This is a genomic window from Paraglaciecola sp. IT1134 (genome assembly GCF_058068185.1).
On sequence record NZ_CM176486.1, the window covers coordinates 1,268,282 to 1,383,624 of the forward strand.

Annotated in this window: 98 protein-coding genes, 1 tRNA gene, 2 pseudogenes and 1 riboswitch (2 of these 102 running past the window's edge); of the genes and pseudogenes, 37 read left to right on the plus strand and 64 right to left on the minus strand. The window is 43.7% G+C overall.

Annotated features, from left to right (window positions below):
* From AC3RV5_RS05465 to AC3RV5_RS05520, 12 genes are all read right to left on the minus strand, one after another.
* Positions 1 to 385, minus strand: the 5' portion of a protein-coding gene (locus tag AC3RV5_RS05465) for a histidine phosphatase family protein (RefSeq protein WP_489730952.1). Its footprint begins 206 nt before the window's first position; 385 of the gene's 591 nt are visible here — the first part of the coding sequence; the start codon lies at positions 383 to 385; its stop codon lies off the left edge, out of view.
* 26 nt (positions 386 to 411) lie between these two features.
* Positions 412 to 1,335, minus strand: coding sequence for a cobalamin-binding protein (locus tag AC3RV5_RS05470; protein WP_489730953.1), 924 nt, complete (start codon positions 1,333 to 1,335; stop codon positions 412 to 414).
* A complete protein-coding gene (cobO, locus tag AC3RV5_RS05475) occupies positions 1,335 to 1,940 on the minus strand; it encodes a cob(I)yrinic acid a,c-diamide adenosyltransferase (protein ID WP_489730954.1) in 606 nt (201 codons plus the stop codon). The genes AC3RV5_RS05470 and cobO overlap by 1 nt, the downstream gene beginning before the upstream one ends.
* Positions 1,941 to 1,943: 3 nt before the next feature.
* Positions 1,944 to 3,416, minus strand: coding sequence for a cobyric acid synthase (locus AC3RV5_RS05480; RefSeq protein ID WP_489732098.1), 1,473 nt, complete (start codon positions 3,414 to 3,416; stop codon positions 1,944 to 1,946).
* 80 nt (positions 3,417 to 3,496) lie between these two features.
* Complete coding sequence (locus AC3RV5_RS05485) at positions 3,497 to 4,129, minus strand: histidine phosphatase family protein (protein WP_489730955.1); 633 nt, start codon at positions 4,127 to 4,129, stop codon at positions 3,497 to 3,499.
* Positions 4,130 to 4,654 (minus strand): bifunctional adenosylcobinamide kinase/adenosylcobinamide-phosphate guanylyltransferase, encoded by a 525-nt coding sequence (gene cobU, locus AC3RV5_RS05490; RefSeq protein ID WP_489730956.1) that lies wholly within the window; start codon positions 4,652 to 4,654, stop codon positions 4,130 to 4,132.
* A gap of 13 nt (positions 4,655 to 4,667) precedes the next feature.
* Positions 4,668 to 5,495 (minus strand): adenosylcobinamide-GDP ribazoletransferase, encoded by an 828-nt coding sequence (cobS, locus tag AC3RV5_RS05495; RefSeq protein WP_489730957.1) that lies wholly within the window; start codon positions 5,493 to 5,495, stop codon positions 4,668 to 4,670.
* Between the two features lie 9 nt (positions 5,496 to 5,504).
* Positions 5,505 to 6,593, minus strand: coding sequence for a nicotinate-nucleotide--dimethylbenzimidazole phosphoribosyltransferase (gene cobT / locus AC3RV5_RS05500; RefSeq protein ID WP_489732099.1), 1,089 nt, complete (start codon positions 6,591 to 6,593; stop codon positions 5,505 to 5,507).
* Between the two features lie 103 nt (positions 6,594 to 6,696).
* Positions 6,697 to 7,719, minus strand: a complete 1,023-nt coding sequence (locus AC3RV5_RS05505; RefSeq protein WP_489732100.1) for a FecCD family ABC transporter permease — start codon at positions 7,717 to 7,719, stop codon at positions 6,697 to 6,699.
* Complete coding sequence (locus AC3RV5_RS05510) at positions 7,716 to 8,567, minus strand: ABC transporter ATP-binding protein (RefSeq protein ID WP_489730958.1); 852 nt, start codon at positions 8,565 to 8,567, stop codon at positions 7,716 to 7,718. The genes AC3RV5_RS05505 and AC3RV5_RS05510 overlap by 4 nt, the downstream gene beginning before the upstream one ends.
* Before the next feature lie 135 nt (positions 8,568 to 8,702).
* Positions 8,703 to 8,846: riboswitch (cobalamin riboswitch) on the minus strand.
* Between the two features lie 297 nt (positions 8,847 to 9,143).
* Positions 9,144 to 9,220 (minus strand) — tRNA-Ile (locus AC3RV5_RS05515).
* A 180-nt stretch (positions 9,221 to 9,400) separates the two neighbouring features.
* Complete coding sequence (locus AC3RV5_RS05520; protein WP_489730959.1) at positions 9,401 to 10,807, minus strand: DUF945 family protein; 1,407 nt, start codon at positions 10,805 to 10,807, stop codon at positions 9,401 to 9,403.
* A 255-nt stretch (positions 10,808 to 11,062) separates the two neighbouring features.
* On the opposite strand from AC3RV5_RS05520, the gene AC3RV5_RS05525 reads away from it, so the two are divergent.
* The 9 genes from AC3RV5_RS05525 to AC3RV5_RS05565 all read left to right on the plus strand — a co-directional run bounded on the left by AC3RV5_RS05525 (position 11,063) and on the right by AC3RV5_RS05565 (position 19,212).
* A complete protein-coding gene (locus tag AC3RV5_RS05525) occupies positions 11,063 to 11,392 on the plus strand; it encodes a hypothetical protein (protein WP_489730960.1) in 330 nt (109 codons plus the stop codon).
* Between the two features lie 484 nt (positions 11,393 to 11,876).
* Positions 11,877 to 12,191, plus strand: coding sequence for a DUF3718 domain-containing protein (locus AC3RV5_RS05530; RefSeq protein WP_489730961.1), 315 nt, complete (start codon positions 11,877 to 11,879; stop codon positions 12,189 to 12,191).
* 812 nt (positions 12,192 to 13,003) lie between these two features.
* Entirely contained in the window at positions 13,004 to 13,828 is an 825-nt protein-coding gene (locus tag AC3RV5_RS05535) for a LytR/AlgR family response regulator transcription factor (RefSeq protein ID WP_489730962.1), read from the plus strand.
* A gap of 275 nt (positions 13,829 to 14,103) precedes the next feature.
* On the plus strand, positions 14,104 to 15,066 hold the full coding sequence (gene gshB, locus AC3RV5_RS05540) for a glutathione synthase (protein ID WP_489730963.1): 963 nt from the start codon (positions 14,104 to 14,106) through the stop codon (positions 15,064 to 15,066).
* A 36-nt stretch (positions 15,067 to 15,102) separates the two neighbouring features.
* On the plus strand, positions 15,103 to 15,660 hold the full coding sequence (locus AC3RV5_RS05545) for a YqgE/AlgH family protein (protein WP_489730964.1): 558 nt from the start codon (positions 15,103 to 15,105) through the stop codon (positions 15,658 to 15,660).
* 54 nt (positions 15,661 to 15,714) lie between these two features.
* Positions 15,715 to 16,152, plus strand: a complete 438-nt coding sequence (ruvX, locus tag AC3RV5_RS05550) for a Holliday junction resolvase RuvX (protein WP_489730965.1) — start codon at positions 15,715 to 15,717, stop codon at positions 16,150 to 16,152.
* A gap of 49 nt (positions 16,153 to 16,201) precedes the next feature.
* A complete protein-coding gene (locus AC3RV5_RS05555; RefSeq protein WP_489730966.1) occupies positions 16,202 to 16,726 on the plus strand; it encodes a TlpA family protein disulfide reductase in 525 nt (174 codons plus the stop codon).
* Between the two features lie 132 nt (positions 16,727 to 16,858).
* Complete coding sequence (gene serA, locus AC3RV5_RS05560) at positions 16,859 to 18,088, plus strand: phosphoglycerate dehydrogenase (protein WP_489730967.1); 1,230 nt, start codon at positions 16,859 to 16,861, stop codon at positions 18,086 to 18,088.
* 188 nt (positions 18,089 to 18,276) lie between these two features.
* Complete coding sequence (locus AC3RV5_RS05565) at positions 18,277 to 19,212, plus strand: sugar phosphate isomerase/epimerase family protein (protein ID WP_489730968.1); 936 nt, start codon at positions 18,277 to 18,279, stop codon at positions 19,210 to 19,212.
* Between the two features lie 64 nt (positions 19,213 to 19,276).
* On the opposite strand, the gene AC3RV5_RS05570 is transcribed toward AC3RV5_RS05565, so the two are convergent.
* Complete coding sequence (locus AC3RV5_RS05570) at positions 19,277 to 19,966, minus strand: YceH family protein (protein ID WP_489730969.1); 690 nt, start codon at positions 19,964 to 19,966, stop codon at positions 19,277 to 19,279.
* Between the two features lie 153 nt (positions 19,967 to 20,119).
* Here AC3RV5_RS05570 and AC3RV5_RS05575 point away from each other — a divergent pair, with 153 nt between their 5' ends.
* The gene (locus tag AC3RV5_RS05575) at positions 20,120 to 21,043 is read left to right on the plus strand and encodes a histone deacetylase family protein (protein ID WP_489730970.1); all 924 of its coding nucleotides are present in this window, start codon (positions 20,120 to 20,122) and stop codon (positions 21,041 to 21,043) included.
* A 77-nt stretch (positions 21,044 to 21,120) separates the two neighbouring features.
* Here the strand turns inward: AC3RV5_RS05575 and AC3RV5_RS05580 are convergent, their stop codons facing one another.
* The gene (locus tag AC3RV5_RS05580) at positions 21,121 to 21,297 is read right to left on the minus strand and encodes a DUF6435 family protein (protein WP_489732101.1); all 177 of its coding nucleotides are present in this window, start codon (positions 21,295 to 21,297) and stop codon (positions 21,121 to 21,123) included.
* Positions 21,298 to 21,511: 214 nt separating this feature from the next.
* On the opposite strand from AC3RV5_RS05580, the gene AC3RV5_RS05585 reads away from it, so the two are divergent.
* Positions 21,512 to 22,576, plus strand: a complete 1,065-nt coding sequence (locus AC3RV5_RS05585) for an alkene reductase (protein WP_489730971.1) — start codon at positions 21,512 to 21,514, stop codon at positions 22,574 to 22,576.
* Positions 22,577 to 22,643: 67 nt separating this feature from the next.
* On the opposite strand, the gene AC3RV5_RS05590 is transcribed toward AC3RV5_RS05585, so the two are convergent.
* Positions 22,644 to 23,306, minus strand: a complete 663-nt coding sequence (locus tag AC3RV5_RS05590) for a peptidylprolyl isomerase (protein ID WP_489730972.1) — start codon at positions 23,304 to 23,306, stop codon at positions 22,644 to 22,646.
* A 247-nt stretch (positions 23,307 to 23,553) separates the two neighbouring features.
* On the opposite strand from AC3RV5_RS05590, the gene AC3RV5_RS05595 reads away from it, so the two are divergent.
* The 5 genes from AC3RV5_RS05595 (at position 23,554) to AC3RV5_RS05615 (ending at position 32,030) form a co-directional block, all read left to right on the plus strand.
* Positions 23,554 to 27,213 carry an ATP-binding protein gene (locus AC3RV5_RS05595; RefSeq protein WP_489730973.1) on the plus strand — a complete coding sequence of 1,220 codons (3,660 nt, stop codon included), beginning with the start codon at positions 23,554 to 23,556 and terminating at the stop codon, positions 27,211 to 27,213.
* Positions 27,210 to 27,833, plus strand: coding sequence for a hypothetical protein (locus AC3RV5_RS05600; protein ID WP_489730974.1), 624 nt, complete (start codon positions 27,210 to 27,212; stop codon positions 27,831 to 27,833). The genes AC3RV5_RS05595 and AC3RV5_RS05600 overlap by 4 nt, the downstream gene beginning before the upstream one ends.
* A complete protein-coding gene (locus tag AC3RV5_RS05605) occupies positions 27,830 to 29,092 on the plus strand; it encodes a hypothetical protein (RefSeq protein ID WP_489730975.1) in 1,263 nt (420 codons plus the stop codon). The genes AC3RV5_RS05600 and AC3RV5_RS05605 overlap by 4 nt, the downstream gene beginning before the upstream one ends.
* Entirely contained in the window at positions 29,092 to 29,976 is an 885-nt protein-coding gene (locus AC3RV5_RS05610) for a DUF7281 domain-containing protein (RefSeq protein ID WP_489730976.1), read from the plus strand. Before AC3RV5_RS05605 ends, AC3RV5_RS05610 begins: the two co-directional genes overlap by 1 nt.
* A 293-nt stretch (positions 29,977 to 30,269) precedes the next feature.
* Positions 30,270 to 32,030 carry a monovalent cation:proton antiporter-2 (CPA2) family protein gene (locus AC3RV5_RS05615; protein WP_489730977.1) on the plus strand — a complete coding sequence of 587 codons (1,761 nt, stop codon included), beginning with the start codon at positions 30,270 to 30,272 and terminating at the stop codon, positions 32,028 to 32,030.
* Between the two features lie 9 nt (positions 32,031 to 32,039).
* Here AC3RV5_RS05615 and AC3RV5_RS05620 read toward each other — a convergent pair whose 3' ends face one another.
* Genes AC3RV5_RS05620 through AC3RV5_RS05635 form a run of 4 tightly spaced genes read right to left on the minus strand, consistent with a single transcriptional unit; the run spans position 32,040 to position 36,779 of the window.
* Positions 32,040 to 33,665, minus strand: a complete 1,626-nt coding sequence (locus AC3RV5_RS05620) for a DUF481 domain-containing protein (protein WP_489730978.1) — start codon at positions 33,663 to 33,665, stop codon at positions 32,040 to 32,042.
* Complete coding sequence (locus tag AC3RV5_RS05625) at positions 33,665 to 34,537, minus strand: XrtA-associated tyrosine autokinase (RefSeq protein WP_489730979.1); 873 nt, start codon at positions 34,535 to 34,537, stop codon at positions 33,665 to 33,667. Before AC3RV5_RS05625 ends, AC3RV5_RS05620 begins: the two co-directional genes overlap by 1 nt.
* Positions 34,534 to 36,114: an XrtA system polysaccharide chain length determinant gene (locus AC3RV5_RS05630; RefSeq protein ID WP_489730980.1), complete on the minus strand. Its 1,581-nt coding sequence runs from the start codon at positions 36,112 to 36,114 to the stop codon at positions 34,534 to 34,536. The genes AC3RV5_RS05625 and AC3RV5_RS05630 overlap by 4 nt, the downstream gene beginning before the upstream one ends.
* 26 nt (positions 36,115 to 36,140) lie before the next feature.
* Positions 36,141 to 36,779: an XrtA/PEP-CTERM system exopolysaccharide export protein gene (locus AC3RV5_RS05635; RefSeq protein WP_489730981.1), complete on the minus strand. Its 639-nt coding sequence runs from the start codon at positions 36,777 to 36,779 to the stop codon at positions 36,141 to 36,143.
* Positions 36,780 to 36,951: 172 nt separating this feature from the next.
* Between AC3RV5_RS05635 and AC3RV5_RS05640 the strand changes: the two genes are divergently transcribed.
* From AC3RV5_RS05640 to AC3RV5_RS05660, 5 genes are all read left to right on the plus strand, one after another.
* Positions 36,952 to 38,364 carry a TIGR03013 family XrtA/PEP-CTERM system glycosyltransferase gene (locus AC3RV5_RS05640; RefSeq protein ID WP_489730982.1) on the plus strand — a complete coding sequence of 471 codons (1,413 nt, stop codon included), beginning with the start codon at positions 36,952 to 36,954 and terminating at the stop codon, positions 38,362 to 38,364.
* A gap of 2 nt (positions 38,365 to 38,366) precedes the next feature.
* A complete protein-coding gene (locus AC3RV5_RS05645; protein ID WP_489730983.1) occupies positions 38,367 to 39,209 on the plus strand; it encodes an XrtA system polysaccharide deacetylase in 843 nt (280 codons plus the stop codon).
* Positions 39,210 to 39,221: 12 nt separating this feature from the next.
* Positions 39,222 to 40,736: an exosortase A gene (gene xrtA / locus AC3RV5_RS05650; RefSeq protein WP_489730984.1), complete on the plus strand. Its 1,515-nt coding sequence runs from the start codon at positions 39,222 to 39,224 to the stop codon at positions 40,734 to 40,736.
* A 9-nt stretch (positions 40,737 to 40,745) separates the two neighbouring features.
* The gene (locus AC3RV5_RS05655; protein ID WP_489730985.1) at positions 40,746 to 41,693 is read left to right on the plus strand and encodes an FkbM family methyltransferase; all 948 of its coding nucleotides are present in this window, start codon (positions 40,746 to 40,748) and stop codon (positions 41,691 to 41,693) included.
* A 155-nt stretch (positions 41,694 to 41,848) separates the two neighbouring features.
* A complete protein-coding gene (locus AC3RV5_RS05660; protein WP_489730986.1) occupies positions 41,849 to 42,916 on the plus strand; it encodes an acyltransferase family protein in 1,068 nt (355 codons plus the stop codon).
* A gap of 300 nt (positions 42,917 to 43,216) precedes the next feature.
* Here AC3RV5_RS05660 and AC3RV5_RS05665 read toward each other — a convergent pair whose 3' ends face one another.
* Genes AC3RV5_RS05665 through AC3RV5_RS05675 form a run of 3 tightly spaced genes read right to left on the minus strand, consistent with a single transcriptional unit; the run spans position 43,217 to position 46,224 of the window.
* Positions 43,217 to 44,338, minus strand: coding sequence for a right-handed parallel beta-helix repeat-containing protein (locus tag AC3RV5_RS05665; protein ID WP_489730987.1), 1,122 nt, complete (start codon positions 44,336 to 44,338; stop codon positions 43,217 to 43,219).
* A gap of 60 nt (positions 44,339 to 44,398) precedes the next feature.
* Positions 44,399 to 44,980 carry an acyltransferase gene (locus AC3RV5_RS05670; protein ID WP_489730988.1) on the minus strand — a complete coding sequence of 194 codons (582 nt, stop codon included), beginning with the start codon at positions 44,978 to 44,980 and terminating at the stop codon, positions 44,399 to 44,401.
* The gene (locus tag AC3RV5_RS05675; RefSeq protein ID WP_489730989.1) at positions 44,977 to 46,224 is read right to left on the minus strand and encodes a TIGR03087 family PEP-CTERM/XrtA system glycosyltransferase; all 1,248 of its coding nucleotides are present in this window, start codon (positions 46,222 to 46,224) and stop codon (positions 44,977 to 44,979) included. The genes AC3RV5_RS05670 and AC3RV5_RS05675 overlap by 4 nt, the downstream gene beginning before the upstream one ends.
* A 750-nt stretch (positions 46,225 to 46,974) precedes the next feature.
* Between AC3RV5_RS05675 and AC3RV5_RS05680 the strand changes: the two genes are divergently transcribed.
* Together AC3RV5_RS05680 and AC3RV5_RS05685 are read left to right on the plus strand one after the other, a co-directional pair.
* Entirely contained in the window at positions 46,975 to 47,898 is a 924-nt protein-coding gene (locus AC3RV5_RS05680) for a sulfotransferase family protein (protein WP_489730990.1), read from the plus strand.
* 492 nt (positions 47,899 to 48,390) lie between these two features.
* Positions 48,391 to 49,329, plus strand: coding sequence for a glycosyltransferase family 2 protein (locus AC3RV5_RS05685; RefSeq protein WP_489730991.1), 939 nt, complete (start codon positions 48,391 to 48,393; stop codon positions 49,327 to 49,329).
* Positions 49,330 to 49,418: 89 nt separating this feature from the next.
* Here the strand turns inward: AC3RV5_RS05685 and AC3RV5_RS05690 are convergent, their stop codons facing one another.
* Positions 49,419 to 50,783: an O-antigen ligase family protein gene (locus AC3RV5_RS05690; RefSeq protein ID WP_489730992.1), complete on the minus strand. Its 1,365-nt coding sequence runs from the start codon at positions 50,781 to 50,783 to the stop codon at positions 49,419 to 49,421.
* A 126-nt stretch (positions 50,784 to 50,909) separates the two neighbouring features.
* Between AC3RV5_RS05690 and AC3RV5_RS05695 the strand changes: the two genes are divergently transcribed.
* A complete protein-coding gene (locus tag AC3RV5_RS05695) occupies positions 50,910 to 52,151 on the plus strand; it encodes a hypothetical protein (RefSeq protein WP_489730993.1) in 1,242 nt (413 codons plus the stop codon).
* A gap of 138 nt (positions 52,152 to 52,289) precedes the next feature.
* On the opposite strand, the gene AC3RV5_RS05700 is transcribed toward AC3RV5_RS05695, so the two are convergent.
* The 4 genes from AC3RV5_RS05700 to AC3RV5_RS05715 all read right to left on the minus strand — a co-directional run bounded on the left by AC3RV5_RS05700 (position 52,290) and on the right by AC3RV5_RS05715 (position 58,157).
* On the minus strand, positions 52,290 to 53,369 hold the full coding sequence (locus AC3RV5_RS05700; protein ID WP_489730994.1) for an acyltransferase family protein: 1,080 nt from the start codon (positions 53,367 to 53,369) through the stop codon (positions 52,290 to 52,292).
* Between the two features lie 89 nt (positions 53,370 to 53,458).
* Complete coding sequence (locus tag AC3RV5_RS05705) at positions 53,459 to 54,373, minus strand: glycosyltransferase family 2 protein (RefSeq protein ID WP_489730995.1); 915 nt, start codon at positions 54,371 to 54,373, stop codon at positions 53,459 to 53,461.
* Positions 54,374 to 54,709: 336 nt separating this feature from the next.
* A complete protein-coding gene (locus tag AC3RV5_RS05710; protein WP_489730996.1) occupies positions 54,710 to 56,176 on the minus strand; it encodes an oligosaccharide flippase family protein in 1,467 nt (488 codons plus the stop codon).
* Positions 56,177 to 57,053: 877 nt separating this feature from the next.
* Positions 57,054 to 58,157: an ISAs1 family transposase gene (locus AC3RV5_RS05715; protein WP_489730997.1), complete on the minus strand. Its 1,104-nt coding sequence runs from the start codon at positions 58,155 to 58,157 to the stop codon at positions 57,054 to 57,056.
* An 88-nt stretch (positions 58,158 to 58,245) separates the two neighbouring features.
* Between AC3RV5_RS05715 and AC3RV5_RS05720 the strand changes: the two genes are divergently transcribed.
* The 6 genes from AC3RV5_RS05720 (at position 58,246) to AC3RV5_RS05745 (ending at position 63,356) form a co-directional block, all read left to right on the plus strand.
* Positions 58,246 to 58,383, plus strand: a complete 138-nt coding sequence (locus AC3RV5_RS05720; RefSeq protein WP_489730998.1) for a hypothetical protein — start codon at positions 58,246 to 58,248, stop codon at positions 58,381 to 58,383.
* Between the two features lie 102 nt (positions 58,384 to 58,485).
* Positions 58,486 to 58,605 (plus strand): integrase core domain-containing protein, encoded by a 120-nt coding sequence (locus tag AC3RV5_RS05725; protein WP_489732102.1) that lies wholly within the window; start codon positions 58,486 to 58,488, stop codon positions 58,603 to 58,605.
* The gene (locus tag AC3RV5_RS05730) at positions 58,602 to 59,462 is read left to right on the plus strand and encodes a sulfotransferase (RefSeq protein WP_489730999.1); all 861 of its coding nucleotides are present in this window, start codon (positions 58,602 to 58,604) and stop codon (positions 59,460 to 59,462) included. The genes AC3RV5_RS05725 and AC3RV5_RS05730 overlap by 4 nt, the downstream gene beginning before the upstream one ends.
* Before the next feature lie 104 nt (positions 59,463 to 59,566).
* Positions 59,567 to 59,965, plus strand: a complete 399-nt coding sequence (locus AC3RV5_RS05735; protein ID WP_489732103.1) for an FAD synthase family protein — start codon at positions 59,567 to 59,569, stop codon at positions 59,963 to 59,965.
* 78 nt (positions 59,966 to 60,043) lie between these two features.
* On the plus strand, positions 60,044 to 61,141 hold the full coding sequence (locus AC3RV5_RS05740; RefSeq protein WP_489731000.1) for a CDP-glycerol glycerophosphotransferase family protein: 1,098 nt from the start codon (positions 60,044 to 60,046) through the stop codon (positions 61,139 to 61,141).
* A 289-nt stretch (positions 61,142 to 61,430) separates the two neighbouring features.
* Complete coding sequence (locus AC3RV5_RS05745) at positions 61,431 to 63,356, plus strand: acyltransferase family protein (protein ID WP_489731001.1); 1,926 nt, start codon at positions 61,431 to 61,433, stop codon at positions 63,354 to 63,356.
* A gap of 32 nt (positions 63,357 to 63,388) precedes the next feature.
* Here the strand turns inward: AC3RV5_RS05745 and AC3RV5_RS05750 are convergent.
* Positions 63,389 to 64,168, minus strand: a pseudogene (locus tag AC3RV5_RS05750) (ISAs1 family transposase).
* An 88-nt stretch (positions 64,169 to 64,256) separates the two neighbouring features.
* On the opposite strand from AC3RV5_RS05750, the gene tnpC (AC3RV5_RS05755) reads away from it, so the two are divergent.
* Entirely contained in the window at positions 64,257 to 65,660 is a 1,404-nt protein-coding gene (gene tnpC / locus AC3RV5_RS05755; protein WP_489731002.1) for an IS66 family transposase, read from the plus strand.
* A 149-nt stretch (positions 65,661 to 65,809) separates the two neighbouring features.
* Complete coding sequence (locus tag AC3RV5_RS05760; protein WP_489731003.1) at positions 65,810 to 66,562, plus strand: sulfotransferase family 2 domain-containing protein; 753 nt, start codon at positions 65,810 to 65,812, stop codon at positions 66,560 to 66,562.
* A gap of 94 nt (positions 66,563 to 66,656) precedes the next feature.
* Here the strand turns inward: AC3RV5_RS05760 and AC3RV5_RS05765 are convergent, their stop codons facing one another.
* The gene (locus AC3RV5_RS05765) at positions 66,657 to 67,697 is read right to left on the minus strand and encodes an ISAs1 family transposase (protein WP_489731004.1); all 1,041 of its coding nucleotides are present in this window, start codon (positions 67,695 to 67,697) and stop codon (positions 66,657 to 66,659) included.
* A gap of 257 nt (positions 67,698 to 67,954) precedes the next feature.
* On the opposite strand from AC3RV5_RS05765, the pseudogene tnpC (AC3RV5_RS05770) reads away from it, so the two are divergent.
* Positions 67,955 to 69,412, plus strand: a pseudogene (gene tnpC / locus AC3RV5_RS05770) (IS66 family transposase).
* A gap of 199 nt (positions 69,413 to 69,611) precedes the next feature.
* Here the strand turns inward: tnpC (AC3RV5_RS05770) and AC3RV5_RS05775 are convergent.
* The 23 genes from AC3RV5_RS05775 to AC3RV5_RS05885 form a co-directional block, all read right to left on the minus strand.
* Positions 69,612 to 70,481 carry a DUF5672 family protein gene (locus AC3RV5_RS05775; protein WP_489731005.1) on the minus strand — a complete coding sequence of 290 codons (870 nt, stop codon included), beginning with the start codon at positions 70,479 to 70,481 and terminating at the stop codon, positions 69,612 to 69,614.
* A gap of 7 nt (positions 70,482 to 70,488) precedes the next feature.
* Positions 70,489 to 71,430 carry a sulfotransferase gene (locus AC3RV5_RS05780; RefSeq protein WP_489731006.1) on the minus strand — a complete coding sequence of 314 codons (942 nt, stop codon included), beginning with the start codon at positions 71,428 to 71,430 and terminating at the stop codon, positions 70,489 to 70,491.
* Positions 71,431 to 71,638: 208 nt separating this feature from the next.
* The gene (locus AC3RV5_RS05785; protein ID WP_489731007.1) at positions 71,639 to 72,616 is read right to left on the minus strand and encodes a glycosyltransferase family 2 protein; all 978 of its coding nucleotides are present in this window, start codon (positions 72,614 to 72,616) and stop codon (positions 71,639 to 71,641) included.
* Between the two features lie 258 nt (positions 72,617 to 72,874).
* Positions 72,875 to 74,359 (minus strand): oligosaccharide flippase family protein, encoded by a 1,485-nt coding sequence (locus tag AC3RV5_RS05790; RefSeq protein WP_489731008.1) that lies wholly within the window; start codon positions 74,357 to 74,359, stop codon positions 72,875 to 72,877.
* Positions 74,360 to 74,386: 27 nt separating this feature from the next.
* A complete protein-coding gene (locus AC3RV5_RS05795) occupies positions 74,387 to 75,541 on the minus strand; it encodes a glycosyltransferase family 4 protein (protein WP_489731009.1) in 1,155 nt (384 codons plus the stop codon).
* Complete coding sequence (locus AC3RV5_RS05800) at positions 75,538 to 76,575, minus strand: sulfotransferase (RefSeq protein WP_489731010.1); 1,038 nt, start codon at positions 76,573 to 76,575, stop codon at positions 75,538 to 75,540. The genes AC3RV5_RS05795 and AC3RV5_RS05800 overlap by 4 nt, the downstream gene beginning before the upstream one ends.
* Positions 76,576 to 76,583: 8 nt before the next feature.
* The gene (locus AC3RV5_RS05805; protein ID WP_489731011.1) at positions 76,584 to 77,717 is read right to left on the minus strand and encodes a glycosyltransferase; all 1,134 of its coding nucleotides are present in this window, start codon (positions 77,715 to 77,717) and stop codon (positions 76,584 to 76,586) included.
* Between the two features lie 57 nt (positions 77,718 to 77,774).
* The gene (gene asnB / locus AC3RV5_RS05810; protein ID WP_489731012.1) at positions 77,775 to 79,679 is read right to left on the minus strand and encodes an asparagine synthase (glutamine-hydrolyzing); all 1,905 of its coding nucleotides are present in this window, start codon (positions 79,677 to 79,679) and stop codon (positions 77,775 to 77,777) included.
* 65 nt (positions 79,680 to 79,744) lie between these two features.
* Positions 79,745 to 80,800 (minus strand): FemAB family XrtA/PEP-CTERM system-associated protein, encoded by a 1,056-nt coding sequence (locus AC3RV5_RS05815; RefSeq protein WP_489731013.1) that lies wholly within the window; start codon positions 80,798 to 80,800, stop codon positions 79,745 to 79,747.
* 3 nt (positions 80,801 to 80,803) lie between these two features.
* The gene (locus AC3RV5_RS05820; RefSeq protein WP_489731014.1) at positions 80,804 to 80,980 is read right to left on the minus strand and encodes a hypothetical protein; all 177 of its coding nucleotides are present in this window, start codon (positions 80,978 to 80,980) and stop codon (positions 80,804 to 80,806) included.
* The gene (locus tag AC3RV5_RS05825; protein ID WP_489731015.1) at positions 80,981 to 81,802 is read right to left on the minus strand and encodes a polysaccharide deacetylase family protein; all 822 of its coding nucleotides are present in this window, start codon (positions 81,800 to 81,802) and stop codon (positions 80,981 to 80,983) included.
* On the minus strand, positions 81,802 to 82,917 hold the full coding sequence (locus tag AC3RV5_RS05830) for a glycosyltransferase (RefSeq protein ID WP_489731016.1): 1,116 nt from the start codon (positions 82,915 to 82,917) through the stop codon (positions 81,802 to 81,804). Before AC3RV5_RS05830 ends, AC3RV5_RS05825 begins: the two co-directional genes overlap by 1 nt.
* 13 nt (positions 82,918 to 82,930) lie before the next feature.
* Positions 82,931 to 83,887: a glycosyltransferase family 2 protein gene (locus tag AC3RV5_RS05835; RefSeq protein ID WP_489731017.1), complete on the minus strand. Its 957-nt coding sequence runs from the start codon at positions 83,885 to 83,887 to the stop codon at positions 82,931 to 82,933.
* 30 nt (positions 83,888 to 83,917) lie between these two features.
* Positions 83,918 to 86,509, minus strand: a complete 2,592-nt coding sequence (locus AC3RV5_RS05840) for an RIFT barrel domain-containing protein (RefSeq protein WP_489731018.1) — start codon at positions 86,507 to 86,509, stop codon at positions 83,918 to 83,920.
* Positions 86,510 to 86,513: 4 nt separating this feature from the next.
* Positions 86,514 to 87,677 (minus strand): GNAT family N-acetyltransferase, encoded by a 1,164-nt coding sequence (locus AC3RV5_RS05845; protein ID WP_489731019.1) that lies wholly within the window; start codon positions 87,675 to 87,677, stop codon positions 86,514 to 86,516.
* Positions 87,678 to 87,717: 40 nt separating this feature from the next.
* The gene (gene prsT, locus AC3RV5_RS05850) at positions 87,718 to 90,474 is read right to left on the minus strand and encodes an XrtA/PEP-CTERM system TPR-repeat protein PrsT (RefSeq protein WP_489731020.1); all 2,757 of its coding nucleotides are present in this window, start codon (positions 90,472 to 90,474) and stop codon (positions 87,718 to 87,720) included.
* A gap of 183 nt (positions 90,475 to 90,657) precedes the next feature.
* Positions 90,658 to 92,307 (minus strand): FAD-binding oxidoreductase, encoded by a 1,650-nt coding sequence (locus AC3RV5_RS05855; protein WP_489731021.1) that lies wholly within the window; start codon positions 92,305 to 92,307, stop codon positions 90,658 to 90,660.
* Between the two features lie 275 nt (positions 92,308 to 92,582).
* Complete coding sequence (locus tag AC3RV5_RS05860; RefSeq protein ID WP_489731022.1) at positions 92,583 to 93,422, minus strand: Npun_F0296 family exosortase-dependent surface protein; 840 nt, start codon at positions 93,420 to 93,422, stop codon at positions 92,583 to 92,585.
* Between the two features lie 769 nt (positions 93,423 to 94,191).
* Entirely contained in the window at positions 94,192 to 95,022 is an 831-nt protein-coding gene (locus tag AC3RV5_RS05865) for an Npun_F0296 family exosortase-dependent surface protein (protein ID WP_489731023.1), read from the minus strand.
* Between the two features lie 452 nt (positions 95,023 to 95,474).
* On the minus strand, positions 95,475 to 96,287 hold the full coding sequence (locus AC3RV5_RS05870; protein ID WP_489731024.1) for a PEP-CTERM/exosortase system-associated acyltransferase: 813 nt from the start codon (positions 96,285 to 96,287) through the stop codon (positions 95,475 to 95,477).
* 31 nt (positions 96,288 to 96,318) lie between these two features.
* Positions 96,319 to 97,158 carry a patatin-like phospholipase family protein gene (locus tag AC3RV5_RS05875; RefSeq protein ID WP_489731025.1) on the minus strand — a complete coding sequence of 280 codons (840 nt, stop codon included), beginning with the start codon at positions 97,156 to 97,158 and terminating at the stop codon, positions 96,319 to 96,321.
* 86 nt (positions 97,159 to 97,244) lie between these two features.
* Positions 97,245 to 97,844, minus strand: a complete 600-nt coding sequence (locus AC3RV5_RS05880) for a YdcF family protein (RefSeq protein WP_489731026.1) — start codon at positions 97,842 to 97,844, stop codon at positions 97,245 to 97,247.
* 249 nt (positions 97,845 to 98,093) lie between these two features.
* Positions 98,094 to 99,110: an NAD-dependent epimerase gene (locus tag AC3RV5_RS05885; protein ID WP_489731027.1), complete on the minus strand. Its 1,017-nt coding sequence runs from the start codon at positions 99,108 to 99,110 to the stop codon at positions 98,094 to 98,096.
* Positions 99,111 to 99,232: 122 nt separating this feature from the next.
* On the opposite strand from AC3RV5_RS05885, the gene AC3RV5_RS05890 reads away from it, so the two are divergent.
* Positions 99,233 to 100,012, plus strand: coding sequence for a S1 family peptidase (locus AC3RV5_RS05890; protein WP_489731028.1), 780 nt, complete (start codon positions 99,233 to 99,235; stop codon positions 100,010 to 100,012).
* Positions 100,013 to 100,276: 264 nt separating this feature from the next.
* On the opposite strand, the gene AC3RV5_RS05895 is transcribed toward AC3RV5_RS05890, so the two are convergent.
* The 3 genes from AC3RV5_RS05895 to AC3RV5_RS05905 all read right to left on the minus strand — a co-directional run bounded on the left by AC3RV5_RS05895 (position 100,277) and on the right by AC3RV5_RS05905 (position 105,416).
* Positions 100,277 to 102,466: a malate synthase G gene (locus AC3RV5_RS05895; protein ID WP_489731029.1), complete on the minus strand. Its 2,190-nt coding sequence runs from the start codon at positions 102,464 to 102,466 to the stop codon at positions 100,277 to 100,279.
* Positions 102,467 to 102,580: 114 nt separating this feature from the next.
* Complete coding sequence (locus AC3RV5_RS05900) at positions 102,581 to 103,534, minus strand: LysR family transcriptional regulator (protein WP_489731030.1); 954 nt, start codon at positions 103,532 to 103,534, stop codon at positions 102,581 to 102,583.
* A gap of 280 nt (positions 103,535 to 103,814) precedes the next feature.
* Positions 103,815 to 105,416: an isocitrate lyase gene (locus AC3RV5_RS05905; RefSeq protein WP_489731031.1), complete on the minus strand. Its 1,602-nt coding sequence runs from the start codon at positions 105,414 to 105,416 to the stop codon at positions 103,815 to 103,817.
* A 302-nt stretch (positions 105,417 to 105,718) separates the two neighbouring features.
* Here AC3RV5_RS05905 and AC3RV5_RS05910 point away from each other — a divergent pair, with 302 nt between their 5' ends.
* Together AC3RV5_RS05910 and AC3RV5_RS05915 are read left to right on the plus strand one after the other, a co-directional pair.
* Positions 105,719 to 106,678, plus strand: coding sequence for a chemotaxis protein CheV (locus AC3RV5_RS05910; protein ID WP_489731032.1), 960 nt, complete (start codon positions 105,719 to 105,721; stop codon positions 106,676 to 106,678).
* Positions 106,679 to 106,798: 120 nt separating this feature from the next.
* Complete coding sequence (locus AC3RV5_RS05915) at positions 106,799 to 108,130, plus strand: alkaline phosphatase (RefSeq protein ID WP_489731033.1); 1,332 nt, start codon at positions 106,799 to 106,801, stop codon at positions 108,128 to 108,130.
* Between the two features lie 83 nt (positions 108,131 to 108,213).
* Here the strand turns inward: AC3RV5_RS05915 and AC3RV5_RS05920 are convergent, their stop codons facing one another.
* The 9 genes from AC3RV5_RS05920 to AC3RV5_RS05960 all read right to left on the minus strand — a co-directional run bounded on the left by AC3RV5_RS05920 (position 108,214) and on the right by AC3RV5_RS05960 (position 114,850).
* Complete coding sequence (locus AC3RV5_RS05920; RefSeq protein WP_489731034.1) at positions 108,214 to 108,915, minus strand: VC0807 family protein; 702 nt, start codon at positions 108,913 to 108,915, stop codon at positions 108,214 to 108,216.
* Positions 108,916 to 109,034: 119 nt separating this feature from the next.
* Positions 109,035 to 109,595 carry a rhomboid family intramembrane serine protease gene (locus AC3RV5_RS05925; RefSeq protein ID WP_489731035.1) on the minus strand — a complete coding sequence of 187 codons (561 nt, stop codon included), beginning with the start codon at positions 109,593 to 109,595 and terminating at the stop codon, positions 109,035 to 109,037.
* Positions 109,596 to 109,663: 68 nt separating this feature from the next.
* The gene (locus tag AC3RV5_RS05930; RefSeq protein ID WP_489731036.1) at positions 109,664 to 110,827 is read right to left on the minus strand and encodes a glutathionylspermidine synthase family protein; all 1,164 of its coding nucleotides are present in this window, start codon (positions 110,825 to 110,827) and stop codon (positions 109,664 to 109,666) included.
* Between the two features lie 12 nt (positions 110,828 to 110,839).
* A complete protein-coding gene (locus tag AC3RV5_RS05935) occupies positions 110,840 to 111,457 on the minus strand; it encodes a DUF1190 family protein (protein ID WP_489731037.1) in 618 nt (205 codons plus the stop codon).
* 8 nt (positions 111,458 to 111,465) lie between these two features.
* Positions 111,466 to 111,882 carry a DUF350 domain-containing protein gene (locus AC3RV5_RS05940; RefSeq protein WP_489731038.1) on the minus strand — a complete coding sequence of 139 codons (417 nt, stop codon included), beginning with the start codon at positions 111,880 to 111,882 and terminating at the stop codon, positions 111,466 to 111,468.
* Positions 111,883 to 111,913: 31 nt separating this feature from the next.
* Positions 111,914 to 112,561, minus strand: a complete 648-nt coding sequence (locus AC3RV5_RS05945; protein ID WP_489731039.1) for a YjfK family protein — start codon at positions 112,559 to 112,561, stop codon at positions 111,914 to 111,916.
* Positions 112,554 to 113,612, minus strand: coding sequence for a potassium channel family protein (locus tag AC3RV5_RS05950; RefSeq protein WP_489731040.1), 1,059 nt, complete (start codon positions 113,610 to 113,612; stop codon positions 112,554 to 112,556). Before AC3RV5_RS05950 ends, AC3RV5_RS05945 begins: the two co-directional genes overlap by 8 nt.
* 152 nt (positions 113,613 to 113,764) lie before the next feature.
* A complete protein-coding gene (locus AC3RV5_RS05955) occupies positions 113,765 to 114,445 on the minus strand; it encodes a PspA/IM30 family protein (protein ID WP_489731041.1) in 681 nt (226 codons plus the stop codon).
* Between the two features lie 15 nt (positions 114,446 to 114,460).
* Positions 114,461 to 114,850, minus strand: a complete 390-nt coding sequence (locus tag AC3RV5_RS05960) for a DUF2170 family protein (RefSeq protein WP_489731042.1) — start codon at positions 114,848 to 114,850, stop codon at positions 114,461 to 114,463.
* 204 nt (positions 114,851 to 115,054) lie between these two features.
* Between AC3RV5_RS05960 and AC3RV5_RS05965 the strand changes: the two genes are divergently transcribed.
* Positions 115,055 to 115,343: the 5' portion of a DUF6471 domain-containing protein gene (locus tag AC3RV5_RS05965; RefSeq protein ID WP_489731043.1), read on the plus strand. 20 nt of this gene lie beyond the right edge of the window; only the first 289 of its 309 coding nucleotides appear in the window; its start codon is at positions 115,055 to 115,057; its stop codon lies off the right edge, out of view.

The window sequence follows — 115,343 nt, forward strand, 5'->3', positions numbered from 1 at the left end:
TTTGAGTGGTTTCACCATGTGTGCCGGCGGGAATATTAGTTTGTTGATAACAAAATTGCTGGTAGGTCGTAAACTCGGGCAAATTTCCCAAAGCTTGGCCTTGCCAGTCACCTAAGTGGCGCTCGGCGAAGTCACTTACGGCGCTGTGTTCAACTGCCAGTTTTTGGGCACAGATCTCGCCGGTTTGCACGGCGCGGCCTAAGTGTGAACTGACCACGTGCTGAATATTCCAATTTTGCGCCTTGCTCGCCAATACGAGTGCTTGTTCTTCCCCAAGTGAGGTGAGTGGGCTTTCAGACTGGCCTTGCAGCACGCCCTTGGCATTAGATAAGCTTTGGCCGTGGCGACATAAATAGAACTGCGTGGGGGCATGAGTGTTTTGCATTATCGACTATCGATTATCGACTACGACTATTTGGTCGACGACGAACGCTGGTAAAATTGCCGCGCGCGGTCAATTTGTTCACACATCAGGGTCACTTCATCCAGCATACGGCTGGTCATGCGGTGCACTTTGTCGGCATCTGGATGAAAGATAAAGTTATTTTTAGCCGCGGGAATATGTTGCCACTGGACCCAGTCTAACAAATCAGGGCTGTCGGCAGCATGTTTAGTTGGCTGAATAACCACCTGAGGCAGGGTCACTAACACTTGCTCTAACCCGACCGACGGGTAGTCATCCTGAGCATGCATAAACGGATTTTCTCCGCCACAAAGCGCAATTTGCTGCTGTGGCCAGGCTTCTTGGGCGACGGTACGTAACGGCCGCGACCACAGTTCGTAAAAGGCTCTAACCGGTGTAGCATGGGCGTAATGCTGCTCTAAAGTATTGAGTTTGCTTAAATACACTGCTGCGGCAGTGTTGGCGGCTTTTTCGCGCCCGGTTAATTCGCCCAGCCAAATCAATTCCTTGGCCACATCCTCGAGCTTGCGTGGCTTTGAATACACCACATTGAGCTGGTATTTCTGCAAACGGGCCAGATCCGCCATGGGATTTCCGGTTTGCCAGGCAATAATTAGGTCTGGCTGTAACTGCACGATTTTTTCAATTTGTAGGCGGGCATAGTTGCCTATTTGCAGAATTTTTTGAGCGGCTTGTGGATAATCGGCATGGGCAGTGGTGGCAATAATTTGCTGCCCTGCACCTATCTCAAACAAGGATTCAACGATATGCGGCGCTAATGCCACAATGCGCAGTTTTTGCCGATCTTGTTGACTCAGTTTACGTATTTCATCAATGTTAGCCACAGATGTACTATCGTTTTCAGCACCGAAGCTGTTAAATGTGTGTATTACGCCGAGCACCAGCATGATGGCCAAAATATATTTTGCCATTACCAATCAATACCTTTTTGCGCTTTTATGCCGTTTTCAAATGCGTGTTTAATGGGGCGTACTTCACTTACCGTATCGGCCAACTCAATGACTGCGCGATGACAAGCCCGGCCGGTGATCACCACGTGCTGGTGCGCTGGGCGATTGGCCAAAGCATTTAAAACCTCGTCTAATTCAAGGTACTTATAGGTCAGCATGTAGGTAATTTCATCAAGCAAAAGCAAATTGATAGACGGATCCTGCAAACAGATTTTACTGAACGTCCAGGCTTTTTGCGCCGCGGCGATATCGGTTTGTTTGTCTTGGGTCTCCCAGGTAAAACCTGTACCCATCACATGAAACTCGACGCCGAGTTTTTCCAGTAAATCGCGCTCACCACAAGGCCAAGTACCTTTAACATATTGTACTACGGTTGCTTTTAAACCGTGGCCCACGGCGCGGGCGACTGTGCCAAAACCCGAGGTGGATTTACCTTTACCGTTACCGGTCAGCACAATCAATACGCCTTTTTCAGCTTGGGCATTGGCAATACGCTCATCAACTTTGCTTTTTTGTTGTTGCATACGTGCCTTGTGACGGGCGTTATCATCTTTTTTATCTGACATGGTTTATTCTTCTATTGCAGTGATAAATTGATTACGGATGAATGTTTCGATCTGGTTCCAGTCTAAATATTGCTGGCAGACTTGGGCTAAACGAGTTATTTCGCGCTCTTGCTGCTGAGCATAATCTTCGGCTAAGTCTGTTTCAGCGCCTGCCCAGTGGAGTATTTGTTGCAAGGCTGCTGGGCAGTCAAACAACCCGTGTAAATAACTGCCGGCCACTTGATTGTCAACGCTGATGCAACCTTCGTTTTGCCCATCATGCAAACGAATTAATGGTTTGGTACCTTCGGCATACGTGCTGTGACCCACATGGATTTGATAGCCTATTATGGGGGTTTTTGTAGCGGTAATTAATAATTCGCCTTGGCTATGGGTAAGATGCTTCTGCGGACGTAATTCGGTGTTAATAGGCAAGTAGCCTAAACCTTGGCTAATACCTGGCAGATCTTCAATACCCAGTGGATCGGCAATGGTATTGCCTAACATTTGATAACCCCCACAAATACCCAATACTTTTCCGCCATAACGCAGGTGACGCGCTAAGTCTCTGTTCCACTGCATCTGTCTGAGCAAGGCCAGATCGGCGCGTACATTTTTACTGCCGGGTAAAATGATCAGATCTACTGGGGGAATAGGCGATCCTTGTCGCACAAAAACCAATTCAACTTGAGGCTGCACCCGCAGCATATCGAAATCAGTATGGTTGCTGATGCGTTTGAATACTGGCACGGCAATGCGTAAACGTATTTGCGCTGGATCCAGGATCTGGTCTGCTTGTATTGCATCTTCAGCAGCCAGTTGCAGGTTGTGGATATAAGGCAAAACCCCAAGCACGGGTTTGTTTGTGCGCTGTTCTAACCAGGTTAAGCCTGACTCGAGTAGCTTGATATCGCCGCGAAATTTGTTGATCACAAACCCGACCACCCGGTTTTGCTCAGAGGGCGATAATAACTCAAGTGTGCCCACAAGCTGGGCAAACACCCCACCGCGATCGATATCCGCCACGATGATCACCGGGCAATCAACCGCTTCGGCAAAACCCATATTGGCAATATCCCCTTCGCGCAAATTTATTTCCGCCGGGCTACCCGCCCCTTCAACCACTACTACCTCAAACTCAGTACTTAAGTACTGGTGTGAAGCCAGCACGGCTTGCATTGCCACTTTTTTGTAGTCATGGTATTGCTTGGCTTGCATATCAGATATGGCTTTGCCGTGAATAATCACCTGGGCGCCGGTGTCTGAACTGGGTTTAAGCAAAACGGGATTCATGTGAACGCTGGGCGCTACACATGCAGCTTGGGCTTGCACCGCTTGAGCACGGCCTATTTCGCCACCATCTTGGGTGACGGCGCTGTTAAGTGCCATATTTTGTGGTTTAAAAGGGGCAACGCGGTAGCCCATATTTTTGAGGCAGCGACAAAAACCCGCTACCAACATACTTTTACCCGCATCTGAGGTGGTACCTTGGATCATTATGGTGGCGCATGTTTTATTAGCAGTTTGGGCGTATCTGTTTACCGTCTCAGTACTTGTTTGAAGTGCAGCTTGCTTCACTAGTAAGGGCTCCCATCAAACGCTGGTCTGCCGATAAATTCTACCCGGGGTTTTGCCTCGGGGTGATCAGCCACAGTAATACGGGTAAGACTGGCGTAATCGATATTCAACTGGCGATACCAAGCGCCATTTTTCCAGTCTACAGGCAGTACTTGGGCGAGGATTTGCCGAATAACCCCCCCATGACAAATGATCAGGTTGTTTTGCCCTTTGTGCTCATTTAGTAAACGTTGCCAAACCTTGGCCACACGAGAATGAAAGGCTTGTAAAGGCTCGCCTTGAGGTAAGGTGTGTGTATAGGGTTGCTCCCAGAAGGCATTCAGTTGTAACCACTGGGCGCTGAGTTCATCAAATGCAATGCCATCATAATCGCCAAAATCACACTCTTGCAAATCGTTCTCAACTTGAACAGGCAGCTTTAACTGTTGGGCTAACTTATCGGCAAAAGCACCACAGCGGATCAAGGGTGAGGTGACGATATTGTCTGGCAGGGCAGTGTAAATGAGCTGTGTTTGCATGTTTTGCCAGCCTTGTTTACTCAGCGCTATATCCGTTTTGCCATTTAGGGCCGCGGGGCCAGTGACTTGACCGTGGCGCAGCAGATTAAATACGCTGGGAGAAGATGTCGACATCTAACGTGGCCTTTTTAGTGGCAGAGGTAAACCGGCCGCCACAAAGGTTACATGATCAGCGCAGCTAGCTATGGCTTGGTTTAACCAACCTGCTTGGTCGACAAATTGACGAGTAAGCTCACCCACAGGAATAATGCCTAATCCTACTTCGTTGGCGACCAGGAAGATATCCGCTGAACTGGTGGTTAATGCGGCGCTAAGATCCGTAAACAAAAGACTAAAATCTTGTTGTGCAGACTGATAAAGCTGGTTGTTTAACCACAAGGTCAGGCAGTCTATCAGTAGGATAGGGCCGTCATTGTGGCGTACAAATTCTGCTAATTGTAAGGGCACTTCTGCCAGCCCCCATTCTACTGGGCGCTCTTGTTGGTGGCGAGTAATGCGCCTGCTCATTTCAGTATCCGTTGCAGTGGCGGTGGCCACATACGTGACATTTTGCTTTTTAATGCGGCTTAGCGCCAAGGCTTGTTGCACAGCAAAGTTAGATTTGCCCGAGCGGGCACCGCCGAGTATTAGATGTAACATGGTAATAGTCTTTTCATAATGGGATGAGTTGCGCAGTGTCAGCTGTGGTGCGGGGTGCAAACATGGCTAACAACAGCAGGTAAATAAGTAATTCTTGGCATTGCTGGGCGAAACCTAAACAGTCACCGGTATAGCCGCCGATATGTTTGTTGAACCAGAGTTTAAGTGCAAAACGTAATAATACGCAGCCGAGCAACAGCAGCAGTGCCGTTTTCACGGGGATAAATACCAGGGCAAAGGCGCTGCTAATCATTAGCCACAGCAACGACTTTTTTGTAAAGGGCTTCGCTAAGGCTTGGCTTTTACCACTGTCTTGTTCGCCAGAGGGACGGTTAATACGGGCATAAGCCAGGTGCTGAACATGGGAAATAGCCAGGCCCCGGGATAGGGGATACGCAATACATAGGCTTAACAATAAATGATTTTGCTGGGCTAAGGCACTCAATAAAATGAACTTTGTCAGCAGAGTCGTCACCAACGCACAGGTACCGTAGGTGCCTAATTGACTGTCTTTCATTATGCTCAATTTACGCGCACGACCAGTTGCGCCCCAAAAACCATCACAAGTGTCGGCAAGGCCGTCTTCATGTAGCGCTCCGGTGAGTAATAAACTCAGGATCAGCAATAAACATAAGCTGGGTGCACTGCCAATATGTGCTGATAACAGCCAATGAAAACCACTTAACAGCAAGGCTAATAACCACCCGACGATAGCAAAGTGCTGACCCGCCTGGTGCATTTTTTCTGGGCTGTAGGCTATTTTTTGCGACAGCGGTAGACGCGTGAAAAAGCTCAGCGCCAGCAATAGCAAATTATATTGATGACTTAACCAGGTCAACATGCTTGGTTTCTAAACAGTGACATGGGCGCTTTCGAAGGTCGCCATATCATTATAAAAACTTGCCGCAGCTTGCAACAAAGGCAGGGCTAATGCCGCACCAGTACCTTCACCTAGGCGCAACCCAAGCGATAATAAAGGTTTGGCATCTAATTGCGCCAGTACTTTCTGATGGGCTTGTTCGGCAGAGCAGTGAGCAAATACCATGAAATCCAAGGCGCGAGGAGCGATACGTACTGCCAGTAACGCCGCCACGCTGACAATAAAACCATCCACCAAGATTGTTTTACCCGCCGCCGCGGTGGCTAACATGGCGCCAACGATTTGGCCGATTTCAAAACCACCCACTTCGGTCAATGCAGTTTTAGGGGAGAATGCCTGGGTGCCGTGACTGTGGCCTACCCGGGTAATTGCATCGCTGATCAAGCTTATTTTCTGTGCCAGTTGGTCATTCGTAATACCCGTGCCTTTGCCCGTTGTATCCTCTGGGCATAAACCACTCAGTAGCGATAACAGCACCGAGGCACTGCTGGTATTGCCAATGCCCATTTCACCAAAGGCTAAAACATTGCTGCCTTGGGCGATATGTTGCTTGGCCACCTGTGCTCCGTATTCTAATGTCTGCTCTGCCTGGGCTTCGCTCATGGCAGGGGCGACCGAAAAATCTGCGGTGCCAGCAGCGATGCGTTTCTCAAGGAGCATAGCCGGTGGGTTATTTATGGGCTGTAAAATTCCTGCATCAATCACTTGAAGCTTCCAGCCCAGGGTGCGGCAAAAACAATTTATGGCCGCCCCACCGATTAAAAAATTGGCTACCATTTGGCCTGTTACTTCCGGATGCGCAATGCAGATGTTATGTCGCGCAATACCGTGGTCGCCGGCAAAAACTAACATCACAGGTTGTTTGATATGGATCTGGTTGGTTTGTATATTGTCATGCCACTGGATATGCGCCAATTGGCGAGCCAGGGTTTCAAGTTGGCCAAGGGCCCCCACGGGCTTGGTTTTATTGTTAATATGCTGCTCAATTAACGGTAAATGTGTCTCGTTTAAGCTAGGGATTTGCCAATATTTGTTGCTAAAGCGTGAGCCTGTTTGTATTACGTATTCAGCTGTCGATTGCCCATGGCTAAGTTGCTCAGTGTTAACTGGCTTGTTCGTTAACGATCCAGTGTTCAAGTTTATGCCCTTATTATTAGTATTTTTAGGTGTGTCGCTGCCTGATGGCGACTAAGAAAAACACACTGCCAATTGCAGAGGTAATGATGCCGATAGGTATTTCTTGCTCCGGCAGCGCCGAGCGGGCGAGTATGTCGACCAAGACCATAAAACTTCCTCCGACTAATACGCAGCCCAGAATGAGAGGGCGACTGGTAACACCCACCCAAGTGCGTACTATGTGGGGGATCATTAAACCCACAAAACCGATGCCGCCGCAGTAGGCAACTATGCACGCCGTTAACGCTGCGCAAATACCCAAGGCCAGCATGCGCAGTGCGGTGACATTCACCCCAAGGGCTTTGGCATTTTCATCCCCCAATAACAGGGCGTCCAGGCGCTGACCAAATAGCAGCAGCAACAAAACGCTGCCTAACACCACAGGTAAGATGATCCAGGCGTACCAAATTTCTACTCGGGCGAGGCTGCCCATTAACCAAAAAATAACTTTGTTAGCTGCAAACGGATCACCCAAAAACAGCAGGAAATGGCTCAAGGCGCTAAACATAAAAGATACGGCCACGCCCGCCAGAAGCATGTATTCGCCGCGACTGCCAAAAGAGGTGGCTGCCAATACTTGCACTAGGGTGACTGCCAACACCGCCCCTAAAAATGCGGCAATGGGTAAGGCTAATGAATAAGAAAGCCCAGGCAAGATGGCTAACAATCCCATGTTTTCACCCAGTTGACTGTCGAATAATAAGGTAGCAATACTGGCACCTAAACCTGCACCAGAAACAACCCCAAATAAATACGGATCGGCCAACCCATTGCGGGTAATATTTTGCAACGTAGCCCCCGCTACGGCTAAGCCAGCGCCTACCAAAAAGCCAACAACAACACGGGGCATACGTATCTGCCAAAAAATTAATGAATTTATTGGCGATACACATTCATGGAGCACACATTGATAAAGTTGGCCGGCAGATAACTCGGCAGCGCCGAAAAATAGCGCCACAAAAGCAGAGGTAAGAGCTAATAACACCAATAATGACCACTTGTTGATCATGGACATCCACGCGCCAGTTGCTCTATATTGGAAGACTCAATCTTGGTAGCAAATTCAAGTTCACCCTGAGGGTAAAAGTCCACACGCAGACTGTGATTGATTGTGTCGCGCCTGACCAGGCAGGGAATATTAAATACGTCTTTGATTGTTTGGGTGTTTAGCACTTTGTCGGGTGGCCCTTGGGCTATCAATTTCCCCTCATCCAGCAAACACAAGTGGTCACAATAACTTGCCGCTAAATTCAAATCATGCAGGCTCATCACTATGGTTATCTGTTGTTGATGAGCAAGGCTTCTCAGCAGTTTAAGTATTTGATGTTGATAATAAATGTCAAGATGATTGACCGGCTCATCAAGCACTATTAGTGCGGCTTTTTGCACTAGAGCACGGGCAATTAGACCTCGCTGTTGTTCGCCGCCAGAAAGCGAACTAAAGGTTTGATGGGTTTTATCGGTGAGGCCCACTTTGGCGATCGCCTTGGCCAAGTGGTATTTGTCATGTTCGGTTTCACGGGATAAAAGCGTTTTATGGGGGAGCCAGCCCATACATACAATTTGTTCGAGGCTTAGGGCAAATACACTTTCATTAAGTTGATTGACCACAGCAATTTGCCGCGCTTTTTCAATAAGGCTGTAATCGCTTAAGGTTTTGCCACACCAACTCACTTTGCCACGGCTATTACGTTGCCCAGAGAGCATTTTGAGCAAGGTAGTTTTACCAGCTCCGTTTGGTCCAAGTACACCCAAAACCTGGCCGCGAGCGAGGTTGATATCGATGTCAGACAAAATAGCCTTGTCACCAATGTGAAAAGACAGCTGCTTAGCAATTAGGTTTGCGGAATTTAACATGCCGCCTGCGTACAATTGATGGTCAAATTGAGCACTCAAATAAAGCAGGACTACACATAACTGAGGGCACGAGGCGCCGCCAAGGCATTATGTTAATCACGTATTCCCGCGCGAAAATAAATAAAGGGTGAAACAAGGCTGGTATCTGACTTACAAGGCGGTTTTGGCTAACAATATGTGAGCGAAAGGGCTTGTTTACAGTTGCGGGTACAGTTCTGGTATTTCACCAGATTCCCATTTAATCTAAGCTGTTAGCGAAACGCCACAGGCTTAAAACCTAAGTGTGGCGCGCAATATAACAAGTAAATCTGTTATCTACGAGGGATAATTTCAAGCGCAAGCGTGTGCAAAGACTTATTATTAACGAAAATATCAACAATGGCGGTGACCATTGCGAGCATGTAAAACCACTGACTTGAATAGGTAATATAGGTGGCCTTTAAGAAAGGGATACTGAAGAAGTAGTATTTATTCAAGGGAAGAGCACTTTGATGGATAAATTTATTTCTGAGATAACATGAAAAGTCGTTCAGGGAACATAAGATAAAATGAGATTGGTAATTACTAACGAGAAAATGGTGGCCCGACCCTGACTTGAACAGGGGACCTGCCGATTATGAGTCGGATGCTCTAACCAACTGAGCTATCGGGCCAAATTTTATTTATGCTGTGTTATCCAAGATCAATACATTATCGCTTGAATAAAACGACGCGCAGTATAAGCAGTTTTAAATTGCTTGTCATCTGTTTGCTACTAATTCAATGACGGTTTGCCTAAAAAATGAACGAAACGCTTGTTCCTGCCGCATTAGGCGGGGCTAACACCCTCTTGATCAGTTTATGGGTAATGGAATAGGCTGGCCGTTCAATTTTGCTTGGCCGTCTGCCATTGAAAATGTCGTTTCAAAGCCAGTAGCGGTTTGTTTGAACACACTACCCTGCAGCGCGTCGATGAGTGTCGCGGCTTGTTGACCGGCATAGTCATCCAGTTCCTGTTCTGAGTATTGGGTGCTTTGCGGGGCGAGCCGGGATTTTATTATGTCTTTGGTGATATACGTAACCACTTCTTCGTCTGCGGTAACGGAAGCGTCAGCCACAAGATGTGACAACCAAAACTGGCGTTCAAATAACTCCACGGGCAGGGTGTCTACCGCCGCTATTTTTGTATGCAGCTGAGCGCTAAATTCACCTTGGGGCAGCTTGACCTGTAATCTTGATATATTTAATTCCGGACTTGCCTGTAACTGAACGAGCAGGTGCTGCTGCAGAAAACTTTGCAGCTGTTGCGGTTCTTGACCCGATGGTAGAAGTTGCATCTCGGCGATATAGGCCTGGTAAGCTTTTATAAACTTGCCATTAAGATGGTTGAGCTGAATGTTAAGTTGTAACTCCTGGGCACTTATATCCCCAGCGCTAACCAACTTGGCGGCCATGGCTAATTCTAGATTGGCTAATGTATTGTTTTCATTGGCTGTGGAGGTTGAAGTCAGTTGTAGGTCGTCAATTAAAACACTTTGGGTATCGACAGGACTGCTCAAGGTGAGCGTCTCGAAATGTAATTGCGAAAATGAGTTGTGTAACAAGCCAGCAAATATCTCAGCCAGGCTGGCCTGGGCATCGAGATTGATACGTGCGTTTTTCATTTCAAGTTTGGCCAATTCTAAGTTGAGAATGAGCGATTCAGTATTGCCGTGATAACTGAACTGTAATGGGGAATAAGTGCCGCTGCCCTTCCAGCCAGAAAAACTGCCTTTTGCTAGGGTGGGCTGGGCACCGATTGTAAAGGGCTGCAAGACATCGGAAAAACTCGACCAACCTAATAAATCAGTGGTACTGCTAATTTGGTACAAAGGCGCATTGTCTGCAAATAAAAGCACTGAACGCAATGACTCTCCTGACGCTTCTATGTGCCATGTCAACCAGGCCAAACTGGGTTGCGGGGTCAAAACTATGGGTCCGTGTTCGGCGCTAAAATCTAAATTAAAGGTCGTGGTCTTCGAAGATGGCAGAATTGCGGGACCTTGCTGGGGTAGATTCAGCATGATTGATACTTCAATGGTGGCTGTGGTGTTAAACCAGCCTGACGAAATCTTGGTTATTTTAGCGGAATAAAACGGATTGTTGTCAATATAGGCAACGGTATTAGCTAAGTCGTCGTGCACCCGCCCAGAAATGATTTTGGGGGCGATGAGTGCCCCACTTAGTAACAGGATTAATAAGGTTAAAAACAGTTTTCTCATGAATATACGTCCTTGTTACTAAATTTAGGCTTATTCGACAGGTGATAGTCTACCTGAAAATTGCAGTGCAATACCACGCAAGATCTGTGACTAAAAAGAGATGTTGAGTGGAATGAATGGCGGATTTTTGTTGTAGCAGAGGTCTCAAAGGTGCCAGAGTCATTAACAAAGATGTGCAAGGGGAAATAAACTTTGTTATCTTTCAGTTATAAGTGAGCTATCACTCACACTCTTTGCTTCACAATGGAGAACAAGATGACCGAAAAGCCATTTTTAGTTAGTGGTCGTAATACCCTTATTCATAAAATCAGAAAATTAGATCTACTGGTTATTAATGGTGAGGACAACCCGCCAATTATCGTGACGCATAAGAACATCAAAGAATATACCGGCCCCATTCCCGATAATAAGCGTGATGCAAAAATGTTAGATATGGAACTGGTCGATGTCACCGTGGGTGATGTATTTGGGGAAGAAAAAACTTTATTATTCATTCAAACCATAAACGGTAAAGAATACAAAGTGGATTACAGTAAACACGGTACGCCACTGTTTATCAAGATCCACCAAGATAACGCCTTTTAGGGCGTTTCCAAGCCAGTTATTACGCGTGCCCACTTATTAGCTAACGAACATAGATCGAAAGCGCATATACAAGGGCACTGCACCGGAAAATTGACGCTTGTACTGCAATCGTCTTGTATAGTGCCAATTCGCAATTCGCAAGTTGCACTAACCAATCCCTGATATCCGCCGTTACCTAAATTCAGAGTCGTTAAATAAAGCTAATTTCGGCTTATTATTCTCTGACGATGTATACCTAAGAGTGGCTTTGTAGGGGCTAAGATTTGCCTGATTGATATTTTGAATGTAACAAAATAAATTATTTTCGCGCCCAAAACTTGATTCCAGGAGTCGACTGGCCCTGGTTTTTCGCCTATCCATCGATTTATCTCATATGCACGCCGTTTAACGATTTTGCCCTAACTTTGTCACTTTTATTCTCTACTTATTATCTGACCTGGCCCGATTATGGGCTTATTTGGATAATTTCCTAAGGGGAAAGAAGATGAAAAAATTAATACTAGTTAGTGTGTTGAGTCTGGGCCTATTTACCGGGGGGTCAGCTCACGCCAATTATATCTCTCCAGAGTTGGAAAAGTCATTAGTGAGAATTTGCGAGGCGATAAAAAGTGACAGCCGCATTAGGTTACATGTAGCGATAAAGGACAGTGGGATAGATGTCAGGCGTATAATGAAAGGCCTGGTCTGTAATGGTCAAGACCCAATCAACTTTGCGCGTTCTAATCGGGCGAATAAAACCGGTCAGTTATTAGCCGCGAGAGTGAATGTAGATTACTCACAAAAGCTGGCCAAGCGCTAATGCTAACTTGCACTTGGCCAGCAGAACCAGTAACGATTTTTTGACCTTACACTTTGTGGCCTGATGTAGCTGAAATGCAGACAAATCAAGTCATACCATGGGGGCGGTATTTCGTTCTATTGTGGTCGTTCGTTACGGTTTCACTGTGGTGAGCTTGTTGGCGCCAATATCACTGGTTTTTTAGCGAGGCAATAACCTTGCGGTGGGCAGATACCTGGTTTTACCCCATCATTTGCACGTTTCATCACATAATTGCCATTTGGAAATATTGTGGTCCTATACTTTGCATGTCGGCGTAGTGACCCGACCTATATGTGTTTTTTAAACATGTATTGTTTCCTAGATCAGCTAGAGGGTTATGTTGCAAAACATAGCCCTCTACTTTTTTACAGTATTTCTTCCCGTTTTTAACTTTTCCTTTACTAAGTCTGCATCAAAAAACTCTGCGCTGCCAACTGCATGTAATTTATCTTTTCAATTTTTTAAAGTGTTACGACGACTAACTAAATCAATACTGATTAATAGGCGCAAGAGTGGCCGACGGCTAGCCAACTTTTTTAGACTGGTCAGAAAACTGTGTTCACACGTTATTCGCGCCTCTCATTCTGAATAAGTTGTTACATTTCGGACTTGCAGTCACTTCAGCTTAAACAGATAGTAAATCTACATTTAATGAAAAGTTTACTGAGCTGCAGCTGGCTTTCGTCGGTTTGAGAAACATCTGTGAATGACTATCAAGAGGTTACTCACGGTTGACCTATGCAAATGTGCAAAAACCAGCAAGCTAACAGTGTGTAAAGGGGAAGGGCTCTATGGATCCCTTGTGTGTACTAGTGATTGATGATGAATGCTTGGCTCGGGAAAGTTTATCCTTGCATCTATCCTCTCACCCAAATCTCAAGATAATCGGCAATTGTAAGAATGCGAAAGACGCCTTATTAATCATTGAGCTCAGCCAGCCAGATGTGATTTTTTTAGACATTGAAATGCCGGGTATGTCTGGTATTGAATTGGCTCAGCGACTGCGAGCCGAGAACAATGTGTGCAAACTGATATTTGTCACCGCCTTTCGTGAATACGCCCTTGAGGCCTTTGAGTGCAAAGCAGTAGATTATCTACTCAAACCTTTCTCTGATGAACGCTTAGATCAATGTATCAATACTTTGCTGCAAACATGCGATGAGGGACAAACCATGCTGCAACATCAAAAACTGGATGAGTTGTTGTATCGCAAGACAGGTAACTCGATTGACAGTTTCATCCATAATCTGGAGGTCTCTACGCAAAGCCAATTGAGTCAATTGCAACAGGTTATTTCTCTCAAATGCGGTTCAGAATGGGTTAGGGTCAAACTTGACAGTATCTTGTGGATCGAAGCCGCTGGAGATTACATGTGTGTGCATACGCAAGATGGTAGTCATATCATTCGTAAAACCCTCAAACAACTGGAAAGTGAACTGGATAAGCAACATTTCCCCCGCGTCAGCCGTTCGGCAATACTTAACACGAACAAACTGACCCGCCTCACGCCTAATTCAAACGGTGAATACATCGCCCACTTGTGTAGTGGTGACAAGGTAAAGGTTGGTCGGAAATATCGTTTTCACCTCGAAGAGTTTTGTGCCGAAATTCGTTGAAATCGGCGTGGTCTATTCATCTGTTTGGGATCCATCGCTTAAATTTTACGCTCAAATAATTTGCGCAACTTAAACTGGCAGTGACAAAGACCTAACAAGGTTAACCGTGTAATCGTGGTGTTTATTACTTTTAGGCCAGTTATTTCCACTTATTTGCTAGGCTTTGTCAGTTCAGTGCTTGAATTTAGCCGAATCACCTCAAAATTACGGTAATCTATCTTTTTGCCGTTGCGATTACCGGACCGGTATTGTTTTCTATTTAATAAGGAATGACATTGAGCATTAAACTTGGCGTAGTGATGGATCCAATTAGCTCCATTAATATTAAAAAGGACACCAGTTTTGCCATGTTGTTGTGTGCACAACAACGGGGCTATGAAATTTATTATATGGAAATGTCCGATCTGTATCTGCAAAATGGCAAACCTATGGCGCAGATGCGCTCATTGAGCGTACAGCAAGATCCCGAGCAGTGGTTCAAGCTTGAAGCCTCAGAGGATAGAGGGTTAGCCGAGCTAGACGTGATTTTAATGCGCAAGGATCCCCCTTTTGACGGCGAATTTTTGTATGCCACCCAAATGTTTGAGTTAGCGGAGCAAGCCGGCACATTAGTCGTCAATAAAGCGCAAAGTTTGCGTGATTTTAATGAGAAATTATTTACTTCCTGGTTCCCGGAGTTAATTCCAGATACCTTGGTCACCCGCAAAGCGGCTCTAATCCGCGAATTTCATCAACAGCACCAAGATATCATCTGCAAACCCCTGGATGGCATGGGGGGAACGTCGATATTTAGAGTTAAAGCGGACGGTAACAATCTGGGGGTGATCATCGAAACCCTGACAGAACTGGGTACCCGCTATGCCATGTTTCAGCGCTATTTGCCTGAAATTGCCGACGGTGATAAACGTATTTTAATCGTTGACGGACAAGTGGTGCCATATTGTTTGGCTCGCTTGCCCCAAAAAGGCGAGACCCGGGGAAATTTAGCTGCCGGGGGCATAGGCCGAGCACAACCCTTGTCTGAGTCGGATCGCCGTCTTGCACAAAGTATTGCGCCCTTGCTGGTTGAAAAAGGCCTGATTTTTGTTGGTCTGGATGTCATTGGCGATCGTATCACTGAAATCAATGTGACCAGCCCCACCTGTGTGCGGGAAATTGAAGCCGCCTATGATGTAGACATCACAGGTATGTTATTTGACGCCATCGAAAAACGGCTTATGGTTAATACTAATCGTTAGTATCAACACACCGCTGAAGGAGAAGTTGTAATCAATATGCAAAGTTTGCAAAATTATTTACTGGTCGCCATGCCCAGCATGCAGGATCCGTATTTCTCCCGATCTGTGACCTACATTTGTGAGCACAACGAGCACGGTGCTATGGGGCTGGTGATCAATCAACCCGTTGGCATGAGTTTAAAAGAGCTCATCGGTCAGACGGATGAAAACGCCTTGGTGGATGATGATAAGGCAGAGGATATCGTACTGGCCGGAGGACCGGTCAGTCAGGATCGCGGCTTTATCCTACACACTTCCCAACCGGGCTGGAGTGCCAGTATGGAGCTCACTTCAGAAATTATGGTGACTACATCAAAAGATATTTTATCCTCATTGGGCAACCAAAACGGGCCCGCTAAATCCCTGATCACACTTGGCTATGCTGGCTGGTCGGCAGGGCAGCTAGAAGAAGAGATCCAAGCCAATTCATGGTTGATGGTCGAAGCGGATTTGGCGCTGTTATTTGAGGTTCCTATCCACAAAAAATGGGAAGCGGCAGTACAAAAACTGGGTATAGATATTTGGCAAATAGGTCCGGATATGGGGCATGCATAACCCATTGGAAGTGGGCATTAACAAATCAACTTACCATATGACGGGCAAACCCCTATGAGCAAACTATCCCGGCGCACCGTATTGGCCTTTGATTTTGGCACCAAAAGTATCGGTGTGGCGGTGGGTCAGGAAATCACCGGCACGGCTTCGCCGTTAAATGCTATTAAAGCCCAGGATGGTATCCCCAATTGGGATCTGGTTGCCAAGTTGTTTGAGGAATGGCAGCCGGATATCGCTCTGGTTGGTTTGCCACTGAATATGGATGGCAGTTATCAACAAGTGACTTTTTCGGCTAAGAAATTTGCTAATCGCCTGAATGCTAAATATCGACTACCGGTTGAAACCTATGATGAACGCCTGACGACTGTAGATGCCAAAGCGCGCTTGTTTGAAATGGGGGGCTTTAAAAAACTCGACAAACAAAAAATTGATAGCGCCTCAGCCTGTTTAATTTTTGAAAGTTGGATCGCGGGACAATTACTTGAAAGATAATCTTGCTAGAGACTATCTTGTTTGTATCTGTATTTATTAGCTGAATATTATGCTGTCTCCTAGTTTAACTACCCGTTGTCTGTCTGTTTTTCTGGCCTTACTCACCCTAACGATTTCTGGGCATGGGCAAGGGCAAAACGAAGAGCACACAAGCGCCTTGCCTTTAGCGCCTGCCTGGTCGCTGTCTGACGAAGCTGAAATGCTGGTACAGTCCACAGATTTTGCCGGCAAACCGCTTATTCTACATTTTTGGGCCACCTGGTGTCCTTACTGTAAAAAGCTACAACCTGGGTTGGACAAGTTGTATCGTCAATATCGCGCCCAAGGTTTACAGATGATAGCAATCAGCATCATGGAGGACGGCGATGCCAGCCCCCAGGCTGAGCTAGAGGCCAGGGGAATGTCTTTTATTACGCTGGTTCACGGCGAAAAGGTAGCCCAGCTTTTTCACGTGCAAGGCACACCAACTACGGTTTTTATTAATCGCCAGGGGCAAGTGGTGGTCAGCACTCGTCTGTCGGATCCCGATGATCCGCGATTCGAACAAGTGGTCAAATCCCTACTAACTAACTAAGTACTGCAGTATGTAGAAAATTTATGCATGTTTTTAACTGTTATGCTTTCTTCTGGAGACGAGTTCTGCTATTTTCTCTTGCAAATAGACGTCCAGATGTCTTAAATTTCCTTCATCAATTTGGATACCTCAATGAGTAAAGTTTCGCTGCCTAAAGACAAAATCAAAATTTTATTACTCGAAGGGTTACACCAGAGTACCTTGGATACCTTAAGTGCTAACGGTTACGAGAATATCGAGTACTTAAAGACATCCTTAACTGAAGACGAACTGATTGAAAAGATCAGAGATGTGCATTTTATTGGCATCCGGTCTAGAACCCAACTCAATGAAAATGTGATAGAAGCCGCCAGTAAGTTGGTGGCGGTAGGCTGTTTTTGTATTGGCACCAATCAGGTCGATCTGGACGCGACCCAAAAACGCGGGATCCCGGTGTTCAATGCCCCTTTTTCTAATACTCGTTCGGTGGCTGAATTGGCTCTTGGGCAAATTATTTTGTTGCTGCGGGGAATACCGGCAAAAAATGCCAAGGCTCATCGAGGGCAGTGGGACAAAAGTGCCGTCGGCTCATACGAAGCCAGAGGCAAAACCCTGGGCATTATCGGTTATGGGCATATCGGTACTCAGTTGAGCATTTTGGCTGAACACCTGGGCATGCGGGTCCAGTTTTTTGATATAGAAGATAAGCTGGTCTTGGGTAACTCCACACAGGTAAAAACTCTGGAAAAGCTGCTTAGTACCTCTGACGTAGTGAGTTTGCATGTACCGGAAACCGCGCAAACCCAGAATATGATCGGTAAAAAAGAATTAGCCTGTATGAAAGACGGGGCTATTTTGATGAATGCCGCTCGCGGCACTGTTATCGACATTCCTGCCCTGGTAGAAGCATTACAAAGTGGTAAATTAGGCGGCGCGGCGATAGATGTCTTTCCCGTGGAACCGCAATCTAACGGTGGAATATTTGAATCACCCTTGTGTGCTTTTGACAACGTGATTTTAACACCCCATGTCGGAGGCAGTACTCAGGAAGCCCAGCAAAACATTGGTATAGAAGTGGCAGGTAAGCTGGCGAAATATAGTGATAATGGCTCGACTTTATCGGCGGTTAACTTCCCTGAAGTCTCTTTGCCTGAGCATAAACAACGCTCGCGTTTGTTGCATATTCATAAAAATACTCCAGGTGTATTGATCCAAATCAACCTGGCGTTTGCCGAGAAAAATATCAACATCGCCGCCCAGTACCTGCAAACAAATGAAAATATTGGTTATGTAGTGGTGGATGTAGAAACCGATGATGCCGCAGAAGCTTTTGAACAACTTAATTTAATTCCCGGCACCATCAAAACCCGGATCTTGCATTAGAGAGTTTGGCTCCATACAAAATGATAACGAGTGAAGCGACTGTAACAAGTCGCTTTTTTTTGGCCCTGATCATTTTTTTACAGTCTGAAGGTCGCTATCTTGGGTAAGGTGTAGCCTACACCTTGCAACGATAGTCATTCCGGCACAGACACTAGGCTGAAATGTATTAATTCAATCAACATAGGAACATGATGAAAGCTAATCTATTTACTAACTTTTTATGCCTGGGGCTAATACTGCTGGGGATAACATCTTGCACCGACAATAAAACCGAATCCGGCCAGACCGCGTCTCGTCAGACCGCGTCTCGCCAGACCGGGTCTCGCCAGACCGAGTCAGTTAAGCTCCCCAGGATTAGTGTCCAACTATGGTCAGTCAAAGATGAAGTACAGCGGGATTTCGATGGAACCTTAACCATTTTGGCGGACATGGGCTTTGATGGTGTTGAATTTGCGGGTGAATTTGGTCCCTATGTCGACAAAGCCAAAGCATTAAAAGTGTTTCTTGATAGTAATGGTTTACAGGTAAGTGGTGCCCACGTGCCCTTTGCCAAACTTGATGCCGATAATTTTGCCAGTACAGTCGCGTTTTATCAAACTATAGGCTGCAAGATACTGATCATTCCTTATGACAAACGTGCGTTTAGCCCGGCCGGGATAACACAACTCGTAAAAGAACTTAATCAATTATCAGCAAAACTGGCAAAACACGACATGCTGATCGGTTATCACAATCATGCTCAGGAATTCAACGAGTTTGAAAAAGCCACTTTTTGGGACTTTATTGCCCAATCGACCAATAAAAACGTAGTTTTACAGCAAGATGTTGGCTGGACACGTTACGCTGGTAAAGATCCAGTTGAGTACGTGAAACGCTACCCTGGACGTACACTAACCACACATTACAAAGCGAAACTTAGCCAAGATAACCAAGATAGTTTGGGTAAATTGCCGATTATCGGTCAAGACAATACCGACTGGCTGGCACTCATCCGGGCAAATATCGAAGTGGGTGGAACTCAGTGGTTTGTTATCGAACAAGAAGAATATCCTAATGACATGGCCCCACTGGAGGCGGTGAAAGGGTCTAAACAAGGCTTGGACAATTATTTACAAAAATTGTAAAGACAGGTTTTAATTAAACGTTCGGCCTAACCTGTAAACAGGCACAAGGCCGGGTTCTATCATCTTATTTTTCTAGTATCTTTATCATCAGGCGTAATTCGTCAATCTGTTTGCCAAGGTCAATAACCTCAGATTCCAGCGCGGCGATACGCTCCAAATCATTACTATCTAAAGGGGCGCCCCTTCTCAATACAGACGTACCTCCATCTTTGCCTTGTGTCTCGATTACTGAGTTGCTTGTGTCAGGTTGCATAGGGCAAAATTGTTGTATGTAACGGGCTTCACGTTTACCTGCTTCTCGCTCAAGGCGCCTGACCAGTTGTTCCCCATCGATATCCTGTAATGTATTGAGCACACCTTCGAGCTCGTCAACATTGGCAAATCCCGCCAAACGCTGGGTCCGGGTTCTAAGTTCTCCCGGGGTCTGCGGGCCGCGTAATAACAATACACAGAGGAGAGAGACTTGTTGTTTACTTAGCTGCAAATCGCTGAACTGGGTATTGCAAAATCGGTGTTTGTATTTGATTACCCGGCTTGCGCTTTGCTCCAGGATGAGTTTTTTTTCACTAAGCTCATCCAGCGTTGCCTGTACCTGTGACTCGCTGAGATCCATGACAGGCTCGCGATTACTCTTTTGGTTACACGCGTTGGTGAGGCTATTGAGCGACAAGGGATATTGCTCCGGTGTCGTCACTTCTTTTTCGAGCATGACACCGATAACACGGGCTTGATTAGGGGATAAATTAAGTAGCAAAAGAACTCCTTGAAAACTAATGGCATGGGTTGGGAAAAGGCACAACATCGCCCGTCTATAAGATACGATATTCTAAGCCTTTAGTAACTGCCTGGTTTAATACAGACAATATTCACTAGATTTTCAAGGGGATTAGTGTGTAATAGGCAGTCTATGGATCATTCATTATCAAGCATTATCCCGCTGGTTTTTCACCCTATTTACAGCCAGCTTAGCTTGCCCCACAGGCACCGTTTCCCTATTGAAAAATATCAGGGCATAAGGGATCGTTTAGGGCAGTTCGGAGTCGCCGATACGGCGTTCAATCAGCCCCAAGCGTTGTGTTGGGAAGAATTGGCTAGTGTTTATAGCCCGGATTATGTCAGGCAACTTAGCCAGGGACATCTCACCCCCGAGGCGATGCGGCGCATCGGCTTTCCCTGGTCTGAACAACTCATTCTACGCTCATTGACTGCGGTGGCAGGCACTGTGTTGACCGCCAAACTTGCTTTGGTATCAGGCACGGCAATCAACCTGACAGGAGGGTATCACCATGCGTTTGCCAATTTTGGTTCCGGCTTTTGTTTGTTTAATGATTTGTATGTAGCGGCCCTTAACATGTTGCAGAGCCCCGGCATCGATAAGATTTTAATCTACGATTGTGATGTGCACCAGGGAGACGGCACAGCCAAATTGGCGGCGAATAATCCTCACATTTTTACTGTGTCGATCCACGCAGAAAAAAACTTTCCTCATATTAAACAATTATCGGATATGGACTTTGAATTAGTCAAAGGAACAGCAGATTCAGAATATTTAGACACAGTCGATAGCGCTTTGCATTTGGCACTAAATACCTTTGTGCCCGATGCCGTGATCTATGATGCTGGTGTGGACATTCATGTGAATGACGATTTGGGCCACCTGGATATTTCAACTCATGGGGTATACCAGCGAGATAAACTGGTCTTTGATGTTTGCCGGGCTAAGGGGTTACCCGTTGCCGCCGTGATAGGTGGGGGCTATCAACGTGATATTGCCGCTCTGGTAGATGTGCACATGCAACTATTTTACGCCGCAGGAGTGATCGCTAAGTAGCGGCGGAGCTGTTAAGCCTGCACAAGGTTAGAGCGTTATTTCGGTCTAGAGATATTGCTACTCGCCCAGCTGAATTTTTAAGTTTTGTTGATCTCTAGCGCCTGAATTTTCTCCCACAGCGCTTCTGCCTCTGCGGTTAATGTAGCGTAACTGCGCATATCTCCTTTACGCTGCGCCAGCATGGCTTGAGTGGATTTTTGGGCGTAAGTTTTACGTAACTTTTTACTAGGGTCTGATTTGAAAAAGCCGAACAGAATTATCCTTTATTAGTTGCGTATCAAATACTACAGCTTTATCGGCCTATTTGATCAATTTCTAACAATAAGAATGCGCCGCCACGGGCATGATAAAGGTTGAAATATTCTATTTATTCGAACTTTAACAGCGAATTAATGCGTTAGTAAGGCAGAGGATTGTCCCAATATCACTAGCAACTAACTTTTTAACCGGTATTTTTACGGAGTTTTCATGAGCAATTTATTTGATCCTATACAACTGGGTGATGTGACCCTGGCCAATCGTATTATTATGGCCCCATTAACTCGTGGCCGAGCGGAAAAGGGTCATGTGCCCAGCGACATTATGACAACCTATTATGCCCAGCGCGCCTCTGCGGGTTTGATTATCAGCGAAGCGACTATGATCAGCCAAGGCAACTCTGCCTTTATCAATGAACCCGGGATATATTCCGATGCACAAATTGCTGCTTGGCAAAACGTCACCCAGGCGGTTCATCAGGATGGGGGCAAGATCTTTTTACAAATCTGGCATGGTGGCAGAGCCTGTCATTCGAGCTTAAATGACGGCGCCCAGCCGGTTGCCCCCTCTGCGATTGCCATTGATGATGAAATACACACTCCTGATGGTAAAAAGCCTTACGAAGTGCCCCGAGAGCTTAACGCAGATGAGATACCCGCTGTGGTGCAAGCTTTTAAACAGGCGGCGATAAATGCCGAAAAAGCAGGTTTTGACGGCGTTGAAATACACGCAGCAAACGGCTATCTGCTTGACCAATTTTTGCGTGCTAGCGCTAATTTGCGCACAGGGGATTATGGCGGCTCGGTTGAAAATCGCGCCAGACTGTTACTGGAAGTGGTCGATGCGGTGGTTGATGTCCTAGGAGCCGGACGGGTAGGGCTGCGAATATCACCGCTTAATAGCTTTAATAGTATGCGGGATGACGACCCTAAAGGTCTGGTTGAATATTTAGCCAAACAACTCAATGGGCGAAATTTGGCTTATTTGCATTTGATGCGTGCGGATTTTCTCCAGCAACAGCACGCTGATGTGCTCAGTGTTGCCCGGGAACATTATACCGGCAACCTTATCGGCAACATGGGTTATGATTTTTGTGAGGCAAACCAGGCGCTGGCTGCAGGCACTTTAGATGCCATTGCCTTTGGCAGTTTGTTTATCAGTAATCCAGATTTGCCCAAGCGGTTTGCCCAAAATATTGCCTTAACAGAGCCAGACCAAGGCACTTTTTATACTCAGGGCCCCGAGGGTTATATCGATTACCCCAAAGCCTCTTAGGACCGTAGTTATAGGAATTGAAAAACCATGCATCGCATGGTTTTTTTTGCATTGAAGTTAGCCCTGTTTAGTCAGTATCTCTGATTAACTCGATATTTATGATTTTGACAGGCCTGGCTAATATTTGCCCGACTACGTAAGCATTGTCCACCTCTGCTACCTGGCGAGTCTGCTGGATATTTTTGACTACTTCCATGCCTTTAATGACTCGCCCAAAAGCCGCAAATCCCTGGCCGTCTGGATTACGTTTGCCGCCAAAATCCAGGGCGGGTTGTGAGCCAATGCAAATAAAAAACTCGTTGGTGGCGGTATCAGGCTCTCCCCGTGCCATAGATAGCGTGCCATCCAGATGGAGCAGACCAGTTTGTGCCGTAGTTTCCAGGGGGACCGGCGAAAAATCTTGGTGTTGCGGGTTAGCCCGCCCTTGAATAACGGCAATTTTGGGATCGCCCTGATCATTGTCCGCTCTGACCACCCGGTAAAAATCACCGCCCTCAAACGCTGTATCCTGAATGTAATGCATAAAATTGGCAGCGGTAAGCGGTGCTTGCTGTACATAGAGTTCTATTTCTATGGGGCCCGCCGAGGTCAGGATCCGGGCGTTGACAATGCCCGATTCAATTTGCTTGTTAGCTACGGCTTGATAACAGACTAACAACATAAATAAACACAAGGCTAAGCCTGTTTTTAAACGGCGTTTGCAATGCAGGTAGAGCGAATAAGTAAACATCGGTAATATTTCCGGGATCGAACTAGGTATCTCGGTTGATAATAACTGAGTTTCTTGCCTTTTAGTTCGTGCCAGGGAAATTCAGAATTTTAGACCCTTGAGTTTCTCCCAGGTTTCTAGCAGCGTTGTTCAATTTAGCCTTTAACTAAGGTATTAAAAACGCTGAAAACTGGGTAAAATAAGTGATTTACAGTGAGCTTTGCAGCCGTGCTGAACAGCCGCTTAAACCCGTGATTGAAGGAAGTTTATGCCTGGGTTACACCGTATTATTCTGATTAATTGTCATCTGCCCGGTTTTGTTGAGCTTGATGTTAATGGCCACAGCAATATTTGTGGCACCAACGCCTCAGGTAAAACCACGCTACAGCGTCTCGTTCCGGTATTTTATGGTGAGCTACCTAGTAAAGTGGTGCCGAAAACCCGTAAAAAGTTTGACGAGTTCTATTTACCCCACAACAATAGTTATCTGATTTACGAATATCAGCGTGAAGAAGGTCAGCTCTGTCAGGTGGTATTAACCCGTAAAGGCAGCGAAGGGGTGCAATACCGCTTTGTCGATTCAGCTTATGCCAGTGAGCAATTGTTGCTTGAAGGAGATAACCATCAGGCCCAAGCCATGTTGCCTGAACAGTGGGTTAAACAGCTCAAACAGCTCAATATTGACTATTCACCTAAAATTCAGGCCACCAGTGAATATCGTAGTATTATTCAAAATGATCCCGCTGTTGGTTTAGCCAATAGAAAAGAAAATACCAAATTGCGCCAATTGGCCGGGCGTTATAGCCTGGTGGCGGCCAAACATCGTATCCGGCATATGGAAAAACTGGTCAGCGCGGTGCATGCCAAAGAAGGTAAGATGGATACGCTGCGTACTATGCTGGCCGCCATCTTTGAAGAAGATGGTTTAGTGCAGCCTACTACCACAGTTAAAAATACCAAAGCCCGTGATTGGATAACCCAAATGCGTCAGACCATGCGTTTGCAAGGTTTGCATCAAGAGTTTCAACGTATTGAACGCCAAGGTGAGCAGTTAAGCACTTTTGAGCATCATTTGCGCCAGTTAAAACCACTATTGCTGGCAGATAAACAACGTCTAACCACCGAAAAGGCCGATGCCGGCGAACAGGCGGGTCAACTGAAAAAACGCCGTCAGGAAGATAAAAGTGCCTTCGAACAACACGAGAATCAGCTTAACAGTGAAATAAGCGAAAATGACGCCCAGCTCAGTGCCAAAAATACCAGGTTAGACAATATTCAAGGCCAGTACGACAGGTACCTGGATTCTGATTTGGTACAGTTGCAAAAAGATACCGACAATCTGCCGCTTTGGCGTGAAACGTTGGAAGAAAAACAACAGCAGTATCGGATTTTGATCGACCAGCACAACGATCTCGCTAATCAACTGGAGCAGCAGAAGCTTAAGTTAGCGGAATCCTTAGAACGTTTGGCTCACAAAAACCAGACTAAAGCTAAAGGCATCAATCAACAAAAAGAACAACTGCGCCAGCAACAACAGAACAAAGAAGGAGAATTACGCAGTCAGTACGATCAGCGTAAAGATCAGCAAGCACAAAACTTCGAGCAGGCTTTGCAGGCGTTACAGCAGCAAATCATGCAACTGGAGTATCAAGTCAAACACCCCACGCTCAATGCACAGGAGCAGGATGATCGAGAATTAGCTGAAACCCGTCTGGCGCTAGCACAGCGTAACTGGCAGCAATGCTCCGCGGCAAAAAACCAGGCAGAGCAAGCTCACCGCCACGCTCAGCAAAACCGTGATGCCATAGACAAAGAGGTCAATCAAGGGCGCCAGCAAAGTCGTCAGGCCAAAGATCAACTGCAGCACTTATTTAAACAGTTAAACCCGGAACCGGACAGTCTACGCCAGTTTTTGCGTGACACTCAGCCGGGATGGGAGCAGGGCATAGGTAAATTGATCCATGAGCCTTTGTTAGAACGCAAAGATCTGGCACCTCATTTGGTCGCCGAGCAAAACAGTGTGCTGGGCATAACACTTGATCTTAGCGTGATTGATGCACCGGATTACGCCCAGGATGAATTAGCCTTGAGGGATCGCCTGGAGCAGGCCAAAACGCGTCTGGAACAAACGCAACAGGCTCAACAGAAAATTGAAGCGGTCTTTGCCCAGCAGCATCAAGAAACTGAACGGTTAAGAGACAAGATGCTGCAGCACAGCCAACTGTTTGACGCCGCAGAACAAGAAACTCAATTTGCCACAACCAGCAAACAGCGCCTGGCAGAGTCACATAAACAGCTATTGAGTCAGCGAGCACAAAAGGCCAAAGATGCACTAGGGGAACAACAGCAGTTAAAAACTAAGACCTTGGACGATAAAAGCCAGGCCTTGACCAATTTAAAATCAGATTTTGAAGAACAATTGCTTGAATTTAAAGCCGGTTGGGCAGCGGAGCTGAGCTTGTTTGACGAAACCCTACATGAGCTAGAACGCCAAATTGACGACAAACGCGCCGGTAATCGCGAACAAATCAAGCAGTTGCAGGATGCCTTTAATCAAGAACTGGCCAATAAGGACATTGACCCCAATACCCTCAAACAACTGAAACAGCAAAGTGAACAGTTGCAAAATGATATTCAGCGGATTACCTCCCGGCGCGACGAGTTGCGCGAGTACCATATCTTTATGCAAACAGAGTGGCAACAGCAGCGCCCCGAGTTGCTTGAGCAAGAAACCGCGCTAAAGTCTCAACAACAACAGGTTAAACAGCGTTTAACTACCCTTAAAAGCGAATACCAACAAAACCAGAATAACCTGTCCCAACAAGCCGCGTCTGCCGAGCAAAAAGTACAAGGCTTAGTGAGTCTGCTGGCCGATATTGAGCCTATGGTTAACCAACTTAATCAGTTGGTCTTGAGTTTTAGTGGCACCCAACAGCAAGACATTCAGATTGGCGATATACAAGAACGACTGCAACGCTGCAATGAAACCCTGGAGAGTCGTAGTCGGGCCGAACGTAAATTAAAAGAGTTACTAGATGCCTTTGAAGCTGCCTTGGGCAAAGATTCCGGGCGTGATTTTTTAGATACCATGAACCAAAGTTTTATGCAGTTGGACGAACATGCCGACAGCCGGGATAAACTGCCCATACTCGGGCGTTTGCTGAGTATTCTGGACTCTCGTCAGCGCCAGATAGTTGAACAGGGAGAAACCATTGGGGGGGATCTAAATAAATTCTTTACCGTGTTTAGTGACATCAATCGCAAGATATCCCTGCAAAGCAAGCGGCTTACGGATGAGGTGGCAGATGACCTGGTACTTGATGGCATCGCCCGCTCAGAGGTCAAAATTATATCCACCGTGGATGAACTGAATTTTTGGACACCCTTGCGCCGTTTTTCCAATCAGTATACCCAGTGGCGACAATCCGGTGATTTTTTACCTCACGAAGACTACCTCGACAGCCTGGCGGATGTAGTAGAGGTGTTGCCCAATGACACCAACTATTCCATTGAATCACTGTTACGCCTGGAGCTACATTTGAACGAGGGCGGGTCAGATTTGGTGATCAAAAATGATCGGCAACTGCTTGAATCTTCCAGTCACGGCATGGCGTACCTGATCTTATGCAAATTTTTACTGGCCTTTACCCGTTTATTACGTAATAAGGCGCAGATCACGGTGCATTGGCCGATTGATGAAATCGGTACCTTGGCTTATCACAATGTGGAAAAATTGTTCAGCGCCTGTGACGGTAATCATATCGCCATTCTAGGAGCCTTCCCCAATCCTGAATCCGAAGTGTTAATGTTGTTCAAACATCGTTATTTAATCGATAAACAGAAACAAGAGTTGCAGAAAATCGAACCCAAGTTAAGTCGTATTACCCAACGTTTGCAACAAAGCCGAGCTCAGGAGAAAAGTGCATGATAGAACATGGCCCTTTACTGGAACGTTTGCTCGAAGGCGCATATATTTGCGGCGTCACCGACGAACATGCTTACCATAAATTGCAAGACGAAAACGTGCGTGACGAGCTTAATCATTTCTTACGGCCCCTAAATCGACGCATTGCCCAAAGCGAAGATGGCAGCGTGTATTTTTTGGCCTACCATGATCTCAACGACAACGCCAGACAGCGGATTAGCCAACAGTTTAATCTGACGATCCAGTCTTTGTTACCCATGTTGGAATGGATGCAACTGGTGCAAGAGGCGTTAGGGCGCGACGGCGCCCTGACTGCGGGAGACACTATCAAATTACAGGAATTTTCCCTTAAGGTGGAAGACAATCAATCGCTGCGTCAGCGCCTGACGCAGTTGGCCACAGATCGAAATTTTAAATCCGTTAGTGAGCAGGCAGATACCCAAATCAAGCAGGTTTTTAAACGCATTAAAGAAATGGGTTATTTATACCAACCCCATAAAGATCGCTTGTTTTATATAGTAACCGGTAAAATTGAACAACTGATCGAGCTGGTGCGTTTTATCAAAGACGAAGAAAATTTGCCGATAGATGAGGACATTCCCGACCAAGGAGCGATGTTTTGAGCATCAAAGGCCAGGGGATTGAACAAAACCCCATCGTTGCCCTAGGACGGGAGCGCCTAATCTTGCTGGGTAAACATGCAGAAGCCTTGATGCAGAGCTATGCCACAGGGCATATAGATGAAGGACAGTTTAGCGCTAATACCTTGGAAAAACTGATGCAGGCGCGCATATTATGGCGCCCGGATGAGCAGCAGCCGTTAAGTTTGCGGCCCAATGTGAGTGAATTGATCGCCAGCCTGACCCAGGATGAGCGTAAACGCCAAATTAATTCCGACGTGGCAGAACATCTGGATCAAATCCACACCCGGGTACAATCTTTCCTCGCCGCCAGACAAAAAGCGGACTACGGGGCAAGTGAACATCATATGCAACTGCTCACCGAGCGAGTACACGATATGGTGGGGCAATTTGGCGAAGCCATAGAGAGTCTGTGGCACCGTCTGAATACAGAGTTTGGCTTTGTCAGTAGCCTGGATGACAAGATCCGCGAAATAGAACTGGCGCAAAAGCAGCTGCGCAGGCTACTGGACGGGTTTGCGGTAATTAACTTTGATGAGCTGATCTTATTAGCAGGCAGTGACGGTGCCCTGCGCAAGCTGTTGGTCAGTCAGTTGCAAGCACGCATATCTGAACACTCAGGCTCGTTGCTGGAAGTGCAAAAACGTCTGGTTTTGCTTATGGGGCGTTTTCGCTTACAACAGGAGCGCGCACAGTTGGTTAGTCGCATGAGTGCGTTTTTACGCCAGCACCCCAACTTTCAGGTGGGGGATTATCCCAACCGTAGTCATGTGCCCAAAATAGTCAATCAAGCCGCGGGGATCATTCCTCAAGGATTTATTGCCCTGGATCGGGCCCAAGATAACCATGTTTTGGCTGAACTGGTCAGGCACATTCCCCGAGAACCGTTGCAGCCTATGCAGCAAAGCCCGGAACAAGAGAGCTTCAGTACCCAAGAGCAAAGTACGGTGGCTAATCACCAAAAGGCTCTGGCCACAGATGTTGAAAACCTTTTCATCGCCGTGGTCGATAGTACCGAGATGCAAAGTGCCTTAGGGTACTTACAACAGCATAGTTTGTCCTGGGATGCGGAAATCTGGTTATTCCAGGTGGTTGCTGAGTATGAAAGTATGGCGTCGGTGAGCAAACAAAGTTTTCATCTGCAAAAAATTACCCGTCAGCACAGCCAGTTTAACCAGCTGCAAATTATCGAAGATGTGCAATTAGGTTTAAGTGTTTTCGGGGATTTCCAGGCAGCCTGATGATGATTGATTTAAGCCCCAGGGCGCGCAAGAAATTGCAGGGGCAACGTGATAGTTTGATGATGACAGATGCAGCGAAATGCGCCCCTAATCTACTGTCTACACAAGAAATACTTGTTTGGTGCGATCACGCTGAGATTGTACCCGGTAGGTTAATCAGCCCTAAACAATATCAATTTTCTCTAAAGGGCATGGCTCAAATTGAGGAAAGGTTGATCGCGGAAGGCTTCAGTCCCTTAGATACGGATTTTCGCCAGTTGGATAGAGTCGAAGCAGCGCGGGTTGATGTTAATGAAAAACGCGCTCAACTCCGCCCCACCGCCCATCTTCTATTAGTGGCCGTTACGCAAGGTGAATTGTGCCAGGTATTTAATCAGACCTTTTATCCCAGCCCACAGTGCAATATCGAAGTGGATGTTGATACTCTGCAAATTTCCCGTTACGACACCTTGGTGGTCATCGAAAACCGCGACAGTTTCAATGACTGGCATAAATTCAATAAACCAAGTGCATTACATAATATGTTGGTGGTGTATCGCGGTGACAAAGTACACTCCACTGCGTGTAAAGCGTTGCGGGCTCGATGGTTCTCTGAACAACCCCAGGCGCCTATGTTTTATTTCGGCGATTTGGATTTAGCCGGAATGCGCATAGCCCTCAGCGGTCATTATCACGGATTACTCTTGCCCACTCAAGCTTGGTTAATAAGTCGTTTGATTAGGCATCATTATCCTGACAAACAGTTAGGATTTAGAGAAAAGCTTCGCCAGCAGTGCCCAACGGGTTGGCGAGCGTTATTAGAGCTGATACTCAATCAACGTGCAGGTTTGCGTCAACAATGGATGCTGGAGGCCGAACTGACGATATATTGGCGTTTAACTTAGTTGTATGTGTTTTAAAATTACCCTCAGAGCAATAATAAATACTTGCTGAGCATAGGGCCCGCCCCTCAATATATAGGGAATAGCTGCACTGCCCGCCATGTTGCTTACACCAGCCCCTGCTTAAAAGCTTCAATGACAATAATAAAAATGTTTCCAATTGTGGCGCGTTGGTATTTAAAACAGTCTTACACCGAAAAATAGATCTGCGCTCGTATACTTCTAACCATTAATCGTAACTCTGAGAAAGGGCTCTGCTATCATCCTTCAATAGGGTAACAAAGAGGTAAGTCAGAATGAGTTTATTGGGCTCGGCGGTGGTGTTCTTGGTGGCTGCAGTGGTGGCAGTACCCATCTTTAAAAAGTTAAAACTTGGGGCCATCTTGGGTTACCTGGTCGCCGGGGTATTTATTGGCCCGGCAGTGATGGACTGGGTAAACGACCCTAAAACGATTTTACACTTTGCTGAACTGGGAGTGGTCTTTCTGTTGTTTATTATTGGGCTAGAGCTTGATCCCCAGCAATTATGGAAGATGCGCAACCGAATATTAGTGTCAGGTGGTAGTCAATTGGTATTCAGTGCACTTTTTATCGCCCTGATGGCGCATTGGATCCTAGCACTGCCTTTGCTAACTGCGGTTATTGTTGGCCTTTCGGTAGCGTTATCCTCTACCGCATTTGCGGTGCAATTAATGGAAGAGCACAGGGTACTCAACAGTCCCCCTGGGCAGCAAGGTTTTGCTATCTTGCTCATGCAAGACGTAGCCGTTATTCCTATTTTGTTGCTGGTGGAAAGTTTATCACCCGGCGACGTAGAGGCAGGCCCCCAGTGGTGGGTCAGTGTTTTAGCCATTTGTTTGGTATTAATCGTCGGCAGATTTTTAATTAACCCTTTACTGAAGTTGGTCTCCCTGTATGGCAATTCAGAAGTCATGACGGCGGCCGCCTTGTTGATCGTGATAGCCACCGCTTTGTGTATGCAACAGGCGGGCTTGTCTATGGGAATGGGAGCCTTTGTAGCCGGAATTTTGTTAGCCAATTCAAGTTTCAAACACCAGCTGGAAACAGAAATAGGGCCGTTTAAAGGCTTGTTTCTGGGGTTGTTTTTTATTGCCATAGGCATGAATCTTAATTTGGACCTGTTGGTGTCAGAGCCTGGGTTTATCTTACTGGCAAGTGTGGTGTTGGTGTTGACCAAAACGGTAATAATTTACCTAATTTTACGTGGGGCTAAGCAACAGGGCACAGACGCCATGCGTATTGGATTAATGCTGTCCCAGGGAGGAGAGTTTGCCTTTGTGGTGATGGCACAGGCCGCAGGAACGGGCTTACTTAGTGAGCTTGTCGCCGACCAAGTGACCCTGATAGTGGGCATATCCATGGCACTGACATCCCCCGTGGTTATTTTGCACAGTATCTGGTTTAACAGTAAAAACTGCCCCGCAGTTTATGACACAACAGCCGATGAAAATGAACCCCGTGTTTTGATTGCTGGCCTGGGACGATTTGGTCAAGTTTCGGCGCGGATCTTAACCGCAAACAAGATCCCTTTTATCGCACTTGACAAAGATGCCGAACAAATTGAGTTTTTGAAAAAATTTGGTAGCAAGGTATTTTACGGTGATGCCAGTCGCCTTGATATATTGCGCACAGCAGGGATAGGCAAGGTGAAACTTATATTGGTCGCCATTGACAATGAGCAAGAATGCCAAAAAATTATTCGTCTGGTGCGTGAACATTATGCACACATCAAAATTATTGCTCGGGTCCGTAATCGTATGGGGGCAATACAATGTACTGCCTTAGGAGTACATCACAGTGTGCGGGAAGTATTTTCTGCCGGGTTAGATGCTGCCGAGTTAGTGCTGAAAGAAAATGGCTATAGTGAAGTAGATGCTCAGCGTCTGGTGAGCTTATTTGCTGCACATGACAATAATTTAGTTAATATTAGTGCGAGCAAGCAATTTGATTTGCAACAATTAATCGACATCAGCCAACAAGGCAAAAGTGATTTGCAGTCCTTATTTGAGAGAGACAAAAAAGGACTGGATCTCTAGTTCTGCGAACTAGTTAAACTGATAATTTAAACCAACGGTGAGGCGCGAATCGGTCAAGTCCCGGCTAGCATCGTCTGTTTCTCGGTTAATATACCGGGCAGTGACGTCCATTGATAATTGTTTGCTCAGGGTGCGCGTAAAAGAAGCTGAAAGATTAATAACATCGTTTTGCGTATCTGAGCCACTGTAATTGACTGTGGAATAACTGGTGTTCAGTCCAACGTTGGTGCGCCTACCAAGCTTGTAAGATAAACTCAGGCCTAGAATTTTTGATTCTTGCTGACGATCAGACTCAAGATATTCGGTGGTATTGACCGATAAATTTAGTGACGCTTTTAGCCGACGTTTGTCGTAACCCAGGCTTAAACGACCTGCTTTACGAAATAAAATTTCATCACTGATATCGGCGAACAGTAAGCCCGCTGCTCTGAATTCTTCACCGGCTTGCAATACATAATCCAGGGAATCAGGCTGGAAACAATCCGCTAAATCAATAGAGCCAAGAGGGCATACAAACATACTGCTTGGCCCTTCGGTAACACTAAGGCGAGAATACGAGGTCACACTCTCGCTGTAACTGGCAGAGCTACGAAAAGATTTCAAGTTATATTTAAAACCGAAGTCATAAGCATCGCCATAAAAACGTTTACTGTAATCAAACTGCACAGCCGTGCGTGATGAAAATGCCCAGTTGGTATTGAAGCCCACAAAGCGGCTGCTATTTACGCCTTCATCGAGTTCGTTGTAAGTCAGCTCGATGCTACGATCATCCCTTGGCTGCCACATGAAACCGGCGCCATAACTGGTGGTATCTAAGTTTGTCCGTTGGGCATTTAAGCTTTGCTCATCTACATCGTAATTACTATCATTACCAACCAATACAAAATTTATATCTTGGCTTAAGCCAACCCCAATACGCGCACTGGAAATGGTCGATACAAAGTCTTGACCACTAGCACGTGAGGTATCGTTATAACTACTGGCAAGAGAAAAGCTGACACGGTTGAATCTGCTACCTTGATAAATTTGGGCATCGAGTCGCATGTTCTCGCCGTCAATGCCGAGGGTGCTGGTGTTGGTGGTGCTGGTCAAGGATTCCTCTGAATTGGTAGTGGAATACGAGGTTTGCAGCGTTGCCCCTAAATACTGTGGTTTAGGTACACTTAAGCTTAGTGCTGCACTATTTGTGCGGGTTTTTGTTAGCTCACCAGCTGCCAATACTTTGTCACTAACCAAACTCTGGGCGGCGTCGAGGACACGGTAACTTTGATCTCCCGATAGCGACAACGACATAACGTGGTCAATAAGGTTTATGCCGGAAACATATCTCATTTCGGTAAAATTTTTATTAGCCCCTGGGTCATCGTTTTTTTGTTGCACAATCGAGTGATCTACCACCACTGATGCCGAAGCTTTACGCGCCGAATAGATGCCAACGACCTTAGGTTTAACCAGGACTGCCGCATTATTAACGCTTGCCTGGGAACCACGGTCGGTTTGGTAAAGATAACCTGTGCTGCTAACAGATGGCTTTATTTGCAACTCTCCGGCTACCAACAAATTTGGATAACTGCAAGTAAATGCGGCAACCAGGATAAGTTTGTTGCGTGCCGGTGATGTCGTTTTGTCTGCCACTAATTCCCTCCCCCGTAATAATAATAACCGTAACCTGAACCGTCATTGGTTATCTTTTGTCCTTTGTTAACCACAAAGCCAATGGCCATTTCCGGATTAAGTTGACTGACGGCTTGTTGTATATCAGAAAGTTTTGTGGAGTTTTCTTCTGTTACTACTATGGCTTGACCGGCCAGATTAGCCAAAATAGCCGTTTCGTTTATACCCAGTAATGGGGGAGTGTCCACAATAACCACTCGATCTGTATAACGATTAGCGAATTCCTGCACCACTTCATACATCTTTTCACTGGCGAGCAACTCAGTTGATAAATGGTGAGACTTTCCAGCGGCAATAATTCTCAAGTTGGGCACATTGGTATTGTACATGACCTCTGAGATATCGTTTTTTTCACCGAGAAGGTATTCCATCAAACCTTCCTGATTTTCCTGCTCCAGGGTACGCATTACATTAGGGCGCAGCACGTCTGCATCCACAAGCAATACAGTTTTATCCTGTTCTAAAGCAATACTCAGAGCCAGATTCACAGCGGTAAAGGTTTTTCCTTCCCCTGGTCTGGAGCTGGTGATCATGACGATATTGCTATTAGTTAACGATTTGGACAGGGCACCGAAGGCGTTATCCAAAATTTTCCGTTTAATAGCCCGATATTCTTCATTAATTAACCTGCGTTGGGCACTGGTTGAAACAAAGCCTTTTTCTTCCATCGCCACCAGATCAATTTCGATATGTCCAGCGCTGCTTTCGACTCGACTCGGTTGATTGAGGCTGGCAGCAGGCGTGGTTTTGACTGGTTCCGGTGTGTGTACAGGGGCCGGCTCGTCCTTTTTAGCGGCATTCTGCTTCGAAAGTGCGCGTTCTATTGTATTCATGCGAATACCCTCGCAAATAAGTTAATTTGGAGCATTTCAGCGCCCATCAACACACCATACATGGCGAAAATTAAACTGGAAGACACCATAAATACCAATATTCTCGTTCTGTTGTCTTTACGCATGGCCGCGCGGTTAAGGTGGCTCACTACTCCTAACACCGGGTAAGAAGTCAAAGCCGTCAATTGTCGCCCTCGGGTGAGTATGGGGTTAAGTTGACTAATTAAAAATGCAATGGCAAGCCCGGCTGCGAAGCCGATAAAGACCACGGCTGTATAGCCGATTAAACGATTAGGACCACTAGGTGTACGAGGGGCCAAAGGGGGATCTATGACTCTAAATTGTACATCTTCTGAGGATACATCGGCCTTTTGGGCCAAATCTGCTGATTCCCGTCTAGACAACAACTCTTCATATTTACGTTTAGTAATGCCGTAATCCCGGTTTAGCGCAGTGAATTCCGCTTCTATTTGTGGCACTAAATCAATTTTTTGTTTTAGGTTGTCAATCTTACCTTGAAAGTTTGCACGTCTAACTTGCAGTGAAGCGACCAAACTTTGCAAACGACTGATCTCAATGCGTATTTCAGTAGACAGGGCACTAAATGAACCATTCACATTATTGGCATCGTCAGATGACAGGTATTCATCTATTTCGCCTTGCCGCGCTTTTTGTAACGATTCCAGCAAATTCTGGGATTCAATTACATCCGGATGCAACTCAGTATATTTGAGCATCAGTTCGTCAAGCCTTTCTTCCAGACTGCGGATCCTAGTGTCATAACGCGTCGTTAACGTCGCTTCAGAATTGGAAGGTTTGACTGCAAAACCGTCTACCTGCGAGCTTTCTCCCTGTATTTCGCCGGTCAACGCTTTGATCTGTTGCTCGGTTTCTTTGATGGTAAGCTCTGTTTGCTCCAACTGCGATTGTAACTCAGTGAAATTGTTATAAAAACTGCCCTTATTAGGTAACAGAGCAGCATATTTACGTTTAAAATCCGCCACGCGTTGTTCGGAAGAGGTCAAACGGCTTTCGTATTCATCTATTTGTTCTTCTATAAAACGACTGGCTGAATCCGAATCCTTGCGTGAACTGCCAAGGGCACCTTCAACAAACAAATCCAGGGTTTCCTGAACCACAGTTTTGGCCATCTGGGGGTCTTTATTAGAATATGAAATAGTAAATAAATTATCCCGACCGGCAGAGCGTAAGCGAATATTGCTACTCAAATCTGCAATCATCGCTTCATAATCAGCCGGTGTAATAGCCGTTACATCCAAGTCTGATTCTCGGCCAATGATTTCCAGGTTTGGGCGACTCAGCAAGGTCTTAACCATCATTGAAATTTCTTGTTGAGGATTGGTTTGAATTGCCAGACCTCTTAATAATGGTTGTAATACCGAGCGTGTATCTACGTAAACTCGCGCTTGTGACTCATAGGTATCAGGCAGTGAGGCGACGTATGCAAAACCAATTGGACAAATCAACCAGGTGCATATCATAACGTAGCGCTTTTTTACCCACACACCCTTAAGGTAATCGATCAGTAACTCGATCGTTTTTTGTAAATCCTGCATTTAAACGTCCGTATATCTATTGTCTACTAAAACCAAGCTTCTGGAATAATGATGATGTCACCTGGTAATATATCGATATTTTGTCGAATATCGCCATCTTTGATAAGCGCATCTATGTTCAAATCAAAAGTCTTTTGCGTACCGTTAATTGTGCGCACCAGTTTAGCATCATTGCCTGAAGCAAACTGAGTCAAGCCACCGACTTTTATCATTAAATCCAACAAGGTCATTTGTTGGGTGTAGTTGATCGCACTGGGATTAGTTGCTTCACCTATTACCCGAACTTGCTCACTTAATGGACCAGCAAAGCCAGTAACGCTAACGGTAACCCGCGGATTATTTATATATTTGCCGAGTTCTGTTTCCAGTTCACGAGCAAGTGCCCCTGGGGTTTTTCCCGTAACGTCGACATCTTCCACCAATGAGGTTGTTACCTTACCGTCGGGTCTGACTACAAAAGAGCCTGAAATATCGGGGTTGCGCCATACAAATATCGACAGCCTGTCTCCAGGACCAATCAGATATTGATAATTACTGACAGAAGTTGTTAAAGAAGGGTAGGTAGATGCGCCTGGCAAATTGCTGCTACTACTACTGCTACATCCCGCCGTAGTTAAAATTATTAAAAATAGTAAATTGAAGAATGCTATTTTGTTAGTCTTCATGTAAATTGTGGCCCCATGTGTTGAACTCATCGGTCGCCAATGTACCAAGTTTTCGACTTATTTCACAACTATAAAATAATGAAAAAGCAGAAAAAATCTGTGAATCTCAATTACTTAATTATGTATAAAAATTATAAAGCTATGTTGCCGTTCAAAAGTGAGGAAGTGATTAATGAGTTTTGTTAATCGAAAAGAAGTACGTCGTTCCAATATTTTGATGATTTTAGAAGCGTCAATTGTTGGCTATATTCTCTACTTAACATTGGGAGTGGTGAATAAAATAACTGACACCGTTGCCCCGACTATAGGTAACTTGTCACTCTACATCGGGCTATTTACATTTTTAGTCATCGTGTCAGCGTTATCTGTAGGTTTATATGAATCTAAGTTAAGGGAAACCTTTAGAGGCATAATCCGGCGCATTTTTGTCAGTGTGGCTCTGGGATATTTCATGATGGAAATCCTGGGTAACACAGCGCTCAATTACATTGAGCTGCACCAATACTTTTTGCCAATTGCCGCAGGACTGTCGATTATTGCCCTGGTTATTTTTCGCTATTTTATCAATCGATTAGGTTTGCTTGGTCTGGGACAGACCAAAATCATCGTCATTGGTGCCGGTGAACGGGCGTCGATTATTGAACGCAGAATGCGTAGAGAAGTCGACCGATTTGGGTTTGAACTGTTGGGTTTTATTCCCATTCCAGGTGATAACCGAGAAGAAGGTATTCAAAACGAAAAATTAATCCACGTGAAGATTGACGAAAATTTTCGTAATTTTATCGCCGACAATGATATCGACGAAGTGGTTATTGCTTGTGACCAGCGCCGTGGCACGCTACCGGTGGAAATCTTGTTCGATTGCCGTCTTAGAGGGGTAGAAGTCACCGATCTGTTGGACTTCATGGAGCGGGAAACCGGCCAAATAGTAGTTAATCTGATGTATCCAAGTTGGGTGATTTACTCCAATGGGTTTAATTCACAAAACTACCTTCGAGATGCGTTGGATTATGCCTTGAATACCGTTCTGGCCTTTGTTGTATTGATGATAGCCTGGCCGTTTATGGTACTTACAGGCCTAATTATTTATTTTGAAGATAACAATAAAACAAAGTCTTCTGTGTTTTACAAACAGGAACGAGTTGGCTTAAACGGTAAACTCTTTAAAATAATCAAATTTAGAAGCATGCGTGCCGACGCAGAGAAGGATGGCGCCAAGTGGGCCACCGCCAATGACACACGAGTCACACGGGTTGGCCAGTTTATTCGTAAATACCGGATCGACGAATTGCCACAATTGCTCAACGTTTTTCGTGGTGAAATGTCATTTATCGGCCCACGCCCCGAGAGACCTCAATTTGTTGAGCAACTCATTCGGGAAATACCTTATTACAACCAGCGGCACAATGTTAAACCTGGTCTGGCTGGATGGGCGCAGCTAAATTATCCCTATGGGGCGAGTGTGGAAGATTCCATGGAAAAATTGAAATTTGATTTGTATTACGTCAAACATCAAAGCTTGATGTTGGATATTCTTATTTTAATTCGCACAGTAGAAGTTGTGTTGTTTGGTAAAGGAAGATAATTTTGCATACTAATGTACTAAACGCCATGACAGTGGATGTTGAGGATTTTTTTCACGTATCCGCTTTTGAATCCATTATTACCCCAGAGCAGTGGAAAGATTATCAGCCTCGAGTTGAAGCCAACACACGTCGCCTGCTGGAGCTTTTTGCTAAATATAACGTGAAATCGACGTTTTTCGTTTTGGGATGGGTAGCAGAGCGTTATCCGCAATTGATCAAGGACATTCATGCTCAAGGCCACGAAATAGCCAGCCATGGTTATGCTCACCGCCGGGCAACCGAGCAGACTCCTCAAGAATTTAAAGTGGATGTCACGCGGTCAAAAGACCACCTTGAAGATCTGTTAGGGGAGCGCATGGCAGGATATCGTGCTCCGAGTTTTTCTATTGGTTATGACAATGAGTGGGCCTTCGAAGTATTGGCAGAGCTTGGTTTCCAATACAGTTCGAGCACTTACCCGGTTAAACATGATTTATATGGCACACCGGATTGGCCACGTTTTGCTTATATGCGTAAAGAAGGGATCACCGAAATTCCGATCCCCACCTTGAAGATATTAGGTAAACAAACGCCTATAGGCGGGGGAGGGTACTTTAGACTTTATCCCTATCAACTGACCAAATCATTAGTTTCTAGCTATTTGAAAAAAGAAAAACAACCTTATTCATTTTATTTCCATCCTTGGGAAATAGACAGTGAGCAGCCACGATTAAATCATGCTCCGTTAAAATCCAGATTCAGGCATTATGTCAATTTAGATAAAACTTACGCCAAATTGGAACGTTTATTAGTCGACTTTTCATGGGGCACCATGAGGGACGTTTATAACATTTCTGCTAAGTAAAAGGTTGTAGTTATGGTTGTAAGCTCGGCTCTAAAGCAGCCCGGAGAAGGAAATAGTAAAGCTGTTATCTTCGGGTTAGTACTCATTGTATTTACCTGGTGTGTGGTGTTTTGGCAAGGTCTGCGCACGGCTATCGATATCTGGCTGATTTCGGATATTTTTAATCATTGTTTATTTGTATTACCGGCTGTTGGCTTTTTTATCTATTTAAAACGCGCGCAACTGGCACCTTATGTTATCGCACCCAATTATTGGCTGTTGTTGCCGTGCATAGGCAGTTTATTGCTTTATGCCATCGGGCTATCAGGCGGTGTGCAGTTGTTTATGCATGTTGCGACCTTCACGTTTCTACCCTTGAGTATATGGTTTTTTTTGGGTAATAAACTTGCTGCCAAAATCACTTTCCCACTATTTTTTATCCTGTTTTGTATCCCCGTTGGGGAAGAGTTGATACCGACTTTGCAGCAGATTACCGCAGACATGTCTGTGGTCATGTTAAATTGGTCAGGTGTCCCAATATTTAAATCCGGTTTGTATATTGAAATCCCCGAAGGACGCTTCTTGGTAGCAGAGGCTTGCTCGGGTATTAGTTTTTTTATTGCCTCTATCGTTATCGGCTCCCTTTACGCCTATTTAAATATTCAATCTGCATCACGCAAAATCCTGTTTATGGCGATTGCTATCCTGTTTCCTGTGTTGGCTAATGCAATACGGGTATTTGGTATTATTCTGACTGGCCATTTGACCAATATGGAGCATGCAGTAGGTGCCGATCATTTAATATACGGTTGGGTCTTTTTCAGTTTTGTGATCATTTGTTTGATTGCTATAGGTGAACTGATCCGGGAGAAAACCGCGGATTTAAAGGTGCAACCAGTGTCAACTGAGTCAGGTGCACTAGTGCCGGTAAAAGTATGGGTTACTTCTGTAGGTGTATTGCTGATCCTGACGTTTAGTTTTGCTGCCTGGTACCAGGTTATTTTATCTCAGCTTGAACCGGTGTCAGCCGCCCATAGAATAAACCGGGTCGTTATGTTTCAGCCAGTTGCTGGCGGACAGGTCGCGCCTAACTGGAGTCCGGAATTCATTGATGCCTATGACGCAAAGCAGGGAACTATTACCCATGAAAATCAGGTGATCGATATGTATATCGCTTGGTATCCCAAAGGGCAAGGGGAGTTAATCAGCTCATTAAATCGCCTTTATTTGGAAAAATCCTGGACTCTGGACAGTCGCGATAATTTTACAGGGCCTGAAGAGCTGACATTTGCAGTTGAACAAATAGTTAACTCCCAAAGTGTGCGTTTGTTGACTCACTGGTATGTTGTGGACGGTAAAGTATTGACGGATAAAAAAACGGCTAAGTTGTACGAAATTTACCGAATTATGCAAGGTAATCATGTCGGTAGCGGCATAATCATCTTGTCGCAGCAAAGCGAGAATATTTCTATTACTCAAGACACGGCTGATTTTAAAAATATGCTCATGAATAAATTTGCCCAACTAAATGCAAGCTTTCCCCTTTAAGACAGCTCTATGACATTATCTTCGAATAAGTTTTCGCCAGCGGCTCACAATCCTGTAGCATTCAGTGGCTGGCTGAACAAGCTATTTGTGCGGTTACAATGTACAGAATGGCCGGGAAAACATCGTTTTTATCTGTGGTGCGTTAAACACTTAGGGCATAGGTTAATAGCCCACAAAATAGATGACAGACAATTTTTAGTGCCTTTGGTGGAGTGGTGTTTTTGGCTGGAGAAGGGCCCACAAAATTACTACCTGCAGGAATTTAGCCCGTTTTGTGAGTTGCTTGCAGACTTACGGCGGCCTTTCACTTTATTCGACCTTGGCGCTGATATAGGTACGGTATCTTCTTTAGTAGCCACTAAGTGCTCTAACCTGGATAATGTGATTGCCTTCGAGCCTAATCCCAGGTCGTTTAGTTTATTACACAGTAATCTTAAACAAATAAACTGCTCGACATTGGCTGTGCAAGCCGCAGTCTCTAATTTCAATGGCAGCGCCAGGTTGGCAGCCAATTTGGCGCGGGTGAATGATCACGAGGGGCATATCGTTGCTTGTGAAGAAGGTGATGACGCTGATGTAGCGGTTGTCAGTCTGGATCAATGGGTTAAAGACCATAATGACATTGTCATTTGCGACTCCTTAGTCGTAAAGATTGATGTGGAAGGCCAGGAGCAACAGGTCATGGCGGGAGCCGTTGACATGTTTGGGCGAGCCGAAACCCTAATTATACTGTTAGAAATTCACCCTGATGTGCTGCGAGACACGCATACCACAGCAGAAGCCTTATTTTCCCAGGCCGAGGCCATCCGCAATTTTACCTGGACGGTTCCGGCTGTGGGGCGCCAAGTTGACCGCAGGCGTGATTTTTTCGACCAGTTTGATGATATGCAATATGATGTCATCGGTATTTCGTCTAATTCCGATAATGGCAACGAACAGGCTACATTGCTGCAGTAAGAATAATAGATAACCGACAGATAACGACTGAGTGGCGTTAGATTTAGTCGATCATTACGTCGCCATTTTGGCTGATATTTAAGGATTAATTTTAATTATGATTACCTACCTACTTTGGGGAATCAAAACTCGTATGGCTGAGGAACGTAATTAGTATGTTTGGTATTTTTCGTTTTTCACTATCGATTTCTGTTATGGCGTTTCATCTTTTAGCGCTACCCGCTATTGGGAGCCTGGCGGTAGAATCCATTTTTATCATCAGTGGATTTTTGATGACACTCATTATGCACAAAAGCTATGCCTATACGATGCAGGGGCAAATATCGTTTTTTAAAAATAGGGTGTTAAGGTTGTATCCTACTTATTGGATATTTTTGATATTGGCGATGTTAGTTATATTCGTGGTTGGAGAAGAGTTTTCTGCTCAATACAACTCAAAAATGTACTTTCCTGAAACATTGGGCGAGATTTTGTCAAATTTAACACTCGTTTATCCGAGCTTTCGTCCATCAAGTATCGAACCAAGGTTGTTACCACCCTCTTGGGCAATAACCATAACGCTATTTTTTTACGTGGCAATTGCTGCAGGAATTTCTAAGAGCAAACTTTCTACCCATATTTGGTTTGCGGTTAGTGTGATTTTGTATATTTATGGGATGTATACAAGCGGAAATTTAGGGGTTGAACATGGTAGTTTTTTCACAGCATCTCTGGCATTTTCATCAGGTGCGCTGATCTTTCATCATCAAGCTTTTCTGATTAATATTTTACGTCAGATCCCCAAGGCTAGCATAATTGTAACTCTGCTATACACGGTCAATATTCTCATGGCGCCAGTAAGCAATTATTTTTTTCCTGTCATGTACGCTGAGATTTCATGGAAGCTAATTATGTTAACCGGGTGGATCAATATCCCCTTGAGTATATTGCTGATAACCGTGTTATTTGGCTGGAAGCCTAAGAGTTTCAAACTAAAAAAGCTTGATAAAGCGCTTGGAGCCTACTCTTACCCTGTTTATCTGTTTCATACCACGGCAGGCTGTTTTATTTATTGGTTACTGCTAAAAAACGATATAGAGACCAATAAAACAGATCTCACCCTGTTTTTTATTGCTTTAGTGTTGACGATTGCCCTTGCCAATTTATGTGAGAAAACGGTTACTAGAGCAATCGACAGGCGAGCTGAAAAAAATAAAATCTTGCTTAAAGCCATGAGTAATTAGTGTTGTTCGTTTAACCTATGTTATCTGTATTGGCCGTACAAAAAATGGTGATTAAGCAACGTATCTAGGGTGTAGTTGAGACTCATTCTAGATGTTGAATTTTTTGTTCTGAACAGCCAAATGGCCTATTGAGTGTTTTTTTTCAAAAACCATAGTGGCCTTTAGCGTTACCCAATGACCGAAATACTGGGCACATATCAATCACGTTAACAAAGGTCGCTGTCGCCTTGGTGTAACCGGTAAGTTAATGATAACAAAAACGGGCGCAATAGGGTTCGCCTGCAGGCAAAAGTAGCCTAACTACTGCTGTGCTATGATTGCCAGTTCCCTTTCGCTTACCATGTCTTCTAAATGCTTAACCCGCTTATTGTCAATCAGTAGTGCTGTTGCCCCATCGCGTTGACGTATGGGTTTGTTGGTTTGATTGTCAGCTATTACTATGCCCTTGGTTTTAGCAAAACGATACTCGATAGCATTGGGGTAAGAGTTGGCGAAAAATACTCGATTGTCTAACACCTGGGTATCCGGAGTATCTTCAAGTAAAATGCCTACGTCTGCATTAGGGTGATTATTGTCGTGATGCACGATTAAGTTCTTTACTATCGCGCCCCCTGAGGCGGGTTTACCTTGCAGGCCAAAGCCGATACCCCGGTCACAATCGATGATAATATTGTTTTCGACCACTATATTGCTCGCCCCATTCCAGAAATGGATGGCGTGTTCGGCCACGCGTTTGCCCGGGCTGGCAATATTTCTGAAAATATTGTGTTTTACTACCCAACCTTTCGCTTTATGAGCATCTATGCCGCCAATATAATAGTTAGGACCTATGCCTTTGGTGAATTTGAACTCGCAGTTTTCTACCACACCATAATCACTGGAGTTTTCACTTTTATCGTCTGTGGTGACCTTTACCAGCTGTTGAAAGCTATCCTGTAATACACAGTTGCGCAGAATAACAAAATCAGCATCACGCTCGCCATTTATCTGGATAAGATGATTACCGGCATCAGATAGCGTTAAACCGTCTAGGGTGAAGTATTTTGCATTCACGTTGATCAAATTTTCTACTTGGCGATTATTCCGCATGCCAAGGCCAATCAGGCGAGTGTCACCAGGTTTTGTCGATTTAGCGATTAAACTGATATGCGCAGCTTTAATATTGATGGTTTTGCTTAGTTGATAGTTGCCCGGTGTTAGCACTATTTCCGTGTTGCCCTCTTTGTTGGCCTTATTAAGTGCTTTATACAAAGCTTGCACATCAGATACTTCAATGGAGAAAGCAGACGCAATTGGCGATGAGTCTTGGGCGAGACCAGTTAGGGGCAACACCAAGCAAAATACCACGGCCAGATGCACTCCTGCGCCAACGACCAAAGCACACAAACGACAGTGCATCACAGTTTTGATGTGTTCAAACATAGCTTTCTCCATTAACCATTTCCGAATAGGACCCTTCAAGTCGAACATTCGACAGGCAGATTATTTACGCATTTTTAGTACTTTAGCCGGGTTTCCGCCTACTATGGCGTAATCTGGTACGTCACTTATGACAACTGAGCCTGCGGCCACAATCGATTGTTTACCTATATTGGCCATAATCAGCGCCCCATTGCCTATCCAACTATCTTCACCTATGGTGATTTTTTCAAAGTCACCACCTTGGTCTTTTATTGGCGTGTTCAAATCGCCAAAATTGTGCTGCCCTTTACCACTCATGATATGAACACCACTGCCCAATAAACAGTTTTCACCTATAGAGCAACGGCCTATATTACATTGAGGGCCAATATACACACCCTGATATATATCTGTATCCACTTGAGAAAACAAGGTAGCAAAAGAAATGACTACGTCATGTTCACAATGGTTCAAGCTTAGGCGGTAAAAACCCAAGCGCAACTGAGTGCCCAAAAAACCCGGTAACAAACTGAGTAATTGAGAGTAGGTACTAAAAACCCTATCTTTGCACATCACTAAGCAGCTTAAACAAAAACAAATATACAAAGGTAAAACCAACAACATACAGACTAGCCCTATGGCTTTTTTTAGTTGGGTTTTCATCGGATCGGCTCAATTTGTTGGTCAGTGTTTTTTATATTGCCAGTAATAACTTGCTCAAATGGCTGCAATATACTGTCCCATGCATACTGCTCAAGAATAACTGACAAGGCGTTGGATGAAATCCGCCCATAAAGGGTTTTATCGGTGCACAAGCTTGTTATATGTTTGATAAACTCCTGAGGAGACTCAGCTAATAAGATACTTTCATCTTGCTCACATCTGATACCCTCGGCGCCCATGGGCGTAGACACCACGGGAATACCGCAGGCAAAGGCTTGCAATACTTTGTTTTGCACGCCCCTGGCAATACGAAATGGGGCGATAAATATATTAGCTCTAGCGAAGTAGGGCATGATGTCATCGACAAAACCGGTCACAGTGATCCCTTCAATCTTAGCAAGGGCTTGTATTTTATCTACGGGGTTCATTCCGGCGACAATAAACTGCGCATCGGGCCAGCGGCTTAAAATGTCTTGCCAAACATGCTCTACAAACCATAAGACTGCATCGACATTGGGTGCATAATCCATTACACCGGTGAATAAAAGCACTGGCGGGGCCAGTTCAGGTGTGATTTCAGCAGGTTTGAAGGTGAGAGTGTCAATGCCATTTTCAACTGCAAAAATGTTGTTTGCGTTCGGCGCATTTTGTTTAAACAGCTCGGTTTCAGCATCGGTAATAAAAAAACATGCATTAAAACGCCTGGCAATTTCCCGTTCAAATTCAGCGATTAATTTGTGCTCCCGGCGATAAACGACTGTCATAGGAAAAGACGCACGCTGGGCGTACTGCCGCCATTTATCTGAATCGAGATCCATAAAGTCCATATAAAGGCGAAGGCTGTTATCTTGTAACTTTAGGCAAGGGGCTTTACTTTTAAACACATATTCCGCCATGCTCGACGCAGTGCATACCAAAACATCAAACTGGCCATTTAGCAGGGTCTCATCCAGACGTTGCTGGAGCTCTGAACTATAAAAGTTACTCACACTCAAGGCTTTGCCTTTGAGTAAACCACTGAACAAACGGTAGGCTTTGTTGGTTAGTCGTACACCCTGGGCTTGCACCGCATACTGCTTTTGCAATGCTTGAAAAAACGCAATTTCATCAGGGTCTTCATAGGGCGCCAATACACTGACTTGATGACCCTGTTCACACAAATATTTTAGTTGGTGAAATGTTCTGATCTTCTCCCCTTTATTCGGTGGAAAGGGGATACGGTGAGACAAAAATAGTATTTTCAAAAATTCGGTTCGCTTAGTTAAAAAATGTTATGGATAAAGCATTTATAACGCTATCTTAACCGGAGTTACGTGTGATTTAAACGATTCGTGACGCAGTAAATTAGTTAAATTGTAACTCGCCAGCCTCAGTAAACCCCGCCGAAGCAGCTAATCACAGGTGACTGAAGATTGGTGCGTAAAAAGCCTACCGCCCGGGTAGTGCCAGATGCGTTAAATGAAGTCAGGTGATGGGGTTAAGTGTGAAGCCGGTTAGAAAAATCAATTGCTATCAAACCCAACCCATTACTGTGGGCACAGAAATTTCTCCTATTTTCTCCTACAGTAAGGCACAAGGTAGAAGTGATGAGCAAACAACTTGATACATCAGTGGGCATATCGACATTCCCCCCAGCATGGTGATTCTTGACTGACGACTCTCATGGTAGACGAATCAACGCTACATGTTATTGAATTTGAAAATTTTGGAATGACATCAATGTCTTTGTCTGATTAAATATCACTGGCATTATCATTCTATTTATAGGCGCCAAAACGTATCTCTATATCTTTTCCGTAATAGCTAAAAGCATGCACTAAATAAAGATCAGCCCATTTTTTGGTATTGACGATGCCATATTCCCGGGCTTTTTTATGTATCGACTTTTGCTAAGGTTAGGGGTTCGAGTTTTTTTGGGGAAGAAAACAGTATCGTGTGTGGCCTGTTTTGTTGTTTGAAAAATTCATATTTTTATAATTGGGAGTAAAGTGTAAGTGGTTGAAATAAAACAGGTTTTTATTTTAGGCGCGCCTAGGTCTGGCACCACATTTTTGGCTAGCCTGTTAACACATACTCGGTTCAAGGCTCCTTTTGAAACACACTTTATTCCCAAATTTTATAAAAAATTAACGAAATATGGCGATTTAAATCAATTCTCAAATTTTTCTAGCTTGTTAGATGATATTTTGTCTGAACGGGCAGTAATGCAGTGGAAGTTAAATTTGATCTATGAAGAATTTTTCAACAGCTTCAATGGAAATGTTTCATATCAAGAGTTAGTAGATAAACTGTGTTCCATGAGTCGAAATGGAAGTGACAATGAGTGTTGGGGCGAAAAGACCCCATGGTATTTACTGGAGCTGGAAATCATATATAAGCTCTTTCCTGACGCCAAATATATTTATATTGTTAGAGATGGGCGGGATGTCGCCTTATCTTTATTAGAAAAAGACTGGGGGCCGAATAACATATATGCCTGCGCTGAGTATTGGCGAACATTAAATAAAGAGGCGCCTATACTCGCAGAGTTAAAGGGAAAAGGTCAGCTTTTTGAGCTTCGCTATGAGGATCTTCTAGACAACACAGAAGAATATGTAGCGCAGTTTTATGAATTTCTAGGAGAGTCTTATGATCCGGATAGTCTTAGCTCTTTGTTATCGACAGTCAAAAGAGGCAACTATTATAAATGGAAAAAAAGTCTTACTAACCAGCAGATAAGCTTATTTGATAAAGTTGCTGCAAATACGCTCAATAGATTTGGTTATGAGACTTCAGGAGAGGAGAGCGCTTTAGGTATTTTGACTCGATGCTTGTATATTTGTCATAACAAACTAATTTGGTTGAAATATATGTTCAAAATGAATGTGATTGATGGGATCAAAATCCGGTATTTTGGTAAAGAGCCGTTTTCTGATTAGTCGTTTTGCGTATGTTTTATAATGAATAAACTTTATTTTTATCGTGCAGGTTGGAATAGGTTAATGAGCCTCCCCTAAATTGGAAGACATTTTTTACTTAGAAATCGAAGTAAGGTAAAACGTGTTGTGAGATAAAAAATATCTCGGTGAATTTAAAAAAGTAACTATTCGCCAAGTAGCGGGCAATGGCTATTCGGTGGCCAGTGTTGCTAAACGATTTACTTAATGCCTCACCATTGTCGCAGTGGGTGAGGGAGGTCGCCCGCAAAAATGCGGGTAAATTCGGTAATACCTGTATTCCCTGTATTCCCCCAAGTTGGCCATTAGATTCAGTGACGATATTACTGATATTGAGAAAATACTAAACGTCGATTTAGCACATTGGCGTTCTGTTACCGTTAATTTCAGCGTGATTTTCTGATTTTATTATCAACTATAATCAAGCATTTATTTCTGCTAATAGCAGAGAGTGACGAACAAAGGATAGCCAATATGATAGATTTTTCTGTCGCTATACATTCATATAACAGAAAAGATTACATTGTAGAGACAATTGAAAGTGTCTTAAACCAAACATTAAAACCAAAAGAAATTATTGTCATTGATGATGGCTCATCAGATGATACAGAAGAGGTGTTGAAGCCATATAGTGATTTAATTTATTACGAAAAAATTGCAAACGTAGGTTGTGGAACTTCACGCAAAGTTGCGGTCGAGAAATGTAACTATAAATGGATTGCTTGCAATGATGACGATGATCTTTGGGAACCTAACCACTTAGAAGAATTGGCCAAGGTTATAGCGGCTTTCCCCGATGCTGAATATGTATTTTCTAACCATAGTCAATTTGGTGACAGAGCTGAACAAGATTATGACCATTTTTCAACCGCACCTGAAGGATGGTGGAATGGGGTTGTGAATAAACGTAACGGCGATGCTATTTTATTGAACAAAGATGCCTATATAGATTTTTTGAATTTTAATCCGTCCTTTCCGTCAGCTTGGGCATTTACCAAAGGCGTATATGAAAAAACGGGGGGGATAGATAAGAAATACAGCCGTATGAATTCCGAAGATTCAGACTTTACCAGAAGAGTATTGCTAAACACTGTTGGGGCATGTACGAGCCTTAGAACCGTCAAGTTAAGGCGACACGGTAATAACATGTCTGACAATATTTCGGCAAATTTGTTGGGTAAAGCAATTATTTTGGAAGATATTTTACATAAAAATATTTTGCCACAAGACTATATACAGGCCACCAAACACACCATTTCTGCCGCGGAATTACAGTCATTTCGGCATTACTATTGGAAAGGGGATTATTCAACCGCATTAAAGGTGGCGAATGATCGGGGCTTGAAACTCCCTCTCGGGGATTATCTCAGGAAGCTAAAAGCGCAGTTTAAGCTGAAATTTCAAGGAGGTTAGCATAAATCATTCTGTTAATGTGACTTGGTAACCGGAATATGTTGATTAACAACATTCCCTTTACCAGGTCACTATAACTATTACTGCGTTTAGGTTGTAAGGATCTGCTGCTTTGACTTTTGTTTATTTGCAGTAGGTGCTTCAATTGTCTCCCTTTGTAAATGCAATTTACGCAAGTAGTATATGTTGAAGGCGCAGGCCGCAAATAAAATACACCAATAGAATATCTCTGCCCGCATGCGGCTTAAAAATGTCATGGTCACCATAAATGTGATCAGCATTGCCTCTATAGCGACAACTTTAAAATAGTCCTCAATATATTTATCCGTATTTAAGACTTTTTTACATTTTTTAGTCATTAAAAAAGATGCAATAACCATCATTATTAAGGCAATAAAGCCTGGGTAACCCGCTTCCGATAGGGCTTCAAACCAGGAAGAATGCACTGCTCTATTGCGACTACGTCCGGTATTAATATTAGCCGGGATATAAAGTGGGGCGTTAATTTCAAATCCCCCCCGGCCTAAACCTAATGGATAATCTTTAGCCATATCCCAGGCAGCTTGCCAAAATACCATTCTGGTTGCGCCCGTTTCAGTATTCTCCTGAACTTCAGTTTCGTCAGCGATAGAAAAGAAACGTTCAACTGCAGTTTTATCTGATATATACACCAGAGAAGCTAAACCTGCGAGGGTGATCAATACAACTGTGAGTTTTTGAGATTTACGCTGTACAGGAGAAAAGAACAGCTTCCACATAAAATAGGCGCCACCCACGGCTAACCCTAACATTGCTCCACGACTATTGATCAACATTAAACCGTTAACAATAAAAGCCCCTGCAATAATAAAGGGTACTTTTAACTTAATGTTGGTATTGACCCAGAAATAATATAAACAGGCGATTGCTGCAGGGGCAATGGCTGCTGCAACGCCATTGCTATCAGGGGCATCAACCATACCAATGCCCTCAACACGATTGCCTGAGTTTCTGCCAACTTGAAAAGTGTAATATCCAATATACGCTGCACCTGCGATAAATCCATACACCATATAGTCAAGGGCTTTGATATTCGTGCATATTTTGTATGCAATAGTCATGATTATTGCGACTTTTATTAATGGCTCAAGTGCATTGGCGTGATACCCTGGAAAAAGAGCCCAGAAAGAAACAATAGAATAAATAGCTACAAATACATACATCCACCTAAACGATGGGATACTGAGTATCTTGTTTTGCTGAGTAGTAGACCAATTAATGGCAAGAATGACTGCCATGAACACAACCGAAAAATATGAATAACTGACATCAGGGACCATCGAACCCCACCAACGGTTTTGCGGGTGAAAAAAGTAGATCAGTTGATAAAGTACAAATGCAAATATAGCGGCATGTCTTAACGACAGAATAAAACTGGAAACAAAACTGCCGAAAAAAAGGAAAATGCTGATCATTGATTGCCTATCACAAATTGCTTAAATTGCTTATTAACGTTAACGACAGTGAAAGTTTAAGTTACCTGCCACCCTGCTAACATCTACAATGGGGGTCTTGCTATTTTTATATTAACTAAAGTTGAAATGGATATCATGAAAAGATCAATTACTCACTTTAAACAAGCCTATCTTATCGCATTGCTCGGTTTATTTACTGCTTTTTCTGGTGTGACTAAAGAAAAAGAATCCGTGACCATGCCCTTATATTTGCCTAGCGCCCAAACATTAGAATATTTAGGTGGTTTCAGGCTGCCTGTCGGTACCAAGGGAGCCTCACGACTAGGTTATGCTCAGGGAATATTTGCCCTTCGCCCGTTAAAAAATTCTTTTTTTATCGTTGGGCACGCGAATCATCAAGCTATTGCCGAGCTTACTGTACCGGCCTTGAGTTTGTCAGAAGATATTAGTGAATGGCCTATGGCCATATTTGAGCAGCCATTTAGTAAAGTTATCCCACGAGTGAAAAATGGTAATCCTCAGAATATCAACAGAATATCGGGTATGGCTGTCATTGAAGAGCAGCTAGTAGTGAACGGTATGGAGTACTACGATGCGAACGGTAATGTCAAAAACACGACCTTTATCGTTCGTAAGGTTAATGATTTGGCTAAGAGCCCTATCGATGGTTTCTTTAATTTACAAGGTGCTGCACATGCAGCAGGCTGGATAAGTAAAATTCCAGAACATTGGCAAACAGCACTCAGCTCTGAATATTTAGTCGGTAATGCAAGCTCCTATCCTATTAATTCTCGTTCAAGTATAGGCCCAAGTGCATTTGGCGCTCAATTTTGGGGAATACTCAATAGTAAGGAAAGTTCCGGGCTGATTTTAACCGACAAGTATATGGATTTTAGTGTTAATAAACCGATTATAGCTGACCAATATAATAAGGCCCGCAATAATGATCTATGGACAGAGGTCTCGTCGGCCCATTACGGTTTTATTATTCCTAAAACGTCTAGCTATTTTGTGATTGGGGATTCGGGGGGGCATAAGAGTGGTATCGGTTATAAAGCCACTCAAGACAATGGCAAATTATGTGCCGGCCCCTGCGCTTTAGCTGCAAAAGACATATACAATTATTTTTGGTTGTTTAATGTTGAAGATTTCGTTGCGGTTAAGGCCGGATTAAAAAAATCTCATCAAATTCAACCCTATAAATATGGCATCTTTGACAAGCAGCACACTCGTTCAGATATTATTGCTGCCGACTATCAAGAGTCTAGCCAAAAATTGTTTGTACTTTATGGTAACGAGGATAAAAGTCAAAGTGAGTTCGAAAAAGCACCGATAATGAGGGTTTATAAAGTAAGCCTTGAACAGTAAACATCTCTAGAGCAAACGGTTACTGAGTAGCTTGGTTCTACTTAGTAACTGTCATTAAAATCTCGCGGCTAGGTAATACGCAAAAATTGATGTTTATACTGGCCTGGGTATTATGCCCAGCAAGTATTGATCTGTATCTTAATTTTCGCTCTTAACTTCTTCCAGTGTTACTTTTTCAGATTTTTTATCGATATTTTTTTTCACCCTACTTCTAACTATTTGAATTGGTTTTTCAATAAATAGAATTAATAACCATGAAAAAACAAACAGAAAAGGGATGCTAATAAGCATTAAATTGAAATCTGGCCTTACGTAATCTATGCCCAAATAACCTAAACCTGTTAATGTAAGTAGACCAACTTGATAGTGGATAAGGTAGATAGGGTAACTGAAATTACCTATCCAATTGTCGAATTTTTTACCAATGAAAGGCAGAGATTTTTTTTCTGCAAGAACAATAATCATTAACGTACATAAGACAAAGTTGGAGTAAAAGAAAAAGACACCAAAGTTGAAACCTGAGTATGTTGATTGCCTACCTATATACCAGTTAAGTAAGATAAAGAAACCCAGTAAATAGGGAAAAAATGCGCCACGCGTTATCCTACTTGAGCTTACTATAGCTTGTAGTTTTTCTTTATAATGGAAGATTAAAGCGCCTACCGAAAAAGGTAAAGATGCCGCCGATATAGGGTAGTAATTGTACTCAAACCCGAGGTTTAATATTATTACCACCGCGTGGTAAATGATACTTAATAAAAACCAACCAATAACAACATTTCTGTGTTTCGACAGCCCCAAGCCGATTAAAATATAGAAAAAAATCTCTACAGTTAAGGCCCATGCCGGGGGCGTCAATCGAGGTAGTTCACTAAATGGGAAAAACAAAAAAATATTTTTCAATATTGCTGTGACATCCGACGGTAAATATAGTGCCTGATGATAATTCGCGGTGGTTGTTTCACCTAAGAGTAAGATCAGTATCAAGGTTATTGTTATTGAAGCCCAATACATAGGGAAAATACGCAACAGCCGATTGATCGCATATTTATACTTTCCGGAGGCAGTGTAACCGTAATTTTTTTGCATGATAAAAGTCATCAAATAACCGCTTAATGCATAAAAACCAAACACTGCATAACCGCCGATATCAGGGATCCCGCCTATGTGAAATGCAACAACCATTAATGCCAAAATAGTTCTATAGGCCCCAAACATAAAATTTTACATCCTTAAATAACTGCTTCTGAGTGATTAAAATGTGGTTTTTAGACCCTGAATTAAATTGTGAACTTATTTCACCTATATCACGCGGATATAGCCCACCACATCATCTTAGGCATTTTTTTTAGTCGCCCATAAATGAACATGTTTTTCAAAATTAACAAAAATAATCCAAACTTTTTCTTTTTCAGTAAGGGTTTTAAAACGTTAGCAGAGCCATATTCAATTCTCTGCTGAACGGCATCTGCAAATTCAGCAGGTTTGTTTAAATATAAATAATTATCTACCAGTGATATCAGGGAGTACGCTTCCTGTGCGGATGTGCCATGAAATGAAGTGATACCCTCACCAACATAATACTCATTAGTAATGTCCGCAGCGCAAACGATAGGGCCTTTAGATGCGACTTTGAATTGAAAGTGGAAATCGTTTGCCGCTTGATAAAAACTGGAGTCTTTAGATGCATAATGAGCGATGTCTTTTCTCACCGCCATATTCATGGCGGCAGCAATGGGGTAATAGTTGTTAAAAAAGTGAGAAAGCGGATCGTTATTCACAAGAAGACTGCTATCCATTTTTTCGATCCAAACGGGTGGTTTCCAATCAGTTCTAAATTTATTTTCTACTACGGCAATTGCCGCTACACAGTTAGGATGTTGCGACAACGCGTCAAACATGACCTGCAATTTATTTGGGTAAGCGATATCGTCTGAGTCGTTAAATACGATTATATCACCTTGGGAGTGCTCTACGCCGGTATGACGAGCAACTGCCGCGCCTTGGTTGCTCTGTTTAATGACTCGAATTTTATCATCGAGATCAGTCAAGTCGGATGCTGTTTCATCACTTGAACCATCATCAACGATAACGATCTCATAAGTCCCTGAAAATGACTGATTTAGTAATGAGTCTACAACTACACGCAATCTCTCACGACGATTGTAAACGGGTACTACAACAGAGATATCTAGTGTTTTTTTAATGTGGGTATTGTCCATATAATTCAGTGTTACTTATCTATTTAAGCGGTAATTTGAAAATAATAACGCTAGGTCGCTAAAACGCTCATAAATTTATGGGAGCGCGACGCTAGGGCAATATACGCAATGTCGATTTACTTCGGAAACTGAATTTACTCATTTTCCAATTCCAACAATCTTTCTAGTGTTTAAATCTGCACTGAGGCAACATCGGCATTTACTTGTTTCATTTTTTGAATCGACACGTGTAAAAAGAGCTTGAACTTTGCTTCTCTTTCAAATTGTCGGCCAATTATTTTTGTAACCTATAGTTTCCACTTTCATATATCCAGACTTCAAAAGTGTAGACAGCAATTAGGCTCTACTCCTTTTAAATTTTGTTTTAATTAAATCGAAAATGGGGGTTGCATTACCTTGCATAGTTAGTACAACAACCCAAGTTATTGCTGAGCTACCTAAGGCAAGCCCAGCCGGAATATAGTGTTGCCACCAATTTTGACCGAAATACAGGTTAAGGGCTAAAAGGGGCGTAGAGCAGGCAATTAACAAAATGGCAGGGTCTTTTAACCACCGCAAAAATTCTTTAGGCGTAAATACTTTTTTCCTATTCATAACAAACATAAAAAGGCTAAACCTTAATATTGGCAATGTCATGGTGGTTGAGATCATCATGGCCATTAAACCGTATTGCACCATAAAAATACATATGATTACCCGTGTGATACTGAGTATAAGGACAATTTTCATAAGTGCCTTTGCCATGCCCAACCCCATCATCACCGGATCCAAAATTTGAACAGCAGATGTTAGGACCAGCGATACACAAATTATTTTAAGAAAATAAGCTGAAGTGAGCCAATTTTCACCAAACAATACTAATATAACAGGCTCGGCACAGATACCTAAAATCACGTAAAATGGCCAAGACAGACTAAGGGTCATTTTTAGTAGAAATTGTAACTTGGCGACAAAATCACCGCCTCGCCTGTTGAGCATTGATATATAAGGCATAAGGACCGGATTAAATGCCTCAGTGAACAATTTACTGAACAACGAAGCGGTCGAACTGGCGCGGGTCAACAAGCCTGTTGTTTCCAAGCTGAAATATTTGCCAGATAATAACACCGTAAATTGATTGCCAAAGTAGCCCACTATGCCTGATATGCCAACGAATTTAGAATAACTGAGAATTTGGCGACTCTTTTTCAAGCTGGGTAAAAGCGGCATGTTTGCTGGCCTGAAAAACTGAAATACTAATGCCATGGTGAGAGTTTGTATTAACGATCCCCAAACAAGCGCATATACCCCATAGTCATACATGGCCAGGATGATCATGCTCGCGACACTAGTTAGCTGACTCACCACACCGGCAATTAACGCGGGTTTAAAATGGAGTTCTCTTCTTAACAAACAATCAACAATTGAGCCAAAAGGAGAAAGCAAAATATTCAAGGAAAGCAACTGCAGTATGGTTATCAACGCATCCTGTTGATAAAAATGAGCGATAGGATACGACAGAAAAAACAGACACATTGCGACTAATGACGCTATAACCAGTGATGTGCCGTAAGCGCTGCGAATTATTTCGGTGGTAAGGGTTTTCTCTTTGACCAGGTAATTGTTAACCCCGAATTCTTTTACGATTGCCGCAGTACCTGCAAAAACTAGTGCTACTGCAAATAAACCAAAATCTTCGGGTGGTATAATACGGGCTAGAACAACGCTACCACCCAATTGAAGGGCAATATTGAGGTATTTACCAAAAAAGGAATAGAATAAAGCTGAGCCCAATGTGCCTTCTTTTTTTGCATTATTTGTCAAAGGCAAGCCTCAGAAGTAGGGGGGGGCTTAGACAAAACTGGTATATCCTTGTAATTGTTAAACACTAAATAGAGAGCACGCGGCTCGAATGAGGTGTGACCTATCTCGGCGTGGTCAAACTTAGTTGGCGATCTTACCTGATGCCGATTAGTTTAACCATATTCACTGTGAAAAATAACGTGCCAAAGTGTTGGTTTAAATTTAGTACCGAGACTGGAAGTATTATTAGGAACTTCATTTTCCACGTATTGTATAGCGCCTTATTCACTGGTATCTAAGAACACTTTAGCAACGCCCGCCTTATACAAGTGACGAGCTAAATACGGTAGTATGCGGCAGCCGCGCTCACGGTCAGAATGGAAGGGCGGAAAGAGTAAAACCCTCACGTCAAAAATGTACGCTGATGGCTGACTCAAGTTGGAAATTAATCAGGGAGCTATGGCAAAAAGTGGTAGAGCCATTTCAAAGATGAGATGGTTCAAGCTGCTATTACACAATACGATGTCACTATTAGTTTAGCTTGTTGTATCTTCCGATGAAGTGAAACCTTCTATCGCAATTCATCCATACTCAATGTTGGAAATGCGGTTGTTGCATATTAGTTGATTGGACTCACGCAAAATCAGCGTATTTGAGGTTTGATTTATGCTTTTTGTTCTTGCGCAATATAAAAGATCTTAAGTGGATCCAATAACGTGTGTATCGCACTTACTGGGTGCTTGAGTTGAAACTGCGCATCAAGCCGCAAAGACGACTGGCGTGGGTGAAACCCCAGCAACTGTCCGTGCCGGATGTAATCAATGAAGTAAGGCCGAAAAATTTTATGCATCACCAATTAATCGATAGTAGAAGCTCAGGGCGCGAGCGAACTTTGTAACTAATTTGTAAACAATACATCATGACGATAGTCCTCGTCCCATGCTGCCTTGTTCATCTTGCGTGGCATGCTCAGTTTCCCATTGTCTCGCCTGAGTAAATTCAATACGAAACGCCTTACTGTCGCCATATTCTGCGCGGCCTTGCGTGTGTAAATGGTTTGAGCATCTTCTCTGAATACAACGTCTAGCACCCAGTGCTGACGATTTTCAGTGTCCCAGTGACGACGTGTGGCATCTGCTGCCAGGGCCAAGGGGAGGTGGGTGGTGCAAGCAAAATAAGCGGTTTCGTGACTGACTTTATTCGCTATCTTGCGGGTTCTAACGACCGCGATAACGCTTTCTAACATTGACCACTTTATCTTGAGTGCCTCGCCAAGAGTAGCAGGCAGGCTATATACACAACGAGACTCTTCCCGGCCATGACCTTTATTCTCACTTGCCTCTGCGATGTGGTCCTGGGTTTGAGATTGTTGCCAGTATGCCTGAAATGCCCCATCTATCTGATTGAATAAGGCGTCCTGGTTTTTTTTGACTTGTACGAGTGCATCGCCGCCGCGTTTTTTGATCAAGCTCAGTGTGTCACTTTGGCAGTGCAGTGCATCCATCGTCACAATGCAATCCTGGATATCCAGTGCATCAAGCAGATCACACACCGCTTGAATTTCCTGACCTTTGCCTTGTGTGGCACTATGATAGAGCACTAAGCCTTGCTGCACATCAAAGGCTGAGACAATACTCAGGGGCGAGGCTTTACCACTGCGCTCGACACCCCGAATATCTTTCCCATCTAATGCAATTAATGGCTTGCCATGGCGGGTGCGCCGCACATTCGCCCACTTGACTAAGGCACCGACAAAGCTATCCGGCACGACAGCACGGACTATCTTGGCGATGTTATGCCGGGTGGGTATGCCATTCTCATAAGGCAAATAGCGGCGTAACCAGTCAAGATTGCCGTCACCGAAATCTTGTATATCTGACCACCCTTTCTGGCCACAGGCTAAAGCCGCCACCACTAGGAACATGATTTCCAGTAACGGATATGTTTGATTAATATGCGAGCGTGTCTCTTGAACGTCTTTTAAGCAGTCGATGAGTTCCATATGATAATACCGATTGGGGAAAGTTGACGATCTGATCGACCCTCAAGCAAAAAGTTCCAGACTGTTTATATCAATAGGTGATCGATAGATGACTAATTATAACCTAAAGTTTGATCCCGCCCTGAGTAGAAGCTATCGCTTATTAAATGTGACTGGTGATTTTAATCGGGAAGGCCGTGCCATTAACGAGGACATGATGTTACCCGCCAAATGCTCCTTTGAGTGAATTGTTGAATGGTGCAGAAAACCTACACAAATTCGTTGCGACAAAGAGCCGGTACATGTCAGCCATACCCTAGCGGATTAGGCCAAGTAAAATAGCATCGAACTGCTCTTCAGTCGGCCTGGCAATCCCCAACAGAATCCTTACATTGAACGTTTTAATCGTACCGATCGTTATGGTAAACTAATAAACCTTTTGCCTATACAAACATATGTAATTAAATGAACGTTAACGAAACGCAACAAGTGGTGATAAAAAATAGTACATTGGTTTTTAAAAGTAAGGTCAAATGTTTCATAAAATCCCTTGTACACCCAAGAAAATTCAAAGCTTTCTGTGTCGGAACTGCAAAGTCGGGAACGCATTCTGTTGCTGAAATTTTCAATAAAAGGTATCGTGCGAAACATGAACCTGAGGGCGAACAACTTATTTATTTGAAAGCCCAAGTCGCAGAAGGGAAAATAAGCGCTCATGCTTTACTAAGGTTTTTAGAAAATAGAGATGTTAGAAATAATTTAGATATGGAATCTTCGGATTTTTCTGGATATTTTGTAAAAGAGTTTGTAGAGCTCGATCCGCAAGCAAAATTTATTTTACCAATACGGGATTGTTATAGTTTCTTAGATTCTATTATCAACCACCAAATCAATAACCCGGTAAATGATGCATGCACTTGGAAATTAGGCAGAGACTTAAACTATAACAATGCCGGTCTTATATTTCCTGAAGAAGAAAATATTCTTACCTCCTATAAAGGACTATACCCAATCAAAGGGTATTTAACATATTGGGCCCAACGGAATAAACAGGTATTGGAAACTGTTGCCAGTCATAAACTCTTAGCATTTAAAACCAAAGATTTGCAAAAAAAATTACAACCTATGAGCCAGTTTTTAAATATTCCTTTGGATTCGCTCAGTCCAAAAGAATCTCACGCTTTTAAAGCACCAAAAAAATATAATTTACTGGCCGCCATTGAATCCGACTATATAGAGCAGTTAGTTTTTGAAGCTGGATGTAAGGATATTATGAAAGACTTTTATCCAAACATACACAGTATGCAAGATGTTATTACTAGTTAAGGTAAGGGGGGCAAAGAAGTGTGTACTAAAAACTTGCTCTGTCATACTATTAAGAGTTGATTTTGCAAATATTAAATCATGAAAAAATATACTCTAGGATTGAAATGAGAACAGTTATCACGTTTGGCACATTTGACGTATTCCACGTTGGCCATATCAATATTCTTCAGCGCGCCGCTGCTTTAGGCGACACGCTTATTGTTGGGGTCTCTACGGATAAATTAAATTATAGTAAAAAAGGGCGTTATCCTATTTACCCTGAACAAGACCGTATGAAAATCATTAACAGCTTACGTTATGTCAATTTATGTTTTCCTGAAGACTCTTTAGAAGAAAAAGCTAAATATATCAAGATGTTTAATGCTGATATATTAGTGATGGGAGACGATTGGCAAGGGAAATTCGATCATCTAAAAAGTGAATGTGAAGTTGTCTACTTAAAACGTACGCCATCAGTTTCAACTACTGCGATTATTGAAGTGATCTCTACTACAAGAGCTTAATGTCATTTAAGTTATGGGAGAGTTTCTCTCCAAGCAGTGTATTGATTTTTACGACATTCAATAAATGGAAACTGGCACATGTCATCAAGTTTGTTTTTTCCTAAAGGAAAAAAATATTTTTTAAACAATTTATTGAGCTGGGGCTATAAATTGTTTTATAAAAAAAAGCCGCTAATTATATTAGAAGCTTGTACATCTTTTCATTTAGAACATTTCAAAAATGTTATACTCAAATTATCTGATGAAGGTCGTGTTTATCTCGCAGTTATAAGCCCAGAAAGTAGCAGAATCGGAAAGTTGGACAATGTTTGTTATTATAAAACGCTCGACGATTTTCCGCTTTATAAAAAGGCAGACCTTTTTATTTCTACAGAGTTTCGTGTGAAATATTTTCGGTTTGATTGTCCGAGTGTTTTCTTTGGTCATGGGATGGGACCAAAATTGAATTATCAAGCAAGCGATGGATTGCTGAAGTTTAATTATATACTCTCCCCTTGCCGTCCAACTTACGAAGTTCAAATAAATGTGATACCGAAAGAAAAAGTATTCCCTTTAGGTATGCCAATTTTGGACGATTTAAGCTATCGTAAAGATAATATTTATCGTCATTTTAATTTAGACGAAAATAAACCTCTAATGATTTACGCACCTAGCTGGTGTAATAACATCAGTAAAGTTTCCAATATCAAATTAATTACATCGTTCTTACAACATAAATCACAATTCAATATAATCATTAGTCCGCATCCTTCTTTGTTTGACCCGTCGCGTTGTGATGGAAAATTGTTTTTTTCAGCGAACGTCAATACTCAAGGTGTACACATAAACGCCCCGGATAGTGATTTTACAACCTTAGAGTTAGTCAAGGCTAGTACATTGGTGATCAGTGATATTAGTTCAATATTATTTGAAGCCATGGCTTTAAAGAAAATAGTTTTTTTTGATGGTAATAAAGCTTTATATGACTATTGTGAAGCCAGTGCTGTTTACGATGAAGTGATAGAAGTATGCCCCATACCTAATTGGGATAACTTGGATGACCAAACAATTGAGCAAACGTTGATAAATGATGAGTATTCAAGCGAGAGAGAGCAGTTCATTAATCATTATTTATTCAATAATGGTAATGCAAGTAACGTTTTTATAGAACAAGTGAGCAAGATTTTGAAGTTTTAATGATCTCCTGATTACCCACATGATTTATTCACTTTGCAATTGGCGACTCTATAAGCCGAGAATCTAAGTGGTCGATGAGGGTGTAACAAATATTGTTGCTAGACTCTATTTATAATATTTTCGAGATACTGCCTTACAGCTAGGCTGAGGATTGTAGGCAGTCAGAATCTTTTGTGTATTGAAAAGCAATTTGTAGATTGTTTTAAATAAAGCAGTACCAAGATAACCACTGAAGTTTCCCTAATTCGCATCTGGGAATTACTCATTTTACCCATAAGAGATTTGAAAGTTGAGACGAGATATACAATTTTTGAGAGGTTTAGCGGTTTTAGTTGTCGTTCTGTATCACAGTAATTTAGGTTTATTATCTCAAGGATATCTTGGAGTGGACGTGTTTTTTGTTCTGTCTGGGTTCTTGATAACATCCATTATTTTAAAAGGATTGGATAATGATACCTTTCGATTTTCAGAATTTTATTTTAGAAGAGCTAAAAGACTTATTCCTGCTTTATATAGCACGTTACTTTTTACCACTTTACTCTGCTTGATAGTTCTTACCAATAAACAATGGATTGAATACTTAGATCAGCTTTTAGGTGCATTAACATTTACTGCTAATATGGTTCTTCCCTCTCAAACTGGTTATTTTGAAGGCGCAGCTGAAGGAAAGCCTTTATTGCATATTTGGTCTTTATCGTTAGAGGAGCAATACTATTTTTTGCTTCCTATTTCACTCTTTCTTTTGCCCAAAAATTATCGACTAATTGGTATCTCAATATTTACTGTTATTAGTTTATATTGGTGTTTCTCTTGGGTGTATAGCGAAAATCAGGAAGTTCCTTTTTTGTGGAGAGTGGCAGATTCATCAAAGTCTGAATGGGCTTTCTATCTTTTGTTCACCAGAGCTTGGGAGTTATTGGCCGGCTCTATATGTGCGTGGGTAATGTTAAACAAACCCACAATGGAGTCGCCAAAATTCTTAAAGATAGTTTCGATAATTTTCATTTTTCTTAGTTGCACAATAAATATTAATAATGAGCATCCAAGTATTGAATCTGTCGTTGTTGTTATATCAACGATGGCTATTTTAATAGGTAATAAAAATTGGCTACCTAAACATTATATTATTCGTTGTGTAGAAAAGGTTGGTGACTGGTCTTACTCTATTTATTTAGTCCATTGGCCGTTATTTGCTCTTGCTTATTTAAGTTATGTAGGTGATGTTCCTAAAAGTATTAAAATAACCTTATTATTCTTATCTATCTTTTTGGGTTATATACAGTTTAGGTATGTAGAGACACCCTTTAGAATAGGTCGATATCAAAAAATATTCTCCAGTTGGAAAGTGGGTTTGTCAGCAACAATGGTTTTACTCTCTATTCCCGTGACATCAGCATATACAGCCTCTAACGTTGAAGATAAATTCTCTGTAATTAGAAAAACTAATTATGGCTTTGGAAATCAATGTGGCAGTTCCTTTGATGAAAATGCAAAAATTAAGAGTGCCTGTCTGCAAGGAGAAGAACCCAAAATTGTTGTCTGGGGAGACAGCTATGCAATGCATTTAGTACCAGGTTTATCAGTTAAGAATGATGGATTGGCCCAAATAACCAAAAGTGTTTGCGGGCCAATAGTGGGCATTGCACCAATTAAAGCTAAATATGACTCAGTGTGGGCCAAACATTGCTTGAAATTCAATGACAATGCTATGAATTATATAAAAGCAAATCAAAGTATTACCCATGTTGTACTTAGCTCTACCTTAGGGACATATTTAGACTTTGCTGGTGGGGAATATATGACGCATCATGGCAAGGTAAAGGCTAACTATAAATTGTTAACAGGTTCATTAAAAAATACCATTTTAGAATTAAAAAAACTAAATATAATCCCTGTTGTCATTTCACCTCCGCCTAAAGCAGGATTTAATGTGGGAGAGTGCCTGGAGAGAGAGCATGGGGCGGCATTGCTATTAAAAGAAAGTTGTGTGATAAGTTACCCTGAATACCAAGCGTATCAGAAGCTAGTAAATGAAACGCTTCAAGAAATCGAAAAAATATCTAATGTAATTTGGTTGAAAGATTATCTATGTGGGGCTGAAACCTGCGAGGTATATATAGACGGTACTTTTATGTATAGGGATGATGGTCATTTATCGATTGAAGGCTCTATTAAGTTATTGAAAGATATAAATTTTAATAAGGATTACCATTAGCAAAGGGGTCAGGGCGCGAGCGAACTTTGTAACTAATTTGTAAACAATACATCATGACGATAGTCCTCGTCCCATGCTGCCTTGTTCATCTTGCGTGGCATGCTCAGTTTCCCATTGTCTCGCCTGAGTAAATTCAATACGAAACGCCTTACTGTCGCCATATTCTGCGCGGCCTTGCGTGTGTAAATGGTTTGAGCATCTTCTCTGAATACAACGTCTAGCACCCAGTGCTGACGATTTTCAGTGTCCCAGTGACGACGTGTGGCATCTGCTGCCAGGGCCAAGGGGAGGTGGGTGGTGCAAGCAAAATAAGCGGTTTCGTGACTGACTTTATTCGCTATCTTGCGGGTTCTAACGACCGCGATAACGCTTTCTAACATTGATCACTTTATCTTGAGTGCCTCGCCAAGAGTAGCAGGCAGGCTATATACACAACGAGACTCTTCCCGGCCATGACCTTTATTCTCACTTGCCTCTGCGATGTGGTCCCGGGTTTGAGATTGTTGCCAGTATGCCTGAAATGCCCCATCTATCTGATTGAATAAGGCGTCCTGGTTTTTTTTGACTTGTACGAGTGCATCGCCGCCGCGTTTTTTGATCAGGCTCAGTGTGTCACTTTGGCAGTGCAGTGCATCCATCGTCACAATGCAATCCTGGATATCCAGTGCATCAAGCAGATCACACACCGCTTGAATTTCCTGACCTTTGCCTTGTGTGGCACTATGATAGAGCACTAAGCCTTGCTGCACATCAAAGGCTGAGACAATACTCAGGGGCGAGGCTTTACCACTGCGCTCGACGTAACCGTTCACCGGACAGGTATTGACATGTAAAAATATTTATTTTGCATGATCCCGATGATCCTATTGCGCGATCCCGCCCATGTGGCATGGTGTCAACATGACACGCAAAAAATCCCGTCCAGCCGCCCCTAAAGCCGACACGCTTGAACAAGCCAATGCGCTTATTCAGTCGTTATGGGATAGGCTCAATGACATTGAAGACAGGCTGAAACAATCCAGTCGCAACTCTTCTCGCCCGCCTTCTTCCGATGGCCCAGCGGCTGTAGATCGCCCGCGTAAAAGTAGCGGCAAACCGCGAAGCGCCCAGCCGGGGCATAAGGGCAGCAATCGCGCGCGAGTAGATGAGGTGGATGTGACACTGTCATATTATCCTCCCGGCGAATGTGCATGCGGGGGGAAAGTGGTATCCAATGCCACGCCTTATTATCGTCATCAGGTGTTTGATATCCCTCAACAAGCCTACAACGTGACGGAGCACCAGCTTTATCAAGGTAGCTGTTGCCGCTGTGGGGAGGCTGTCCAGACGACGTTGCCCGAAACCGTCAACAATGGTCAGATGGGGGCCAACATGTTGGCCTTTATCGCCATACAGGCCGGGCAGTTCCATCAGAGTATTAGCCAAATCCAGCAACAGTTGCAGCAGAACTTCGGGGTGTACTTTAGCCGAGGTGCCATATCTGAAGCCCACGGCAAGGTCAGCGCGATGCTCACGCCCGTTCATCAGCAGATCAAACAGCTAGTCCAGGATCCTACCGTTATCCACGCTGACGAAACCCGGCACAAGCGTGAGAATGAAAACCGCTGGATGTGGCTGGCCTGCACCGATGAATTATCCTGTTTTATGATCCACTACTCCCGGGCGCAACATGCCGCCAGGGCATTATTAGGCGACGTCACCGAAGCCGTGATCGTTACCGATCAATATGCGGGCTACCATTATCTCCCCCCATCTCAGCGGCAATTTTGCTGGGCCCATATTTTACGTAATGTGGGGGCAATAGCAGATAGTTGGGGGCCGAATAAACCCATAGGGCAGCGATTAGAAACCTTGATCCATCTTATCTTTCGTACCCGCCACCGATTTGAGCGAGGGGAGCTATCGCCTTATTTGTATCAAAAGCGTATGGGTAAACTACGCAAACGTTGGCAAGCCACCCTGGAACATGCCACCGAAGCTTGTGTTACCCCGCGGTATCGAAACCGCTGCGGATTATTGCTCAAACACGATGAAAGCTGTTGGACATTTCTGACGGATAAGGATATTCCTCTGACCAACAACGAGGCAGAGCGCTCCTTGCGCAGCTATGTACTGTGGCGCAAAGGCAGTTATGGCGTGTACTCACACCGGGGCGAGCAATTTCGGCAACGCATTCTCACCATTGTAGAAAGCTGCCGCAAGCTGGGGGCCAATCCTCTGGACTGGCTAAGGCAAATCGTCCACGCCGTGATCACTCGCTCGGAATATCCGGCACTGCCTGAACTAACGGCCTTAAGTCAATAGCTCCCCGGTGAACGGTTACACCGACCCACGCCATTGTTTCAATTGTGAGCCACTGCGCAGCATCGAGCTTTTTAATCTAGCCTGTAGAACACAGTTATGTTATATTTCTTCAATTTTTTTTCTGTGTCAACACAAGGACTCTCGCTGTTATGTCGTTATTAATGACTCGCCTTAAATATCAGATTAAATCGCAATTAATGAAAAATTTGACTTACCGGATGAAAAAATTTCCGGCGATCAAAGTAGAAAAACATCAACTGACGTATATTCCAATTCCCAAAGTCGCTTGCACTAGCTTGCATGCGCTGTGTGTTGATTTATTGGGGTTTGAATTACCACCAGAGAGCTGGAAGGCTGGGGTTTTTCGTAGCGATAAGTTTGATCAATATATAGATACCAATTTACGCGATAGCGCAAAAATTTCGGTTCATCAGGCGGCGCAACTTAATCACTGGTGTTTTGCAGTCACCCGCAACCCTTATGATCGGCTAGTGTCTTGTTACAGCGAAAAAATCTGTAAAGAGACCGCGCACAAAGATTTTGTTAATGGACTATCAAAGCACTTTATCCATTACGGGACCTTTTATGCGCACATGCCGTTTGCTGAGTTTGTTGATGCAGTTTGTAATATTGATGATCATCAGGCCGATGGGCATTTTAGATCGCAGCATTGTTTTATTACCAATCAGCAAGAAAAATTAATACCGGATTTTTTATGTGACTTTAGTGAGTTGATTCAGTTAAACGAAAAAATAAAACAACATACCGGGGTTGATTGTATCATTCCGCATTTGCTTAAAAGTAAACGTACAGGCTGGCTCAGTTATTATAATGATCAGTTAAAGGTTAAGGTAGCGCAAAGGTATCAGCGCGATTTTGAGCTTCTGGGTTATCAAAAATAACAGTTAGCTAAGCATAATAAAGCAACTATAAGCGTATAGAAAGAATAAACGCGATGCCTTATCTAAGCGTAACCGTTCACCCAGGGTAATCGCATTAAAATATTTGTAGCAGTTTCAGCAAGTAATCATTATTCCAACCTGCCATTTGCCGCTTAATTTTAATACCTACCTTATTATCCTTATCTGACGTTAATAAATTCAAAGATATGTGGCGTAATATTGCCATGTTTTGATCTGCATATCCTTGACGAATTCGACAATGATCCTCGTCAAATGCCATATCTAATCTCCAGTGAAGATTATTCTCTACCCCCCAATGAGCACGTACATAGTGAGCAAATTTCTCTGCATCGTTATGCTTAACGCTACTAATAAAGTATCGCGTTTCTTCTGACCATTCGTTCGCAAGAAACCTTCTTGATTTAACGCTAACAATACTGGCAAGGTGTGGGTGAGTATGATGCTCAGTAAGCCAGTCAATTCGGTTGCAGGAAGTCACTGTTCTTTCTTCAATACGGCCATGCCCTGAATCAATACTCTTATAAGTATTTAACATGCCCTCATAACTTTTAGGGGTATTTTCAAAGAATAAAATCACATCATCATGTAGGGTGCTTTGATTTCCTTTCAGTGCGGTTAAATAATCAGCGCCTTTACTCACGATCAGTTCAGCCGATTTCTTTTGTGTGTTTAATGCATCGGTTGTGATGATACTGCCTGTGATGTCTAAGTTTTTGAGTAGGGAAGGTAAGGCGGTTATTTCATTCGATTTTTCATCAACTTTCACTTGTCCAAGTGCCAGCTGATTATCATGTGACCATGCGCTAACCATATAAATAGCTGATTTATTAGATGACTTATCATGAGAGCGTCGAAGGCATTTACCGTCAATAGCGATCACATCCCCCGTGACATTTTTTACTATCTCTTTGATCCAGCTAGAAAAACAGGTTTGAAATTGCTCAGGATCAATTAAGGAAAAAATACGCCCCAAAGTATCATGAGACGGAATACCATTTTCTAGGGATAAATATTGTTCAAACCACGTGCGTTTAATGTTGGCAAATTTTTCAATGGCAACCCAGCCATCACAGCCACAGATAACGGCACATAGGGTAATAAAAAAAGATGTCATCTAATTTATGTAATTGTTTTCTTAGAAGACGAGGATCTTCGATGTCTTTGAAATGTTCGATAAGTGTGGGCTTGTATTTGGTCATATTACGTCGCGTAAAGCGAAGTAATAGATCAAATTAGGGGATCTGTGTCAAGCCATTTTTAATGCGATTGCCCTAACCGTTCACCGGACAGGTATTGACATAAAAAAATATTTATTTTGCATGATCCCGATGATCCTATTGCGCGATCCCGCCCATCTGGCATGGTGTCAACATGACACGCAAAAAATCCCGTCCAGCTGCCCCTAAAGCCGACACGCTTGAACAAGCCAATGCGCTTATTCAGTCGTTATGGGATAGGCTCAATGACATTGAAGACAGGCCTCTTCTCGCCCGCCTTCTTCCGATGGCCCAGCGGCTGTAGATCGCCCGCGTAAAAGTAGCGGCAAACCGCGAGGCGCCCAGCCGGGGCATAAGGGCAGCAATCGCGCGCGAGTAGATGAGGTGGATGTGACACTGTCCTATTATCCTCCCGGCGAATGTGCATGCGGGGGGAAAGTGGTATCCAATGCCACGCCTTATTATCGTCATCAGGTGTTTGATATTCCTCAACAAGCCTACAACGTGACGGAGCACCAGCTTTATCAAGGTAGCTGTTGCCGCTGTGGGGAGGCTGTTCAGGCGACGTTGCCCGAAACCGTCAACAATGGTCAGATGGGGGCCAACATGTTGGCCTTTATCGCCATACAGGCCGGGCAGTTCCATCAGAGTATTAGCCAAATCCAGCAACAGTTGCAGCAGAACTTCGGGGTGTACTTTAGCCGAGGTGCCATATCTGAAGCCCACGGCAAGGTCAGCGCGATGCTCACGCCCGTTCATCAGCAGATCAAACAGCTAGTCCAGGATCCTACCGTTATCCACGCTGACGACAAATGCTTCGGGAAAGCATTTGAACCGCTTCAGCGTGCCGTGAAACGGTGAGCCTCAGGGATGAGGTGAGTAAACCCGGCACAAGCGTGAGAATGAAAACCGCTGGATGTGGCTGGCCTGCACCGATGAATTATCCTGTTTTATGATCCACTACTCCCGGGCGCAACATGCCGCCAGGGCATTATTAGGCGACGTCACCGAAGCCGTGATCGTTACCGATCAATATGCGGGCTACCATTATCTCCCCCCATCTCAGCGGCAATTTTGCTGGGCCCATATTTTACGTAATGTGGGGGCAATAGCAGATAGTTGGGGGCCGAATAAACCCATAGGGCAGCGATTAGAAACCTTGATCCATCTTATCTTTCGTACCCGCCACCGATTTGAGCGAGGGGAGCTATCGCCTTATTTGTATCAAAAGCGTATGGGTAAACTACGCAAACGTTGGCAAGCCACCCTGGAACATGCCACCGAAGCTTGTGTTACCCCGCGGTATCGAAACCGCTGCGGATTATTGCTCAAACACGATGAAAGCTGTTGGACATTTCTGACGGATAAGGATATTCCTCTGACCAACAACGAGGCAGAGCGCTCCTTGCGCAGCTATGTACTGTGGCGCAAAGGCAGTTATGGCGTGTACTCACACCGGGGCGAGCAATTTCGGCAACGCATTCTCACCATTGTAGAAAGCTGCCGCAAGCTGGGGGCCAATCCTCTGGACTGGCTAAGGCAAATCGTCCACGCCGTGATCACTCGCTCGGAATATCCGGCACTCCCTGAACTAACGGCCTTAAGTCAATAGCTCCCCGGTGAACGGTTACGCTTCACTCACCTGCGCAGTCATCCTGCGTTAGCGTGATTTATAATTAGCTTGTTTGGGGGATCTCTAATAAATACTTTGAAATATGGGTGTAATTCCCCCATTTATAAATTAACGGATATAAAGTATTGTGGAGCTTGAAGAACTGGCTGAAGTAAAGATCTTTATGCATGGTGAATATTTATTCTTGCAGCAGCGCTTTTGACTCTGGGGAGTACTTTAGGAATCTTTGCTGGTCATGATTATTTAAACACGATATTTTATGGCATCCAAAACTTTTATGGCTAAATTTGTCTTGTGTTCCAAACTTGCTGCATTGACTTCTCTTGGCTACTTTTGCGCCTATCAATTCAATATGAAAGGCGAAATAACCATCTTCACCACCTGCCCAAAGAGTGGGTGAGAAGCGCGCTAAACATTCAGTGCTTTTGTGCCAATCCCTGATACTAAACCCCCCATTACCCCCATCTATGATAATGCCAATAGGTCGAAGACGATGCCACCAGGAGCCTATATAATCAAAATTGAGAAAATCTTCCAGTTGATATTTGCTGTTTTGACAAAACATGGAGTCAGTCTGAAAAATAAAAACTTTTTTTCTGGTTAGCAACTGCTGCCAGAACGTAGGGGATAAAAGTAACGCGTTATAACTGGAAGCGCGCAGATCTTCAATTTCTATCTTAGTTAATATAACTTGTCCATCTTGGATCAATGGATATATAGCAGATGACAAGATGAATTCGAGGTTTAATAAACCGTGGAATAATTGTACCTTGCAGTGAGTCTTTTCCACAAAATCGACAACCACTTGCTCGAGCAAAGGATGTTCTCGGGTTTCAATTATTACCCCCAAACATGGGTCATTTAATAATGGAAGGGGGGGGGCGTTTGCTAAAATATTTTGCGTGGCAGTGAAATCAGCTTTGTCTTTGTATTGTTTCAACCCGCTGTAGACGGGTTGTAAGTGTGTATCATTAAAGTCTTGTTGTTCTATGCCGGATTTTTTCAGTTTGTGAATGATTTTTTTTGCTGTTGAGTCTTGATTAAACATTATCGAGTTATTCCGTTTGCTTTGTTATATCAGTTTTTCGGGCGCAAAAACGACCATATTTATTCCCGGCCTTGAGTAATGTTTTCTCCAATATATTTAATGAACTGTGCGTGATTGTATTGGGCATATCATCTGTGCCATCAATTTTATTATCAAGTACTTTTCGGTCACACTTTACTGCGCAATAGTTGTCAACTTCGTCTAATAAGATTTGATTATTGAGTAAATCGGAATAACTGATAATTATTCCTCCCGTTAATTTTTGGGCGCTTTCGAATTCATTAATTAGTCTGGCGCTGTGGCTGGCAAAGGCAAAGGGCGTAAATATTTTACTTTTAGGCCAAGTTGCATACCAGTTCATCGCTGGTTTAAATTTTTTATAGGAGGCGTAAGCATCTTTTACATCTCGTTTTAAATATAAAAACTTGGCGTGGGGGTAAAGTAATTGCAAATAAATAATTTCTTTAAGGCCATACCTGACTTCTTTTATACCCCAACGTTGTGCACCTAGTCGTTGGGCCGGCTCCGCATAAAGTGCATTGATAAACTCCCTGTGTGCCTTTAACAGCTCTTTTTCTGGCGGGTAAAGGTTGGCTATCCACTTTTGCGAATAGTTGTTTACCCCTGACTGGGTGGCGATGAAATCTCTAGGGGGCCAGGTGGGGCTAAAAGGCTTTAGCATATCAGACAGCGACTGTATTATATTGCTTCTATCATAAGGTTCACCCCACAATAACGTATTGTCTGATGATCCCAGTAGGCGTTGTAATAAGGTTGACCCCGTACGCCAACCAGCAGATAAAATGAAAATGGGCGATTCAGTTAAAGCAGAGTCATCGTACTGCGCTAGTTTCTTGAAATGCTCCATATTTTTTGCATATCTTTTCGATGTAACCTGTTGTTGTTTATATCCTTCTCTGGCCAGTCCTGAACCAAATATTATCTTCATTTGTTTTTTTATGATTTCAATTAGATTTGGCATGTTTTTTTGAGTTACGAGTTAAGTTACTGATTTTGGCTACGGGCTGAACAAGTTACTTTCAGAACGACCCGAAGAGCAACAATCATAATATCTAGATCCATTGTATTTAATAAGATTCAATTAATCTCATACAATATCAACTCCCTATCTGAATTTGTTATTATCAGCACAAACGTTATCTACTGGGTATATTGCGGTCTTTGCTATGAAGGCCGTGTATGATGCCACGGATTTCCCAATAGTTAAGCTGATTTTCAAGATACAACATCCTATTATTCCGCACTTTATTGATCACGACATGAATAATTGAGACTACAAATTTCTTCCAAACCCATTTAGGCACTTTGAAAAAAAAGTTTTTTTCATGGCCCATATTCAAATTGTCGGCCCGCTCTAAGCCATGCCTATACCGTCTATTTTGGACCCAGGTTAATGTACAGACATTCTTGGGTATAAAGTGATGCACTATAGCCCCTGGAACGTAAACACCCTTGAAACCGTTGTCATTGAGTAGTTTTTGCATTCTTGTTTCTTCGCCGACTGCCCCTCCTCTACCAGCCGCCCCGCCACCTGAATACACATCGTTATTTTCACCAAAAAAATCAATTGCTGCACGGCTGATCGCGTGATTTGCACCAAGAAAAAGGTGTTTGTCTTCTAATATCGTGGGCTTGTCAAATTCATAAGCGAAGCCCTTGGCCGAAGGAGGGAAAAATACGGCTAACTCACTGTCTGGCTTTTCTTCGTAGTTTGGCAGAACAGGGCCACCATAGTAATATTTTTGGCCAAATTTTAAAAATGCTTCTTCATGAAATTTTAAAGTCATCTGGTCAATGATAATGTCATTATCAAAAAATAAAATATAATCAGCAGAAGACTGTTGAATACCTGTATTACGCGCGGTAATAACACTCGGTTCGGCTTGGTAATGATAGCGGATAGGTAATTCATTTTGGAAATTGGCGCAAACATTTTCTGCTCCCGACTTCATTCCGTTTTCGACAACGTGAATTTCTTTAAGGCTATCGGGTTTTATGGCCTCGACAATGGACCGTAACGTTTTTTCCAACAATACTATATTTTTATAATGAGGAATGACAATGTCAAAATGCATACTTTTGTCATTCTCGATATTTGAATTTGGTGTATCCAATTATTTGTAACCTTAGTGGGCTTGCTCAAGTGTAGCTGCGGTATTTGAGTACATCGAATGTAGACTGGTAGAATAATGTTATACCCAAACAAAATTTCTAATGATTTATACCCTATCTTGGATATCAAGACAATAAATCAAGGGTTAACATGATTACTTAATCCACATTCAAGGCTTCTTAATGATGGCTCATACACGTTCTACCATGGGTTGTCATATGATAGTCAGGCATATGCATTACGTGAATATTTTTGTTTTTCATGGGTGTTTACTTTTAAATCTTTTCATCAGAGCACGTGTCTGCTCGATGAACAATATTTTTATAAAGTGACATTGATCATTTTTAGGTGCCAATTTGAGCACAATTGCGCCCAGCAAGATTGTATAAGTGGCGGTAAAGGTCACTCCGCTAACCAGCAGTTGTAACAGTGCTAGATCAATAGTGAAAGCAGCGATTAGACTTGCCGCACCCGCAGCAACAGCAGCCAAAAGCGTGCTGCCTACTAACCATATTAGCCAGTTCCTGATTGAGAATTTAAGTCGTGTCCGTACGTAAAACATTAATAACAAGGTGGCCATTATGCCTAAACTACCACGCAGGGTGGCAAAGTCTGTTAAATCACTCGTTGGCAATGCCATCAGGCCACCTGCTATGAGTACTAGGCTCGCCAAGTCGAAAAAGAAAACCTGTTTGAACAACCCAAGAGCAAACAGGGCTTGTTCAAACAACAAGATGAACGGAATATATAACACCAACAGCGACATAACACTCAACAGGGCATAACTATCAGACCATTTAGGCCCCAGGATAGTATCGATCAAAGGTGCCGGAAATTGCCAGATATAAAACACCATTGGCACAGTAAGTAAGGTGGTTATGTAAAGCGCCAGATTCATCTGCTGGCTAAAGGAGCTTCCTTGGTGTTGGGCACGACTAAAGCTGGCTAACAAAGGTTGTATTGCTGGGGTTAATAGATTTTGACTGGGTAACATGACTATGTCGCGAGACAGATAATATCGACCTAAATCCCGGCTGGCGTAAAAACTCGACACCAAAAACGTATCAATTTGTGAGCGGGTATAACCAACAATATTTTTGGCTAGTAGCCACCTGGAGAAAAGCCATTGTTCACTACCGTTACGCAGTGAAAATTTCGGCCGGAAAGCGTGCACATAGTATGAGCCCAGTGTATAAGTTAGCGCTGCTACAAGGTCGGCTATCACCAGTGCCCAGTAACTGGGTTCGACATACACTACTATCATTACGGCGAGAAAAGATGCCAAGCGCTGGATTAATGTCAGCACAAATATCGGTTTATATTCCAGGTTACGCTGGAGTTCGAAAATACCCGGATTACTCAGTGCACGGATAGGCAGTACACAAGTGGCAGCCAATAATACACCGGTGAGCTGCATATTCTGATAATAATTGTCTATCAGCGGGATAAAAGCAAAAAGTAATAAGGTCAAAATACCTTTGATGCATAAACTCAATGACCAGGCGGTATTGAGATCTTGCACCGTGACGTGTGGTTTTTGCACGATGTACTGTTCGTTGCCTACATTGGACAAAACATCGAAAAAATAAATCACCATGGCTATAACCGCGGCCACGGCAAAATCGTCTGGTGCCAATATTCTGGCAAGAATAACGATGCTGACTAAGCCAATAAGCCGCTGCAACAGTTTTCCGCCTATTAAAAATGAGGCGCTGTTGACCAGTTTAGATGTATTGGAGGTCATAGTTTCAGATCGTTAATTACACAAGCTCTACAACTTATCGATATGTAATGACAACTTTTTGCTGAGTACACCCCAGTCGAGACTCTGCTGCACATGTAGGCGCCCAGCTTGGCCCATCTTCTGGCGGGTAACACTGTCGCCCAGCAATTCATTAAGTTGGGTAGCTAGGAGTTCCGGCTGGATACAATCAACAATAAAGCCCGTTTCACCCTTTAGCATCGTTTCAGCCGTTCCACCAGAATCACCGGCTATCACCGGTTTTCCACAGGCTTGGGCTTCTACCAGTACCATGCCAAAACCTTCGATATCTCTGCCAACGGTGCGATTAGGCAGCACAAACACGTCACACTGCTGATAACAGTGGATCATCTGTTCATCACTCAGCTCGGTCATAAACATTACATGCTTATGTAGTTGCAGTTGTGCAACCAGGGCTTGCAAAACCTCTTTTTGTTGGCCGTTGCCAATAATGGCATAAAGCACATCGGGGTGCTGGGCAACGATGGCGGGTAGGGCGCGGATTAACATATCGTGGCCTTTGCGCTTTTGCAAACGGCCCACAGTGAGTATCACTTTGCGATCATTCCAACTTAGGCTTTGCTTGATCTTCTTATCTGCAGGAGCAGGCACAAACTGCTGGCTATCCACGCCTGGGTTGACCACAAAGGTTTTGGCGGGGTCGGTGTGCCAGGTATTGAGTAAAATATTGGCGGTGTTTTGGCTGTTGGCTATGAGTTTAGTTGCGCCGCCAAGTGCTTTTTTTACTATCCAGCTAAGCTCTCGGCTAGTGGCGGCAGTTTCAACATCTTCGCCGTGTATGTAACAAATGTAGGGGATGCCTTTAATTTTACTCACTAAAAAACCAATAAAACCTTCGGGCAGGCAGCGACCACAGTGGATAACTTCGATCCGCTCTTTTTTAACCAGTGACAGTACCTGAGTTAATACTCGCCAGTAAAAGCGCAGTCCGGTTAAGCTTTTTATACCCCAGCTCCACGAACTTAACGGTAAGCGATAACAGTTCAAGTCGTGTTGCCGATCAAAATCGCCTGCGGCGTCGGTTTCGCCGGCCGCTATTACCACCTTGTCGTTGGGTAGACGTGTGTAAATCTCCCAAAACCAACGCCCACTTCCCCCTTTTAGCGGCGGGAATATCTCACTTAATAAAAGTGTTTTTCTCATTTCGCTGCATCCAAATCGCTGTTCGCGGCTAACATCAAACTTAGGTTATGTTCACAAATCTGTTCGTGGTGATTAAACCAGTCGTCATCGGCATAGTGTTTCCAGCGATCTCTGGCTGGGGCCTTGATAACCTGGCATAGGCTGGTGATATCAGCGTCATCAATACCGAGTAGGGCAAAGGTTTGCTGAATTTGCTGCGCCGGCTGCTCGGTCAATTGTTCAAAACTAATGCTCTGATCAGCGAATTTGATACCATGCAAATAGGATAATTTCCACAGGTAGTAAAACCGCTGATAAGGGTGGGGCGTATGTCGAATATCCAGTACGGAATAATGCTGGGCCAAATCTTTGCACCATATGTCCAGATAAAAGGCATCTTGATAAGTACGCTGCACGTCGTCCTTGTTCATCAGTTTGGAGTCGGTTAAAAATGAACACCATTGATCTCGCGGATGACGGTATAAATGCAGGATTTTAGCTTTAGGAAAATGATGTTTTAGCCAAGGCAAACGAAAATCAATACGATTAAATTGCAATACCGGGCGAGCTGGCGCGTTTTCAATCAGCTGCATAATATAGGCTTTCATGTTCGGCGCCCAGGTTTTCTCTGTCATTAGCAACTGCTTACGGATCCAATCCTCGTCAAACAATTCGCCGAGAGAGGCTTGTTCATCGTATTCACGCCAATAATCATCTACTCCCCTGTGGGTTGAATCTACACCTTCTCCCCTAAGGGCGGGGTTGAACCACTGGCGTTCGTTGAAAGGCTCATAATAAGACGTACACGAAGGCGTTTGTCTGAATAAATTCCACAGCAAGGTTGAACCACTACGAAAGCGACTGGTGATAAACACTATGTCATCACGCTGTGATGACTCTTGACGTTGGCTCAATTCAGTTAAGCCATAGGGCGAATTAAGGTTATCGAGTTTCGGCAGGGCGGTGCCCACCTGTTTTATTTTATCTTCAATATTGAGCTGTAGTGCATCTTGAGCGAGTATTTTAGAAAATATTTTAATGGCTTGTTTTTTCATATGAGACTTCATTGGGAGTGGGACCTTTTCTTGCCCGTAATCGCCAAGTACAACACCCGATAGGCCGATGTCATATGCGGGATACTGAATAGTTTTTCAAAGCGTGAATAAGCTGCTTTGCCATATTGATGTTGTAAATCCGGGTTTTGGGCCAAATTTACAATCGCTTGGGCATAGGCAGCTTCATCATCGTTGGGGGTTACCAAGCCCGTCACTTGGTGTTCGACTATTTCCGGGTTACCACCGGCGTCGGTTACCACACAGGGTTTACCCACAGACATGGCTTCGAGCAGGGTCATAGATGTGCCTTCACTTAGGGACGGCAGCAAGTAGATGTCCATCAGGGCTAAGTGGTTATGGGGTTTGGGTTCGTAGCCAGTCAGTATGACCGTCTCTTGCAAATTCAGGCTCTGAATAAGCGCCATAATATTTTCGCGCTCTTCGCCGTCGCCCACTATCATCAATTTTGCCTCTACGCCGGCATCTACTACACGCCTAAAAGCCTTTAGCATCATTGTATGATTCTTGATTGGGTCCAGGCGGGCGATAGTGCCGAGCACCAAGGTGCCTTTTATTAACCCCAAGTTGCTTGCCAAACTAGATACCGTAACGGGATCCGTTTTTAAGCCTATGATGCCGTTATAAATAACCTGAATATTTTGAAAGGGAAAATTCTCATATTCTACTAAGGCATCGCGGGTCGCTGCGGATATAGCCGTAGTGGCTGCGGTGAACTTGTGCATTATTGGGTTAATCAGCTTGCGTTTCCAGCTGCTGCTATCGGGGTAAAAGCGCCCGTGTTCGGTAAATACCACTTTGGCCCGGGTAAACAATGCCCCCAATAAACCGTATACATAGGGGGTATATTGGTGGCAATGTACTATATCTATTTTATGTTCAATTATATGCTGGCGAATTTGGCCGATTAAGCTGATGTCAAAACCGGGTCGGCGAGTCAACGCATCAATAGAAACGCCTTGCGTTAACAAATCATCGGCAAAAGGCCCCAAAGGGGACTCAATACACAGTACTGACATAGTAAATAAACCTGGATCCGAACCCAGGATCAAATTTTTGATAACCTGTTCGGTACCGCCAATGCGCATGTCAAAGGTGATGTGCAGTACGTTAAGTTTAGACATGGTTGCACACAGAGTTATATTTATGGCGGAAAACGAATGTATTTAACTTGTCCATAGTTATACTGTTTCACTCACTTCGGTACCTTGTATATAGCGGTACCACCACATCTGAAACATCAGCATGCTCCACAATACGGTACTGTGATCCGCCTTTTCTGCCTGATGCTGTAGCCAAAACTCTTTAACAACGGCCATGTCAAAATACTGTTGAATGCCGTCTGCTTTAGTAAATAGGTAATCTTCGGTTAACTCTTTTATTTCATGGCGCAACCAATTGGCCAGTGGCACTGAAAAACCCATTTTTTTACGATATAAAATATCATCGGGCAATACGTCTTTAAACGCTTCCTTAAGGATGTATTTTTTCTCACCGTTATTAAACTTTAAAGATGAGGGCAGGGTAGCGGAAAACTCTATTACCTCTTTATCTAGCAACGGGGCCCGTACTTCTAATGAGTTGGCCATGCTCATGCGATCTACCTTAACCAATATGCCACCGGGCAAGTAAGTCTTCATATCGGTATACAGGATTTTAGATAGGTGGTCTGGCCCATCAGCCTGGTGGTATTTCTCCAGAGTAATAGCCGACGGGTGATAATCACCTAACGCTTGTTTGGTTTTAGCACTGGCCAGCTTATTCCACTGACGATCATCAATTTGTGAATTACTCATATAAAAACCCATGGCCGGATCAAGACTTAAACTGGTCAGTAAAGACTTACCTTTACGCAGCAGTGGGTGTTCACTTTTTGCCAGAAGATTGGCCAACTTAGGAAAAAGTTTTTTACGTAAGGCCGTTGGAAACTTGCTCCTGAGTTTGTTTTCTATGTCATCCGTGGTGTACTTTTCATACCCTGCGAAGACTTCGTCACCGCCATCACCCGCAATGGCAACGGTAACCTGCGAGCGGGCCAGTTCGGACACAAAATAAGTGGGTACTAACGACGGGTCAGCAAAGGGCTCGTCAAAATAGGAGACAATTTTTTCCAAGTTGTCTTGTACATTTTGATGCACCATAAACTCGTGATGCTCGGTCTTGTATTGCTTGGCAACTATTTGGGCAAACTCGGTTTCATTAAATTTTTCTTCATCAAAACCTATAGAGCAGGTTTTTACTGGCGTATCGCTATTTAACGCCATCATGGCGACCACACCACTGGAGTCAATACCGCCGCTTAAAAAGGCCCCTAAAGGCACGTCGCTAACCATACGGTCGACTGTGCATTTGGTCGCCAGGGTGTAAAGTTCATCTTTTAAAGTTTGCTCTGATTTGTTACTGGTGTGTTTAAATGACACGTCCCAATATTGCTCGATTTGTATGCCTTGTTCAGATACCCACATAAAATGCCCCGGAGGTAATTTATGAATATCAGTGAAAATGGTTTTAGGGTCGGGTATATATTGATATGCAAAAAAATCATATACGGCATCCACTCGGATTTCCCTGGATACGTCAGGTAGGGTAAGTAATGCTTTAATTTCTGAGGCAAACGCAAACTGCGTCTCAGTTTTAAGATAATAAAGAGGTTTTTTCCCTATTCTGTCACGGGCGATAAGCAGGCGATTGCTGGTGGTATCCCACAAGGCAAAGGCAAACATGCCGTTGAGTTTGTCCAGCATTTTTTCGCCTTCAGTTGCATATAAGGCCAGAATAACTTCGGTATCTGTATGGGTTTTAAATGGGTAACCCGCTACGCTGAGCTGTGCCCTTAACGCTTGGTAATTATAGATTTCACCGTTAAACACAATGACGTATTTATCGTCATGAGAAAACATCGGTTGAATACCGGCGTCAGATAAATCGATGATACTCAGGCGCCGGTGGGCCAAACCCACATACTCATCTAAATATTCTCCGCCTGCATCCGGGCCACGATGATAAATACTGTCACCCATCTTTTTGAGGGTCTCTTTGTTACCCATCTTGCCTGTAAACTGAGTAAATCCGGCAATTCCGCACATATTCGTTGGCCCTACTATTTTTTGTTGTTTGTTTTATATTGCTTAAAGAGCGCTATTATTATGCTTTATAAGCTTATGTGTTTACGTATCAATGGCCCCAAGGTGGTGGTCACCCCTATGGGTAATTTGGACCAGGCTTGTTCCACCAAGGGGCGCAATTTACCAGGTTTGAATTCTGAACTCTCGGTATTTTGCTGGTTTTCTAATTCTGTATTAGCTAAATCTCGCCAGAGTAACTGATGAGGTTCAGCCCCCCATTGGCGTTTAAATTTAAACGTTCCTTCACCGTAGGTTGAACGGCCAAAATCAAATTCGCTACAACCCTTATCACAAGCATGTTCCAGTAACGACCAATACAACATCATGTTAGGTGCCAACTTGTTGTATTCGGCAACGGTAGATGCCCAAGGGATGGACATTTTTTTGCCGTTTCGTAGGGTGATCCCGGCGCCAACCGCAACAGCGTCGCTATACACAACGGATAACACAATATTATCGCCGTAATATCTAAACAACGCTTCAAACCATTTCTGACTGTGTACCGGCGAGCCAAGTTTTCGCATGTTAATTGCGAAAATATGATAAAAATCATCAATTTGATTTTTATTGTTGGCGACGATGCAGGTTAAGCCGTTTTTCTCTGATTTACGGATTTGGCTACGTAGTTTGGATTTGAAATCGGCCATCAGCTGTTCTGATGTTTCAGGAAGAGGTAACAACATTCGGACTTTTTGGCCGGCCATAGCGGCTTCATTTTGCACTGGATTATTATCTCGATAGTCAAACTTGCCGCCACCGGCCTGGCTTAAATCGGTCAGTGCCTTGGCAAATAATTGCTCTTTAATTATTTCACTATCGCTTAAGGCACTGCCGATATCACAATAGGGTAAAGCGCAAAAAGACAGCCGTCTGAACGGCGCTTTCATCTCGATACAAGGCATAACGCCAACGACTTGCTCGTCTTGCAACGCAAGCAAACTGACACTTTTGTGCTGGTATGCTTCCTCAATACTCTGCAGCCAGGCAAAACGATGGTAAGGGGTTGCCTGGGGATGTTTTAGCACGTATTGATCCCAAATTACCTGGTCAGCGGATGTGGCTAGGCGAATATGTATGCTCATGTGTTATTGCTCGTTTATAGTTTGCAGTTTTTGCGCCGCTTCAGTAATGGTACAAAACTCAATATTATATTTGTTTTTTAAACGGGTAATAACCTGTTCAACAGCGTTAGAAATAAATTTATCGGCACCATAGTTGCCGATCAGACTGTTATTGTTGTCAACTAAACTGGAGCTGTGCATCTACATATGTAGCACATGATAACCTTTATCTATTACCGTCTCACTCAAGGCAAACATATCATCGGGCAAAGATAACTCCGGACATAGATAATTCTTACGCAGCAATCGTGTATGCCAGGCTAATCCGTTAAACCGCGTCCAACTATAAGGTGGTGCGGAAAACCGGGTATGTATTTCGTTCCAAAATGCGAAGTTCTGACGGTTGAAGCCCACAGTAACGGGTAGTTCATAAATTTTGTTCTGCGCGGATTGTTGTAAGGGATTTTTCAAGTCAGGCCAGTAGGGTAGTTCGGGCGCGCCATGGCAGCTAAAATACTCATTTTGATAATAAGGGTAAACACTTGAATCTACCGTAAAACCGGATTCGACCAACAGGTTGAGTACTTTGCTGTCTATGCCCCAACGGCCGGTGCGAAACGAGGTAGGTTGAATTGAAAATTGCTGCCTTATGCGCGCTACCAAACTATCCAGTTTTTGCGAAACCAACTCTACGGGTAAATTTACAACATGAGATTTTTCGTCGCTTGTTTCACCTACGTAAGGAGGGTTACACCAGGGATGCAAGTGAGCACCAATTTCACAACTACCATTTGCGGAAAAAGCAGACATAGTCTTAACAGCAGCGTCAGAATCTGCTACCGCATAATCTACAAAATAGGTCGGGCGTACACCTAAAGCTGTACACATTTTGTGAAAGGCAGGCAACTTGTCAATATTTTTGACACTGGTTTTTTGTTCTGGAAACGCTCCCGACCAATCCCACTCTTCTTCGGTATCTACCGATAGTACAAAGATGATGGGACGTTTTTTGCCCTGATACATCAACTATCCCTTGTCATTTCTTTAAATAAGACCGTATATTCCGTCGCCATACGGTTTGCAGAGTAATTATCGTATACGAATTGTTTGGCTTTTTCAGCGATTTCTTGAGCGTAGGTGGGGTCAAACAACAGCTTTTCCCAATATCCCTGCAATTCTTTTTTCTCTCCTGGGGGGGCTAATAAACCGGTATGTTGGTGGCTGATCAATTGATCGATCCCGGGGATATCATACGCAGCAACAGGTATGCCTGCTGCTGTTGCTTCCATGAGGCAACGAGGTATGCCCTCTAAGGTAGATGTCATGACAAACAAGTCAAATGATTTTAACAAGCTCAGTCTGTCATCACGAAAGCCTAAAAACTCTATATTGTTATGACTTTGCAAGGTGGCAGTATGGGTCTCTAGCGATTTACGTGAGTCACCATCACCCAATAATATCAGGCGCGTATTGGGGTGCTTCTGGTGGATGTTGTCAAAGATATCCAGTATGTCAGTGATGTTCTTACGGCTGATCATTTGGCCAACAAAACCGATGCGTTTTTCATCGTCGCTTTGGCGAACAGGTGCAGGGGTGGCCTCGACTTCAGATAAGTCCACCCCGTTTTGGATATACAGGGTTTTATCTTCCTTAACCCCCATAGCCAATACATCACGCAATAATTGCTGGGACAAAGGCACAACTTTATGGGCATATTTCATGGCCTGGCAACCTAACCAAATAAATGTCCTTAATTTGAGATCTTTTACATTTTCAAAGCCATGGGGGGTGACGATGCACTTTATCCCTGCTTTTCTAGCGGCCAGTACGCCAATTATATCTGACTTGTAACCATGAGTATGAATGATATGAATTTGTTTCTCTTTGATTAACGCCACCAGTTTTGTCACTGCGCTTAGATCAAACTTGTTTTTCATATCCAGGGAATAAGTGCTCAGTCCCAGTCTTTTGTAATGGGCTACTAGTTCCAAAGGAATTTGTTCAGGCTCCATGGTAACAGCCAAATCACAACGTATTACCTGTGGATCAAGATGCTTGGCCAGCGCGAGTACCCAGCGCTCTGCGCCGTAAAACCCGGTGGGGCAAATGAACTGCAGCACATTAATAGTTGGTTTCATTAAGAGTCATATCCTAGGCGTGTTTGACGCCGATTGAGTTAAATAGCCCGGCAAAGGTGCCAATAGCGCGCGCCGGAAAATATACTGCATAAAATTTAAAGATGGAGAAAAAAGAAATTTTATTATTGGTCAAGTTATAAAGTCGCAAACTGTATAAAAACACGGGTGCGAGGCTTAACAACAGTAAAAATAAGGCAGCTTGAGGCATGCCTGCCGCCAGTACAATCAACGCCACAACAAAGGTGAGCATGATACCCGGGGGCACCATAAAACTTGGCCATTCCCGCAAGGGAACTTTTCTGCCAGCGATCGATTGCAGGTTAGATTGGCCACGCCAAATCTCTTTGTTAAACATGGCTTTGTAAGCTTTATCTTCGCCCAAATGTAGAAAAGTTGCTGCGGATGTCTTATACAACTCACCAAGTTTGGCCGCTTGATCGGTAAAATATGTATCTTCACAAGTGAGCAAATGCTCAGGGAAACCTCCAATTTTGCCAAAAGAGTCACGGCGCATAAACAAGTTACAGCCAGGCAGAAAGCTAACATTGGTATCTATTTGTGCATTACTCAGGCTGGTTCTGATTTTTTCCACTGTAGGCGCATTGTGTTCACATATTTGTATGCCGCTGACGATGATTCGTTGTGGATTCAAGTTTAACTGGTGTTGCATTTGTCCTACCCAATTCTCGGAGAGCCAGATATCGGCGTCCAGAAACGCCACATATTGGCTGTTCGATTGGGCGAAACCAAAATTGCGTAAAGCAGAAATTGTCTCATTTTCAGGGCGAATAAAGACTTTCACACAAAGTGCAGGATCACTGCACAGCAGTTGCTGTTCAATCTCGGAAGTTTGGCTAACAACCAACACTTCCAGTTGCTTGAGATCCCAATCCTGGGCGCTAATCGACTCGATGGTTTGAATTAACATCTCAAACCTGCCCTTATGGGGGATAATAAAAGAAACTTGCATGTAAAATTTATGTCCTGATCAAAATGTAATCTAGCCTAGCCTTTTCTTCAGCCAGTTAATTTCCCTGCCAATTGACAGCTTTTGCAGTCGCTTAACCAGTGCTTTGGGTAACCCTTTTGCGACCGATGTTGTCTGATATTTGGCCAACGGCCAATCCATCTTGCGGGGTGAGAATGTGTATTGCGCGGCAGTGCTAGCGTAGTAATCAGTGGCCCCGTAATTTTGCATCATTAATACCATAATACGGGTATAGGTTTTAGTGTTTGACACGGCTAAACGTTTATACACTTCGCGTTCGAAATAATGCGCTTTTTGCATATACTCAGGGCGCAGGCTGTTACTGAAATAGCTGGCCCCGGCAAATATCTGTGCTTTGCGCAGATCCTGCGCTGTCCAAGTATCGTTGGGGTATTCAAGTAAGTCAGGTTTATCCAGATATAAATATTCGTTGTTTACCATCCAGTCAGTAAAATTGAGTAAACAATCACGGGCATAATAAAAATGGCTGTCAAACTGCCCTGAACTTTCCTTTACATGCAGATACCGGGTTAATGCTTGCAACAAAACTGTATAAAACCAGTTTGTCTCAACATTCTGCAATTGACGCTGGGCCAAGTCTTCATCGGGGTGCATGGTGTTGTATAAAATGTGTTCTACCCGCTGCAAGTATTCTGCCTGCTGGGTTAATTCATAACTATCTAATAGGGCGACGACATAATTTGCCGTGCCTCTATCCAAAGGATATTGACCGGTGAACTGGTTTTTTAAACCTGCAACATGGCGGTTTTTAAAGGCTAACAGCAGCTCCAGGCAAGTATGAGAGCCTTCATACACATGGGTGATCCAGTCGGTCAGGGTAAGCACCGCTTGTTTTGAATTCTCATTCCCTGTCATTAAATAATGCAGCATCAAGCCGCTGGTATAACAATGCTGGCCTCCTGGCCCACCACCACCGGCATGATCCTGATAAGCGCCGCTGGCTTGATGTTTGGAATAGGAACGATGGCTAGAGGTAAAAGCCTGCAAATAATGATCTGTATGCCAGAATAAACCGCCGTTATATTCATCTTTATCTTGTGAGGTGTGATAAATATCGATGTCTGTGACATGTTTTGCCAGATCATCGGCCAGTTCAAACCAGCGCTTATCGCCATCGATCATGTATTGGCGCAAGAAACCGAAAATGGGATCATATTGGTTATTGTAATGGGAAACAAAAATATCTTTGCCCTGGTAACCTGAGGTTTCATGATCCGCATATAGATCACCAAAATTACGCCAACCATACTGATCAACCATTTCGCGTTTGTGATAGAAATTGCTGTCGCTATCAAGTGCATTGCAAATAAGTGAGCGCAAAGGTGCCTCAGCGCTATGTTTGTTGAGGTACAAAAAGCTGGCGCCTTGCTGATAAGCTGGTCTGGATACTTTTGCAGTTGGCTTTTGGTGTACCCAAGCCAGTTGCTCTTGCTCCCCGGTGATATTTAACCATAGGGTGTGGGTTTTCTGTTCGCCACCTTGCAATTCGTATTGTTTACCAGCTTGCAGTGGAAAAAGGCCCAGGCTAATAGTGCCCCCTTTGATGCATAAGGATTTAGGGAAATTTTGCCAAAAATTTTCCAAGGTCAGGCCAAAGCTGTCCTTGACATAAATACTGGGGGTTGCGCGCTGAGCCTGGGCGACACTGATACCATCTTTAAGCACCTGATACCCCTTTTGGCTGAAGGGAAGTTGCTTGGAATGATCCCAGTGTATAGGACTTTGCCAGTTTTCACCGCCACTGGAGAATTGTTGCAGCTGGATATCCGCTCCCTGGACATCTTGCCAGCTTTCCCCTGGCTCTTGCTGATAACTAATGTGCTCAGTTTGCGGGGTATGCAAGTCAAAATTCAGGCCGTTAAAAATAAGTGAATGGGGATCGCCAAGATCCCAATTGCCACCACTGTGTAAAGCTGCGTTGGGATTGCGCAGTGTATAGGTGAACTTTAGGCAATTTTGCCCATAATAAAAAACAAAATAGGCATAAAAATCTGCCACGCTAGAGGCTTCATCTGACCCGTGACAGCCGGTAATACGTAACTTAATCACCTGAACCGAACCATCACACAGATCGTGAAATCGGGTGATATGTATATCTTGTATATGGCTAGCAAGCAGATTATTTTGGCTATCAAATAATTCAACAGCGTTTGCTGCACTCTTAAAAAAGTTTGTGCCATCTTTGGGTGACGTCAGTGAAAATTCAAAGCTGTCTCGCAGCAGTTCGAAAGTGAAGTCGACATTGTGTATCGTCAGGCTGGTTTGTGTATCAACACATGACAAACCAAGTTGGGGGTCTGCTATATCTATTTCAGCTTGGGTCGTGACTAATTCATAGTTTTCGGTTTGCTCAGGTTCAGGGAAAAATATCAAATTTACCCACTTGATACTCTTGTCATGCCAGTAATTGAGTGCCCGGGCGGCACAAGACACGGCATTTCCGTTACATTGCAGCTGTAATTGATTTAGGTTAAGGGCTTTCCCTTGGGGGATAGGCACCCCCACTTCCAGCGGTGCATTTACAGTACCGGCACTGGGTAACTGGAGTGTTATACGTTCTGGCGTGATATTCTGTATTGTCATGGGCTTATTTCTTATTCTGCAATTTTAACATCACCATTGCCAACTGCCTCTTCATTACTCTTACCTGTTCGCGAAAGCGCAGCAGCATAGTGGGGCTGTAGAAACATACTAGCTGCTGAGTGGTTTCTTGAGCATTACATAACGAACGCTTGTATCTGGCCTCTCCTGCTAAAAAACTATATTTGGTGATGTGTTTTTTGATGGCCAGCTCGATAACAAAAATGTGAGCTAACAAACCAATTTTAATGCGGTTGTCGTCACTATTTCTGATCGCCGACAGGTAAAAATACCAGCTTTCTCGCTCCTTAATAATATAGATATAGGCTAAGGGTTGGGCGGTAAGTCGTAAACAAAATAAATAACTCATATTAGAATCGTCATCTTCAAATATGAGACGTTGGTGAAACTGACTAAATATTGGATTGGAGAAGCCACTTCCGAACTCACTGGGCTGCCATTTTTCGATATGCAGCGCAGCCATATCCGTTAGGTAAGCTTTTTTTTCCGCAAGAGTGACCGCTTGAGTTAACGAAATTTCACCCTGGAGCTGCAGCAGCTTCTTGCTGCGTTGGATCTGGGAGCGAGTATTTCGGGACAATTCTGCCAGATACTCATCTATATTGGTTTTCCCTGCCAGGTCAACTTCGAAGTTTGGCGAACTGATAATGAGTCGCTTATGGGGCAACGTTTCGCTAAATTTCTGAACAACAGTCGAATTAGAAAGCCCAAGATAGAGTTCATGCCATAAATGTTGCTGTTGCAGCAAATAACTCAGCATTTCTTCTCGTACATGTTGCTCATTTTGTGAGGCAAGGAGCAAGTCATTATGTTCAATCCAAATTTGGTCGAATTTAGCGGATCCAAAACGATGCAACCAAAGTTGTTTAACGGTGATAAAAGGCAGTATTTTACGTTGGCGAGGGACAAACAGCCCCAGGCCGACACAAGTCTTACCCTGTGTTGCCTCAATAACTAAGGGTGCACAAGACAAGGATTCAAGCCAGGATGAAATCCACGACCAACATAAGAACGGCCCCCCATTTGACAGCTCAAATAGGGCTGTCCACTTGTCCTTTAGATCCGAGGCACAGCTTAACGGATAGTGTTTAATAGAAATAATGGTGCCATTCTCAACGTTGATAAATTTTAAAGTACGTTCATATTTCATCAACAATTAAGTAAATGAATGTTATTAATAACTTGTTATATTAGGTGCGTTTTAGCATCGCCTTAAGTCTTGTCAATTCCTGCTCATTTTTAGCCGACAACGATTTTAATCGCTTGATGACTGCCCGGGCGTCATCACCTTGTTCATTGCCTATTAAAGCTTCAATCAAATGCAATTTTATCTCGACGTTTTCAGGTAATGCTTTGTTGGCTTTACTAATGTAAGTCAGTGCATCGCTATAGTTCTTCTCATGCAGTAATGCCCAGCCTAAGGTGTCCATGGCATAAGGCGACGAGGGCTCTAATTGCAAAGCTCTCTGTGCTAAGGCCTTGGCCTGAGGGATATCATTCAATTTGACTAATACGGCTGCATAGTTGTTGAGTGTGACAAAATGTTCAGGATTACGCTCAAGAATTGCTTGGTATTGCTTTGCTGCGCGGTCACCCATATCGTTACTCGCATAATACTCAGCAAGGTAATGAACCTCTTTAAACGCAGTTTGCATTTTACCTAATTCACGCTCCAAATAGCGACCGCCTTCGAGGGGGTTACCCGTGTTAGCCAATGCAGTTGCCAGTAACTTGGCAGTATCAAATGACGGTGAAATTTTATAATACTCTTCCAGTAAAGGTACAGCCTTGGCGTAATCTTTACGCATCATGGCTAACTCTGCGTCAAATCGTCTAAATACAGGGGAGTCGACATTTTTATCTCGTAATTCCTGCAAGGCACTTTGAGAAGCGCGGGTATCGCCTTTTCGAATTAAAGCCCCAACATAAAGAATGGCGATTTGTGGATCTTTGGGTAGGGCTTCTGTTGCCTTTTTTGCGGTTTGTAAGGCCGAATCATAATTAGTTTCTTTATTTAACATATTGATTAAACGTATCCACCCTCTTTTATCTCGTGGATATGCCTCTACTAATTTGGAATAGGTTTCATAGGCTTTTTTGAGTTTACCGTTTTCTTCATAGGTTTTTCCCAAGGTAGTTAACAGTACCAAATTGGGCTGATTACCTAACTTCTCCAGCAATGCTATGGCTTTTTCTGGCTGTTTTTTATGATTGTAAATCATGGCTAAACCGGCATTAATTTCGCTGTTATCCTGATCTTTATTTTCTGCAAGAAGACGATCGAACAGGCTCTCAACAGAATCTAAATCATTTTGTTCAATAGCAATATTTATCAGATCAATAACGTTTTGAAGTTGCATGCCAGTGGAATTATTATCAGTCACTAACTTTTGCGCTAAAGCTCTGGCCTCATCAAAGCGTTTTTCCCTGGCGTTTAACAACATTAAAAAGCGCATGGCGCCGGGATGTTCAGGGGAAACCTCTAAACACTTTTCCAGAAGTTCGCGCGCTTTGCCGCTATTGCCTAACTGTAAATTCAGGTAGGCTTCTAAAGCCAGCCCATTGGGTTTATCTACAAGTTGCCATTCTTGCGCCGTTTGCAAGGCTTTTTGTGAATTGTTGTTCTCCATATATCCCTGGGCCAACAAGGACCAAGCGTCATCCAAACTGTTATCTTGAGCAATAGCTGACTCAAGGCTTTGGATACCCGAAGGATCGTTAGCAGATAACCGGACTAAGCCTTCCCGCATTAAATTTACCGCATTACCTGGCTCGTTCGTATTAGCTTTACTAAACAGTTCTTTTGCTTGTTCAATGTCACCCTCTCGAAACATCGCCATGGCCGCATTTTCAAATAACGAGGTCCCTTGTTCGGAAGAGCCGGAGAAGGTATCCAATAATTCAGATATATTTTCGGTGTAGCCCAGCTTTATTCTAACTTCCGCCAGTAATCGATTCGCAGTGTGATTGGCAGGAAGATTTTTCGAAATTCTATTTAGGTAAAGATATGCGCTCTCCAGGTTTTCAGTTTTATAGGCGCTTACACCGGCAATTAAGTTACCCAGCGTAGCGTCAATACCGTTTTGCACTGAATTTTTTGCGGCAGAAAATGCAGTCTGATAGTTTTCGTTGTGGAATTCGATTTGCGCTTTTAATAAATTTGCATAGGCACTGTTGGCGTTAACCCTTAGCAGCCCGTCGACCAGATTAGTGGCTTTGTCAAACTGTTCAGCCCGCAGGAGTATTTCGGCTAGCTGAAACTGCACTACATAATATTCGGGGGATTGCGCAACAACTGCTTCCAGCGACTCTATGGCTTTATCAAAGTTGCCAAGTTGCGCATTGACTAAACCCGTTACTATGAGCTTCTCTATTTGTTCTTGTTCGGGGTTGGTAAACTGATTCGATAATGATTCCGCTTCTTTAGGGTTGCCCTTGGCAAAGGCTTGATAGACTTGAGCGAGCAACAAATCATCACCGATGAGCTGGCTAAAATCTAAGTCTTGGTGAAATTCGCTTGCTTCGCCCTTTAATCTTGACAGCAGTGTGAACAGAGAAACCGTGCTTTGTACGGTTTTATCGTCACTGTGAAAATTTTCTGTCAGGTCTAGTAGTCGGTCAAAATCGTTTTGATAATATATAGATTTAACCAAGGCCGTAAATACCGTCAGTTCTTCGTTTCCTAACTCTCTGGCCTTACGTAACTCTTTTTCTGCTTCCGAAAAGAATCCCCCTTCGAGATAATACAGACCTAAATTTTTTCTGGCTTCAACATTTTGCGGCTCTAATGCAATGGCATTTTTTAAATCGATGATGGCCGCTTGTGTTTGATTGTCTTGATATTGCAACTTAGCAGATTGAATATACTCTTGGGCGCTTTTGCTATCGCAACCCAAAAATGTGAGGCTGGATAAAGCGATTAGACAAGTAAATATTTTTTGACGCATTCTAACTCCATTAGTTACATTATTATCGCTTTGCAAAGCAGTAATTTTGATTACTGACTTTATCTGGCTAGTCTTCATTTGCTATGAGGGCATCTTAGCCGAGCGTTTCAAAACGGGTACTTTAAGGCATTAATTTGACTGGCACAACATACATTGAAATTTACCAAAGCCAGCTGATTATCATTAAGGATTATATCGCATAGGAGAAATAATATTATTTGGATCAATCGCATTTTTGAGCAAGCGGGTCGTTTGCCAAAATATATCATCTTTATTTAGATGGGATTGTTGCCGGGTATTGATTCGGTAAGGCACAAAACCTTGTTTACAACCTTCGGTGAACAATTCCTCAAGGCATTGATGGGCCGCCTCTACAGCCTTTTCATTGGTTAAATCGAAAACTAAAGGAACGGTTGAGTCGATACAGTCGTGACGTAAGTTGGTAAAAGTGACCAGCGGCTCAATGCCATATTTGGGGGTGGTACGGCGAATAAAACTGACAAAATCTGCGAGTACTTGCGGATCCATCTGGATAAGAGGTGCGTACCATAATAACCCACATTTATCTTTGTCCGGTAATAATGCTGTCGATTTATTTGGTCTAACATGAGGGTTACGCCAATAAGCCAGAGGCAGCGCAACCTGATTGGGTTTACCTAACATTATTTCAATGCCTTCATCGAGGGTCCGTAATTGTTCTTTGATGTTCTCTAATGCTGCAAAATTGGGAAGTGGTAATTTAGTAATAAATTTCGCGCTGTTCATCAGCCAGCTATCGGAAAAATTGATTGTGCCGAGTTTTTTGGCCCGCTGACAAAACTCACGCTTGGTAGAATTAACGACTGACTCGGTACCATATATAGTACCAACAATAAGCCAATGTGGGAGGCGCTTTTGTTTGGCAATCTTGCTGATTTGCTCCGTTGTCATGTTTTTATGTTGTTCATTACCATTTGGATTTTCTGCCACCATGGAAACCAGCCTGCTCCTGTCCATTAAATTAATGGAACCCACTATGCCTTCACAATCCATGAGCAAATCTCTAATTAACTCAACAGAGTCGGTAAAGTTCTCAGCCGCAAATATCTGTAAATAGAATGCGCTAAAATGCTTGGGTAGTGGGCCCAGGCGTAATGTCATTTCTGTTACTATGCCAAAATTACTTTGTGTAAACAGGCCATCAATATAAGGGCCAAGGCCCCATTTAAAGGTTTTGTCGATAAAATCCGTACCTGACCCATCGAGCCCAGATACAGCGGATTGATACAATGTCTGACACAGATCTGGGTGTGGCAGGTAGGCCTTTAATGCATTTACTGCAGCAAAATGGTCAGTACGAGGCGTTATACCATAACCTCTTTCCAGCGCATTGCTTAGAATGCTGCAACTTGGACCGGCACCTGTGACAGGTACCATAAATGGCCAGTCGTTGCTGTCAAGATAGTCATATAAATCTTGTTGGGTCACGCCGGGCTGAATGGTAATTAGCCCAAGCTTGTGGCTGGTTGGGGTGATTTTTTTTAGTTTACCTAAATCCAATACCACCCTGGGGTGACTCAACGGGGTATTTTGCACTGAACCGTATCCCCAGTTTTGACCGCTACTAATGGGATATACATGAAACATTAATTCGTTTGCGAGCTTCAGAATTATCTTAATGACATCTTCATCCAACACCACTATCGCGGCATCGATCTGCACTTGCTCAGAGAACGTGGTATTACCATAAGTTTGTGTCGCGCTTTGTTTGTTGACAAGTGTTGCTTGCTGTTTGTCAATTTTGCCTTGGAGTATGCTGAAAATATCCATACGGGATCTACTGTTTGAATTCATGGTTGCTAACCTGACATGAGTCAGACCGCGGTACAATAGGTTATGCGCCTAAATGGGGTGATTTTCTGTGATATATGGTTCTTTGTTTACCGTTAGGTTGTTACAAACAAGCAGATTTTGCATGAACGCGTCAGGTTTTGTCTGTTTTTTATTGAGGAGCACAGGGTGGCTAACTAAGCAGACTATCCAATCACTTACAGCGTGTTCCTATCGATAAGGCTCCATAAAAAAAGCCGGCAAGCCGGCTTTTTTTGAACTAAGTAGTGAGGTTAGGCTTATTTTTTAAATCTTCTGCCTAAACCAAGACCTAACAAACCAAGACCTAAAAACGCTAGGCTGGCAGGTGCCGTTACCGGACGTTGATCCAAACCAACAACGATGTTGTCAAATTCACCGGCGATACCTGAGGTCGTTACACGTAATCTGTTGAACGCTTCAGCAAAGCTGAAATCGATGTTCACATATACGTTAGAATTATCAGCTACTTGGTCACCAGCGCTGCCGCCTAATGCTGCAAGTAATTGTGGGCCAGTGATTTTAGCTACTAACTCATCATCTGAATAAAATTCAAAGGAATTATATTCGTCTACTGAGCCCCAGTAAAAACCTAAATAGTTAATGCTAGAACCTGCAAGATTTGCATCTAGACCACCAATACCCGCTAAAAACGCAGTGTAATCAATATCTACGAAGCTTTCAGTGCCAACAGTTGTCGGAGTTGTATAACCGTAACAGGTGGTATCGTTAGCAGGCGCGGCTGCAACATCTGTTTCAGAACCCGTTCTGATATTTAGCACTGTAGGGCCACTAGGCATTACTACTAAAGGCGAGTTAATTGCACAGCCTTCTGAGGTACCCGTTACGTTATATTGGGTGTCGCCACCACCAGGGATGCCCGGTATAGCGGTTGCTGTGTCGAAAGTCTCAACAAAGAAACCGTCGCCGATTGAATTGATGGTATTGTCAGCGTTAACGTTATTACTAGTTTTGCTTGAACCATCAGTAGCCGCTTGACCACCAAAAGAAATGGTTGCAGCACTTGCTTGCTGGGCTACTGCTAGCGTTAAAAGCGCTGCGATTGATACTAATTTTGTTTTATTAAATAAATTTGTCATGGTTATTCCTTAAATTGATGACCGATACTGCTGCCAAGTACGTATGCACTCTTTGGGCCAATATTTTTTTATTGCTATTTATCAATTGCTTAGCTATTTCGATTGGCGTGCGGAAATCTCTCGTGTAAAAAATACTGACAGAGGTGCCAAAGAGTTTTACTGCTTAAAACGAGGGTATTACACTGTTTTAGTGCGTTAACAAGCAAGGGTACGGTTTGCAATAACATTGTTCTATTATACCGGTAGGTGTGTATCTCCATTGGCAGAACTAATTGATGTATTCACTCACCCGCCCGCACTCAGTAGTGACAGTGTGGTAACTGACGCTGTTTTCAGCCCTGGTTATGACTATTACCGGGATCTTTTAATAAAAACCCCTGTAGCTGAAATCGAATTATCAGGCGTATAACGCTTAAATTTGTGAGTAATCCTGATATAACTGTCATTGATTTTTACTGCTTAGTCAGGTTCTTAGCCTGAATTCGTTCCCAGGTTTTAATAGGCTACTGGTAAGGAGCATAAGTCTAGTGCCCCAGGGGTATTTTGTTTTTAGGTTTAGAGTAATTTATGCCTGCTGAGTTAGCGCATCATCTTACAGATGTTTGAACGGGGCGGTGCGGCTTTACAATTTGAACTTTCCTTTTACGCATACAATATTTTAGTCGAATTCACATTACTCACTAATTTAAAGCCACCCCATTTTGATTATTTCTTTTACATAAAAAAAGCCGGCAAGCCGGCTTTTTCAGGAACTATTGTTTAGGTTGATTTATTTTTTAAATCTTCTGCTTAAACCAAGACCTAACAGGCCTAGGCCTAAAATGGCGATACTAGTAGGCGCCGTGACAGGGGTTAGCTGAATAACCACGTTATCAAATTCACCGGCAATACCAGATGAAAGAATACGTAATCTGTCAAAGGCTTCCGCTGGGCTAAAGTCAATGTTGACGTATTTGTTAGACCTTTCGGATTGTTGATCACCCGATTGACCATTAAACTGAGCCAACAATGCGGGGCCGGTAATTTCTGCCACTAACTCGCCTTCCGAATAAAATTGAAAGGTATTGTAGTCATCCACTGAACCCCAATAAAATCCCAGATAGCTAATTTCACGATCTCCGCCTAAGGAGGCCAAAAAAGCGGTGTAGTCGATGTCCACCCAACTATCTACACCCACCGTTTCTGGTGTGGTGTAACCGTAACAGGTGCTATCGCCTGCGGGAGCCGCCGCGACGTTAGTAGTGGAGCCCTTTCTTACACCTAAAACACGAGGAGTATTTGCTGCTGTACTCGTTGTAATCGCCAGTGGTGAATTAACCTGACAACCTGCATCTCTTCCCAGAGGATCTACGGTATAGGTGGTGTTATTGGCTGAAGGAAATCCCTGAACTGCTGTAGCCGCATCGAAGGTTTCGATAAACGTTTCTGTGGGCGCGGTGATTAAATTGTTAGCCGGTACTTTATTGCTGGTTATACCTGAACCATCAGTAGCGACTTGCCCGCCAAACGTAATAGTCGCAGCGCCAGCTTGTTGGCCAACAGCTAGTGCCAGAAGAGCGGCAACTGACACCAATTTTGTTTTCTTCAATAAATTTGTCATGTGTTATTCCTTATTTTGACCAATGGGACTACTGTTAATGGGACTGCTGCTAATAGAAAAGCATAAGGCATGCCAATATTAAAATTTGTTTTATTTTCAAAACCTTAATTTTTCTACGTTGCGTGTCGTCGTCTGGAGTGTAAAAAGCGTTGACATTTTTACCCCAAAAATCGAATAACAACATGACAATTTTTTTATTATTTTGTATGGCTACTTGTGTTCTAGCGGTAGGCGCTGGAAAACTAAGTTAAATATAAAATAACAGTGAGGTTTTACATAAATTAGTGGATTTACATCATTTATTGATGATATTGAAACGTGGGTTAATACAGGTCATATCATCAGTGTAAAATTAGCTGACAGATAGGGATGTAGCAAAGATATACGGCTATGGCTATGGCATTCAGTGCAAAATGTTGATCACAAACGCCTCTTATAAAGTTTTAAACAACTTAAGAGTCGAATTGGGCCACCACTTTTTTCTCAATATTTTTAAGCATGCGTTTAAACCCTGGGGACAAACCGCTCATAAGCAAATGACGGCTAATGTAGTAGGGGGCTCGCCTGCCATGATAATCCACCACAGGGCCCACTTGTTGAAAAGGGATGCCAACAAAGCGCAAACTTCTGGCTAGTCTTGGCTCCATCATGACAAAACAGTGTTTGATATCGTGTTTGCGCGAAGCCGATGCAGCACAAAGATATAAACCCACGGCAATGAAGGGGAAACAGCGTAACTCTCGTTCAGAATACACATGTTCATTGATCACACCGGTAGCAGAACCCTGGAATTTATCCGTTGCCCTTTTACGAAACTGCGCAGGAACGGCTAAACGGGATATTTCACAGATCTCATTCCTGGGAAAATCATTGGGATGAACAGCATCATCAGAGATAGAACTAATACAATATTTTTCAATTGGCAGTAGCTGAGTTTCATTTTCAGACCGAACGATGCGTACGGTGCCAGCATATTCTCCCGTGGGAATATGTTTAATTAAACAGTGGGTTGAGTGAGCATCAAACTGATCGGTTTCCATTGCATCGTCGCGAAGATCCTCAAATTGCAATTCTTCACAATAGACATTGTGCCGGATTTTGTATGATTCGTTTTTTAAAGCATCGTTTAATGCCACTACCGGACTGAGGTATTCAGAAAAGTGTTTGGAAATCTGATTTGCTTTCCTGCTCACCACAAAATTCATGAGTTTCTGTACAACGGGTCCGATGAAAGGCGTTTCAGTATATTTACGAAATCTCTTCATAATTTAGCGTCTTTAAAACAATTTTCCACATCTAATTCCTTAGTGGTGTATTGGCGTAGCAGCTTAGACGTTTCGGGACGAACTCAAGGGCAGTATCATACCCAATTTTATAAAGTTCCTCTTTTTGCTGATTAGTAATATTAAAATCAACTGGCGAAAGCTTTCCGGTATTGATCACTATGGTGTTACGCCAATATTCTGCATGAACATATTCCCGAGACATGGCAGTCATAAAAGTCCTTATTAGCATCATCACATATTGCCTTAGAGGCAGCCAACTTTTTTTGAAAGCTAAATCAGTAACATGCTCGCTTTTTAATTTAAAACACATGACAGGTGTGCCATCACCCGCCCAATCCTGATACAAGGCATCTTCGGATAATATAGCGCCGTCAACGAGGACGTGGTGTTTGTATGATTGGAAGCTGAAAAATAACGGGATGGACATGGAAAATCTAACCGCTTGGGATATTTTGAGGGTAGGACTGGTTATTTTGTTAAAAATAACCGGCCCCCCGCCGTTAACGTCTGTAGCGAGAATATGCAGATTTTTATCAATATCTGCGAAGGTTAAACCACGCAGTTTGTCATCCATCCAGGCTTCGAAGCTGTTGCCTGAGCTAAGCCCACCTTGGCGTAACAGGTGATAAAGTGAAAAACCTTTGAATTTTTTGAAATTGGTATTGAGGGCAAGCGTTTTGATTTCAGCCAAAGGCATGCCTGTGCAATATAAAGCAGCCACAATTGAACCGCCTGATACCCCTACTAGGTGCTGAAAGCTCAAGCCTAATTCGTGTAATGCGTCGAAAACGCCAATATGTGCCGCTAACCTTGTCCCGCCGCCTGAAAAAATTGGCACAATCTCGTTCATTTGTACTTCCTTGAAATTTGCGCTTCTTCAGCTTTTATCGGCAACATGAACTATTTGAGCACTTTTATTAATTTTACCCTTTATTATCATAGAATTAATCTTTGGTATATTAGACCTAAGTACTCATGTATGGCCCTTTCACTCCGGTAAAGGCTGCGTGCATTGGGTAAACCAAATGTGAACTGAATGTTTTTCCTACTTAAATGTTCTACCGGGATCGCCAGCACCTTTATACCTTGAAGGCGAAAATACTCCACTGCCCTAGGTTGGTGGCTGGCAGATGTAACCAGTGATACGGATTGTCCTCGCAAGTGGGGGGCCAGGGCCGCCACTTCAGATTCGGTATCATTGCCATGGGGGAACATATAAATATCTTCGGGTTTAACCCCCAGTTTCTGTAAAAACGTTGCGTTAAACGCAGCCTGTGTATCTGAATCCAGTTTGTTTAACACACCAGCCGCCAGATAGATCGGCATGGCTTTGGTTCGATACATCATCACTGCCTGTAGGTTTCGCTGTAAAGAACATTCTGGCCATCGGCTCACAAAGGGCAGGTCGTTATCATCAAAATAGTTGCAGGCCAGCACAACTATCGCGTCTGTGGTCTGCCATTTTTCTGAGGTTAATGGGACGACGGGGTATTGGTCTTCCAGATATTTGGCTAATAACACACTGGGGTATGTCATTGAACAGGTAAATAGCCACAACACAGGTAAATATGACAGGCGGTTACATATTTTGCTTCTATACCCTAGGTAACTGAATAAGCGCAATAGCAGAAAAATCAGTGGCGCGTGAACGAGGGGGGAACTAATGTTGTTTGCTAAGCCTTGCAGCACCGTGTTTTTCCTAAGCAGTAAGCGTCGATTTCGCTGGAAACATATATTTAAAGGCCACCTACATAGGTGCCCTTACGTACACTTTATAATCCAGCTTTATTGAGGGTAAAATTCTTTGTACCAGGTTACAAAGTTGTTCACACCAACGTCGAGTTTGGTTTTTGGTTGGTAACCAACGTCATCCATCAATGCCTGCACATCAGCGAATGTATCCGGTACATCTCCTGCTTGCATAGGTAGCATTTCTTTTACGGCCTGTTTGCCCAGGGAATTTTCCAGGGTAATGATAAAGTCCAGTAGGTTGACAGGCGTCTGGGCACCAATATTATAAATGCGCCACGGTGCTTTGCTGGTGCTTGGGTCTGGCGACGAACCGCTCCAATTGGGATTACTGGCAGCATTATGATCCAGGGTGGAGATAATGCCACTGACTATATCGTCTATATAAGTGAAGTCGCGTCTATGATTACCATAATTATAAACCTTGATTGGTTCGTCTTCTATTATTGCCTTGGTGAATTTGAATAAGGCCATATCAGGTCTGCCCCATGGACCGTAAACGGTAAAAAATCGCAAACCAGTGGTGGGTAAGTCATACAGATGACTGTAGGTGTGTGCCATTAATTCATTGGCTTTTTTACTGGCGGCATACAGGGAAACCGGGTGATCGACATTGTCGCTCACAGAAAACGGCATTGATTCATTTGCACCGTAAACAGAGCTTGAGGAAGCATAGACCAGATGTTGCACTTTGTGATGTCGGCATCCTTCCAATACATTAGTAAAACCAACTATGTTGCTGTCGATATAAGCGTGAGGGTTTTCAATTGAGTAACGCACACCCGCTTGAGCAGCAAGGTGTACAACCTTATCAAATTTGTGCTCCTGAAACGTACCTTCCATTTTTTCCCGGTCAGCTATATCCATTTTGATAAATGTGAAGTTTGCCGCTTGCTGATGTTTGGCAAGTTCGTTTAGGCGTCCATGTTTTAACTCGGGATCATAATAATCGTTGATATTATCTATACCGACTATTTCTTCACCTCGAGATAGCAAGTATTGGCATACGTGATAACCAATAAATCCAGCGGCGCCAGTGACTAATATTTTCATTTCAACAATCCTATTTTATTTTTCTGGCAAAAGTTCTGTCAATAGCAACGCGTATTATCCATAGCCCATGTATGTTTTATTTGTAATGATACAATACCGAAACAATCCTGCTACGGCCCACTATGATAACTAATTTTTCACTTTATAAAATAACCGTATTACTTTTTTCATGTTTGACCGCCTTATTAACAGTGAGTGTCGATGCTCACTCTGTAATAGAGGTCGTGAAAAAAAATAAGCCCTCTATAGTGGGGGTCGGATTATACGATGCTATGTCTGCCCATAGTCATCAGTTGCGGGGCAGTGGTTTTGTATTTGGTGACGGAACGTTAATTGCGACCAATTACCATGTGGTTTCTGAACCACTGGATCCCCAGGTAGTGCAATACCATATTGTTTTTTCTGGTACCGGGCGACGTCCCGCTATTCATAAAGCTGAAGTTGTCGCCAAAGATCCACTACATGATCTGGCAATTCTGAAAATTTCGTCCCCTTTACAACCCTTGAAACTGGCTACCGATGCATTGTTAGACGATGGACAAGAGATCCTGCTAACAGGATTTCCTATCGGCTCTATCCTGGGTTTATACCCGGCAACACATAAAGGGATCGTTGCTGCCGTTACCCCAGACGTTATTCCTAGTGTCAATGCCAACCAGTTAAGCATAAACATGCTTAAACGTTTGGACAAACCGTACATGATTTACCAGCTAGATATTACTGCCTATCCTGGCAATAGCGGTAGCGCTGTATACAGTGCAGACACTGGAGAAGTTGTCGCCATACTGAACAAAGTTTTTATCAAAGAAACCAAAGAGGCGGTTTTAGAAAAACCTAGTGGCATCAGTTATGCCATTCCTGTGGCTTATTTAAGCGCTTTAATGAAAAGTAACGGCCTATAGGCAACACACAGTGGGACTTTCGGGAAATGCCTGGTTTAGATCGTTCGTTTGCATAGTTTGAGCATAAGGTGAATATGAAAAAAGCGGTTTCAACCACCACTGAAACTGGGTTCGCCATAGCGTCGAGCCGCGCATCAGTCTGCCGCACACGCGTTGGCGAAGCATACCTGATAAAGGCATTATTAAAATCATTGCCGCCAAGAGACCGTGACCATGATATATCCGACAAAATGGGGGGAGATGCATAATTCCCCCTATGGATAATTATACGGTCGCTTTGAGTTTTATTTTCATCTCTTTGCGTTTGGCATGCAACACCGGTTCGGTATAACCGTTGGGTTGTTCTTTACCACTGAATATCAATTGCTGGGCGGCTTGATAAGCCAAACTCTCCTGTGGGTTTGGCAGCATAGGGATATAGTCTTGGTCATAGGTATTTTGTTTATCGACTAATTCAGCCATGCGTTGCAACGACGCATTAACTTGAGTTGCTTGTATGATCCCGTGTTCTAACCAGTTCGCTAAGTGTTGACTCGAAATGCGCAGCGTGGCGCGATCTTCCATTAACCCGACATTGTGTATGTCCGGTACTTTAGAACAACCAATGCCTTGATGCACCCAGCGGACCACATAACCCAAAATTCCTTGCACATTATTGTCTAGCTCGTCTTGGATTTCCTGCTGTGAAGGGGACTCTGCGCGGGTCATCAGGGGGACTGACAAGATCTGCTTCAGGTAATCAGTATTATCACGGGCCAGGTCTTTTTGAACTGCAAATACATCTATCTGATGGTAATGCAGGGCATGTAATGTCGCTGCTGTAGGTGAGGGAACCCAGGCCGTGTTGGCTCCGGCCAATGGATGGCCTGTCTTGTTTGCCATCATGTTCGCCATCTGGTCGGGTATGGGCCACATTCCTTTTCCGATCTGCGCTTTGCCGGACATGCCTGTTTTAAGGCCAGCTTGTACATTGGCTTTTTCGTAGGCGGTTAACCAGGGCTGTGTTTTTATCTGGGCTTTTAAAGCAAACGCACCCAGTTGCATGGACGTGTGTATTTCATCCCCCGTGCGATCCAGAAAACCTGTATTGATAAATACTGCCCGCTCCTTAGCAGCATAAATACAGGCTTTTAAATTGACAGTGGTGCGGCGTTCTTCATCCATGATACCCATTTTAATGGTATTGCGCTCAAGCCCCAGGGCGTCTTCAACTCTGGCAAATAACGTGTCGGCGAAAGCGACTTCCTGTGGTCCATGCATCTTGGGTTTGACTATGTAGATACTGCCTGTGTGACTGTTTTTGTATTTCCCTTGGCTCAAAAGATCATGTTTGGCGATCAAGCTGGTAAACATGGCATCCATGATCCCCTCAGGTATGGGCTTACCGTCATATAAAATGGCGTCGTTAGTCATCAAGTGGCCAACATTGCGCACAAACATCATGCTGCGGCCACTGACATTTATCTTTTCTCCGCTAAAAGTGCTGTACTGGCGATCGTCGTTCATACGTCGAATCAGACGTTGCCCGCTTTTTTGCATCTCGACCTGCAAGGTGCCCTTAATAAGCCCCAGCCAGTTTTGGTAAACCAAGGTTTTATCTTCGGCGTCCACGGCTGCCACTGAATCCTCGCAGTCCATAATAGTGGTCAGTGCTGATTCGATAAGCAGATCTTTGATGTTGGCCGGATCGCTTTTTCCGATAAAATGCTGAGCGTCAAATTGCAGTTCAACATGTAAACCATGGTGTTTAAAAAGTATGGCGGCGGGATTGTTTTGATCACCTTGATAACCAATACATTGCTCGGGTGAGGCAAGGGCACTCTTTTCCCCTGATGCCAACGTAACAAACAGCTCGCCGCTGGCAATAGTGTAAGCCTGACTATTTTGATGGCTTCCTGAGGCTAAAGGCGCGATGATATCTAGCCAGCCTCTGGCATAGTCAATCACTTTTTGACCGCGTAGCGGGTTGTATTTTGTCCCTTGTTCAGCGCCATCGGCTTCACTTAGCACATCACTGCCATAAACTGCATCATATAAACTGCCCCAACGGGCGTTGATAGCATTAAGTGCAAAACGGGCATTATTGATTGGCACTACCAGCTGTGGGCCTGCCATCGTTGCGACCTCTGGGTCCACGTTGCCGGTGGATATAGTGAAGTCTGTAGGCTCAGGCTCCAGGTAACCGATTTGTTGCAAAAAGGCCTGATAAGCCTCTGGTTCGAGTAACTCTTCGACTAACTCAGTGTTAGCGCAATAAGTATCGATTTGTTGCTGCAATGTGTCTCTGGTTTTCAATAGGGCAGCATTTTCGGGAATAAGGTCTGCCAGTATTTGCTCAAACTGTTGCCAAAAAAATGCCGGGTTCACTTCGCTGCCTGGCAGGACTTCTTGCTCAATAAATCTGTCGAGTTGCGCTGCCACCTGCAAAGTGCCGCGCTGAATATAGTTCTGCATATTGTGTTCCGCCTTTGTGTCTTTATCGGGCCAGTCTAAGGAATAAAGTATACATTAGTTAATTTATGGTTTTTATCCTTGCTATAAATTTCATGAATTATACTTGGCGCAAAGTTAAGTTTGATTGGGAGAGCTCAACTGCTCGCCCACTTCGGCAATTAACCTGCGCAACCAAACGTGGCCAGCGTCGTGGTGTAACAGGGCACTCCATGCCATTTTCAACGCAATGGGGGGAATATCGAAGGGGGGTTCCAATACCACTAACTTAGGATCATTGGCATAAAGCATGGCCGCTTTGCTTGGCAAAGTAGCGATAAGATTTTGTAATTTAGCCAATTGTAATGCCACATGATAATGACGGGTAAATACCCTTATGTCTCTTTTCTTGCCTAATTTGGTCAGTTCGGCGTCTACCCAGCCTAATTTTTGCACTTCGTTAGGATCGATTCCCACTCCCACACCAAAACCGGTTTTACTTACCCAAATGTGTTTGGCTTGTAAATAATTCTCAAGGGTAAACTGATCCACAATAGGATTATCTGCATTAACTACGCAGGCAAACCTGTCATACCACACCACTTTCTGGTGAAAGGACAAGGGCAGCTCTTCGAATCTATTGATCGCCATATCGACTCGGCCTTGCTCTACATCATGAAAGGTCACATCGCTAGGAGTGATCATATCCAGGGTAATATTGGGCGCCACTTTGCCAAGTTGGCGTATCACCTCGAGCAACAAGGTTGACTCGGCATAATCGCTGGCCATGATCCTAAAAGTGCGTTTGCTGGATTGAGGAATAAAATCGGTTTCTGGCTGTATAGACGCTTCAAGTTTCGATAATACGTCGCGGATCACCGGCTGCAGTTCTTGCGCGCGTTTGGTTGCCGTCATCCCTTCGCTGGTACGCACCAATAAGGGGTCTTTAAATAAGTCACGTAGGCGTTTAAGCCCATTACTCATAGCGGGTTGAGTGATACTAAGCTGGTTGGCGGCACGGGTGACACTACCTTCTCTGAGTAATACGTCGAGATAAACCAAAAGATTCAGATCGACTTTAGAAATATTCATAGAACTAATGACCTCATTACATTTTATTGTTTTATGAAATTCTACCTACATATCTGTTAGAAGTCAGATCAATATTCATCCTCTTTAAATCGGTAAAAAACTCATGTATTTCAAAGGGAACGTTAAATTCACGAAGCGTTGAGGTGAGTTATCACTCTGTTTGGCAAGTAATCATTAACGTACTATCTGTTTTTCCTATTTATTACATGAATACTTGGCTGCCAGATAAAAAAATAGCAGGGCAAGCCTGCTATTTACTGCCTCAAAAAATTATCGCAATCTACAAAGCGATATCAAATTGATTCATAGTGTTATCGTCACCAGATGCCTTGAGTGCCTGTTCCCCTGAGAAATATTCTTTATGATCATCCCCCAAGTTCGAGCCAGCCATAGCTTGATGTTTGACACAGGCCAAGCCTTCACGAATTTCTTTGCGTTGCACGCCTTTTACATAGGCCAACATGCCCTCTTCGCCGAAGTAACCCTTGGCCAGGTTGTCTGTTGACAGGGCCGCAGTATGATAAGTGGGTAAGGTAATTAGGTGATGGAATATGCCCGCCTCACGTGCCGCGTCAGCCTGGAAGGTACGTATTTTCTCATCCGCTTCAAGGGCCAGTTCTGAGTCGTCGAAGCGTGAAGCCATTAACTCCTCACGGGCATAAGCACCGAGATCTCTGCCTTCTTGCTGCCACAAATCAAATATTTGCTGACGGAAATTCAATGTCCAGTTGAAAGAGGGGGAATTATTGTAAACCAACTTGGCATTAGGTACTTGTTGACGAATTGCTGCCACCATCTCACCAATTTGTTTAACATGGGGTTTTTCAGTTTCAATCCACAATAAATCGGCACCGTTTTGCAACGAAACAATGCAATCGAGCACTACGCGGTCAAAACCACTGCCTTCTTTAAATTTATATAAACCGTTTGCCAAACGCACGGGTTTGACCAGTTTGCCATTTAATTTCAGAACACTGTCACCCTCATCTAAATCGGCAACTGTATTGACTTCAGAGGTTTGTAAAAACGCGTTGTATTGGGCCGCTAAATCATTGGCAGACTGAGAAACTGGGATTTTTTGGGTCAGCCCTGCGCCCAAAGAATCCGTACGTGCCACTATGACGCCGTCATCTACACCTAGCTCCAGAAACGCATAACGTACGGCATTTATTTTGGCCAGAAAGTCTTCATGGGGTACGGTTACTTTGCCATCTTGATGGCCACACTGTTTGGCGTCAGAAACCTGGTTTTCAATTTGAATACAACAAGCACCTGCTTCAATCATTTTTTTAGCAAGCAAGTAGGTGGCTTCTTCGTTACCAAAACCTGCATCTATGTCAGCAATAATGGGCACTACATGGGTTTGATAGTCATCTATCTTGGCCTGGATAGCAGAGGTGTCGCCTCCTGCTTTACGATTGGCATCAAGCTGATCAAATAACTCTCCGAGCTCCTTTGCATCTGCTTGGCGTAAAAAAGTATACAATTCTTCGATCAATGCAGGCACAGAAGTCTTTTCGTGCATGGATTGATCCGGTAAGGGACCAAATTCAGAACGAAGGGCGGCGACCATCCAACCAGACAAGTACAAATACCGCTTGTCTGTGGTGCCGTGGTGTTTTTTAATGGCCAACATTTTTTGTTGTCCGATAAAACCATGCCAACATCCCAGTGATTGGGTGTATTGGCTGCTATCTTGGTCATACTCAGCCATATCATGGCGCATGATACCTGCTGTATATTTAGCGATATCCAAACCAGTCTTAAAACGGTTTTGCGCCTTCATACGGGCCACATATTCAGGATTAATGGCGCCCCAGGCACTGCCTTGTGAAGATGTTAAGGTAGCGGCGGACTTTATATCGTTTTGATAAGTAGACATGGGTCTTCCTTTATTTGTAGGGATAAGGTTTGGCAAGCTTATTATTAGAATAGGTGCGAGCCGTTGAAAACATCCTACTAAGCAAAACCCGATAAATGAAATGTATGATAACTATTTTCGGCATTCACCCCGTGAATGCACTGGTTGGCTGTCATGAGCTCAAGCTCAGGACCGAAGCACTGTGTGCCCCACATTGAGCAGGTTGAATAAATGGCTTAATATTAGCGACTAAAGTTCCAAATTGACCCTTAACCCCTATATACTCAGCGCTTAATCAATACAAACTACTTGAAAGTGATGGTATGAACGGAATACTTGCCTCGGTCGATCAGCGAACCCAATTAGTGGGAGAAAACAGGCTCGAATTACTGCTATTTAAATTGGACACTCGTCATGTGTTTGCGATCAATGTCTTCAAAGTTAAGGAAGTCATCACCGTACCCTCTTTAAATAAAATGCCGGGTTCACATGCTCATTTAAAAGGGGTCATGAATTATCGTGGTGCCGCCATCCCGGTTATTGATTTACGCGCTGCGATCAGAATGCCAATTTCTGAGGATTATCAACCAGGCAACGTCATTATTACCGAATATAACCGTTCGGTGCAGGGTTTTTTGATTGGTCAAATTATGAACATAGTTAACACCTCATGGAGTGCTATACAACCGCCGCCAAAGGCGGCAGGCAAAAATACCTATTTAACTGCGATTACCCAGATAGATATACAGGGAAAATCTGAATTAGTAGAGATAATCGATGTGGAGAAAGTCCTGGCTGAGATAGTGACTTACGACACCAAGATATCTGACAAACTGCTGGTTGATGAGCTGATGCCCCATCTTAAGGGACGCAGTGTGTTAGTCGTTGATGATTCTGCCACCGCACGCTGGCAAATTCGCCAGACACTCACACAGTTAGGTATGATTGTTATCGAACAAAACAACGGTAAAGCGGCCCTTAATTTACTTAAGTCCTGGGCTGATGCAGGTGAGGTGGTCACTGATAAAATCCTCATGATGTTCACCGATGCTGAAATGCCTGAGATGGACGGCTATCGTTTGACTGCAGAGGTTAGACAAGATGCCAGAATGAAAGATTTATTTATTGCCTTAAATACCTCCTTAAGCGGCAGTTTCAATCAGGCTATGGTCGATAAAGTGGGATGTAACCGATTTATTTCCAAATTTCAGCCGGATCTGCTGGTCGAGGTGGCTCTACAAAGGATGGGGGAAGTGGTTAAACAGCCACATAAATCTGCCTGATCCTGGCTAATTATTCGCCGCTTGGTTAGAGATGGCTTTTTCCGCAGCCGCGAGTATTCAACTTGTCATCAAAGCATGCGTATAATCGTTCGCTTGGCTCTTCTAAACTGTGAATAATAGATGAAATTTTTGAGTACTCTTATACTGTCAGTAGCGTGTATGACAGCCTTGGCCCAGCAGAAACCTAAAAACATCATTATGGTCGTTGGGGATGGTATGGGGCCAGCTTATACTTCAGCTTATCGTTATTTTCATGATGACAGGTCCACTGCGGTAGTGGAAAACACCGTATTTGATCGCTTGTTGGTTGGTATGGCAAGTACTTACCCTGCGCGAGACTCTGGCTATATAACTGATTCCGCTGCCGGGGCGACCGCCCTGTCAACCGGGATCAAAAGCTATACCGGTCAGACCATACTGTCGAGCGGAAGCAGAAGCTATAATGGCGCCGTTGCAGTAGATACAGATAAAAAACCGCTGTTGACGGTACTGGAATGGGCCAAACAACAAGGTTTAAAAACCGGCATTGCTGTCACTTCGCAAATTAATCATGCCACACCTGCCAGCTACGCTGCCCATAATGAGAGACGCTATAATTATAATCAAATAGCCGACAGCTACTTCGACGATAAAACAGCGGGCAAGTTTATCCTGGATGTAATGTTAGGCGGTGGCTGGCAATATTTCATTCGACCCGATCGCAACCTGGTAGCAGAATTTAAGCAAGCAGGTTATCAATATATTGATAAGATGGACGCCTTAGATAGCCTTGAAACGGGTCGTCCCGTATTGGGATTGTTTGCCGACAGAGGTTTGCCCTGGGCCCTGGATAGTAGAGAACACCAACGTTTGCCAGCGATGACCCAAGCGGCGGTCAAGCAATTAGAAAACGATAAAGGTTACTTTTTACTGGTGGAAGCCAGTCAAGTGGATTGGGCCGGGCATGCTAACGATGTGGGCTCCGCCATGGCTGAAATGCATGATTTGGCATTAACGGTAAACTGGTTGGAAAACTACGCTGAAACTCACCCCGATACCCTGGTGGTGTTAACTGCGGATCACAGTACAGGTGGATTGTCTATTGGTGCGGTGCAAGATTATCGTTGGGAGCCCCAATGGTTGGAAAACCTCAAGGTTTCTCCCCAAACAATTGCCGAGCAACTCATGCACAGTGATGACAAAATACAGCTAGCGAGTGAACTGTTTGGTTTTGAACTCAATCAAGATGAACAAACACTGATAGCCGGGATTGATACCAGCAACAATGAGATGGCTTATCAAAACGTGAAAACTCTGCTCGATATACGCTCTAACACCGGATGGACGACGCATGGGCACACAGGGGTGGATGTGCCGGTTTTTGCCACCGGGCCAGGCAGTGAGCTATTTAATGGGTTTTTGGACAATACTCAAATTGCCAACAACATCTTTGAACTGTTAGGGAAAAAATAAATTTTTCAACAAGTTGCTGAGCATTCAGCAACTTGTTATTTCCTAAGGCAAGCCAGCCTTGATAAACATTGGTAACCTGAGGGTTACTGGGTTCCCGCCAAAAAGTTTTCTAAATCTTCGCCAGTGAGTTTTTTAATTTGGGCAAACAAATACCACAGTGCCCCCATCAACATCAACATGCTGGGAATAACGATCACCGGATAGCTTAAGGCGGTCATTCGCCCCAGCTCCTCTGTGTATTGGGAGGTTCCGGGGGGGCTTATCAGGATAACTTTAGCCAGAATATAATTTAATCCGGAAGATAGGAAAAACGAGCCGGCTACTATGTAGGAGCTAACTGCCATTTTCTGTTCAAACTCTGCTGTTTTGTTATTTTCTTTTAGCGCTTTGGACAAACTCTCCCAGTTTACAATTTGCTCGTTCAGCACTAACACCTTTACTAAAGGCTTGCTGGTACGCTGGGTAATCAACACCGCTAAGCCTATCAACGCAGGAATAGCCGCTTCTTTAATGGCAATATACTCAGCGGGTAATTCAAGTAAACTGATGCCACCGGTTAAAAACACACTCACTATGCCTAAAATAGAAAAACCATTCACTTTGCCAGACTGCTTTAAGTCCCACAGACCATAAACAATCGGAAAAGCTAAGGCGGCAACTATGCTCCATGCCGGACCGAGGCGATCATCGCTATTGAGGTTAGTCAAAATTAATACGGGGATAATGATATTAAAGGCGAGGTTGCCTAAAAATCCACTTTGTTTATTTGCTGTGTTGTCGCTCATTTTTACCTTCGAATCTTTCAATACTGATTAAATTGTTTATGCATATATCGTTATTATATGTAAGTTGACGCCTGCCAACTATCTTTACTTAAGGTATAGCCATAATAAAGCTAGGGGCCTCAATCATGATCCCACAGTCGAGCGGCGATCAGCCCTGAGATAAAACCAAAAAGGTGTGATTCCCAGGAAACAAAACCGCGCACCGGAAACACGCCGAAAATAAGTCCGCCATAAAAAACACCTACTAATAACGATATAGCGAAAAGCTTGAACCTGCCACTGAGTAAACCGGCGAATAATAAGAAGGCAAAATAGCTATAAACCAGGCCGCTGATCCCCACATGGGTGGCGGAGCGGGCAAATAGCCAAACCAACAGGCCAGTTAACACCAGACAGAATAGACTCACAGAGACAAAACGCCGGTTCCCATACTGCAACATCAGCAGGCTTAACACACACAATGGCACGATATTCGAAAGATAGTGCGCCAGGCTGGCATGGATAAATGGGCCGCTAATAATACCAAGCAAACCCGGTATATAACGTGGAATATTGCCAAACTGGGTTAACATCCGGCCGCTGAGCAAGTTCAGGATCTCTATGACAGTCACGAGCAGGAATATCCAGCCAACTATTCTAAATTGTTGCCGAGTAGTAAGGATAGTATTGTTCAAAGCCATGATAATGTTCTAACTAAGTCTATAAGTGAAGTGTGCAACAATGCTGGATAAAAACACCTGCTAAATTGTCACAAAATAATATGGGGTAGATAGCGAGATAAATCCTGGGTAATAACAGAAGTGTCTTCTCGAACTGAGATCCCTGCGGCTTGATCGCCCACTAGCCAGGAACCTATCAACGTATGATTGTCGGCAAACTTCGCCATGGGAAAATACGCCTGATAAATAAAACCCTCTTCGCCATAAGGCCCGTCTGCACTTAAAATAGTCTTGCCATCGTCGATAAAGCTGACGTTTGCGCCTTCCCGGGAGAAAATCGGTTTTTTTACCAGCTTGCTTTGTGTTGCCAGATGCAATTCATCTTCGAAATAAGCGGCCAGTAAATTTGGGTGCCCGGGAAACATCTTCCATAACATGGGCATTAAAGCTTTATTCGACAATACCGATTTCCACATGGGCTCCAACCAGTTGATTCCAGAAGCAGGGATGGCCTGACCGAATTCTTCTCGTTGCATAAATTCCCAAGGATAGAGTTTAAATAGGGTATTAATGTCCTGATCCAGCAAATCAGTAAAGCCGCCGTTTTGAGCTAAACCAATGTCTTCGATAAAAACAAAATAGTTAGCTATGCCCGCTTCACTGGCACAATCTTGCAGATATTGCACTGTGCCACGGTCTTCATCGGTCTCCTTGCAGCAGGCAAAATGCATATGTGGTAACTGGTAGTGCTCGGCTATTTGCGCCAGACGCCGTATGAGCTTTTCTTGCAATGAATTAAATTGGTCGGCCTGTGCACTGATTTTGCCATTGTCGACTAACTCCTCCAGCCATAACCACTGCCAAAATCCGCTTTCATAGAGGCTAGTAGGGGTGTCAGCGTTGTTTTCGTAAAGCTTCGCCACGCCATTACCATGGTAGGCGAAGTCCAGGCGTGAATATAAACTAGGATCGTTACGTTGCCACGAATCTTTGATCGGCTGCCAAAATGCTGCCGGGATCTGAAATTTCGCCAGCAGTGCTTCGTCATTGACTACCTTTTCCACTACCGCCAAACACATCTGATGTATCTCTTCGGTGGGTTGCTCGATGTCCCGTTCAATTTGCTCTAGGGTAAACTGATAGTAGGCAGACTCATCCCAATAGGGCTGACCGTGCATGGTGTGGAAGTTGAAACCGAAGTCGGCAGCCTTACGCTGCCAGTTTTTACGTTCTGTTATAGGAACTCTGAGCATAAAAGTGTAAGGCTATCCGCCCCAGCCACCTCTTCTGGCGCTCGAACTACCCCAACTCGATTTCGCCCTGACACTACTGCCAAAGCCTCCTCGGCTCATGGTTTTGCTGACTGTCGGTTTAGGTTTAAATGCCTCTTTATTGACCTTCATATTACGCTGACGATAATCACCATAATCCGAGCCATCCGCCCCCATCCAGCGATTACGGTAGGAGGAATTCCGAGAGTAAGAGGTGAACATGGGTTGGGAACGATAACCGGGAGTTAATAAATTGCTCAGCATGTAACCAGCCATAAAAGGCATAAAAAATGAGCCGCTGTCGCTTCTTTGGTAATTGCACTGATTGGGCCCAAACTCTTCTTCACATATCTGTCTGGAGGCGTATTTAGGGCCGGTACGTTGGGCTTCATCCAGGGCTTGTTGGTAGGCCGCTTTGCAGGTTTCTGTTTGGTCTGGATTTTGGTTGACACAATCATCAACCCCTGTATAAACGGTGGCTTTTTCTGTATTCTGACCGCATGCAGACAACAAAACGGCGGCGACACCCAGAGCCAGAGGTTTAACGGAAAAACCTTTGCGCATACGGCTAAGGTTGATATGAGCTGAACGTTTGAGAGGATTATGTTCCATGAAACCTCCTAGTACGTCATAGATGCGGCGTTGAGCAAACCAACAGACACCGACATAGCAGCTAAAATCGTTCCCGCGGATACCTCATTATTAATGATCCGCTGGGCTATTTTAGGCATAAAGGTAAAGCGCAGCAACGCAAAAGCCAATGCCTGGGCGATGATAGCGACTATGCCCCAGATGATAAAATCAATTAGGGAGGCTGAATTGGCCACCGCACTAGCCAAGGCTAAACTGAACCCTATCACCGCTCCGCCAAAACCGATTGCGGCGGCTAAATTTTTATCTTCTTTGACCAGCTTCCACTCATCGTGGGGGGTCACAAACGCATAGACTATTTTAAAAATGAAAAGTAATAAAATAGCAACGGCAAAGTACAGGGCAAAGTGCCCCAAGCCGGAAATTGAATTGATGATCGTGTCCATGATGTGTCCTTATATAATGCGTTAAAAATCGTTAGCCATTGATGCTGATGTCTGCCTGGTCGATGTCAAATCCCGTGCTTGTTACCAGGCAGCGATCCAGCTTGTTGTCGACCAGTTTTTCCTCACCTGTTACCAACAGCGTTTCGACATTGCCACCTTCAAGTTGACGTTCATACAACATGACAAATTGGTCTGTTTCGCTGGTGTCTCCGTCAAGTTCATAAGTTTTTTCGGTCATGGCGACCGGTGGAGATATTTCACCCACAGCATCCCATACCCGTTGGTAACTGAAACTATCCAGGTTGTAACTCGCTTGGGAGATATCCTGCTTGATCAACTGCTGCCATTGGCTATCTGAGCCAACGGTTTTGGTTTGATAGAAATACCATAGTTTTACATCGGTGATATGATTTTCCGTTTCGCCACCATCCAGTACCACTTGCAGATAGGCATCATCATCTGTGTAAAAACGTAATATTTTGCCGCCGGTATCCAGGTTAACTTCACCCACAGCTTGAATTAAATGTTGGGTCGCTGCGGATTCAATAATTAATTGAGGTTCAAGTAATTTTAGTTTCAGTGCATCAATTTCAAAGGAGCCCCCCAGATACAAACCCATGATCTCCGGCGCTTTATCAGTCTTTGGTGTGGTTTTTTTACCAAATAATTTGCTAAACATGTCTATCCTCCGCAAATTTTTGCCATTGAATATTCTTAATACGGCGCTCGGCAATATAGAAAATTTTGTCTCCGGGAAACAGCTCTGTGGACAAATCCGGATTGACATGAATTTGCATCGTTTCACTTGCCCGTGCAATGCCAATCAAGGTGGCTTGATACTGCTGTTTTAATTCGGTAAACAGGGTCGATACTTTAAGGGTAGAAAAAGACAGCGGCAGAGTATCCGAGTATTGAGCTTGACCGTGATTGACATCTAAAAGATCATGGTGCAACAGGCTGGAACCAGGATCGAAGGCCGATTTTGCCAGCATCTCTACCGCCACACTTGGGGTGCATTCAACATTGGGACAATGTTTCTGCAATAATTTCACCAGACTCTCATCGGTAAAATAAGCGACCATTTGAGCTGAGGGATTACGCTGACTGCAATATAATGCGGTGGTCATGGTCAAGTCATCTTCAGGGTTGTCCATCAACACCACTTTAGCGTCGGCGACACAGGCCCGATCCATTTCGGCATCATTACTAAAGCTGGCTACTTTCACAAACTCTATTTTATCCGGCATAGGATTGGTAATGTCGGCCCGTACGCACAACGCTATTACCGGCTGTATGTCAACGGCTTCGCGCTCGCGCAATAATAACTCCAGCAATCTGATGGTGCGCTGTCCGTTCCAGCCCAAAACCAGAATGTGGTTAGAAAGGTGTAAACTTTTCAAACCTTTTGCTCCTTTAAGCCACTGATATGAAACCCAGGATGCAGCTCGACCTATTACCAGGGCGAAAAAACTTAAACCAACTGGAATAACAAATAGAGATACGAAATATTTCCCCATGGTGGTGACGGGCGACAAGTCGCCATAACCTACCGTTGAGGCTGTCACCACTAACCAATAGATAAAATCCGTAGGATGAGTAAGTGCTTCTTCACCAGCCACGATCATCATCAGCCAACAGATAACGCTGTAAACCCCCATGGCGACCAGGATGGTATACCAGCGCATTTCTGCGAAGTACCTCACCAGAATTTTGCGGATCCTCGGCACCATTACATTACGTTCTTGTTAGTTTTAATTGGCCAGCATTCTTGCATACTTACTACTAATTTCAATCACACAATCTGTAAAAGTAAAAATGCGGAATTTATATGGCTATAAAATCCGCATTTTTCAGGCTGGTAAACTACTCTAGAACTGGCCGATTACTTACCTAGAATTCGGCTTAATTCGTCATCGGCTGAGGCTGTGCCACCTTTTATGCCTGCTTGGGCCAGACGTGTTTCCAGTTCGTCACTGGATTCTTCGGTGGCCAGTTCCTGGGCCGCTTGCAATTCTGCTTCGCGCAAATTTTGTTTATCTTGAATGCGCTGTAACGATTCCGTGGCGGTTTTCATCTTGCTGTTAGCACCTAAATGCCGTGAAGATACTGCTACCTGGGCTTTTTGCACAGACTCAGTAGCCTTAACCATATCCACTTGCTGCTCAAGGCGGCGTAAATTGCCTTTTGCCTGACTGATATTGGCAGCCAGTTGTTTTTCGGAATGTTTGAACTGGTCCAGGTACTTTTGTTCTGCCGTCTGTTCAGCTTTCAAATCAGCAACTTTTTGCGCACAATCCAGGGCCAGTTGACGATCAGAGTCGATGGCTTTGCGGGCATGGGCCTCGTATTGCTCGATAGAGCTTTGCAAGCTGCTGACCTTTTGTTGGGCCAGTTTACATTTTGCTAAAATTTGGGTTCTGGCGTGATCTGATTTTCGCAGTTCATCCTTAGCCTCACGTATTTCTTGTTCAAGTATGCGGATGGCCTGATTATCGACCACTGATTGTGCCGCTTCTGTGGCACCGCCTTTCATCGCAGTAACTAATTTTCTCCAAACTGACATAATCTCACTCCTCGTCTAGCGCAAATATTCGTGGTAGGCATCTAAAAAGGCCTCCACGTTTTGGAACAGGGTTTGTACCTCTATCGTAATACTTTCACTCTTGGACTGAGAACTCAGTGAGCCAAAAGCCGTGTAATATTCGTCACCCGCCACCTGAGAGATACCCACAGTCGTCAGGGGGAATAGCATGTGGGTTTTTAATATGCCCTCATTCAACGCCGCTTGGTCTTTGACTTCATCGATAGAGAATAATAAAGATTCAATTAAGATTTGTTCGCCACTAATGGCTAACCACGCATCGACGCCGTCGCTGTTGGCAATTAATAAACAATTCTCTTCTCGTGTGACGACCAGATCCTGGTTGTCACTAAGCAGGGTCTCAAGTTGGTCAAGATCCCATGTCATGGTTACTCTCCTGTAAGTCATATGACCGGTTGGTGTATGCTAGATAGTTATCACTAAGGTACAAGCCAGTGGTAACTACCAAGCTAAACACAGGCCACAGTTTAGTCAGTTAAAAACTAAATAGTCAAATGTTATTTTCAACATTTGAATATTATAAGGTTTAAATGTAACTTATACGTCACATAAGGTGGTTATGGATTTGTTATGCAAAATTTATCTGGCGAATTAACGCCAAAAGACAAAGCTAATGTTTCAGCCAATTGGCGGCAACTGGTGCAACGCTTGCTCAAGGCTGAAATGTCCAAGCGCGGTGTAAAATACCAAGATCTTAGTGCACGTTTAACTAGTATTGGGGTTAATCAAAGCGCAGACAACCTAAGAAATAAAGTTAATAAAGGCATACTGGGGGCGGACTTGTTGTTACAAATCATGTATGTGCTAAATATGCGGCGCATAGAGCGGGATGATATTATCGATGTTTTTAACGATATGG

Coding starts and splice junctions, on each gene's coding strand:
- AC3RV5_RS05545 (WP_489730964.1), top strand. CDS start 15,103: ATGCAAAGTTTGCAAAATTATTTACTGGTCGCCATGCCCAGCATGCAG.
- AC3RV5_RS05510 (WP_489730958.1), bottom strand. CDS start 8,567: ATGTTAAATTCCGCAAACCTAATTGCTAAGCAGCTGTCTTTTCACATT.
- AC3RV5_RS05855 (WP_489731021.1), bottom strand. CDS start 92,307: ATGAATTCAAACAGTAGATCCCGTATGGATATTTTCAGCATACTCCAA.
- AC3RV5_RS05520 (WP_489730959.1), bottom strand. CDS start 10,807: ATGAGAAAACTGTTTTTAACCTTATTAATCCTGTTACTAAGTGGGGCA.
- AC3RV5_RS05615 (WP_489730977.1), top strand. CDS start 30,270: ATGAGTTTATTGGGCTCGGCGGTGGTGTTCTTGGTGGCTGCAGTGGTG.
- serA (WP_489730967.1), top strand. CDS start 16,859: ATGAGTAAAGTTTCGCTGCCTAAAGACAAAATCAAAATTTTATTACTC.
- AC3RV5_RS05910 (WP_489731032.1), top strand. CDS start 105,719: ATGAACGGAATACTTGCCTCGGTCGATCAGCGAACCCAATTAGTGGGA.
- AC3RV5_RS05630 (WP_489730980.1), bottom strand. CDS start 36,114: ATGCAGGATTTACAAAAAACGATCGAGTTACTGATCGATTACCTTAAG.
- AC3RV5_RS05575 (WP_489730970.1), top strand. CDS start 20,120: ATGGATCATTCATTATCAAGCATTATCCCGCTGGTTTTTCACCCTATT.
- AC3RV5_RS05780 (WP_489731006.1), bottom strand. CDS start 71,430: ATGAAGATAATATTTGGTTCAGGACTGGCCAGAGAAGGATATAAACAA.
- AC3RV5_RS05945 (WP_489731039.1), bottom strand. CDS start 112,561: ATGTTTAGCAAATTATTTGGTAAAAAAACCACACCAAAGACTGATAAA.
- AC3RV5_RS05695 (WP_489730993.1), top strand. CDS start 50,910: ATGGATATCATGAAAAGATCAATTACTCACTTTAAACAAGCCTATCTT.
- prsT (WP_489731020.1), bottom strand. CDS start 90,474: ATGCGTCAAAAAATATTTACTTGTCTAATCGCTTTATCCAGCCTCACA.
- AC3RV5_RS05600 (WP_489730974.1), top strand. CDS start 27,210: ATGATAGAACATGGCCCTTTACTGGAACGTTTGCTCGAAGGCGCATAT.
- AC3RV5_RS05950 (WP_489731040.1), bottom strand. CDS start 113,612: ATGGTGCCGAGGATCCGCAAAATTCTGGTGAGGTACTTCGCAGAAATG.
- AC3RV5_RS05535 (WP_489730962.1), top strand. CDS start 13,004: ATGGATCCCTTGTGTGTACTAGTGATTGATGATGAATGCTTGGCTCGG.
- AC3RV5_RS05830 (WP_489731016.1), bottom strand. CDS start 82,917: ATGAAACCAACTATTAATGTGCTGCAGTTCATTTGCCCCACCGGGTTT.
- AC3RV5_RS05955 (WP_489731041.1), bottom strand. CDS start 114,445: ATGTCAGTTTGGAGAAAATTAGTTACTGCGATGAAAGGCGGTGCCACA.
- AC3RV5_RS05920 (WP_489731034.1), bottom strand. CDS start 108,915: ATGAGCGACAACACAGCAAATAAACAAAGTGGATTTTTAGGCAACCTC.
- AC3RV5_RS05685 (WP_489730991.1), top strand. CDS start 48,391: ATGATAGATTTTTCTGTCGCTATACATTCATATAACAGAAAAGATTAC.
- AC3RV5_RS05665 (WP_489730987.1), bottom strand. CDS start 44,338: ATGTTTGAACACATCAAAACTGTGATGCACTGTCGTTTGTGTGCTTTG.
- AC3RV5_RS05885 (WP_489731027.1), bottom strand. CDS start 99,110: ATGAAAATATTAGTCACTGGCGCCGCTGGATTTATTGGTTATCACGTA.
- AC3RV5_RS05480 (WP_489732098.1), bottom strand. CDS start 3,416: ATGATCCAAGGTACCACCTCAGATGCGGGTAAAAGTATGTTGGTAGCG.
- AC3RV5_RS05525 (WP_489730960.1), top strand. CDS start 11,063: ATGACCGAAAAGCCATTTTTAGTTAGTGGTCGTAATACCCTTATTCAT.
- AC3RV5_RS05820 (WP_489731014.1), bottom strand. CDS start 80,980: ATGCACAGCTCCAGTTTAGTTGACAACAATAACAGTCTGATCGGCAAC.
- AC3RV5_RS05720 (WP_489730998.1), top strand. CDS start 58,246: ATGACTAATTATAACCTAAAGTTTGATCCCGCCCTGAGTAGAAGCTAT.
- AC3RV5_RS05860 (WP_489731022.1), bottom strand. CDS start 93,422: ATGACAAATTTATTTAATAAAACAAAATTAGTATCAATCGCAGCGCTT.
- cobS (WP_489730957.1), bottom strand. CDS start 5,495: ATGTTGACCTGGTTAAGTCATCAATATAATTTGCTATTGCTGGCGCTG.
- AC3RV5_RS05585 (WP_489730971.1), top strand. CDS start 21,512: ATGAGCAATTTATTTGATCCTATACAACTGGGTGATGTGACCCTGGCC.
- AC3RV5_RS05840 (WP_489731018.1), bottom strand. CDS start 86,509: ATGACAATACAGAATATCACGCCAGAACGTATAACACTCCAGTTACCC.
- AC3RV5_RS05800 (WP_489731010.1), bottom strand. CDS start 76,575: ATGAAAAAACAAGCCATTAAAATATTTTCTAAAATACTCGCTCAAGAT.
- AC3RV5_RS05900 (WP_489731030.1), bottom strand. CDS start 103,534: ATGAATATTTCTAAAGTCGATCTGAATCTTTTGGTTTATCTCGACGTA.
- AC3RV5_RS05765 (WP_489731004.1), bottom strand. CDS start 67,697: ATGACATCTTTTTTTATTACCCTATGTGCCGTTATCTGTGGCTGTGAT.
- AC3RV5_RS05670 (WP_489730988.1), bottom strand. CDS start 44,980: ATGAAAACCCAACTAAAAAAAGCCATAGGGCTAGTCTGTATGTTGTTG.
- AC3RV5_RS05505 (WP_489732100.1), bottom strand. CDS start 7,719: ATGATCAACAAGTGGTCATTATTGGTGTTATTAGCTCTTACCTCTGCT.
- AC3RV5_RS05835 (WP_489731017.1), bottom strand. CDS start 83,887: ATGCAAGTTTCTTTTATTATCCCCCATAAGGGCAGGTTTGAGATGTTA.
- AC3RV5_RS05930 (WP_489731036.1), bottom strand. CDS start 110,827: ATGCTCAGAGTTCCTATAACAGAACGTAAAAACTGGCAGCGTAAGGCT.
- asnB (WP_489731012.1), bottom strand. CDS start 79,679: ATGTGCGGAATTGCCGGATTTACTCAGTTTACAGGCAAGATGGGTAAC.
- AC3RV5_RS05705 (WP_489730995.1), bottom strand. CDS start 54,373: ATGGACAATACCCACATTAAAAAAACACTAGATATCTCTGTTGTAGTA.
- AC3RV5_RS05880 (WP_489731026.1), bottom strand. CDS start 97,844: ATGACATACCCCAGTGTGTTATTAGCCAAATATCTGGAAGACCAATAC.
- AC3RV5_RS05655 (WP_489730985.1), top strand. CDS start 40,746: ATGACATTATCTTCGAATAAGTTTTCGCCAGCGGCTCACAATCCTGTA.
- AC3RV5_RS05865 (WP_489731023.1), bottom strand. CDS start 95,022: ATGACAAATTTATTGAAGAAAACAAAATTGGTGTCAGTTGCCGCTCTT.
- AC3RV5_RS05565 (WP_489730968.1), top strand. CDS start 18,277: ATGATGAAAGCTAATCTATTTACTAACTTTTTATGCCTGGGGCTAATA.
- AC3RV5_RS05610 (WP_489730976.1), top strand. CDS start 29,092: ATGATGATTGATTTAAGCCCCAGGGCGCGCAAGAAATTGCAGGGGCAA.
- AC3RV5_RS05915 (WP_489731033.1), top strand. CDS start 106,799: ATGAAATTTTTGAGTACTCTTATACTGTCAGTAGCGTGTATGACAGCC.
- AC3RV5_RS05805 (WP_489731011.1), bottom strand. CDS start 77,717: ATGTCTAAACTTAACGTACTGCACATCACCTTTGACATGCGCATTGGC.
- AC3RV5_RS05700 (WP_489730994.1), bottom strand. CDS start 53,369: ATGTTTGGGGCCTATAGAACTATTTTGGCATTAATGGTTGTTGCATTT.
- AC3RV5_RS05635 (WP_489730981.1), bottom strand. CDS start 36,779: ATGAAGACTAACAAAATAGCATTCTTCAATTTACTATTTTTAATAATT.
- AC3RV5_RS05735 (WP_489732103.1), top strand. CDS start 59,567: ATGAGAACAGTTATCACGTTTGGCACATTTGACGTATTCCACGTTGGC.
- AC3RV5_RS05555 (WP_489730966.1), top strand. CDS start 16,202: ATGCTGTCTCCTAGTTTAACTACCCGTTGTCTGTCTGTTTTTCTGGCC.
- AC3RV5_RS05775 (WP_489731005.1), bottom strand. CDS start 70,481: ATGTTTAATCAAGACTCAACAGCAAAAAAAATCATTCACAAACTGAAA.
- AC3RV5_RS05815 (WP_489731013.1), bottom strand. CDS start 80,800: ATGAGCATACATATTCGCCTAGCCACATCCGCTGACCAGGTAATTTGG.
- AC3RV5_RS05895 (WP_489731029.1), bottom strand. CDS start 102,466: ATGCAGAACTATATTCAGCGCGGCACTTTGCAGGTGGCAGCGCAACTC.
- AC3RV5_RS05690 (WP_489730992.1), bottom strand. CDS start 50,783: ATGATCAGCATTTTCCTTTTTTTCGGCAGTTTTGTTTCCAGTTTTATT.
- AC3RV5_RS05925 (WP_489731035.1), bottom strand. CDS start 109,595: ATGGCTTTGAACAATACTATCCTTACTACTCGGCAACAATTTAGAATA.
- AC3RV5_RS05760 (WP_489731003.1), top strand. CDS start 65,810: ATGTCGTTATTAATGACTCGCCTTAAATATCAGATTAAATCGCAATTA.
- AC3RV5_RS05730 (WP_489730999.1), top strand. CDS start 58,602: ATGAACGTTAACGAAACGCAACAAGTGGTGATAAAAAATAGTACATTG.
- AC3RV5_RS05640 (WP_489730982.1), top strand. CDS start 36,952: ATGAGTTTTGTTAATCGAAAAGAAGTACGTCGTTCCAATATTTTGATG.
- AC3RV5_RS05470 (WP_489730953.1), bottom strand. CDS start 1,335: ATGGCAAAATATATTTTGGCCATCATGCTGGTGCTCGGCGTAATACAC.
- AC3RV5_RS05870 (WP_489731024.1), bottom strand. CDS start 96,287: ATGAAGAGATTTCGTAAATATACTGAAACGCCTTTCATCGGACCCGTT.
- AC3RV5_RS05595 (WP_489730973.1), top strand. CDS start 23,554: ATGCCTGGGTTACACCGTATTATTCTGATTAATTGTCATCTGCCCGGT.
- cobU (WP_489730956.1), bottom strand. CDS start 4,654: ATGTTACATCTAATACTCGGCGGTGCCCGCTCGGGCAAATCTAACTTT.
- AC3RV5_RS05715 (WP_489730997.1), bottom strand. CDS start 58,157: ATGGAACTCATCGACTGCTTAAAAGACGTTCAAGAGACACGCTCGCAT.
- AC3RV5_RS05625 (WP_489730979.1), bottom strand. CDS start 34,537: ATGAATACAATAGAACGCGCACTTTCGAAGCAGAATGCCGCTAAAAAG.
- AC3RV5_RS05905 (WP_489731031.1), bottom strand. CDS start 105,416: ATGTCTACTTATCAAAACGATATAAAGTCCGCCGCTACCTTAACATCT.
- AC3RV5_RS05790 (WP_489731008.1), bottom strand. CDS start 74,359: ATGACCTCCAATACATCTAAACTGGTCAACAGCGCCTCATTTTTAATA.
- AC3RV5_RS05940 (WP_489731038.1), bottom strand. CDS start 111,882: ATGGACACGATCATCAATTCAATTTCCGGCTTGGGGCACTTTGCCCTG.
- ruvX (WP_489730965.1), top strand. CDS start 15,715: ATGAGCAAACTATCCCGGCGCACCGTATTGGCCTTTGATTTTGGCACC.
- AC3RV5_RS05875 (WP_489731025.1), bottom strand. CDS start 97,158: ATGAACGAGATTGTGCCAATTTTTTCAGGCGGCGGGACAAGGTTAGCG.
- AC3RV5_RS05795 (WP_489731009.1), bottom strand. CDS start 75,541: ATGAGAAAAACACTTTTATTAAGTGAGATATTCCCGCCGCTAAAAGGG.
- AC3RV5_RS05960 (WP_489731042.1), bottom strand. CDS start 114,850: ATGACATGGGATCTTGACCAACTTGAGACCCTGCTTAGTGACAACCAG.
- AC3RV5_RS05590 (WP_489730972.1), bottom strand. CDS start 23,306: ATGTTTACTTATTCGCTCTACCTGCATTGCAAACGCCGTTTAAAAACA.
- AC3RV5_RS05530 (WP_489730961.1), top strand. CDS start 11,877: ATGAAAAAATTAATACTAGTTAGTGTGTTGAGTCTGGGCCTATTTACC.
- AC3RV5_RS05825 (WP_489731015.1), bottom strand. CDS start 81,802: ATGTATCAGGGCAAAAAACGTCCCATCATCTTTGTACTATCGGTAGAT.
- AC3RV5_RS05890 (WP_489731028.1), top strand. CDS start 99,233: ATGATAACTAATTTTTCACTTTATAAAATAACCGTATTACTTTTTTCA.
- AC3RV5_RS05740 (WP_489731000.1), top strand. CDS start 60,044: ATGTCATCAAGTTTGTTTTTTCCTAAAGGAAAAAAATATTTTTTAAAC.
- cobO (WP_489730954.1), bottom strand. CDS start 1,940: ATGTCAGATAAAAAAGATGATAACGCCCGTCACAAGGCACGTATGCAA.
- xrtA (WP_489730984.1), top strand. CDS start 39,222: ATGGTTGTAAGCTCGGCTCTAAAGCAGCCCGGAGAAGGAAATAGTAAA.
- AC3RV5_RS05845 (WP_489731019.1), bottom strand. CDS start 87,677: ATGAAATATGAACGTACTTTAAAATTTATCAACGTTGAGAATGGCACC.
- AC3RV5_RS05485 (WP_489730955.1), bottom strand. CDS start 4,129: ATGTCGACATCTTCTCCCAGCGTATTTAATCTGCTGCGCCACGGTCAA.
- tnpC (WP_489731002.1), top strand. CDS start 64,257: ATGACACGCAAAAAATCCCGTCCAGCCGCCCCTAAAGCCGACACGCTT.
- AC3RV5_RS05660 (WP_489730986.1), top strand. CDS start 41,849: ATGTTTGGTATTTTTCGTTTTTCACTATCGATTTCTGTTATGGCGTTT.
- AC3RV5_RS05935 (WP_489731037.1), bottom strand. CDS start 111,457: ATGGAACATAATCCTCTCAAACGTTCAGCTCATATCAACCTTAGCCGT.